The following is a 115,077-nucleotide window of genomic DNA, read 5'->3' as shown; positions in this document are numbered from 1 at the left end:
GGCGCGGTGACGGAGTTGGAGGCTGTGCGTCAGCGGAAGACCGTGGAGGACGCGGCCTACGACAATGTGTGGCGCGGTATGTGACGGCGACTTCCGGACTTCTGGGCACGTCAACTGGCGGCAACGCAGAGCCAGTTGGTGTTCCTGTGCCTCAGGTGACGCCACGTCACCCATGGTAGGCGCAAGCTGTGGAGGAGCCTAGGGTGACGAAGGAGGCGAGACCGCCCCCAGCGGGACCGTCACCGTGAACACCGTCGCCCCCGGCTCGGCCACCAGCTCCACCGTGCCGCCGTGTGCCTCCGTCAGTGAGCGGGCCACCGCGAGGCCGAGGCCGCTGCCGCCCCGGTCACGGCTGCGGGCCTTGTCGACGCGGTAGAAGCGGTCGAAGACCTGGTCGCGGTCGGACTCGGGGATGCCGGGGCCGGTGTCGGCGACCTGTACCGACGCCGTGGCGGCGCCGACCGAGACGGTCACCGACACCTTGGTGCCGGGCGGGGTGTGCACGGCCGCGTTGGTGAGGAGGTTGTCCAGGACCTGCCGGACGCGGACCGGGTCGACGCGCAGCCGGACCGGGGACGGCGGGACCGTCACGGTCAGCGGACGGTCCGGGTGCCCGGCGCGGAAGGCGTCCGCCGCCTGCCGGACCAGGTCCACCAGATCCGTGTCCTCCGGCCGCAGCGGGGTCTCCACGTCCGCCGCGTCGAGCCGCGCGAGCAGCAGGAGGTCGTCGAGGAGCACGCCCATCCGGGCGGCCTCGGCACGCAGCCGGGCCAGATGCCTGTCCCGCTCCTCGGGCACGTTGGCGGCCGCGTACTGGAACAGGTCCGCGTAGCCGCGCACCGACATCAGCGGCGTCCGCAGCTCGTGCGAGGCGTCCGCGACGAAGCGGCGCAGCCGCTGCTCCGCCTCCGCGCGCACCGCGAGCGAGTCGTCGATGTGCTCCAGCATCGTGTTGAACGCGGTGCGCAGCTCCTCCACCTCGGGCCCGCCGTCGCGGTTCTCGGCGCGCAGCGGGAGCCGGGCCGCCGAGTCGGTGAGGTCGTGCGAGGCGATGCCGTGCGCGGTGTGCGCCATGTCGCTCAGCGGTTGCAGCCCGCGCCGCAGCAGCCTGCGGCCGAGCACCACCAGGGCCAGCAGCGCCAGCCCGAAGGCGACCACCTGGATGATCACGAGCTGTCGTACCGTCTCGTCGATGTCGCCCATCGGCGCGCCGCTCACCAGCACCACACCGGGTTCGACCTCGCAGCCGCGCAGCCGGTACTCGCCCTCGCCGGTGAGGTTCTCGGTGCGCAGCACATGGCCGCCCGAGGCGATCTGCGCCCTGGCCACCGAGGTGAGGTCGGCGATGTCCGAGGGCAGGTCCGAACTCTCCTCGGGCTTGCGGAGCACCGGAGTGCCGTTCGAGACGTCGTACACCGCGTAGTACCAGCGGTAGTACTTCTTGCCCTGGAGCGTGCCGCTCGTCGCGATGGACTTGGACTGGCCCCCCTGGGCGAGCCCGAGCTGGTCGTCGAGCTGGGCCGACAGATAGTCCCGCATGTACGTCGTCAGAGCGGTGCCGACGACGGCGAACGCCACCAGGGCCAGCGCACCGAGACCCAGCGCGAGCCGTGTGCCCAGCCGCAGCCTGCGCCAGTTCTGCCGCATCCGCCCGATCACTCGGCGGCCTGCCGGATCACATAGCCGAAGCCGCGCACGGTGTGGATCAGCGGATCATGCCCCTCGTCGAGCTTCCGGCGCAGCCGGCTGACCACCAGCTCCACCACATTGGAGCGGCCGCCGAAGCCGTACTCCCACACGTGGTCGAGGATCTGCGCCTTGGTGAGCACGGTCGGCGACTTGCGCATCAGATAGCGCAGCACCTCGTACTCGGTCGGGGTGAGGGTGAGGAGCCGGTCGGCGCGGCGCACCTCGCGGGTGTCCTCGTCCATCGTCAGATCCGCGACCCGCAGCACGGAACGCGGGAAACCTGGCCCGGCGCTGCGCCGCAGCACGGTCCGCAGCCGGGCCATCAGCTCCTCCACCGCGAACGGCTTGACCAGGTAGTCGTCACCGCCCCGGGTCAGCCCGGCGACCCGGTCGGCGACCGCGTCCCGCGCCGTGAGGAACACCACGGGCACCATCGTCCCGGAGCGCCGCAGCCGGTCCAGGACCCCGAACCCGTCGAGTCCCGGCAGCATCAGATCCAGCACCACGATGTCCGGTACGAACTCGGCGGCCACGCTCAGCGCCTCCTCACCGGAGTACGCGCACGCGGCCTCCCAGCCCTCGTACCGGGCGACCGTCGCCACGAGGTCGGCGATCGGCGGGTCGTCGTCCACGACGAGGAGTCGAACTTTGTCCACCCGCTCATAGTGCTGCACGCGCCGATCCGCGCCAGACCCGGTGGTCCGCCGTGCCCACATCGATAACCACTTGAAAGTTGTACGACAGGAAAACGACAGCTCCCCGAGGTGAAGCTCGACTCCCAGGACCCGATCAAGGAGCTGCCGTCCGTGACGACCGTCCAATCACCCCCTGCGCCCCCCACGGCGATACGCCCCAGGGTGGTGGCCCGCACGAGTCTGTACGCCGTGCTGGTCGCGAACGTCGCCGTGGTGACCGTCTTCTTCGCCCAGGCCGGAACCGCCTCCAACGCGCTCATCGTCATCGGCCGCCTCCTCGGCCTCTACGGCGCGCTCGTCATGGCCTTCCAACTGCTGCTGGTGGCCCGCCTGCCCTGGCTCGACCGCCGCATCGGCATGGACCGGCTGACCTCCTGGCACCGCTGGACCGGCTTCGCGCTGCTGTGGACGCTGCTCGGGCACCTTGTGTTCATCGCCTTCGGCTACGCCCAGGGCACCGACACCGGCCCGGTCGGCGAGGTCGTCGACCTCGCCGAGACCACCGAGGGCATCCTGCGCGCGCTGGTCGCCTTCGCCCTGATCCTCGTCATCGGCGCGACCTCCGCCCGCTACGCCCGGCGCCGGCTCGCCTACGAGACCTGGCACTTCATCCACCTCTACACCTACGTAGCGGTGGTCCTCGCCTTCACCCACCAGGTCGCGGTCGGTACGACGTTCACCGCGTCGCCCGCCGCCACGACGTACTGGTACGCCCTCTGGGGCGTCGCCCTCGGCTCGGTGGCCCTGGGCCGGCTGGTGCTGCCGCTGTGGCGCAACTGGCGCCACCAGTTCCGGGTCTCGGCGGTCGTCCCCGAGTCGGACACCGTCGTCTCCATATACATCACCGGCCGCGACCTCGACCGGCTCCCGGCCCAGGCCGGCCAGTTCTTCCTCTGGCGCTTCCTCACCAAGGACCGCTGGTGGCAGGCCAACCCCTTCTCCCTCTCGGCCGCCCCCGACGGCACCCGCCTCCGCCTCACCGCCAAGACCGCCGGCGCCGGCACGGCCGCCCTGCGCCACCTCAAGGTCGGCACCCGCGTCTTCGCCGAGGGCCCCTACGGCGCCTTCACCACCCTGCACCGCAGGAAGCCGGAATCCCTGCTCATCGCGGGCGGCGTCGGCGTCACCCCCATCCGCGCCCTGCTGGAGGACCTGGAGGGCCATGCCGTCGTCGTCTACCGCGTCGCCACCGACCGCGACGCCGTCCTCTACGACGAACTCACCGAACTGGCCCACACCAAGGGCGCCCAACTGCACCTGGTCACCGGCCCGCCCGTCCCCGACAAGCTGGCCCCGCGTGAACTGGCCCTGCTGGTACCGGACATCGCCGACCGGGACGTCTTCCTGTGCGGACCGCCGCCGATGATGAACGCGGTGCTGCGCACCCTCGGCGACCTGGGCGTGCCCAAGCAACAGATCCACTTCGAGCGTTTCAGCCTGGCGGCGGCGGGATGAGAGAGACACCTTGAATCCTCCCCCTCGTGAACGAGGGGGATTCCTGGCTCAGGCTGCCTCCGGGAGCAACGCCCCCGGAAGTCTTACGCCCTCGACACCAGCCGGGTTGAGACCAGCCCGGACCAGCATCACGCGCGCGGAGTTCTTGTCCCGAGGCGAGACGACTCCGCACGCGGTGCAGGTGTAGGTACGTTCCGAAAGAGGAAGTGCGTGCTTGGTTCTCGCTCCGCACGACGCGCAGTCCATGGTGGTGTGCGCGGGATGCACGAGACGGATGTCCCGTGTGTGCTTGCGGCCCATCTCGATCAGAGCCTGTTTGGTGGCGCCGATCGCCGCGTCAGCGGCCTTACGGGCCATGGTGGTCTTCGCGAGGAACTTCGGCTTGAAGTCCTCGACGGCGATGGCGTCATGGTCGGTCACAACGCGTTTGGCCCACTTGCGGGCGGTGTCCTGCCGTCGGCGGGCGACCTTCTTGTGCAACTTCGCGGTCTGCAGTTGCGCCTGGCGGTAGCCGCGCGAGGCGGCCTGTCCCTTCACCGGCTTCCTGCGGGCCATCATCCGCTGGTAGCCGGCCAGACGTTGAGCGGCGTTCTTGCCGTGCTGCGGGTGGGGGAGGTCGTGGGCGTCAGAGGTGGTGGTGGCGGTCTCCTTCACCCCCCAGTCCACGCCGAGCACGCGGCCCGTCCTCGGGAGCGGCTGCATTTCGGTCGGGACGACGAACGAGGCGTACCAGTGGCCGAGGGCGTCCTGATGGACACGCACGCTGGTTGGGTCGGAAGGCACGTCGCGGGACCACACCAGGGTCAGAACTACCCCGCCCGCCAGGTGCAGGCGGCCGTCCTTCAGGCGGAACCCGCGCCGGGTGTAGTTCAGCGTGGGCAGTGCGTCCCGCTTGCGCTTGATGCGGGGCATCCCGGCGCGCTGCCGCATCGGCAGTCCGGCCTTGATGTCTTTCATGGCCTTGGCGCGGGACTTGGCGAAGTCGCGGATGGTCTGCTGCTGCGGCACGGAGGCGCCCTCACGCAGCCACGCCATCGCGTTGCGGGCTTCGGTCAGCAGCTTGTCGAGCTGGGCCGGGCCGCACGTTGTGTTCTCGACCGCGTCGCGGTTCGCGGTGTGGACCTTGCGGGACATGGCCACGCACTCGTTCCAGATCCAACGACAGCGCGCCCACTCGGCCATCAGGCCGGTGCGGGCGGTCGACGACACGCGGAGCCGGTAGGTGTACCGGGCATGCACGGCACCCTCCGAAACCTTCTATCGCATCACCGTGGTGTCACTTTACCACCAGCAGGTCACTCGAAATCCACTACTCTGGGGTCATGGATGAAGAAAAGCGCATCACGCTCCGTCTGCCCGCCGACCTGCACGCATGGCTGGTTGCTCAGGCCAGGTTCGCCCGCAGATCCCTCAACTCCGAGATCGTCTACCGGCTGGAGGTCGAGCGCGACGCCGCCGCGGCAGACGCCGAATCGCCCTGACGGCGATTCGGCTTTTCCTGCCCTGCTCCGTAGGAGTCCGATTCCTCCCCGGCCTGAAGGCCGGAGCATCCTCGGAGGAACCCGGTGAAGCGAGCCATACCTGTCGTCGCGCTGAGCATCGCGGGCCTGGTCCCGGTCTGGCGCTACGAACCCTCCATCGGCACTACGACGACCTCCACCGCCGAGCCCGTCACGACACCGTCCGCCTCCGCTACGTCCGGAACCGTCGTCAAGGGCACCACGATCCAGACGGAGAAGGGTCCTGTCCAGGTCCAGGTGACCTTCGACGGCGACAAGATCACCGCGGTGAAACTGCTCCAGCAGCCGGACCATCCGCAGACCGTCGCGGCGGTGCCGGTGCTGGTCTCGGAGACGCTGAAGGCGCAGAGCGCGGACGTCGACACGGTGTCCGGGGCGACGATCACCAGCGACGCGTACAAGAAGTCGCTCCAGGCCGCCATCGACGCCAACGACAAGGCCACGTCCGCCTCGCCCTCCGCCACCGCGTCGCCCGCGAAGCAGACCGTCGCGGGCCCTGCGATCAACACGTCCAAGGGCACCGTCCAGGTGCAGGCGACCTTCGAGGGCGACAAGATCAGCGCGGTCAGCATGCTCCAGCAGCCTGACCACCCGCAGACCGCGGCAGCGGTGCCGGTGCTGATCTCGGAGACGCTGAAGGCACAGAGCGCGAAGATCGACGCGGTGTCCGGCGCCACGATCACCAGCGACGCCTACGTCCAGTCGCTCCAGGCCGCCATTGACGCCAAGGGGGCCTGAGATGCGGAGAGTTGAGCATGTCATGGGCTTCCCGGTGTCGCTGCGGGTCGATGACGAGGACATCGGCATCGGTATTGGCGAGGAGACCGCCGACGCGCTGTTCTCCTGGCTGCGCGAGGTCGACGCCCGCTTCAGCCCGTTCCGCCCGGACAGCGAGGTGTGCCGCTACGACCGTGGTGAGCTGCGACTCCCCGACCTCAGCGCGGACTTGACCGAGGTCCTGGACCTCTGCGAGCAGTACCGGCTCGCGACCGGCGGCGCCTTCGACGTCCGGCTGCCCGGCCGGCCCCTCGACCCCTGCGCGGTGGTCAAGGGCTGGTCGGTGCAGCGGGCGGCGGACTTGCTCACCGCCGCCGGAGCCCGGCGCTTCATCCTCAACGCCGGCGGCGACGTGGTCGTGGCCGGCGGTCCGTGGCGGGTGGGCGTACGGCACCCGGAGCACGCCGACCGACTGTGCGCCGTACTGGAGTTGACCGACGGGGCGGTGGCGACCTCCGCGCGCTACGAGCGCGGCGACCACATCGTCGACGGCCGCACCGGCCGCCCCGCGACCGGACTCCTCAGCCTCTCCGTCGTGGCCCCCTCACTCACCGAGGCGGACGCCACGGCCACCGCGGCCTTCGCGATGGGCACGGAGGGCGTCGACTGGGCCGCCGCCCGCCCAGGCTGCGAGGTCTTCGCGGTCGACACCGACCGCCGGGTGCGTCGTACGCCGGGATTCCCGGTGGCGGGTGACATTGCGGCTGCGGCTTAGGTCGCGGCCGGGAAGTCTTGTCGGTCACTCGTAGGGCGGCCCGTTTCGCGGTCGCCGTGTAAGCGGCTGGTGTGTCGGGTGGGGGGATCTCCCATGGGTCCGCCGTACGCCGGGACTCTCCGGTCGTGGGTGACACTGAGGCTGCGGTCCAGGTCGTGGCCGGTAAGTCTTGTCGGTCACTCGTAGGGCGGCCCGTTTCGCGGTCGCCGTGTAAGCGGCTGGTGTGGCGAGTGGGGGCATCTCCCATGGGCCCGCCGTACGCCGGGACTCCCCGGTCATGGGTGACACTGAGGCTGCGGTCCAGGTCGCGGCCGGGAAGTCTTGTCGGTCGCCCGTAGGGCGGCCCGTCTCGCGGCCGGCGCGCAAGCGGCCGGTGTGCCGAGTGGGGGCATCTCCCGCGGGTGCGTCGTACGCCGGGATTCCCGGTGGCGGGTGACACTGCGGCTGCGGCTTAGGTCGCGGCCGGGAAGTCTTGTCGGTCACTCGTAGGGCGGCCCGTTTCGCGGTCGCCGCGTAAGCGGCTGGTGTGGCGAGTGGGGGTACCTCCCAGGTCCTTGAGTCGGTGGGGGAGTGTGGTGGGCATCGCGAGGTGGGCTGGACCTTTGCCGACCCGGCGTGGCGCGTCGCGACATGCGGAAGGGCCGCCGGGCGCCCCCGGCGGCCCTTCCTGTCGGGAAGTGGCTCAGTGAATTCGGATGTGGTTCAGCTGACGTCGGAGGCGTCCAGGCGGTACAGGCCGCTGTAGGCGGACACCGCCGTGCCGTGGGCCTTGACCCAGGTCGCGATCTCGGAGTTGGTGCTCTGACCGCCGCCGCTGCTGCTCACGGTGATGTAGTGCAACTGGCCGGACTTCACCAGGGACTTGAGCTTGGCGAGGGTCATCGCGTTGTCGCTGCCGGACCAGCCGCCCATGGAGATCACGGGCTGTCCGGACTCCAGGATGATCGAGGACGCGGTCTGGTCGGTGGCCACCGCGAGCAGCCAAGTCGCCCCGTCCTGGTGCTTCTTGAGGTACGAGATCATCGCGGACGAGACCTGGGTGTCGCCGCCCATACCGCCACCGCCACCGGCAGTCTGCGTACCGGACTCGGATTCGGAACCGGACTCCGAAGCGCTGCCCGAGGGCTGGGCGCCGGACGGCGCCGTACCGCTGGGCTTCGTACCGGACGGGGCCGAACCGCTCGGCTTTGTACCGGACTTCATGCCGCTCGGGGCACCACCACCGCCCCCGCCCATACCGCCACCGGTGCTCGGACCGGCCGTCGGGTTCGTGCCGTTGGTCGAGGTTGTCGCCGCCGAGACCGAGTAGGCCGCGGGGCCGGCGAGGAGGGCGACGATGGCGGCGAGGGCCGCGAAGCCCATCAGACGGTGGCGCTGGGTGAACCGGCCGACCAGCAGGCCGAGTACGGAGGCCGCGCCCGCCACGGCGACGACGATCTCCGCGACCGTGTACACCGTGCCGGAGCCGGAGACCCGCTGGAGCAGGACGACCGCCCAGACCGTGCTGACCGCGATGGCGAGGGGCAGCACCCAGGCCCACTTGGCCGCCGTGCCCTCACGGAAGGCGCGGTAGAGCATGACCCCGCCCGCACCGGCCACGGCCGCGATACCGGGCGCCATGGCGGTGACGTAGTACGGGTGGAAGGTGCCCTCGGCCAGCGAGAAGGTCAGGAAGTGCAGGACGAACCAGCCGCCCCAGAGCAGCAGTGCCGCGCGCTTGGCGTCCGTGCGGGGAGCGCGTCCGCGCAGTACCAGGCCGGCGATCAGCGCGATGGCCGCGAACGGGATCAGCCAGGAGATCTGGCCGCCCATGATCTCGTTGAACATCCGGTACAGGCCCGAACTGCCGCCGAACGAGGCCCCGTTGCCCTGCGAGCCCACCGACGAGCTGGCGCCGAAGATCCGGCCGAAGCCGTTGTAGCCGATGACCAGGTCCCACACCGTGTTGTCGGTCGAACCGCCGATGTAGGGGCGGGAGGAGGCGGGGATCAGGTCGACGATCACCATCCACCAGGCGCTGGAGACGATCAGCGCGACGGTGGCGACGGCGAGGTTGCGGACGCGCTTGCCGAGGGAGAGGTTCGTGGCCCAGAGGTAGACGACGAAGAACGCGGGCAGGACGACGTACGCCTGCATCATCTTGGTGTTGAACGCGAAGCCGATCGCGACCGCCGACCACACCAGCGGCATCAACTTCCCGTTGCGCACGGCCTTCAGGAGGGCCACCGCGCCGAGCATCATCAGCAGGACGAGGATCGGGTCCGGGTTGGTGTCGCGGGTGATGGCCACCGTGATGGGGGTGAAAGTGAGGACGAGCGCCGAGACGGTGCCCGCGACCGCGCCGAAGTCCCGCTTCACCTGCCGGTACAGCAGGGCGACCGAGCCGGTGCCGGCCGCGACCATCGGCAGCATCAACTGCCAGTTCCCGTAACCGAATACGCGGGCGGACAGGCCCATCACCCAGAGGGCGAACGGTGGTTTGTCGACCGTGATGAAGCTGCCGGAGTCGAGCGCGCCGAAGAAGAACGCCTTCCAGCTCTTGGTGCCGCTGTAGACGGCGGCGTCGTAGAAGGAGTTGCCGGTGATCGAGGTCAGGTTCCAGGCGTAGAGGGCCGTGGCCAGCAGCAGGATCGCCCACAGGGTCGGGCGGGCCCAGCGCGGGTCCTCCTCCGGGCCCGTGAAGAGCCTTCTGGCACGGGAGTTGAGGCCGCCGTCGGCGGGCGGGCCCGCCCGGTGCGAGGGCCGGGTGCCTTCCTGGGCGGGCGGCGGGGCGAGGGTCGTCATGACGCGTACTCCAGATTCTCCGAGCGGGAAGCGATGCGTGCGTCGGCACCCGCCCTGGCGGTCCAACGCGGGCGGTGGGGTACGGCGGCGATGCGGGCGCGGCCGGTGACGGTCTGCCTGAACATGCGGCGCATGCCCTTGAGGTCGTCGAGGGCGGTACGGACGATGTCGACACGGCTGTCGGGGTCGTCGATCCAGTCGACCGGGACCTCGTGGATGCGCAGCCTGTTGCGCTGGGCGAGGACGAGCAGTTCGGTGTCGAAGAACCAGGCGGTGTCCTCGATGTGCGGGGCGAGCGCCCGGAACACCTCGGTGCGGACGGCCTTGAAGCCGCACTGCGCGTCCGAGAAGCGGGCCCCGAGGGCCGCCTTGAGGAGGAGGTTGTAGGAGCGGGAGATGAACTCGCGCTTGGCTCCGCGCTCGACCGCCGACTGCCGGTGCAGTCGGCTGCCGATGGCCACGTCGCTGTGGCCGGACAGGAGCGGAGCGACCAGCGGGAGGAAGCCTTCGAGGCCGGTGGACAGATCGACGTCCATGTACGCGACCACGTCCGCCTCGGAGTCGCTCCACACCTGCTTCAGCGCGCGGCCCCGGCCCTTGGCGTCGAGGTGCACGGCGTGCACGTGCGGCAGCCGCCGGGTCAGATCGAGCGCCTCCTGCCAGGTGCCGTCAGTGCTCGCGTTGTCCGCCACGGTGATCGTGAACGGGAACGGGAAGGACGTTTCGAGGTATGCGTGGAGACGGCCGACACTGTCGGCGAGGACGTGCGCCTCGTTGTACACCGGCACCACGACCTCGACCGACCGCTGCCGGACGCCTCCCGCGTTCTGTTCGTTCATGACGGTGACTTTCCGGTCCCCGTCTGTGGCGTCGCTGAGCCTTTGCTGAGGGGCCGATGAGAATCAGCGGACTCACAGGAAGCCCACAGTGCTCTCAGGTCCGGCCCCAATACTGGGGCCCGGAAAGGCAGTTCGGACGGGCATCGGGCGGGCTTCAGATGGGCTGTGGCTCGAAGTCCCAGCCCGGTGGTTCCTCCGCTCCCGTCGACAGCGCGTCCTCGCAGGCCCGGACGAGCGGATGGCCGTCGCCGACGACCCGGCGGGCCCGCAGCAGGGTGTCCCGGCGCAGCTCGGCCGCCTCGTCCGGGCGCCCCGACAGCCGCCGGACCGCCGCCGCGTTCAGGGCGCAGCCCAGGGTCCATGGATGATCGGGGCCCACGGCGTTCGCCATGTTCCGCAGGGTCTGCTCGATCAGCCGCGTCCCGGCGGCCCGCTCGCCGCCGAGCCACAGCAGCAGGCCCCGGTTGCCCAGGACACCCACGGTGTACGGGTGGTCGTCGCCGAGCAGATGCCGGTACCCGTCGGCCACCGCGTCCGTCAGCTCGGCGGACTCGGCGAGCTCGCCGTGCGAGCGCAGGAAGGAGGCGTGGTCGGCCTGGACCATCAGGGTCATCGGATGCCGCACGCCCTGGAGGTTCTGGCACCGCTCGACCAGACCGCGCAGCAGGTCGGCGGCGGCCGGTACGTCGCCCGAACGACGCAGGCACAGCGCCTGGTTGTGCAGGGCGGCCAGGGTCTGGGGATGGTGGTCGCCCATCGTCCGGCGGTGCAGCGCGGAGTTGGTCTCCTGGAGGGCGGTGGCGTCCCGGTGGCGGCCCAGGAGCCGTAGCGAGCGGGCGTAGGTGAGGCCACTGAGCAGGGTGGCCTGGTGGTGCGGGCCGAACGACTGCTGGCGCAGGTCCAGGAGTTGGGCGTGCACATCGGCCGCCTCCTGGTAGCGGCCGAGGAGGCCGAGGGCGACGCCGAGGTTGTTGAGGCAGGCCTGGGTGCGGGGGGCCTGAGGCCCGTCGAGGACGTCGTAGGCCAGCCAGACCTGTTCGAAGAGCTGGTGCGCCTCGTTGAAGAGGCCGAGCGCCATCAGGGAGCCGCCGAGGCCCGCCTCGGCCCGCAGCAGTTCGAGGTCGTCGGAGGCCCGCTCCTCGGCCAGCTGCTCGACGACGGACCGGCCGACGGCCTCGGCCTCGCGGTAACGGCCGCAGCGGCGCAGCATGTTGGCGTGCTGGTGCACCAGGACCAGCATCGACGGATGGGTGGGCGCGAGCCTGATCCGCCAGCGGGCCAGGACCTGTTCGCACAGGGTGAGACCGGTGCTCTCCTCGTCGCGCAGCCGCAGGTACTCGATGCAGTTGAGGACGAGGTCGCGCACCGGGTCCTCGGGACTCTCCAGCGCGCCCGACGGATGCAGATGCGGCAACAGCTCGGCGTAGACGGGCCAGTTGGCGACCTCGGACGGGGAGCGGGGGTCGGCCGAGACCAGGACCCGGCAGGCCACGGCGGAGAGTTCGTCCCGCTCGCCGGGGGTGAGGGTGCGGCGCAGGAACCGGTGATAGAGGCGGTGCATCTCCACGCTGTCGACATAGCCGACACTGTCCGAGGGCTGGACGTAGTCCATCCGTACGGCGGTGGACTCGGACAGCCGGCGCAGCGCGCCCAGCCAACGGGCCGGATCGGCGGCCAGGTCGGCCAGCAGGGTCGGCAGATCGCCGGGGCGGGCCCGCTGGAGCTGGCGTACCGGGATCGAGCCGGGCGAGAACATGGCGAACAGGCGCAGCAGTTCGGTCGCCTCGGGGCTGTCCTGTCGCAGGGAGTCGAGCGTGAGGGCCCAACTGGTCTGGAAGCCGATCGGGTAGTCCGGCAGGGTCTGGATGCCGATCTCGTCGGCGTCGGCCCGGCGCAGCAGCGCGATGTACTCGGCCGCCGGCATCCGGTTGGCGTCCAGCCAGGCCGCGGTCTGGGCCAGCAGCAGCGGGAAGTCCTCTACGGCGTCGGCGAGTTGGTCGGCCTCCTCCTCGGTGAGCCGCTCCACGTGCCGGCGCGCGTAACTGATGCTCTCCGCCCGGGTGAAGCGCTCCACCTGGACCTCGGCGACCCCGCCTGAGGTCGCCCAGCCCTGCGTGAGGGTCGTCACGGCGACATGGCCGCCGGTCTCGGGCAGCAGGTCGTAGACCTGTTCCAGGTCGTCGGCGCCGTCGAGGACGAGCAGCCAGCGCCGGTGCGGGCGGCCGGTGCGCAGCGCCTCGCGCACCGCGCGGACCCGCTCGGGCAGCGCGCTGCTGTCCGCGAGACCCAGCGGCTCGGCGAGGTCGGCGAACTGCTGGCGGGCCGTGGCCCGAAAGCTCGCGCTGATCCACCAGACCACGTCGTACTCGTTGGCGAACCGGTGCGCGTACTCGGTCGCGATCTGGCTCTTGCCGACGCCCGACATGCCCCGCAGGGCCACCCGGGCGCCCGAGGGCGGGCCGTTCTCGAAGAGGGCGCGCAATTCCTCCAGGACCGTGTCGCGGCCCGTGAAGCGGAAGTTGCGGCGCGGTACGTTCCACACCGCGGGCGGCGCGTCCGGGAAACGCGGGGCAGAGTCGTCCTCGGGCCGGGGCCTGACGTGCTCCAGGTCGAGGGTGGCCAGGAGCCGGCGCAGCGCCTCGGCCGGCTCCAACTCCCGCAGATTGACCGGGCCCAGCACGGCGGTCGAGGCCGGCAGGGCGCGCGTGGAGAGGTCCACGGCGGCGAACCGGTCGGGGTCCGCGGTGACCACCGTGCCCAGCGCCTCGCCCCACTCCAGCTCGGTGCGGTGGCCGAGCCGCAGATACTCCTCGTCGAGCAGCAGCAGCACCCGGCCGGGGGCGGCGAGGAGATCGGCCAGCAGCCGGGCCAGCGGCGGTCCGGGCGGCGGGTCCCAGCGCAGCAGGAGCGTCTGGCAGCCGTGGCGCTCCAACTGGCGGGCCGTCCACACGGCCCACGCGCGGTCGGTGCCGGCGTAGCTGATCGTGATGTGGTGGGGCGACCAGACGCCGGACACCGGACGCCGTCCGATGCGTTGGCCCGGGGCGGTGTCCTCGCCCGGCAGGGTGGCGGTCCTGCCGTTCAGCGCGGGCACGACGACATGCCCCTGACCTACGACGGCGTCCGCGACGATCTCGCTGGGCAGCTCGACGGTGCGGACCGGGACACCCCAGCGGTTGCTGATGGTCAGCCAGATCGTGGCCTGGCCGGGAGCACGGCTCGCCTTGACCACGAAGCGGGCCGGGCCGTAGGTGCCGCCGAAGCGGTGCAGGACGACGCTGGGTTCGCCCAGGGCCTCGCACACGAACCGGCGGGAGCCGTCCAGGGCCACGCCGAAGTCGAACTCCTCCTCGTCGTAGGGCCAGTCCTCGGCCGCCGCCGGGCCGTTGAGGTCGACGGTGACGAGATAGCTCTGCCCCGCCTGGGCCTTGCGGGGCCAGCCCACCAGGGGCTCGATCAGCAACGCAGCGGGATCGCCGCTCATGTCCTCGCCTCCTGCGCCCGGACGCTGAGCCGGAGCGTGGTCAAGGGGTGTCCGAAGTAGAGGAACATGAAGCTGTAGAGGATCGGCAGGATTTGCCGCTGGCCCTCGGCGTCGAAGCTGTCGTCGTCGCCGTAGGCGAACGGCAGCGGATCGGGCAGATCGGCCACGGCGGCGGCGCGGAAGTCGCGCAGGGCCCGGGCGACCGGCAGTTCGGGGTCGGCGCAGAGCCGTCCGACCAGATCACGGATCAGTATGTGCGCCACGTCGTCGCCGACCTTGCCTGAGGTGGCGATGCAGCCGCCGGCTCCCTTGCGGAGGAAGAGTTCGGCGAAGCCGCGCAGGGCGTTCTCGCCGAGCGGGCGGTTGTTCACGAACCGCGCGGAGTGGCAGGCGTTCAGGCACACCAGGGTGCGGCGGCCGTCCAGCGCGGACATGTCCAGTCCGTTGAGTTCGTTCCAGGTGACCGTGCCCAGCTTGAGCTTGTAGAGGTTCGGGCCGTGGGTGGCGTGGCAGCCCATGTAGACGAGGCCGGCGCCGAGTCCGGGGCGGGCGAGTTCGGTGAGGAAGGTGCGGGTGGTGCCGAAGTGCCCTCGGTGCTCGAAGCCGTCGAACACGGTGGCGTCGCGGCGCATCTCCTCCGCGTAGTAGCCCAGCACATGGCCCGAGCAGACCGCCGGTTCGTCGAACGGCGTGCGGCCGGCCTCGCGGATGGTGGTCCAGCGCACCACGGTCACCAGGGCGCCCAGGATGCCGTCGTCGACGCCGAGGTCCCGGCCGCCGGTGAGCCGCAGCATCTCCCACGGGATGTCGTAGTCGGTGTCGTCCCAGATCACCAGGTGCAGCTCGGCGCCGAACCGGGCCCGCAGTTCGTTGATCCAGCGCACCACGTCCTCCTGGTGCCCCGACCACTCGGCGACCGCCCGGAAGATCTCCGTCGGCAGGAACCCGTCCGGCCGCAGATTGCTCAGCGCGAGCCCGCTCGGCCGCAGCCGGGTGTCCTCCGAGTCCAGCGACAGCTCCAGATCACCGCTGTGCCCGGTCAGCCAGAACACCTCCTCCCCGCGCTCGTCATAGGCCCGGTTCACGGCCAGCTTCGCGAACCCGACCGGCAGCCGGGCATCCGGATCGACAGCGGTCGCCGCGAGCGACACGGGTTCGTACGGCTCGGCCACATGCTCGGGCACACCCGCGGTACGGGGAGCGACGAGCGCCTCGGGCGCGGGCCTGCGAGCGGGCGCCCCGGGCCCGAGGGGGACGGCTCCGCCGAGGGCGCGGGGGCCGGGGGGTTCAGCGGGCACTGGGCACCCCCGGGGTGTGGTCGGGCGGGGTCGGGGCTGTGGGGGCGGGCGGGCCCGTGGGCGGTTCGGTCCCGACGAAGGCGCGGGGGCCGGGGGGTTCGGCGGGCGTCGGGCACGCCCAGAGTGGGTGGGGGTGTGCCGAGGTCGCGGAGGGCAGTGGTGCCGCTGGGGTATCGGGCCCGCCGCGAGCGTGTCGGCCGGGAGGCTCAGCGGGCACTCGGCATCGGGGTGTGGTGGTGTCCGGGGACGGTCGCCTCTGTGTGCGGGCGTCCGGTGCGGTGCGGTGTTCAGCGGGCACTCGGCACCCCCCGCGTCGTGCGGCCCGCGACCGTGACGCCGCCCAGGGCGTCGGCCAGGAGGAACGGGAGGTCGGGGTGGGGCTGGCGGGCCGCGTCGACGACCACCGAGTGCAGGCGCATACGGCCCATCGCGCCGATGCGGGCGGCGGCCGAGATCGCGTCGTCGATGCCGGTGCGGCGGACCGGGCCCAGCAGGCGGCCGCCCGCGCTGGCGTCCAGGGGGACGTTGCCGCGGCCGTCGGAGACGACGACGAGCCAGGCCTCGACCAGGTTGGAGCGTTGCTGGAAGGCGCGGCGCAGGAGTTGGTCGGTCAGGGTCAGGCCGTGGGCGAGGGGGGTGCTGCGGCCGGAGGGCCGGTGCAGGGCGGCTCCGACCCGGGGGTCGAGGACACTGCGGGCGATGAAGTGGTCGGCGCGCAGCTCATGTGCCGCGTCCCGGCTGCCGACCTCGACGAGACAGACGGAGGCACGGCCGGTGTAGGCCCACTGGAGGTAGGGCGCGAGCGCCGGCTGCCAGTCCCAGCCGCGCCGGCAGGTGTGGTCGAGCAGCAGCACCAGCATGCGCTCGGCCACCGGCAGGCGCGCGTAACTGCGGAAGTCCCCTGGCAGCACCACCAGCCGCCCGTCCCCGCCCGCGCGCAGCGCACGCCGGCCGGGCAGTTTCTGGTGCTTGGCGGCCTCGACGACGGTCGCCACGACGGCCAGGTCCCGCAGGGTGGTCGCGGACCGCACCCCGATCACCGGACCCCGCGCCGAACTGGGCTCCGGCCGCCGCTGCCACGGAATGCGCAACGGGGCGAACTCCCGCAGGAACGCCGCGTCGTCCTCCGGGAACGGCGAGCCCGGCCCCTCTCCCGTGTCGGCCGAGAAGGTGTCCAGGGCCTCGGCGGGACCCGCCGGCAACGCCATGGCACCCCCCGCCTGGCCGGTCGACGGGGTGTCCTCGGGGACCGGCTCCGCCTTCGGCTGCTCCGGTGGCGGCGGCCGGCCATCGGTGTCGTTCCCGGTGGCGAGCGAGGTGCCGTTGGTGGCACGGCCGGGGCCCGCCGGGGGCGATGAGGGCGCGGCCACGCCCAGCAGCCGGGCCGCCTCGTCGACCCGGTCGGGGCCACAGGTCTCGGCGCCGTTCACCACGGCCAGCACCCGGGCGAGCCGGGCCAGCCCGATCGCCCGCCGACCGCTGGTGTCCCCGCCGAACAGCCCCACCGCGTGCGCCGCCGCCTCCTCGGTCAGCGTGCACGCGGACCGGGTCCGGGCCGCGAGCGCGGTACGCCAGGCCGACGGCAACTCGCCCAGCCCCGGCTCGGGTTCCCGCCCGTCGAGCGCGTCGAGCACCCGGTCAAGGCCGCTGCCGACCCGCCGTAGGCCGGCGGCGTTGAGCCGGATCGGGAAGCGGTCCAGCAGGTGCGGCGACAGCCGGCCGATGTCCGCCTCCTGGCAGGCGGCCAGCCAGCGGGCCCGGGGCCGCCAGCGGGCCCGGAACCCGGACCGCTCGACCGCGGCGACATCCGCGCCCAGCAGTTGTACGGCGGCCCGCATGCCCGGCAGGCTGAGCCGGACCAGATCGGGCACCACCACGACCGTGGCGGAGTCGGACGCGTTGTCCACCAACGGGCCCGGCGCCAAAGAGAAGTTGACGCCGTTCCCCTCATGGCGCAGCGTCGGCCGCAGCCACAGCTCGTCGTCACCGGTGACCGAGCCGAGCGTCGTCCGCCGTACCGGACGCTGCTCGCGGAGCTGGAGGATGCCGGCGAACGCGTCCGTCACCGGGGCCACCATCTCCGGCTCCAGGTCGAACAGCAGCACCCCGTCGAGGCCGGGGCCCAGCGCGGAGCAGGCCAGCACCTGTAACAGGCGCTGCCGGGGGCCGACCGGCCGGTTCTCCGCGGGCGCGCTCATCCCAGCAGCCCGTCGAGCAGCTCCGACTCCTCCGCCGTCCACTCGACCGGACCGCCGTGCGCGGCCTCCGGCCGCCGGTGCCGCAGGGACAGCGGGACCACTCGGCGCACATGGTCGGCGGCCACCGCGTCCGCCTCCTCGAAGGCGGCCAGCGCGCGGGCGGCCCAGGCGGTGACCACCTCGCCGCGATGGCCCACGGCCCGCAGCCGGGTGGCGACATCGGCGCACAGCTTCGCGATGTCCTCGCTCAGCCGCACGTCCTGGACACTGTCCCGGGCCCGGTCGAGCCGCTCGCGCAGCGCCCGGTCCCGGTCGAGGCCCTCGGCCAGCCACGGGGAGTCCGTACCGGCCGCGTCGTCGAAGCGGAGCACGGCCAGCACCATGGCCCGGCGCTGCTCCTGGTCCAGCTCGGACACGGCGACCATCAGACCGAACCGGTCGAGCAACTGCGGCCGTAGCCCGCCCTCTTCGGGGTTCATCGTGCCGACCAGGCCGAACCCTATGTTCCGTACGGTGTCGATGGCCTCGCGCTGCACGGACAGCACCCCGGTGGAGACGACGTCCAGGATGATGTTGACGATGTGGTCGTCCAGCAGGTTGACCTCGTCGATGTACAGCATCCCCTTCTTGCCGGCCTCCTCCAGCAGCCCCGGCTGGGTCCGGGCCTCGCCCCGCATCAGGGCGTCCAGCTCCCAGCCGCCCAGCACCCGGTCGTCGGTGGCGTTGATCGGCAGGGTCACCGGCAGCTCGCCCCGGGTCAGCAGCGAGAAGGCCCGTACCACCGTGGACTTGGCGGTGCCCCGCTGACCGCTGATGAGGACACCGCCGATCCGCGGCGCGATGTAGTTGAGTTCGAGAGCGAGCTTCAGTTCGCTCTGCCCGACCACATGGCTGTACGGCAGGATGTGCACCTCCGAGCCGTCGAGCGGACCGGTCACGACGCGCTGCCCGGTGTCCAGCGGAACGTCACCTGGAGCTGCGCCTCGGCCCCCGACTTCACCAGGAACGCGCCGAGTTCGGCGTCGAGCTTGATGGAGAGCTGGAGTTCCACCTCGTCGGGGGTCAGCCCCTCACCGAGGTCGTGGAGCCGGCCCGCCGCTTGCCGGGCGCAGCGCCGGGCCAGTTCCAGGCCGTCGCCGTAGACGTCCCGGGCCACCGTCAGCACGCGTTCCGCGGCACCCTCCCGGGTCTTCATCCCGTCGTACAGCGCCCCCAGATCGCCCATCTCCTCCAGTTCGCCGGGCGTCGGCGGGTTGTCGACCTCCACGTAGATCGGCCGTTCCTGTTTCTGGCCGTCCGCAGCCACCCTCGTCACGATCGCCATGCAGCACTTCCCCCGTCGGAGAGCCGGAATCCTTTCCTTACCCTCCCCAATTCTGGCGCGCCATCAACAGCCTTGTCCTCGACGGGCGTTGATTGATCCGGCCGGGACGACGTCGACATCGGCGGCGCCGCGCACCCGGCCCGCGATGTGCCGGATGAGGAGTTCCAGGTCGGCGCAGTACACCGACGGGTTGCGGAACCCCTCGACCGGGCGGTACCGGTGCGCGTAGTTGCCCCCTCCGCACACCTCTGCGAGCGGACAGGCCAGACAGGTCGGGGCGAGCGCGGCGGTGCCCAACTGCCGTGCCACCACGCCCGGATGGTCCAGCACGTCGTCGAAGGTGTGCCGGAAGACGTCACACCCCGTCGCGGGCGCCCCGGCGTAGGCGGTCTTGAGGGAGTCGACCTGCTCGATCGTGCCGTCCGTGTCGACGACGACCGCGACCACCGGCGAGTTGCCGACCGCCTCGGCGCGGCCGGGCAGTCCGAAGAGGAGGGCGATGATCTCGTGGAACAGCCGGATCGGCACGGCCCGTTCGCCGGCGTCGAACCATAGGTCGAACAGCCGGATGAGCCAGTCGCCGTAGGGATGCGGGCCCTCGGCCGCAGGCGGGAACGCCCAGTTGGCGTGCGGCAGCAGCAGATCCATGGTGGGCGGCTCGAACTCGGCGAACGACGTGTAGACCTCGGCGGGATCGGAGGACGGGTCGATCACGCTGAGGATTCCGGCGTACGCCTCCGGACGGGAGCGCAGCACGCGCAGTCCGGCGACGGTCGCCGCCCACGAGGAGCGGCCCGCGTGGTCGCGCCGGTGGCGGTTGAGCCGGGGGGTGCCGCCGTCCAGGCTCACCCCGATCCGTACGCCCGCGTCGGCGAGTTCGGCCACCGCGTGCTCGGTGAGGAGGGTGCCGTTGGTCTGTACGGAGGCGTCAACAGCGCAGCTTCGGCCACATCGCTCGCGGACCGCCTCGCGCACCGCGTTGACCTGGGCGACGAGGTTCGACACCCCGGCCAGGAGCGGTTCGCCGCCGTGCAGATTGATCTGGAGGGAGGTCAGCCGGTGGGTGGCGGCGTGCTCGGCGATGCGGGTCGCGGTGCGCCGGACCACGGCGGGGGAGACCCGGTTCGGGCGGTCGCGCCAACTGCTGTCGGCACCCTCGTAGACATAGCAGTAGCTGCACGCCAGATTGCAGCGGCCGTTCACCTTCAGCACGAACTGCCGGAAGGGCACGGCCCGCACCCCGGACCGCCGTAACTCCGCGACGTCGAGTTCCTCAAGGGGCCAGAGGGCGGTCACAGTTGGTACGGGCCGTCCTCGTAGTAGGCCATCGCGGGCTCGTTGCGCAGCATCCGGGGCAGCAGGCCGCTGGCGACCGCGGCGAGCACCGGATGCGATGACTGACGGGACAGGGCGCTCAGGTCCAGATCCGCGAAGTCGGGCAACGCGCCGCCCGGCCCCCGCTCTCCCAGCCTGGAGGGGCCGTCTCCATCTCTTCCCCGCACGATCTACCTCTCAAGGACGGCCGAAGTCCCCCTTGGGCAACGGAACTCGGCCATGCTACTGCCGCCCGGGACTCATGTTGTCAGTGGTTCGAAATCCCAGTACGGCCGTTCCCTGCGGCGGACCGAGAGGGTATGGGGATGCTGTGCGCCGAGGGTGTCGGCGAGTTGCTGAAGTGCCTCGTTCTCCAGCTTGGTGGCCTCCTGGCCGCGCCGCAGCGCGCGCTGGTCACCGGCCAGGGCCGCCTTGCAGGAGAGCGTCAGCGGATGGGTCTCGCCCAGGGAGACACGCGCCGACTCCAGGACGGTACGGCTGAGTTCGGCCGCCCCCTCCTCGTCGCCGGCCAGACTCCGCGCACCGCTCGCGTTGAGCCCCGCACCGAGCGCCCACGGATGGGCGGGGCCGACCGCGGCCCGCATCTGGGTCAGCGCCCGCTCCGCGATGCGCAGTGCCTCGTCCCGCTCCCCGTACTCCCACAGCGCGAGCCCGACATTGCCCATCGTGCCCACGGCATACGGGTGTTCGGGGCCCACCAGCCTGGCGTAGTCCTCGGCGACCGTGGCCGCCATCTCCCTGGCCTGCTCCAGATTGCCGTGCTCGCGGTTGAAGGTCGCGAAGTCCGCCTGCACCAGCAGCGCGTCGGGATGGCGCGGCCCCTGCCGCTGCACGAACCGCTCCACCACGCTGCGCATCAGCGACTCGGCGCCCAGCAGATTGCCGGTGCGCCGCATGCACAGCGCCAGATTGTGTTCGGCGAACAGGGTCTGCGGGGTGAAGCGGTCCATCGCCTGCCGGTGCGCCCGGACGTTCAACTCCTGGCGTGAGGTGGCCTCTTCGTACCGGCCCAGCAGCCTGAGCATCCAGGCGTAGAACATGCCGGAGCGCAGGGTGAGATGGTGGCGCGGGTTCAGCAGCCGCTCCCGGATCAGCAGTATGTCGCGGTGCAGCAGCAGCGACTCCTCGTAGCGGCCCAGAAGGCTGGTGACGACGGCCAGGTTCCCGCGGTCTTGGAGGGTGCGCGGGGCCTCGGTGCCCAGGGTGTCCGAGTACGCGTGGACGCACTCCTCGAACATCCCGTGCGCCTCGTCGTAGCGGCCCAGCGACACCAGGGTGCCGGCCAGGCCGTTCTTCGCGCGCAGCAGATCGGGGTCGTCGTCGGCGCGGGTCTCGGCGAGCTGGTCCAGGACGGCACGGCCGACGGCCTCCGCCTCCCGGTAACGGCCGCTGCGCCGCAGCATGTTGGCGTGGTCGTGGGTCAGCACCAGCATGTCCCGCTCGTCGGGTTCGAGCCGGGTGCGCCAGCGGGCCACGGTCTGCTCGCACAGCCGCAGCGCGGCCCGGTTCTCGCCCCGTACCCGCATGTAGTCGATGCAGTTCAGCACGAGCTGGCGGACCACGGGCTCACGGCTGTCCAGCGCGCCCGCGGTCTCCAGGTGCGGGATCAGCTCCGCGTAACGCGTCCACTCACGCGTGTCGTTGGGCCGCCGCGGGTCGGCGCCCGCCAGCAGTGTGCAGGCGGTCTTGGACAGGGTCTCGCGGCGGTCCTCGGTGAGGGTGCTGATCAGGAAGCTGTGGTAGAGGCGGTGCATGGACACGCGGTCCACGGCCGGCTCGGCCTCCGAGGACTCGACGTAGTCCAGGCGGACCGCGGTGGACTCCGAGAGCCTGCGCAGCGCCGTGTGCCAGCGGATCGGGTCGGCGGCGAGCGCGGCGAGATGGGCCGGCAGGTCGGACGGGTGGGCGGCCTGCATCAGCCGGACCGGGATGGCGTCCGGTGAGAACAGCGCGAAGAGGTGCAGGAGTTCCACCGCTTCGGGGTTGTTCTCCTGCAGCGTGTTGAGAGTTATCGACCAACTGGTCTGGAAGCCCATCGGGTAGTCGGAGGAGATCCGGATCCCGATCTGGCTGGCCTCGCCGCGCCGGATCATCGCCACATAGTCCTTGGCCGGCATGACGTTGGCGTCCAGCCAGGCCGCCGTCTGGGCCAGCAACAGCGGCAGGTCCTGCACGGCGTCGGCGAGGTCGTCGGCCTCGGTCTCGGTCAACCGCTGGGCCCGGCGGCGGGCGTAGGCCACGCTCTCGGGACGGCGGAAGGGCTGCACCTCGATCTCGGTGACGCTGCCCGAGGTGGCCCAGTCCTGGGTGAGGGTGGTGATCAGGACATGGCCGTTGCCCTCCGGCAGCAGGTCCTCGATCTGCTCCATGTCGTCGGCGCTGTCCAGCACGAGCAGCCAGCGGCGGTAGGGCCGGCCGGTGCGCAGCGCTTCGTGGACCGCCCGGATCCGCTCGCCCAGCTCCTGGCCGACCGGCAGTTCCAGCCTCGGCGCCAACTGCGCGAACTGCTCACGGGCGGGCGCCCGGAACCGCGCCCCCACCCACCACACGATGTCGTAGTCGTTGCCGAACCGGTGCGCGTACTCGATGGCGATCTGGCTCTTGCCGACACCCGAGATACCGCGCAGGGCGACCCGGGCCCCGCCGCGCCCGCCCTCCTCGAAGCGGGCGTGCAGCTTCTCCAGGATGGCGTCGCGGCCGGTGAAGCGGACATTGCGGCGCGGTACGTTCCACACGGCCGGCGGGTCGTTCGGGAAGCGCGGCGCGGTGCCGCTGACCGGTCCGGGCTCGACGGCCGGGTCCTGGTCCAGGCGGCGCAGGATACGCCGGCGGGCCTCGCGCGAGTCCAGGTCGCGCAGATCGACCGGGCGCAGCGGGGCGGCGGTGGAGGGCAGCGCGCGGGTGGCCACGCTGACGGCGGAGAACCGGTCGACATGTGCCGGGACCACCTCGTGCAGCGCCTGGGTCCACTCGGCGTCGGTGCGCGGGCCCAGCGAGAAGTACCAGTCGTCGAGGACCAGCAGGACCCGGCCCGGAGCCTCCAGCAGATTGCGCAGCGCCTCGGCGAGCGACATCTCCTTGGGCGGGTCCCACCGCAGCAGGGTCGTCGCGTGTCCCAACTGCTCCAGCTGGTGGGCGATCCAGGTGGCCCACGGCCGGTTGAATCCCGCGTAGCTGATGGTGAAGTGCTCGTGGGACTCGGCGCCCTTGGACCTGTCGGTCATCCGACCGTCTCCCTTTACACCGAAATGAACTGGTTGGCGTGGATTGGCTGTGATGTGACTGTTTCGCTGGTTTTCGCGTGCACCTTAGTCGATACGCGGTCGGTCCTCGGGCATCACCGCGCTCAGCCGCCGGGACGCGTGCCGCACCAGTTGTTCCAGATCCGCGCAGTAGACGGAAGGGTGCAGAAAGCCGGTCCCGGCGGAGTAGCGGTGCCCGTAGTTGCCGCCGCCGCACACCCGCCCGACCGGACACGCCCGGCACTCGTCCGCGAGCCCCTCCACCCCGATCTGGCGGGCCACGATCCCGGGATGGTCGAGCGCCTCGTCGAAGCTGTGCCCGAACACGTCGAACCCGGTGGCGGTGGCCCGGTCGTAGGCGAGATTGAGCGAATCGATCTGGTCGACGGCACCGTCGGTGTGCACCACCACCGCGCAGGTCGGCGACAGCCCCACGGACTCGGTGGCGCTGGGGACGCCGAGCAGCAGCGCCACGATCTCGGTGAACAGCCGCACCCGGGGCTGTGTCCCGTCCGGCGGGCCGTCCCACCACAGGTCGAAGGCGGTCGCCAGCCAGTCGCCGTACGGCGTGGTTACGGCCCGCTGGGCGCGCGGGTCATGGGGCGATCGGGCGGCCAGTCCCGGGGGCGGGCTGGACCAGTTGGCGTGCGGCAGCAGCAGGTCCAGGCGGGGCGGGCGCAGTTCGGCGAGCGAGGAGTACACCTCCTTGGGGTCGCTGGTGACGTCGATGGCGCACAGGATCCCGGCGTACAGCTCCGGGCGGTCGGCCAGCAGGCGCGCGGCCCGTGCGGCGGCCGGCCAGGAGGGGCGCCCCGCGTGGTCCACCCGGCGCCGGTTCAGTACGGCGGTACCGCCGTCCAGGCTCAGCCCGACCCGGATGTTCGCGTCGGCGAGCCGGTCCAGGGTCCGCTCGGTGACCAGGGTGCCGTTGGTCTGCACGGTGGTCCGCAGCGCGATGTGCGAGGGCAGCGCCGCGCGTACGGCGGCCGTGTAGGCGAGCGCGGTCTCCGCCCCGGAGAGCAGCGGCTCGCCCCCGTGCAGATCGATCCGCACCTCGGACAGCCGGTGCGCCAGGGCGTGTTCGGCGATCCTGCGCGCCGTGCGCCGCATCACGAACGGACTCACCCGGGCCGGCCGGCCCCGCCAACTGGCGTCCTGGCCCTGGTAGATCACGCAGTACGTGCAGTCGAGATTGCAGCGGCCGTGCACCTTGAGGACGAACTGCCGGAAGGGGAACGGCCGTTGCCCCGCGCGCCGCAGAGCCGCCACGTCGAGCGCGGCGTGCGGCCACGGCGCGAGTTCCCGGTCCCTGGCCGTCCGTAAGCTGTGGTCCGGCGCCCTGTGCACAGCATCGCCTCCCGTCGGCCGGCGCTCTGCCGCCCCTAACGTTCTGCCCCGGGCGAGTCCTCGTGATACGCGACGAGCCCCCCGTCGGCATGACAGGACCGAGCGAGCAGAGTGGCGAGCACCGCACCCAGCACAGGATGGTCGACCTGCGTCCGCAGCGCGGTCAGATCGACGCCGGTGTAGTCGGGCAGCGGGGTGCGGTCGGGGTGCGGCGCCGGCGTGCGCGACTCGTCCTCGCGCCGGCCGGGTTCGGGCCGGCCGGCCTGCGGGGCTTGCGCCGAGTCTTCCAACTCCGCACCTGACACAGGGCGGTTGGCTCGCGCTCGCGGGCTGGTCGGATGAGCTCTGGTGTAGTCGGGCAGCGGTCGGCCGCCCGGGTGTGCGTGTGGCGCGCCCTGCTCGTGCCTTACGTCGCGCGGGGCTTGGGGCGAGTCTTTCAACTCCCCGCCCGGCACGGGATGGTTCGCCTGCGCAGGCAGCGCGGCCGGATCGACGTCGGTGTGGCCGGGCAGCGGTGCGTCCTCGCTCCGGCCGGGTCCGCGCCGCATGGCCTGCGGGGCTTTTGCCGGGTTCGCCAACTCCCCGCCCGGCACGGGGTGGTCAGCCTGCGCCCGCAGCGCGGTCGGGTCGCCCCGGCCATGGGCGGGCAGCGGTGTGCCCTCCGGGTGTGTGTGCAGCGGGCCCGGCTCCTGCCGCGACTGTGTGTCCAGTCCGCCCTGCTCGTGCCCCGGCCCGCTCCCCGCGAGTCCCACGTTCCGTTTGTCCTCGGCCAAGTCCGCCACCCTGTGCTCCTCTACGTCGTAGCGCCGAGCGCGGTCATGCGCTCGAACGTGGACCGGGCCTGTGGCCCCTGTGCCGCTCCGGCCTCCTGCCATCGTTCCCAGGCGGCCTGGTAGGACTTGAGTGCGCGGGCCGGGCCCGCCGTTCGTTCCAGGACTCCGCCGCGCTGGTGGTGGGCCTGTGCGGCGAGGAGTGGCTCGTGGGCCAGGGACGCGCTACGGGCGCCGTGGTGGTACGACTCGGCCGCCAGGTCGAGCCACTCCGGTGCGCCGGTCGCCCCGGCCAGGGTCAGCAGCACCTCGCCGCGCTCCAGCCAGGCGAGCGCGGCGGTACGGTCCGTCCGGGCGCCGCGGGCCGCGCGGGCCAGGATCCACTCCGCCTCGTGCAGATCGGTCGCCGCCCCGCCCGCCGTGTGATGCCGGCGCAGCGCCCGCCCGAACAGCAACTGCCGCTCGGCCAGCCGGGTATCACCGCCCGCGGTCAGCGCCAGCGCCGAGCGCAGCTCCCGCACCGCGTCCGCCGCCACCGGCAGCCCGCCACCGCTCTCGGCCCGCGCCAGCAGCACCTCGCCGCGGCCCGCCAGCAGCTCCGCCCGGACCGGGTCGTCGCGTTGCACCAGATCCTGCGCCTGGGCGAACACCCGGTCGGCGGCGTCGAGTTGGGCGGGGTCGGCGGTGTAGCGGTAGCGGGCGCTGTGGGCCTCGGCCAGTCTGCGCAGGGCCACGACCCGTAGGTCCGGGCCCACGTCCCGGACGCTCTCCACCGCCTCGTGCAACGCCTCCAGCACTCCGGTCGCCCCGCTGTCGGCGGCGGCGACGGCCCGCGCCTCCGCCAGGTCCAGCAGCGCCCGGCAGCGTACGGCCGAGGGTGCTCCCGTCCCGCCGGTGAGCCGCACGCCCCGTTCCAGATCGGCGGCGGCCCGCAGCGCCAGCGTCCGCGCCTCCTCGGCCGAGTCCCGGCCCCGCGCATCTCCGGCGAGGGCCAGGAGCTTCCGTCCCCGGGCGAGCACGGCGGCGTCGGAGGGGGACGTACCGCCGTTCGTCACGTCGCGCTCCTCGTCATCGGACGGTCGGATGCGTGCGTATGCGGTCAGGGATGGGCAGGGGTGGTCGACCCCTGTCCATGACAGTACTCGGCAACCGACCGGTCAACAGCGCTTTCCGGCCGCAGGCGATCGGTTCGAGCGACGCGGCTCCCGCCAAGTTCCCGCAACACAAGCGGTCTAGACTCTGCCCCCAATGGCCTGCGACCGTGGCCGAGAACGGGCAGTTTCTGCCAAACCCGAAGGGTATTCGGCGTTTTGATACGGATAGATTCAGTCACCAAGCGGTACCCGGACGGCACGGTGGCGGTCGACCAACTGTCCCTGGACATACCGGACCGCTCGATCACCGTCCTCGTCGGCCCCTCGGGCTGCGGCAAGACGACCACCCTGCGCATGATCAACCGGATGATCGACCCCAGCGAGGGCACGATCTCCCTGGACGGCGCGGACATCACCAAGCAGCCGGTCAACACGCTGCGCCGGTCGATGGGTTACGTCATCCAGAACGCCGGACTCTTCCAGCACCGCACGATCGTCGACAACATCGCGACCGTGCCCCGCATGCTCGGCTGGGGCAAGGAGAAGGCCAGGGCGCGGGCCACCGAACTCATGGAGCGGGTGGGCCTCGACGCCGCCCTCGCCAAGCGGTACCCCTACCAGCTCTCCGGCGGCCAGCAGCAGCGCGTCGGCGTCGCCCGCGCCCTCGCCGCCGACCCGCCCGTCCTCCTCATGGACGAACCCTTCTCCGCCGTGGACCCGGTCGTCCGCAAGGGACTTCAGGACGAACTCCTGCGCCTCCAGGAAGAGTTGGGCAAGACGATCGTCTTCGTCACCCATGACATCGACGAGGCCATCAAGCTCGGCACGATGGTCGCGGTGCTGCGCACCGGCGGCAAGCTCGCCCAGTTCGCCCCGCCCGCCGAGCTGTTGTCCGACCCCGCGGACGCCTTCGTGGAGGACTTCCTCGGCACCGACCGCGGCATCCGGCGCCTGTCCTTCTTCTCCTCCGCGGGCCTCGACCTCAAGACCTCCCCGATCGTCGCCGTCGACTCCACCGCCGAGCAGATCGCCGAACGCACCACGCCCGACGTGCCCTACCTCCTCGTCACCGACCTGGACGGCAAACCGCTCGGCTGGAGCGAACCCGGCGCGCTCACCGCCGGAGCCGTGGACACCACCCGACTCATCGCCCACGGCCGCCCGTTCGAGGCCGGCAAGGACTCGCTGCGGGCCGCGCTCGACGGCGCCGTCCTCTCGCCCACCGGATGGGCGGTCGGCGTGGACGCCACCGGGCGCGTGGTCGGCGTCGTGTCGCAGGCCGCCGTCGGCGAGGCGATCCGCAGCGCCCACGCGGCCGGTCGCGGCGACACGAAGGTCCTCGGATGAACGACTGGTTCCGCATCCCCAGCGACCTTCAGAACAGCTACCTCGGACTCATCGGCCTGCATCTGCGCGAGGCCGTGATCCCGGTCCTCGTCGCCCTGGTGGTGGCGCTGCCCATCGCCCAACTCTGCGTGCGGCTGCGCTGGTTGTACCCGCCGGTGCTGTGGATCACCACCGTGCTCTACGCGATCCCCTCGCTGGCCTTCTTCGTCGTCCTCATCGACTACACCGGCCAGACCGAGACCACCGTGATGATCCCGCTCGGCGTCTACAGCCTCGTGGTGTTCGTCCCGGCGATCGTGGACGGCGTCCGCTCGGTGCCCCAGGAGACCCTGGACGCGGCCACCGCGATGGGCCTCGGGCCCGTACGCCGGTATCTCCAGGTGCAGTTGCCGATCGCCGTGCCCGCGATCATCGCCGGCCTGCGGGTGGCGACCGTCTCCAGCATCTCCCTCGTCAGCGTCGGCATGCTCATCGGCAACCAGGGCGCGCTGGGCAACCTGCTCAACGACGGCCAGATCTACCACCAGCCGCGGCTGATCTGGCTCTCCGTGATCACCACGGCCGTCCTCGCCATCGTCGTGGACGCCGTCCTGGTCGCCGTACGCCTGCTCCTCACCCCCTGGATGCCGCGCGGCACCCGCAGGGCCCGCCCCGTCGAGGACCGGCCCGAACCGGCCGAAGCCGTACTGGAGGACGCAGCCCGGTGAACGTACTCCACTACATCAACCTGTTCTTCAGCGACAGCACCCACTGGCACGGCTACGACGGCATCCCCACCCGGCTGCGCGAGCACGTCCAGTACTCGCTGCTCGCGCTCGCCATCGCCGCCGCCATCGGTCTCCCCGTCGGCCTGCTGACCGGCCACACCGGGCGCGGCGGCAACGCCCTCTCGCTCATCGCCACCGCCGCCCGCGCACTGCCCAGCTTCGGTCTGCTGGTGCTGATGTTCGTGCTGATCGGCTTCGGCCTGGTGCCGGTGATGATCCCGCTGGTCGTCCTCGCCGTACCGCCGATCCTGGTCACCACCTACGAGGCGATGCGCTCCGTCGATCCCTCCCCGGTCGACGCCGCCCGGGGCATGGGCATGAACGAGGCGAGCGTCCTCTTCCAGGTGGAACTCCCGGTCGCGCTCCCGCTGATCCTCAGCGGTCTGCGCTCGGCGGCCATCCAGATCGTCTCCACGGCCACCATCGCGGCCTACGTCAGCCTCGGCGGCCTCGGCCGCTACATCATCGACGGCCTCTACCAGAAGAACTACGAGAAGGTCGTCGGCGGCGCCACCCTGGTCGCCGGCATGGCCCTGGTGACGCTGGCGGTCTTCTGGGGCATCGCACGGCTCGCGGTCTCACCGGGCGTGCGCAGAAGCTGAGGGCCCGAACAGCGGGAGGGCCCGAGCAGTTGATCGCTCGGGCCCTCCCGCCATGTGCTTCCGTCAGCTCTCCGTGCGCGCCAGCGCCAACTCCAGTACGACCAGCAGCGCGTCCCGCACCGAGCCGCGCTCGCGGGCGTCGAAGGCGATCACCGGGACCCGCTCGTTGACGTCGAGGGCCCAGCGGACCTCGTCCAGGGAGTGCTCGATCTTGCCGTCGAAGGCGTTCAGGGCGACCGCGAACGGGATCTGCTTGTGCTCGAAGTAGTCGACCGCCGCGTAGCAGTCGTCGAGCCGGCGGGTGTCGACGATGACGAGACCGCCGACCGCGCCCTCCACGATGTCGTCCCACATGAAGCCGAACCGGTCCTGCCCGGGCGTACCGAACAGATACAGCTTCAGGGTGGGGTCGATGGTGATGCAGCCGAAGTCCATCGCGACCGTGGTCGTGGTCTTGCGCGGGGTGTGGGACAGGTCGTCCACACCCGCCGCGACCTCGGTGATGGCGGCCTCGGTGGTGAGCGGCTCGATCTCGGAGATGGCGCCCACGGTGGTGGTCTTGCCCACGCCGAAGCCGCCCGCGACGACCATCTTCACCGGCAGCGGCGGTCGTACGACGGTCTGAGCGGCCGCACCGCGGGCGACCGGTTCAGTCGGTGTCACGGAGTACTCCCCGGGAGTTGGGGATGGCGCGGAGGCCATCGATGACCCTTCGCAGGACGGTCGGGTCATGGACGATGTCGGCGTTCGGCACATGAACCGTCAACTGCCCGGCGGCGCGCAGGTCCTCGGCGAGGACCCGCACCACGTTCAGATGCAGCCGCAGCCGGGCCGCGATCTCCGCGAGGGACTGCGGCTGCCGGCAGGCGGCGACGATGTCGTGCTGCTCGAAGGAGAGCCGGTCGAGCACGTCGAGCCCGGCGGCGGTGGCCACCACCTGGGTCTCGACGGGGATCGGCCGTTCGGAGGCCGCCGCTCCCGCGCCCGCCACCCGGCCGGCGGTGACCAGGAACGGCCGTACGGCGGAGGGCGGGCGTACCGGATCGCGACCCGGGGTGTCGTCCCCGTCCGCGCCGGCACCGCTCGGAGTGCGGCCGTCGGGCATGAGTGGCTGTTCCTCTCTCGACCGGTCGGGGACCGGTCACCGAGCCGAAGCGGCGCCGACGCTGTTCTTCAACTGGAGCACCAGCTGGGGGTTGAGCGCGGAACCGGCACGGTTGGCGAACAGCGTCATCTCGTAGGCGATGTTGCCGAGCTTGGCCTCCTTGTCGGTGACGACGCCGAGGACGGCGCCGCTGCCGATCGCGGAGACGAGGACGTGGCCGCCCTCCAGGTCGATGATGACCTTGTTCAGGGCGCCGAGACCGTAGTTGCCCGAGGCACCGGCGGCCAGGCTGGTGATGCCGGAGACGATGGCCGCGAGCCGCTCCGAGTGGGCGTGCTCGCGCAGTTCGGCGACGGCGATCAGCAGACCGTCGGAGGACACCGCGATGGCGTCGACGACACCCGCGGTCTCCTTCGCGAAACGGTTCAGCAGCCAGTTGAAATCGGCCGCGGCTGCCTGCAGTTCGGCCGGCGTGGTGCCTCCCCCGGGGGTTTCACCTGTCGACGTACTCACTGCTCAGCTCCTTTCGGGAGGTCGTTCTGGTCGTGCGGGTGGTCCGCGTCCGTGACACGCAGGCCCGAGAGGGTGTCGCTGTCGCGATGCGCCCGCTCCACGGCGGCCTCGAACTCTTCGAGGGCCGAGCGGACGGCGTCCGCGTCGGCGGGCCGGGGGGCGGCCTGCCGGGCGACTTGCTGGGCGGCGGCGTCGGCGCCCGTACGAAGGGTGGCGCCCCGGACACGGCGACGCAGGGGGCGGGAGCCTCCGGTGCTGTCGCCGTCGCCGGAGGCGGGAACGGAGTCGGACGCGGCGGCCGGGGCCGTCTCGTACCGGGAGACCCTGCGGGGGAGCGGGGCGGGCTGGTCACCGGCCCGGGCGTGCTCCTCCGCGGTCCTGATGACGGCGGCGGGCCGGGGTCCGGGGGGAGCGACGAAACCGGAGTCGTGACCCGCGGGAGCCTCGTCGGCGGAGGTCGGCCGCGCGGACTCGGCGCCGAGGCCGGTGCCATGGCCTGCGGTGGCCTCGGCACCGGTGGCCGGTCGGCCGGAGTGCGCGGCTGTCGGAGCGGGGCCGGGCTCCGGGGCGGCCCAGGACGGGGCCGGACGGTGCTGCTCCTGACCGGAGTTGACCGCGGCGGCCGACGCCAACTCCTTGCCCGCCGCCGAACCGCCGGAGGCCAGCGCGCTCATCCGCAGCAGCAGCGTCGCCGGGATCGTCACCTCCGCCGTCACACCGCCGCCCGGGGTGCGGGCCAGCGTGACGTCGATGTCCCAGCGGCGGGCCAGCGTACCGACCACGAACAGACCCAGCACCTTCGTCGGCACCACGTCGAGACGCTCACGGCGGATCAGCCGGGCGTTCTCCTCGGCGATGCGCTCTGCGCTCATGCCCAGACCGTGGTCGGCGACCACGATCAGCGCGTCGTCGCCGTCGGTCCGTACGACCACCTCGACGGGGCTGCCCGCGGGCGAGAACGAGACCGCGTTCTCCAGGAGTTCGGCCACCATCAGCGTGAGGTCGCCGATGATGTCGGGCTCCACCATGACCTCGGTGACGGCGCGCAGGCTCACCCGCTGGAAGCCCTCGATCTGGCCCAGCGCGGCCCGTACGACGTTGGTGAGTTCGGTGGGTCCGCCGTCCATCACCGTCTCGCGGATGCCGGCGAGCAGCATCAGGCTGTCCGCGTTGCGGCGCAGGCGGACGGCGATGTGGTCGATGGAGTAGAGGCGTTCGAGCAGCGCCGGGTCCGTCTCGCCGCGCTCCACCGCGTCGATCAGCGCGAGTTGACGGGTCGTCAGGTTGCTGACGCGGCGGCCGACGTTCCCGAACATCTCGGCGATGTTGCGCCGGCTCAGCACCTGGCGGGCCAGCAGCGCGGCGGCCGTGGTCTGCACATGGTTGAAGGCCTCGGCGAGGTCACCGATCTCGTCCTTCGCGGTGACCGGCATGTCCCGCAGCAGCGGCGGGCCGTCGTCCTCGGCGTCGTCGTCGGCCACCCGGGCCAGTTCACGGCCCGCGACCTCGGCGACCTGCTGGGCGGCACCGGTCAGCGCCTGCACCGGGCGGACCACCGAGCGGCGCACGATCACCGCGAAGACGATCCACAGCGCGAAGCCGAGCAGCGAGAGGTTCAGCAGCAGCCCGGCCCGCCAGGAGGCAGAGCTGGACGCGCTGTCGGCGCGGGTGGCGATCTGGCCGATGAGCGAGTTGGTGATCTTCAGCCGGCTCGCGGCCTGCTGCGGAAAGGCGGGGTAGTCGCTCATGGCGTCCGCGAAGGCCCTGCGGATCGCGCCCGGCGACTCCGCCTGGAGCCCGCTGGGGTCGACCTGGAGCTCGGCGTAGGCCTCGGCGATGGACCGCTGCGCGAGGGTGTGCTCGATCCCGGAGAGCTGGTCGGCCTGCTCCTCGGTGGCGAACCGGGCGAAGCGGGCGGCCTGGTAGGTGTAGAGGTCGTAGGCGCCGACCGCGTTGTTGAACTCGATGAGCGCGTTGCTGTCACCGGTGGTCGCCGAGAACACGCTGGTCTCGAAGGAACTGTGCGCGGCGTCGGCCCGCAGCACGGAGTCCAGCAGGTTGCCGGTGAAGGTGGTGGCGAGGTTCGCGTTGTGTTCGAGGTCGAGCCCGTCGATCAGACCGTCGGAGGCGCTGGTGTACGCCGGGTCGATGTTGTCGGCGGGCAGATAGCTCTGCTCGACGGTGCCGCGCAGCGTCTCCAGGCCGGTGATCTCCTTCAGCGCCTGGGCCTCGCTGGCGGGCAGCCGGTCGCCGAAGGTGTCGCGCACCTTCCCGACCTGCTCGTCCACCGCCTTCTGGGCCGCCCGGTAGGCGGCCGGCGAAGGAGTGCCGCCGTCGTTGGTGGCCTCGAAGCGGACGGAGAGCAGGATGGCCTGCTGGTGCTCCGCCTCCACGAGGTTCACCAGCTTGGCGACCTGCCCGCTGTCGCGCACCAGTTGGGCCGCGTCACCCGCGTCCGTCGACTGCCCGACCTCATCCGCGATGAGATACGCCAGCAGCACCGCGACCACCGCGAGCGGTACGCCGACGAGCAGATTGAGCTTGCGCCTGAAGGGCCAACGGTCTGCGAAGCCCCGTATGGACACCAGGCCTCCTTCGTGGGGTTCTGTCACGAAACGCGATGACCGGCGCGTGACTGTTTTTGATCCAAGCGGCCCCCGCACACCGCTGTGACCGACGCCAACTCCGGGGAGACTACCGTCTCTTTGAACGATCAAGCACGTCGCCCTACGTCAAGAATCAGTTACAAAGCGCCCGTGTTCGCGACCGGTCCGTTTACGTTGCCTTCACAACTGGGCACCTATTGAGGCCAATCGGTGACCGGACTTCTCTTGACTGACCAAGAACCGGCTGGATTGGATCAGTGGAGTGCGGCGTTCACGCCCCGCGCGGGGCGCCACTGCCATGGCTGTACCAACATCCGAGCCCGGAACGGGAATTGTGACTTCTAAAGCGAAGAACGGCTGGTCCAGTACTAGGTACCCCGGCGCGGCGGTCGTCGCCCTCGCCGCCACGGCTGCGCTTGTCACGGGGTGTGGTTCGTCCACCGACAGCAAGGACGACAACCCCCTCGCGGGCAGCAAGGCCAGTGGTGACACGGTCGTCGTCGGCTCGAACAACTTCGCCGAGAGCATCCTGCTCGGCGACATCTACGGCGAGGCGCTCAAGGCCAAGGGTGTCAAGGTCACTTACAAGCCGAACATCGGCAGCCGTGAGACGACCTACGGTCTCCTCAAGAGCGGCACCATCACCGTGCTGCCCGAGTACAACGGCGCGCTCCTGGCCTACCTCGACCCGAAGGCCACCCCGGCGACCCTCGCCGCGACCACGGCGGCGATCAACGCCAAGCTGGACTCCAAGCTGACGCTGCTGGACCCGGCCGCCGCCGAGGACAAGGACACGGTCACCCTCAACGCCGAGACCGCGAAGAAGTACAACCTCACGGCCGACTCCAGCATCGCGGACCTCAAGTCCGTCGCCAAGGACCTGGTCATCGGCGCCTCGCCGGAGTTCCAGACCCGGCAGCAGGGCCTGGTGGGCCTGAAGTCCGTCTACGGCCTGGAGTTCAAGTCCTTCAAGGCGCTGGACGCGGGCGGCCCGCTGACGGCGGCCGCGCTGAAGAAGAACACCGTGCAGGCGGCGGACCTCTTCAGCACGGACCCGACCATCGTCAAGGAGAAGCACGTCACCCTCCAGGACCCGAAGCGGCTCTTCGGCTTCGAGAACGTGCAGCCCCTGGTCTACAAGAGCGGCCTCTCCGCGGCCGGTGTCGCCGCCCTCAACGCGGTCTCCGCGAAGCTCGACACGGCGACCCTGCTGGACCTCGACACCCAGGTGCAGTCCCAGAACAAGGACCCGCTGGACGTGGCGAAGGCCTGGCTGAAGACGGCCGGCCTGAGCTGACCGTCTCCGGCGACGACGCGGGTGCCTCCGTTCTCCGGGAGGCACCCGCGTCGCTGTGTCCGGCGGCTCAGTACCCCACGCGGAACGTCGCGTCCTGCTGGTCCGTGGCCGTCGAGATCGGGTCGATGCGCAACACGTAGTCGGAGTGCCGGATGTACCGGGTCGGGTTGTTGTACGACCGGAAGGACGCCCAGGCGGAGTCCGCGAGGCCGGCCGTCCGGTAGAACGTGGCGTCCCCGGCGAACGTCGACGTGCCGTCGTTCACGTCGAGTTGGAGCGCGTAATTGTAGTGCCGCAGATAGCGGGTCGGGTAGTTGACCGACTGGAAGGACACCCCGGCCGAGTCGGCGAGGCCCGGCACCAGCGTCCACTGGGAGTCGGGGTACGGGTCGAAGGCGTACTCGTCGATCCGGCCGATGTAGTTGGAGTGGCGGACGTAACGCGCCGGATAGTTGTAGGACTTGAGCCGGTTCCAGGCCGGAGTGCCCCACTTGGCGACGAGGTTGTTGTACTCGGTCATGGTGATCGGCTGGATGCCGCAGTGCTTGGAGTTGAGCGGCTGCGTGTAGAGCTTCTGGTCCACGGCGGTCCAGGTGCCGGCGGCCAGACTGCTGGTCTGCCAGGCGTAGAAGACGCCGTTGGGGTCCCAGGTGTCGCCCCACAGGTACCAGGTCGAGCTGGATGTGAGGGACTTGACCAGCGTCGGTGCCTCGGTGCCGTTGTGCGAGACCGCCGTGCTGAACTCGGTGAAGCTGCCCGGGTCCAGTGAGGTGGACTTCGCGCCGACCAGCGTCGAGTTCTTCTTGAAGTAGAGGTAGTTGACCCCGTTCACCCCCACCGCGAGGTCGCCGTCGATGACGTCGTAACCGGGGTCGAAGAAGACCTGCGGATCCCCGGCGGTCACGAAGTCGCTGGTGTAGTTGACCATGATGACGTTGTGGCCGCTGGAGTTGACGGCCGAGTAGATCACCCCGTACTGGCCGCGCCCCGCGTCCCAGAACGACTCCGGCGCCCAGGCGTGGGTGTCCATGTCGTGCACCTTCATCCGCCGGTAGCCGGTGAAGGTACGCAGGTCGGTGGAGTCCCAGACGTGGATGTACTGGCTGACGTACGACCAGTCGGTGCCGTTGAGGTCCGTCGCGAGGACCACGAAGGTGCCGTCCTGCTTGCGCAGGATGAACGGGTCGCGCAGGCCGAGGGAGCCCGCGGTCGGGGTGGCCACGGGGGCGTTCTGGTTGAGCGGGGTCCACTCCAGACCGTCGGTGCTGACGGCCAGGTGCAGACCGTAGTTGGCGCCCAGGAACGTCGGCGACTCGGTGAAGTAGCACATGACATAAGCCGAGTCGGTCGCCGCCGAGGCGCTGCCGGCGCCGAGGGTGAGCGCGCCGGTGGCCGCGAGGGGGACGGTCGCGGCCATGCCCAGGAACAGGCGGCGGGACGGGTGGGGGAGCGGGGGGACGGCCATGTGTTCTCCAGGGGGGGATGCGAGCGGCCCAATGGTCAGACATGCACACCATGTTCGACATCACGAACGGAGTTCGGTAAGTCGATCAGAAGGTAGAGATGGGGCGCGTGCGCGTCAATCACACGGTCGTGCTTGGCCGGTTCTCGTCGTTCACCTGGGCGCCTGCTGGGGGCCTCCTGTGTGGATCGGCAGCTCCGCCCGCGCCCGGGCCGCCGCGCCGATCGCCACCGCGTCACCGCCCAGCAGCGCCGGCAGCACCCGCACCGGGTGACCGCTCACCGGCGGCTCCAGCGCCAGGGTCTCCTCGACGGCCGACCCGACCAGCGCCCACGAGCGGCTGACACCCCCGCCGATCACACAGGTCGTGACATCCAGCAGCCCCGCGGTGATCAGCAGCGCACGGGCGACCCCGCGCCCCGCCTCCCCGTACACCGCCAGCGCGTCCGGATCGCCCCGCCCGGCCGCCCGGGCGACGGCACGAGCGGTGAGCTCCAGGCCCGTCCGCTCCCCGTACCGCGCCGCGATCGAACGCCCCGACGCCAGCGTCTCCAGATGCCCCCGACCACCACAGGTGCACGGCAGCTCACCGAACCCGGGGACATGGCCGATCTCGCCCGCCGCCCCCCGCGGCCCGTCGTGAAGGGCGCCTTTCAGCCACAGCGCGCCGCCCACGCCGGTGCCGAGCGTCATCCCGAGCACGTTCTCCTCGCCCACGACCGCGCCCCGAGCCACCTCCCCGCGCAGAAACGCGTTGACGTCGTTGTCGAGGAACGCCGGTACCTCCAGGGCCCGTTCGACGGCCGCCGTCACCTCGAACCCGGCCCAGCCCCGAAACGAGTCGCTCGCCACCAGGACCCGCCCGGCCCGCGCGTCCACGACACCGGCCGCGCCGACGCCCACACCGAGCAACCGGGCAGGCCTACGGTCCAGCAGCAGCCGTAGCGCCGAGAGCGCCGCCTCGATCATCGCCGCGCCGCCCTCGCGCGCCGGGGTCGCCACCTCCGCCCGGTCCAGGACGTCGAGCCGGGCGGTGCACAGCACGGCCTGGGTGGTGGTTCCGCCGATGTCGACGCCGGCCACCACCTCGGGAGCCTCGCTCACGCGCCGGCCCCCGTCCCCGACGCCACCCGGCGCTCTCTGCGCTCCCGTTGGAGTACCGGATCCGGTACCGGCACAGCGGCGATGAGCCGCCGCGTGTACTCCGTCTCGGGGTGCAGCAACGTGCTCATGGTCGGCCCCTGCTCCTCGACCCGCCCGCCCCGCATCACGACGACCCGCCCCGCGAACCGCTGCACCACGGCCAGGTCGTGGGAGACGAAGAGACACGCGAACCCGAGTTCCCGCTGCAACTCGGCGATCACCTCCAGCACGGTCCGCTGCACGCTCACGTCCAGCGCGCTCGTCGGTTCGTCCGCGACCAGCAGCCGGGGTGCGAGGACCAGCGCCCGCGCGAGACTCACCCGCTGCCGCTGCCCACCGGACAGCTCACGCGGCCCGCGCCGCGCCAACTCCCCGGGCAGCCGCACCAGTTCGAGCACCTCGGCGACCCGCTCACGCCGCTCGGCCGCCCCCATGCCACGCCGGTGCACCCGCAAGGGCTCGGCCACGCACTCCCCGACACTCATCCGCGCGTCCAGCGACGCCACCGGATCCTGCAACACCACGCCGACCCCGGCCAGCAGGGCCCGCCGCGCCCGCCCCCGCGCCCGGCGCAGATCGGTGCCGAAGAGCGAGACGTCCCCCGACTCGGGCGCGACCAGCCCCAACGCCACCCGAGCCGCGGTCGACTTCCCGGACCCCGACTCACCGACGAGCCCCACCGTCTCCCCGGCCCGCACGGTCAGCGACACCTCGTCCAGCGCCCGCACGGCACGCGGCCCGCGCCCGAACCGCACACCCACACCCCGGAGTTCGACCACCGGCGCCCCCTCGCCCTCCTTACGCACGGCACTCGCCGTTCCCGTCACGGCGAGCCGGGGCACAGCCGCCAGCAGCCGCCGCGTGTATTCGTGCGTGGGCCGCAGCAGCACTTCCTCCACCGTGCCCGTCTCCACGATCTCCCCCTCCAGCATCACGGCGACCCGGTCGGCGAAATCGGCGACGACCCCCATGTTGTGCGTGACCAGCAGCACGCCCGTCCCGGAGTCGGCCGCCAACGCCCGCAGCAGATCCAGGATTTCGGCCTGCACGGTGACATCGAGGGCGGTGGTCGGCTCGTCCGCGACCAGCAGTCCGGGCGAGTTGGCGATGGCCATCGCGATGACGACCCGCTGCCGCTGCCCGCCCGACAACTGGAACGGAAAGGCGGAGGCCCGCCGCTCCGGCTCGGGAATCCCGACCCTGCGCAGCAACTCGACGGCCTCCGCGGCCGCCTCCTTGGCGGAGACGTCCCGGTGATTGCGGACAACCTCCGCTATCTGCCTGCCGATTCGGGTCAGCGGATCGAGCGCGGTGGCCGGCTCCTGGAACACCATCGAAGCCGTACGGCCACGCAGCCGCGCGAGTTCGGCCTCACCGGCGCCCACCACATCCGTGCCACCGACCGAAACGCCCCCGGACGCACGGGCGTTGCCCGGCAGCAGCCCGAGCGCGGCGAGCGCCACCGTCGACTTCCCCGACCCGGACTCACCCACCAGCGCCAGCGTCTCGCCCGGCGCGACCCGCAGCGACACCCCGCGCACGGCGGGCACTTCACCACTCTCCGTCGAGAAGCTGACACCCAGGTTCTCGATCTCCAGGATGCCGTTCATCCGCGTCCCCTCACGTCGAAGGCGTCGCGCAGCCCGTCGCCGATCGCGTTGAACGCGCACACGACGAGGATGATCGCGAGGCCCGGTGGAACGATCAGCCACCAGCGTCCCGAGTAGGCGGCCGTCAGCCCGGCCGACAACATGCCGCCCCAGTCGGTCTGCGGCGGCTGAACTCCCAGCCCCAGATAGGACACATAGGCCACGAGCAGAATCGCGTCGGCGACCTGGAAAGTCGCCGCGACGACGATCGTCGACACCGAGTTGGGCAGGATGTGCCGGGCGATGGCCCGGCCGTGCGTGCCCCCGATGGCCCGCAGGGTCAGCACATAGTCCCGCCGCTTCAACGTCAACGTCTCCGCCCGCACCAGCCGCGACGGCACCAGCCAGGACACCAGCCCCAGAATCACGATCAGCCCCGGCACCCCCGGACTGGTGATCGCCGACACGACCAGCAGGATGAACAGCGCCGGAATGGCGATCCCCGCGTCCACCACCCGCATCATCACCGCGTCGACCCACCCACCCGCGTACCCGGCGACGGACCCCCACAGCGTCCCGATGACAGTGGCGAGCACCCCGGCGGCCAGCCCGACGAGCAGCGAGACCTTTCCGCCGTACATGAGCCGCCCGAGCTCGTCATGACCGACGGCGTCCGTCCCGAGCCAATGGGCGCCACTGGGACGGAGGTTGACCTGCGTGAGATCGGTATGAACCTGATCGGTGGCGTGGAGGACCGGCCCTAGGAAGCAGAACAAGAGGAAGAGGACCACAACTACGAGTCCCCCCACCGCGAGCCTGTTGCGAGCGAAGCGAGCAATCAGGGGCGCGGGGCTGTGTCTATTTGCGGCTCCGCCGCGGGGCGCGGCCGACCCCAACCGGCCCGCACTTTGAACACTCACGTCATGCTCCCCTTCACCCGAGGATCCACAACCCGTTGAACAACATCCGCAAGCAACGTCCCCACCACAGTCGCCACAGAGATCACCAACACACACCCCAACAGCACCGGGTAGTCGGACGACTGAGCCGCACTCCAGAACAACAGCCCCATCCCCGGGTAGTTGAACAGCTGCTCGACAACCAACGCCCCGCCGAACAACACCGGCACGTAATACCCCAGCATCGCGATCACCGGCGTCAGCGAATTCCGGAACACATGCCTGAAGAGAATCGCCCGCTGCCGCGAACCCCCCGCCCGAGCCGTCCGCACGTAGTCCTCGGAGAGGTTCTCCAGCGTCGCCGCCCGCATGTACCGGCTGAACACGGCGACCATCGAGGCCGCCCCCGTCACCACGGGCAGCACCAACGCCACCGGATCCGCGAAGACTTGGGCCACCGTGTCGCCCTGCGGTGCCTGCGACGGGAACCACCGCAGCATCTGTGTGAAGACCAGCACCAGCACAAGTCCCAGGAAGTACACGGGAGTCGAGTACGCCACGAAGCTCAAGGTCGTGATGACGTAGTCGGCCGGCTTGTTCCGCCGTACCGCCTGCCACATGCCCAGCGGAAGGGCGAGCAGCAGCCCGACGACGGCCGACAGCACGGTCAGCACCAGTGTCTTCGGGAGCCGTTGCTCGATGAGCTGGGACACCGCCTCGTTGAGGGTGTACGACGTGCCGAGGTCGCCGTGCAGCAACTGCCGCAGGTAGTACAGGTATTGGACGGGCAGCGGGCGGTCGAGGCCCTGGTCGTGGTTGAAGAGAGTGATCTGCTGCGGGGTGGCCTGCGGGCCGAGGATCCCGCGTGCGGGACCCCCGGGCAGCGCGTGCAGCAGGCCGAACACCACGACCGTCACGATGAGGATCACGACCAGTGCCTGGGCGATCCGCCGGGTCAGGTACAGGAGGGTGTCCATGCCTCAGTTCGTCCACTTCCACTGTGCGGGGTGGAAGTTGGCGAGGGGGTCCTGGGAGAAGCCGCCGAGGCCGCTCTTGACCACGGAGATCTGGTAGTCGGGCTCCGGCAGCCAGATCACCGGCAGGTCCTTGGCGAGGGCCGCGCTGTAGTCCTGGATCGCCTGGGTCGAACTCGACGTGGTGGACGCCGAGATGAGCTTGTCGACATCGGCGTCGGAGTAGTTGCCGAAGTTCGCGCCGCCCTTGGACTGGAACAGGGAGTCGCCGGTCGGGAAGGCCGGGAAGTACCAACTGCCGGCCGTACCGAAGAAGGAGAGCTGCCACTTGCAGATCGACTGCGAGGCCGTGCACTGCGGGGTCTGCGAGAGCACGGAGTTGACCGGCGCGGTCTTGATGGAGAACTTGATGCCGGTCTTCGCCAGCGAGGACTGGATCGCGCTCATCATGTTGTCGGTCACCGTCGAACCGGACTGCGACAGCACCTGCATCTGGAACTTCGTCCCCTTGGCGACCCCTTCACCGCACTGAGAGGCCCCAGTCCCCGGGCTCGTGCAGGTCATCACCCCGCCCTGCTCGGTCCAACCATGGCCGGTGAGAAGGGACTTGGCGGCCGAGGTCGAGAACGGATACGGGTCGCTCTTCTGCGTGGCCGACAGGAACGACGAACTCTGCGCCTGCGGGACGGGCCCGTATCCGGGCACCGCCGTCCCGTTGAAGATGACCTTCGCCAGACCGGACTGGTCGATGGAGCGCTGGACGGCCTGCCGGGCGTAGAGCTGCTTGAACACGGCGCCCATGGCGGGGTTGTTGAAGTTGTACGGCATGTAGGTGATCGCCCAGCCCGACCACGGCTTCACGGTGTAGCCCTGCGCGGTGAAGCTCGCCTTCTGATCGAGGTCGGTCGCCTCGATGTAGCCGTAGTCGACGCTCCCGGACCGCAGCGCGTTCTTCTCGGCGTCCGCCGTCGTGAAGGGGAGGAGGTTCACGGTGGGGATGCCGGGCTTCTCGCCGCCGTCGTACTTGGTGTTGGCGGCCAGGACGACCTTGCCGGCCGTGGAGAAGGACTTCACGGTGTACGGGCCGCTGACCGTCTTCCACAGGGCGTTCGTGGCATAGCCGTTGATGTTCTTCGCCGCGTCGTTGAGGTACGTCCAGTCCTTCTTGGCGTCCCCGACCTTGTCCCACACGTGCTGGGGGAGCGGGTTGATGGAACTCAGCTCGTTGGCCAGCATCCACTGCGGGTTGTAGGCCTTGTCGAAGGTGATCGTGAAGTGGCGGGTGTCCACGGTCTTGAAGGACGTCCAGTTGTCCGGCGCCTTGCCCGGGTTGTAGCCCGCCCACTGCGCCTTGTTCGCCTTGATGAGGTCGAACCAGAACTTCACGTCGGCCGAGGTGATCGGCTTCCCGTCGCTCCAGTGCCGGTCGCCGAGGGTGATCGTCACGCTCTTGTTGTCGGCGGCGAAGTCGGCGGCGGTCGCCACCGAGCCCTTCTTGTTCCAGCCCATGGTGCCGGTCGAGCCGTCGTAGGCAACCAGCGGCTCCCACAGCGAGTACGCGATGGAGATGTTGTTGGTGTTGAGGTGCGCGGCGGTGCCGATCGGCAGGATCCAGTTCGGGGTGAAGTTCGCGGGCAGCGCGTAGTCGATGGAGTCGTGCGACCCGGAGGACGACGTACCGCTCGACCCGGAACAGCCCGCGAGCAGCAGCGCGGCCGTGGTCAGGGAGGCACCCGTGAGGAGTCTCGTGCGAACAGGGGACATGGCTCTCCTCGGAAAATGAGGGGCGGAGGCGGGGGTGAGGACAGTCAACGACCCTCGTGGTCGAAGAAACAGGCGTGCCGCTGTAAAAAGCCTGTTACTGCCGTTCTGAAAAAAGCCGGAGGGCTGTTCGGGTGACTTACGCTCGACGCCTCGATCACCCGATCCGGAAGTAACTTCCTTCATGCCTGAAAAAAGCGCGCACCGCCGCAAGGGCACCTCGGGCGTCTCCTCCCTGGCCGAGCATGTCCTCGAACTGCTCGCCTCCGGGCAGGCCGCCACCCGCACCGAACTCGCCGAACTGCTCGGCGCCGCACCCTCGACGATCTCCCTCGCCGTGGGCCAGTTGGTGTCCCTGGGCCTGGTCGCCGAGCACGGCACCCGCTCCTCCACCGGCGGCCGGCCGCGCAAGGTGCTGCGGCTGGGCGGCAGCGACGGGTTCGCGGTCGCGGCCGAACTCGGCGGCAGGCACGCGCACGTGGGGGTCGTCCTGCCGGGCGGCGGACTCACCGACGTGTCGACCGTGCCCTTCCCTACGGCGGACGGTCCGGAGGCCGCGCTGCCGGGTCTCGCCGAGACGCTCATGGCGCTCGCCGAACGGCACGGGCGGGAACTGCTGCGAGGCGTGGGCCTGAGCCTGCCCGGCCCGGTCGACATCGCCTCCGGGGTCGTCACGCTGCCCGCCCGGATGCCCGGCTGGAACAGGTTTCCCATCCGGAGCTGGCTCGCCGAGCGGTTCGAGGTGCCGGCCGCCATCGAGAACGACGCCAACTGCATGGCGGTCGGCGAGCACACGGTCCAGCCCGCCGAGCGACGCCAGTCGATCATGGTCAAGGTGGGCACCGGGATCGGCGCGGGCGTCATCGCCGACGGCCGGCTCTACCGGGGCGGCACCGGCGCAGCCGGGGAGATCACCCACGTCCGGGTCGAAGCCGCCCAGGACACGCCCTGCTCCTGCGGCAACACCGGCTGTCTGGAGACCGTCGCCTCCGGCGCCGCCCTCGTGCGCATCCTGCGCGGGCACGGCCTCGACGTGACCTCCACCGAGGACGTCGTACGGCTGGCCACCGACGCCGACCCCGAGGCGACCCGAGCGGTCCGCCAGGCCGGCCGTTACCTCGGCCAGGTCCTCGCCGCCAACGTCAACTTCTTCAACCCCGACGCCGTCTACCTCGGCGGCATCCTCTCCACCCTCGAACCCTTCGTCGCGGCCGTCCGCAGCCAGCTCTACGAGGGCTGCCACCCCCTGGTCACCGAACACCTGGCGATCGAGCGCGCGAGCCTGGGCGCGGACGCGGGGCTGGTGGGCGCGGGCCAGTTCGCTCTGCAACGGGCCCTTGCCCACGCGCTGCACACGGTCACCGGTACCCACCAATCCTGATCTCCGGAGGAGCCATGTCAGTTCCCCGTCCCGTCATCGCCATCGCCGGCCTGGGCATCGAGTCCTCGACCTTCTCCCCGGCCCGCACCGAAGCCCCCGCATTCCACCCCCAGCACGGCGCGGCCGTCCTCACCCGCTACCCCTTCCTCGCCGAAGGCACCCCGCTCCGCGAGGCCGCCGACTGGCGCGGTGCCCTGGTCGGCAAGGCGCTGCCCGGCGGCACCGTGACGGCCGCCGCGTACGCCGAACTCTCCGCCGAACTCATCGAGCGGGTAAGGGAGTTGGGTCCGCTCGACGGCCTCTGGTACGACATCCACGGCGCGATGACAGTCGAGGGGATCGACGACGCCGAGGCCCTCCTGCTCGCCCGCATCCGCGAGACCGTCGGCCCGGACACCCTCGTCTCGACCTCGATGGACCTGCACGGCAATGTCTCCCGCGAACTGGTCCACCGGAGCGACCTCATCACCTGCTACCGCATGGCCCCGCACGAGGACGCCATGGACACCAAGGAGCGCGCCGCCCGCAACCTCGTCGACCTCCTGGCGAGCGGCGCGCCCCGCCCGGTCAAGGCCTGGGTGCCGGTGCCGGTGCTGCTCGCGGGGGAGCAGACCTCGACCCGTATCGAACCCGCGAAGAGCGTGTACGCGGCGGTGGCGGACGTAGAGGCAGACGAAGGGGTCGTCGACGCGGCGATCTGGGTCGGCTACGCGTGGGCCGACGAACCCCGCAACCGGGCCGCCGTCGTGGTCACGGGACACTCCGCCGCCCAAGTCGCCGCCGGTGCCGAGCGGTTGGCGCGCGGCTTCTGGGACGCCCGGCACGGCTTCGCGTTCGTCGCGCCGACCGGCACCCTCGACGAGTGCCTCGACGAGGCCCTCGCCTCGACCGCCCGCCCGTACTTCATCAGCGACACCGGCGACAACCCGACCGCGGGCGGAGCGGGAGACGTCACCTGGGGCCTCCAACACGTCCTGGAACGCCCGGAGTTCAAGGATCACGACGGGCCTACGGTCATCTACGCCTCGCTGCCCGGACCGGGCGCCGTAGCCGCCGCCGAGCGGGCCGGGGTCGGCGCCACCGTCACCGTCACGGCGGGCGCGGAGGTCGACGACCGGCACGCGGGCCCGCTCACCCTCACCGGTGTCGTGCACTGCGTCCGGCACGGGGACCGGGACGCGGGGACCGAGGTGGTGCTCAGGGTGGGGAGCGTCTATGTGATCCTGACCCGGCTGCGCAAGCCGTACCACCACGAACACGACTTCACCGACCTGGAGTTGGACCCGCGCTCCGCCGATCTCGTGCTCGTCAAGATCGGCTATCTCGAACCCGAACTCTTCGCCATGGCCGCCGACTGGAAGATGGCCCTCACTCCGGGCGGCGTCGACCAGGACCTCGGCCGGCTCGGCCATCACCGCATCCGGCGGCCCCTGTTCCCCTTCGACCGGGACATGGCGGAGCCGGACCTCGCTGCCCGGATCATCGCGCCCTCGGACGCGCCGCTCACCGGGGCGGAGGAGTGAGCTTCCCGCCCCCGCCGCCCTCGATGGCGGCGGCGATCAACTGGTCGAGCAGGGCGATGAGGACGTTGCGGCACGAGTCGCGTTCCCGGGCGTCGCACAGCAGCACCCGGACGTTCTCTGGAAGTGCCAGCGCGTCGCGGACCGCCTCCGCCGGATACGGATGCTCGCCGTAGAAGCCGTTCACACCCACCACGAACGGGATGCCCCGGCGCTCGAAGAAGTCGACGGCCGCGAAGCTGGACTTCGGGCGGCGGACGTCGATCAGGACCACCGCGCCCAGGGCGCCGAGCGCCAGGTCGTTCCACATGAACCAGAACCGCTGCTGGCCCGGGGTGCCGAACAGATACAGCACCAGGTCCTGGCCGATGGTGATCCGGCCGAAGTCCAGGGCCACGGTGGTGGCCCGTTTCTCCTCGATGCCGTCGAGGTCGTCGACGGCGAGGCCCGCCACGGTCAGCGGTTCCTCGGTGCGCAGCGGCGCGATCTCGCTCACCGAGCCGACCATGGTGGTCTTGCCGACACCGAAGCCCCCCGCGATCAGGATCTTGACCGTCTCGGGCGGCGCGGGTGCCGGAGCGATGGTGTCAGAGCCGGTCAAGGCCCTCCCTCACTTTCTGCAGCAGGTCCATGTCCGGGCTGGTACGGGAGACCGGGTGCGGCGGACGGGCCGTGATCAGGCCCGCCTCCAGCAGGTCGCAGAGCATGATCACTACCACGCTCACCGGAAGGTCGACAAGGGCGGCGACCTCCGCCACCGCCAGCGGCTCGGCGCACAGCCGCAGGATGCGGGACTGCTCCGGCTGCGGCCGGGGCGCCCGAGCGGGCACCGGCTCGACCGCGGTCACCGTGGTGATGAGGGTGAAATCGGCGCGGCTGGGCCGGGTTCTGCCTCCGGTCAGCGTGAACGGCCGGACCAGCCGTCCCGCCGCGTCGCCACCGCTCACCTCACTCGCCGGAGCCGGCCGCGGGGCCGACGCCGGCCCGCGGCGCGGCGCTGAGATGCTCGCCTATCTTCTTCACCAGCATGTTCATCTGGTACGCCACGACCCCGACGTCCGCGCCCGGACCGGTCAGCACGACCAGATGGGCGCCGGGGCCCGCCGCGGTGAGGATCAGATAGCTGTTCGCCATCTCGATCAGCGCCTGGCGCACCGGGCCGCCCCGGAAGTCCATGCTGACGCCCTTGCTGAGGCTCATCAGCCCGGACGCGGTGGCCGCGAGCCGCTCGGCGTCGTCGCGCAGGAACCCGGTGGACTTGCTGACGACCAGGCCGTCCTCGGACAGCACGACGGCCTGGTTCACCTCGGCCACCCGGTCCACGAGTCCGGTGAGCAACTGGTCGAGCTGGGTGTGCGTGGCGGGGACAGGACGTGTCATGGCGGAGTCCTTCATGAGCGGTCGGCGGGCGGAGTCGAGGAGGCTGCTGCTTCCTCCCGGTCGTACTGCGGTGGCGCGTCGTCGTCGATGGCGTCCCGTGCCTGGAACGTGCCGCGCTGGAACCCGGCGAGCGAGGAGGCGGCGCGTTCCGCGGTGAAGTCTTCCAGCTCTCCGTCCTCCTCGACCGAACCGGCCTCCTCCCGCAACTCGCTGGCCAGACTGGTCTGCGGCACCCGCCGAGGCAAGGGGGCGAGCCCGTCAAGCCCGTTGGGACCGGCGCTCACCGCGGGCTCGGGGGAGCGCGCCGGAGGGATGACGGGGTGGGCCTCGGGCGCGGGCTCCAGCCTCTCGGCGGCCCGCTCGGCTACGACCGCCTCGTGGACATCGGCGGCCTTCGAGGCGCCGGGGGCGGGCTCGTCGGGGCTCTCGGGTACGACGATCTCGTGCGGGATCAGCACGATCGCGGTGGTGCCACCGTACGGCGAGGGGCGCAGCGTCACCGCGATGCTGTGCCGGGTGGCGAGCCGGGCGATCACGAACATGCCGAGCCGCAGGTCGTCGGCGAGGGCGACCACGTCGAACTTCGGGGCCACCGCGAGCTGTTCGTTGAGCGAGGCGTAGTCCTCCTCGGACATGCCGAGCCCGCGGTCCTCGACCTCGATGACCAGCCCCTTGGCGACCATCGCGGCCCGCACCCCGACAGGGCTGGGCGCGGGGGAGTACACCGTCGCGTTGTCGATCAGCTCGGCCAGCAGATGGATCACGTCGGCGACCGCGGGCGGCGCCAGGCACACCTCCTCGTCGGTGTGCACCTCCACCCGCTGGTACTCGGCGACCTCGCCGACGGCACTGCGCAGGATGTCGATCAGGGCGACCGGCTCGGTCCAGCTGCGGCGGGGCTGCTCGCCGCTGATGACGACGAGGTTCTCCTCGTAGCGGCGCAACTGGCTGGCGGTGGAGTCCAGTTCGTAGAGGCCGCGCAGCACCTCGGGGTCGTCGTGCCGGCGTTCCAGCGCGTCGAGCTTGGTGAGCTGGAGGTTGACCAGGTTCTGGCTCTGCCGGGCGATGCCGAGGATGACCTTCTGGAAACCCCTCCGGGTGTCGGCGAGTTCGACCGCGGTGTGCACGGCGGTGCGCTGCGCGGTGTTGAACGCCTGTGCCACCTGGCCGAGTTCGTCGCCGCCGTAGTCCAGTGGCGGGGTCGCCGACTCCACGTCGATCTTCTCGCCCCGGTTCAACCGGGCCACCACATCGGGCAGTCGCTCCTCGGCCAGGCCCAAGGTGGCCATCTTCAGACCGCGCAGCCGCCTGGACAGGGAGCGGGTGATCCGCCACGACATGCCGACGCACAGCAGCAGGGCGGCGAGTCCGCCCGCGCTCAGCGAGGCGGCGGTGACCAGCAGGCGGTGCGCCTTGTCGGAGCTGCGGTCGAGGAGTCCGTCCGTCTGCTGTCTGATCAACGTCGTGTACTGGGCGCCCACTTCGGCCAGGGCGCTGTTCCACTGCTTCCGCGCGTCGGGGAGCGCGATCCGGCCGGCGGTGCCGCCGTCCGCCGTACCGGCCGCGAGCACCCTGTCCTCCACGGACTCCAGGGTGTTCCACTCCCGGCTCTGCAGCACCTGCTCGATCTGCGTCTTGGCGCTGCCCTGGAACGCGGTGGCGATCTGGTCCTGGACCAGCCAGCGGCGCGCGTGCACCAGCTCCGCGAACTGCTCCCACGTCTTGTCGTCGACATGCCCGGAGGGCCAGGCCAGGGTCAGTTGCGCGTCCTCCTGGGAGACCAGCTCGGCCCCGTGCTCCAGGGCGACGAGGGGTTCCGCCTGGGAGGTGAGGTCGCCGTCGTCGACCTGGGACAGCTGCTGGAACGCCTGGATCTGGTCGTCGATGATCGCGGTGAACTGGTCCAGCACCTGCTGGGCGGTGATGTCGGTGGGGTCGTCCACCTGGTCCCGGTAGTACTCCAGGCTGTCCACGGACGCGACGACCGAGTACAGCCGGTCCTTGATACGGGCGGGCGCCTTCTTGATCGCGCCGGACTGGCCCACGAGTTGGGCCACCGCCTTGTCCGTCCTCACCCGCTGCGCGTCCAGCGCGGCCCGGGACCCGTGCGGCGAGGCCAGCCACGCCGCCGACAGACTGCGCTCCTGCTGGAGCGCGAGCGCCGCCTCGGTGCCCATGGCGCCGGTCGATCTGCTCAGCTCCGTCTGCGAGCGCAGCCGCAGGCCCTCCGCGAACATCTGGGTCGTCGTGAGGCCCCACATGGCGGCCAGCGTGACGCTGGGGACCAGCGCCAGCAGGATCAGGGATAGACGTATGGAACCGACGCGGCGCCGGGCACCTGTCCGTGGAGACATCGTGGTCGTCCTCGCTACATCCTCGTACGAAGTGTCCGGTCAGCGCGTTCCGTTGGCCGCGAACTTCGCGACCGCGCCGACGTTCGTCCTCGTCACGAACGCCGGGCCGGTGAGCACGGGAGCCACCCCGCCGCCACTGATGTTGCCGTTGGTCTTGTACAGCCACAGCGAGTCCACGGCCAGATAGCCCTGCAGATACGGCTGTTGATCGACCGCGAACTGCACGTCCCCGCTCTTCACGGCCTTGACCAGCTTCTGGTTGAGGTCGAAGGTCGCGACCTTGGCCTTACTGCCTGCCGCCTTCACGGCCTTGACCGCGGTCAGCGCGAAGTCGGCGCCCATCATCACCACTTCGTCGATGGTGGGGTCCTGCTTCAGGCGGTCCGTGACCGCCGCGGACACGGCGTCCATGTCGGTGCCGTCCACATAGAGCATGTCGGACTCGCCGGTGAAGGACTTCTTCACGCCCGCGCAGCGTGCCTCCAGGGCGACATTGCCCCGCTCGTGGATCACGCACAGGGCGTGCTTGGCCTTGAGGGCGTCCAGTTTCTCGCCGACGGCGCGGCCCGCGACGCTCTCGTCCTGCCCGAAGAACTCCAGGATGCCGTCCGACTGCCAGGAGTCGATACCGGAGTTGAGGCCGACCACGGGGATGTCCGAGGCCTTGGCCTGGGCGATCGGCGCCTTCATCGCGTCCGGTTTGGCGAGCGTCAGCGCGATGCCGTCGACCCCGTCCCGGATTGCGTCCCGCACCAGCTCCGCCTGCCCGGTGGCGTCGGGATCGCTCGTGTACGTCAGCTCGACGTCGTCCTTGGCGGCCGCGGCCTCGGCGCCCTTCTTCACCAGCACCCAGAAGTCGTCGCCCTGGCTCGCGTGGGTGACCATGGCGATCTTGAGCCGACCGGTGCCCGCGGCCCCGGCCGCGCCCGCGTCGGAGCCGGCCTGGGAACCGCCGGTCCCTGAGCAGCCGGCGAGCAGCAGACAGACCGCGACGGCGGCGGTCGGCACCGTGCGGCGTATGCGCCGGAAGGAGGTGTGAGGTGGGGGAGGAGTGGTCATGAGCGGTGCGGCACCTCGCTGTGCGGCCGAACTTGATTACGGGGAGAGTGCGCCCGGAGCCGTATGAGGTGCGCCGACCGGGAGACTCCCGCTGGCCGGAGCCAATCGCGTGTGACCGCTGGTAGTCAAGTGAGCAGCGACATGGAGTGAGTTGTTGCTGCCGCATTGTGATCATCTCGACGTCGTACGGAAGTTAACGACGTGAAGTGCGGGAGGACCGGTGGGTTACGGCTTGCGGGCCACCGCTCCGTACATCGCGATGTCCTCGTCCCTGATCGGTTCCGGATCCGTGCCGTCCGGACGCCACTTGTGGACCTGGACGATACCGGGCCCGACGAGTTCCAGCCCCGCGAAGAACTCCTCGGCCTCCGCGAACGTACGCAGCCGCATCGGCATCCCGCGGGCCGCGTACTCCCGTGCCACCCGGCCCACCTCGTCCGGCGCGAACTCGGCCGTGCCGATGGACATCGCCAGGTAGCTGCCGGAGGGCAGGGGTTCGAGGAGCCGGCGCACGATGCCCACGGCGTCGTCCTCGTCCAGTACGAAGTGCACGATCGCGATCACGGTCAGCGCGACCGGCTCGGCGGCGTCGAGCGTCCCGCGGAACTCCGGAGCGCGCAGGATCGCCGCCGGATCCAGCATGTCCGCCTCGACATACGCGGTACGGCCCTCGGGCGTGCTGTCCAACAGGTCCTGGGACAGGGTGAGTACGAGCGGATCGTTGTCCACGTAGACGACCCGGGCCTCCGGCGCGGTCGCCTGCGCGATCTCGTGGATGTTCGGGGAGGTCGGGATGCCGCTGCCGATGTCGAGGAACTGCCGTATGCCCGCCTCCCCGGCGAGATACCGCACGGCCCGGTTCATGAAGTCGCGGTTGGCCCGCATGTGCACCGGCATGGCGGGCCACTCCCGGACCATCGCGTCGCCGGCCTCCCGGTCGGCGGGGTAGTGGTCCGTGCCGCCCAGGATGTAGTCGTAGATCCGCGCGGAGTGGGCGGTGGCGGTGTCGATGCGGCTGTGCTCGGACACGCTGCGGCTCCTGCATCGAGGTCCGGTCAGAGGTCGAACTCGTGCGGCGGCAGCTCCAGGGTGAAGCAGGCCTCGCGGACCACGGCCTGCTCGGTCTTGTCGAAGTCGCCGTCCGCGCCGCCGATCACGATGCCGATCTGGATCACGGCACGCGCCTCGGCGGGCTTCTTCTTCGCCTTGGCGATCTCCTGCAACACACTGACCTTGCCGAAGGCGAAGTCGGCCGTCAGCTTGCCCAGGTTCTCGTCGAAGCGGCGCTGGAGGTCCATGGCGTCGAAGTTCTGCAGCACCTCGTTGCTCGCGATGAGCTGGGCGACGCGCTGGCGCTCCGAGGGGTCGATCGTGCCGTCGGCCGCCGCCACGAGGGCGCACATCGCCATGCTCGCGTCGCGGAACGCCCCGCTCTTCAGGTCGTTCTTCTTCGCCACGAGCTGGGTCTGCATCGTCGACGCGGACTCCTTGAAGCGGTCCCACAGGGCCATGCGAACTCCTTGTGTCCAGTAGCCGAGCCCCGGTGCGTCCGTGCCCGAGGCACCGTGGAAACTCCCCGCGCGGGGGAGAAGTTCCAGCCCCCAGGGGGTCTGCGATCCACTCCTGAGTTGTACAGTTGCGCAACACGGCAACTGTTGTCCGAGAAGAATCCTGGGAAGAGAGGGCGGGACCGTGCTCCGCAACGGACTGGAACCCTGGCACCTGCTGATCGTGGCGATCATGGTCATCCTGCTGTTCGGCTCGAAGAAGCTGCCGGAGGCCGCGCGCGGACTGGGCAAGTCGATGCGCATCCTCAAGAGCGAGGCGAAGGCGATGAAGGAGGAGGGCAACGTGGCGGAGCCCCAGGTGACCACGTCCGCGGAGCCGCCCACCACCGCCCCCTGAGACGCGTCGAGCCCCGGCTTGCGCCGGGGCCGATATGACGGGTCAGGCCTGCTGCTGGAGCGACTTCGTGGCCGACTTCGCCTCGCGCTTACGGCGTCGGCGCTCCGCCCGCGGCTCCTGGTCCGGCAGCCAGCCGAACGTCATGCAGCTCCCCACGATGCCCAGCAGCAGCCCGATGAAGAAGCCGCCGAGGTTCGAGGTGAGCCAACTGCCCAGCGAACACAGGATCCCGACGATCGAGTAGAACAGGCGCTGGCCGGGGCTGAAGAGGATCAGCAGTCCGCACAGCAGCATCATCACGGGGAGCAGGTAGCCGGTCATGCCCTGCATCCCGATGTGCATCGCGACCTTGATCGACACCTTCTCCGTGAGCAGGATCTCCGCCCCGCCCAGGGCGAGCAGCAGCCCGCCCCAGAACGGACGGCGGGCCCGCCAGTTCCGGAAGGCGGGCCGCTTCCCCTGCGTCGGCAGGTTCCGGGACATCAGCAACCCGAGTCGCTGAAGCTGAGCTTGAGGCCCGGCAGCTTGAACACACCCGCCGTGGTGGCGTAGTTGGTCTGCCGCAGGTTGTCGATGTGCACGGTGTCGGACTGCTGGCTGAAGACGCCCTTCTTGCCCTGCACACCCGCCTTGGTGAGCGTGCTGGCGTCGTTGCCGATCTCGATGTTGCCGAAGGACGCGTCACCCGACAGTTGCGTCGAGTCCGTGGTCAGGTCGCTCGCCGTGACCTTGGTCGAGCCGCTGCCCGCCTTGATCAGCAGGTTGATGCCGCCGAGGTCGACGCTCTGGCACAGGCTGTCGAGCGTGGCGGTCTTGATGGCCGAGGTCATGACCAGCACCTGACCGCCGGTGTCACCCTCGTTCGGGCTGTTCGGGATCATGCTGTCGAGGTCGCCGAACTGCTCGAAGCCGGTGCCGTCGAGCGACTTCGCGGTGACCGTGAACGGCATGCCGGAGATGGAGAACTGCACCCCCAGGGCGCCCTGCGCGGTGAGCACCGCGAGGGCCGCGGCGGCCAGCGTGGCCGGCACCGCCATGATCGCGGCGCGACGCAGTCGGACCTGACCGCGTCTTTCGGGAGCCTCCGCGGTTTCGGGTGCGGAACCGCTTTCCGGCTGCTCAGGGGTGTTTCCGTTGGACGGGTTGGCGTCCGAGGGTGAAGCCATGTCTGCTCCCAATGTGCTGCTCTGGTTCAACGCGAGTCGGTATCCAAGTGGCGCGTTGTCCTGGCGCGGACAGCGGGTGCGGCGTACCCATCCCCACAACTCCCGGCGGGTGCAAGGGCTTTCAGGTTACGCAGCAGTAGCCGTCGAGGAAGTTACCGGGGGTTACATTCGAGGGTCAAGGGAGTTGTGAAAAAAGAGTGTTGATGATGGACCACCTGTAGGGCAAGGCTTTCCGGCGGTCCCGGCGAGCCCTGACTTCTACATCAACTTGCCCTGCACGTCTTGACGTTGACAGACACTCAGGTCTACAACTCTCCCTTGTTTGCCGGATCCGTGGCGCCGGATCCGGCACGCGGCACGAGCCGCGTTCCCGGACTTCCCTTTCCGCAGGGGCACTTCACCGCCCCCAGAGTCCGAACCCCGCGGCCCGGCACGGCCGCTTCCCCCCTGGTCCGTGCCGTCCGCCCCACCGCCCGGCCCGGCCGGAGACCCCCAACCCCCGCGGGCCTCCGGCCGGTTCACCGGCCGGCCGCCGTTGCCGGCCCGTCACGTACGGAGAAGGCGTCACGGGCCGGCGGCGGCGACTCGCGCCCCCCAACCCCCATCCCCCCGTTCCCCCACTTCGGACGAACCCCCCGGTTCGGTCCTCCACGTCCGAAAGAATTTCGAAAGAAGAGGTACACCCGCATGCGTACTCGCACCGTCCTCACCCTCGTCGGCTCCGTCGCCGCGCTCACCCTCCCCTTCACCGTCTCCGCCTCGGCGGCCGACACCCCCGTGCTCACCACCGGCAGCGCCGCCGGTACGGCCGTCGCCGTCGGTGACGTCCTCACCGCGCCCCTGGCCAGCGGCACCAGCGCCACCCTGTACTCCAGCGCGACCGGCACCAGCGGCGTCAAGTGCACCTCGTCGACGTTCACCGCGACCGTCACCGACAACCCGACCGCGCCGGGCACCGCCACCGAGTCCGTGTCCGGGCAGAGCTTCGACAGCACCAGCTGCACGAGCAACGTCCTCGGTGTAACCGGCGTCACCAGCATCACGGTCGACAACCTGCCCTACAGCACCGCGGTCGCCTCGGACGGCACCCTGACCGTCACCCCGGCCAGCGGCTCCACCATCCAGACCACGGTCAAGCTGAGCACCCTGCTCGGCAGCATCACCTGCGTCTACCAGGCGCCCAGCCTGACCGGCACGTCGAGCAACACCGACAACAGCATCAACTTCACCAGCCAGGCCTTCACCAAGGTCTCCGGCTCGTCCCTGTGCTTCAGCGCGGGCTACTTCACCGCGAAGTACGCCCCGGTGACGGACGGCGGCTCGCCGGTCTACGTCAACTAAGCAGCAGGCAGGGCCTGTTCGCGTCGATCTGTCGAACTGCCGACCAGTCGAGTTCAGCGTCGACGCAGTCGCAGGGCCAGGGCGGCGCCCCCGGTGAGCACCAGCACCGCGGCGGCGCCGCCCGCCACCATGGGCGCCGAAGGGCCGCCCGAAGCGGCGTCGGTGCTCGACGCCACCGGACTGCTGCCCGGCGCGGTGCTCTCCCCGGCCGGGGACGCCTTCTGCGCCGTAGCGGATTCCCGGGCCTTTGCCGAAGGGCTCGCGGCAGTAGGGGACTTGGCCGCGGACGCTGACGACGACGGACTCGCCGTCCTCTCCTTCGAGCCGGCCGTCCCCGCCGAAGAGGACGAAGAAGCGGTACCGCCGCCGGGGAACACCACGTCCGAGCACGAGTAGTACGTGTCCTCGGTGCTGCTGTTCTGCCAGATGGTGTAGATCAGTTGGCGCCCGGTCCGGCCGGTCGGCAGCGTCGCCCTGATGCGGTACGCACCGCCGGTCAGCGGCGGGTCCTTCACCTCGGCGAACGGCTGGGTCGCCAGCTCGGACCAGGTGAGCGGCTTCGCGGGGTCGTAACCGGCCTTCGTCAGATACAACTTGAACGTCCCGGTGTGCGCGATCGTCGACGCGTACGTCATCGTCAGCTTCGCCCCCGGGGTCAGCCGCGTCGACGGCCAGTCGGTACGCGCGAGGTCGAGCCCCTTGTAGTCCGGCAGGCCGCCGCTGCACAGCTTCCCGTCCGGAATCACCTGCCGGTCACGGCCGTTGACGTCCGGGACCCGCAGGTTGTCCCAGTAGGTGAAGGGCGCCCCGTTCGCCGCGACGGCCGCCTCGCACGCCGCCGACTTGGCCTGGCTCCCGCCCTGGGGCGAGCAGGCGTACACCCGGCTGACCGGATACGTCGGCGCCCCGTGCGCCTGTGCCGGACCCGCCGCCCACACGGTGAGCAGCAGCGGGGCCATGGCGGCGGCCGCCATGGCGGTGCGATGTGCGGTCATCCGGGACATCCGGAACGTCTCCTCGGCCGGCGCGGCAACGGTCTGTTCGTGTCATACGGCGCTCGGGCCCCACGTGTTCAGTCCGCTCCGGCACCGTGAACTGGGGGCGTGTCCTGCCGCACAGGCGATCCACAGAAACAGACCGACTGACCCGTAAATACGGGCGTGCCCCTCGGGTACCCCGCAGGGTCGGTCGGTCTTTCGCATGGCCGGGAATCGGCGTTGACACGTGCCACAAACACTGGATGTGGTCAAGAGTCGGGGCAGGGGTGACGCAGAGACGCAAGTGATGGGAACGTGTGGGGTGTTGGCGGTCTTGGGGTGCAAGGTCGACACCGTCGTACGGTGAGCTACTGTCTACAGGGGGTAATAAAAAACGGCACGGGCCGTTGTTTTTCCTTCACGGGAGTATGTCAGTCGATGGTGAGGCAGCTACGGGCCGAGCAGACCCGCACAACGATCATCACGGCCGCCGCCGAGCTGTTCGACCGGCAGGGCTATGAATCCACCAGCCTGAGCGACATCGTCGACCACGCCCAAGTCACCAAAGGCGCCCTGTACTTCCACTTCGCCGCCAAGGAAGACCTCGCCCACACCATCCTGGAGATGCAGGCCAAGGCCTCCCGCCAGCTCTCCAAGGACATGGACAGTCGGGGCTACTCCTCACTGGAGACACTGATACGTGTCACCTTCGGTCTGACCCGGATGGCCGTCGAGGGCCCGATCCCGCGGGCCGGACTCCGGCTCGCCGCGGGGGAGATCGAGGTACGGCCTCCGACACCGCACCCCTTCACCGAATGGCTCGACACCGCCTCCCGCAAACTCGCGGGCGCCGTCGCCGAAGCGGACGCCCACCCCGACATCGACGTGGACGCCGTCGCCCACACCCTCATCGGCCTCTTCATCGGCATCCGCGTCCTGGGCCGCACCCTCGAACCGGTGGCGTTACAGCCCCGCAGAACGGCCGAGATGTGGCACCTGGTGATCCGCGGCCTGGTCCCCGTCCCCCGCCGCGCCCGCTATCTCAGCCTCGCCGCGCGCCTGGAACGGGAGATCGAAGCCGGCTGACCCGCCCGGTACGGTGAGCCGCATGCCCGACACCCCTGCCGCGCCCGTGATCCTCGGCGGCGAGCCCGGCTCGTTCCCCCGCAGCGTGCTGGCCGAACGGCACCCCGCGATCATCCAGCAGGTACGCGACGCCTTCCCGTACGACCCCGAGCGGCACCGCGCCCTCGACGCCCTCCTGAAGAACTGCACCGAGGGCACGATCGAACCCCTCCCCGCCGACGCCCCCGACCGTGCGCAGTGGGCGGCCTGGGGTACCGACGAGTACGCCGGACACTCCTGGTACGACGTGCCCTGGCTCTGGTCCGAGAGCTACTTCTACCGCCAACTCCTCGAAGCCATCGGCTACTTCCGTCCCGGCATCTGGCAGGGCATCGACCCGTTCCGCCCCTTCAAACGGGCCGAACTCGACGCCCCCGAGACGGACGAGGAACTCGCCGCGCTCGACGCGCTGGAGGACAAGTCGCCGGCGGAGCGCGGGCGGGCGCTGGTGCACGGCTCCCTGTGGGGCAACCGCGCGGACCTGGGCTTCCGGCTCTCCGCGGCCGGAGCCGAACAGCAGGCCGCCGTGCCCGCCCTGGTCGCCGACGACAGCGAGCGACTCTGGTCGCTCCTCTCCGGCACGCTGTGCCTCGTCGCCGACAACGCGGGCCGTGAACTCATCCCCGACCTGCTGCTGATCGCCCATCTCCTCGCCGAGCAGCGCATCGAGCGCGCGGTGCTGCACATCAAGCCGCACCCCTACTACGTCTCCGACGCCACGGCCGCCGACGTGGTCGACGCCCTGCACCGGCTGACCCGCGCCCCGGGTGCGGCGGCGACGTACGGCCGCCGCCTCTGGTCGGCGATGGCGGACGGCCGCCTCGCCGTGCGGGCCCACGCCTTCTCCTGCGCCCCGCTGCCGTACGCGGACATGCCCGCCGACCTCCGCGCGGAGTTCGCCGCGGCCACCCTGACGATCGTGAAGGGCGACCTCAACTACCGCCGCCTGGTGGGCGATCGCCTCTGGCCCCCGACCACGCCCTTCGCCGACGTCACCGCCTACTTCCCGGGCCCGGTCGCCGCCCTGCGCACCCTCAAGTCCGATGTGATCACGGGCCTCGACGCCCGCACCGAGACCGCGCTGGTCGCCGCGGAGGAACAGCGCTGGCGCACCGGCGGCACCCACGCGCTGGTCCAAGTGCGGCCGTAGGTTCTCAAGTCCTCGGTACAGGAGGCGACTTGAGCGGTAGACCTGTCGACATGCGACGTTCCTTTCGCGCGAGGGGAGTACGACCGAGATGCGTATCGGAGTGGCACCGCACCGCCTCTGGCCTGTCCAGGAGGGCGAGTTGGACGCGGTTCTCCAAACCGCCGTCAGGGCCGAGGAGTTGGGGTTCGACCATGTCTTCGCGAGCGGCCACGCGGTGGCCGGCGCGACGGGGGTGACCCCGGACCCGCTGATCCTGCTGGCCGCGGTGTCCGGGGCGACCCGGCGGATCGGGCTGGTCACCAGCGTGCTCGTGCTGCCGCTGTACAACCCGGTGATCCTGGCCCACCAGAGCGCCACTCTCGACCGGCTCTCCGACGGTCGTTTCACGCTGGGCATCGGCACCGGCTGGGACACCGAGGAGTACGCGGCCGTCGGCGTCCCGTTCGCCGGGCGGGGCCGTCGGACCGACGAACAGCTCGCTGTCGTACGGCAGTTGTGGCGCGGCGAGGGCTCGGCGCGGCTCGGGGTGCTGCCGCGTACCGAGGGCGGTCCCGGGGTGTGGATCGGCGGGCAGAGCGACGCGGCACTGCGCCGGGCCCTGCGGTTCGGCGACGCCTGGCACGGCTCCGGGGTCGACGCGGAGGGGCTCACCGGCGTACGGGCGCGGCTCGACGCGCTCGGCGACGAGGTGGGGCGCGACCCCGGTCAACTCGCCCTGACGGCAGGCCTGTTCCTCGTGCCGCCCGGGTTCGGCCCCGCGGTGAAGGTGCCGGGCCGGCCGTTGGGCGGAGCCGACGCGACGGCCGAGAGCGTACGGGACGAACTGGGCCGGCTGTCCGACGCCGGGCTCGTCTCCGCGTCCCTGTGGCTGCCGGTGGCCACGGAGGCGCTGCCGGACGCGCTCGCGTGGGTCGGCGCGGAACTCGTTTCGCATTTTTCCAAAGAGTGAAGGTTTGTCTGGCTTCTATGTGGTGATCATGTCAAAACGCTGGTAGTTCTTGCTCCCATGACGACGTCACGTCCATTACGAACGGGAACAGGGAAGTCGGCGGCGGGCGCGATGGTGCTGGCGCTCGCGCTCGTCGCCTGCGGCGGAGGCGGGGACTCCGGGTCGTCCGGGGGTGGGCGCCAGAAGATCACCGTCGCCGCGCTTCCCCTCACGGACTCGGCAGCGCTCTACCTGGCCCGGGACCGCGGACTGTTCGCCAAGGAGGACCTGGACGTCACCATCCAGCCCGTCCAGCAGAGCATCCAGGCGCTGCCCGCCCTCAGTAAGGGCCAGGTCGACGTGATCGCGAGTGCGAACTACGTGACCTTCCTCCAGGCCGACGAGAAGGGCACCCTCGACCTCCGCATCCTCGCCGAGGGCGTCCGGACGGCCCCGCACATGATGGACGTCCTGGTCCCCAAGGACTCACCGCTCAAGACCGTCTCCGACCTCAAGGGCAGGACCGTCGCGGTCAACATCCTCAACAACATCCAGTCGCTCACCCTGAACGCGATCCTGGACCAGCGGGGCGCCGGACACCCCGTCTACCGGCAGATCGCCTTCCCGCAGATGGGACCCGCCCTGCAGAAGGGCCAGGTCGACGCGGTACACGCGGTGGAACCCTTCGACAGCGCGATCCAGGGCGAGTTGGGGGCACGGGTGCTGCTCGACGGTGCGTCCGCGCCCGTCCAGTCCCTGCCGATCAGCGGATACGTCACCACCCGTGACTTCGCCGAGAAGCACGCCAAGGCCGCGGCCGCCTTCCGGCGAGCTGTCGAGGCCGCCTCGAAGATCGCGGCACAGGACCCGTCCGCCGTACGCGCCGAACTCCCCAAGTACACCAAGGTGACCGCGGCGCAGGCCAAGACCATCAACCTCCCCGCCTACCCCGCCACCGCCGATCCCGCACAGCTGAGGCAGCTCACCGAACTCATGCGGAAACAGGGGCTGTTGACGAAGGCGATCGACCCGGCCACGCTGCTGGTCAAGTGAACCGGCTGAACCGGCGCCAGGAACTCGCCCTCGGCGGCCTCGGCGTACTACTGGCCTTCGGCGCCTGCGAGGCGGTCGGCCGGGCGGGTCTCGTACGGCGCACCTACCTGCCACCGGCCTCCGAAGTCCTCGTCCGCGCCGTCGAGTTGGCGGGCGACCGCGCCTTCCTGGACGGTGTCGGCGCCACCCTGCGCGCCTGGGCGCTCGGCCTCGCGCTCGCCTGTGCCATCGCCGTGCCCCTGGGGCTGCTGCTCGGCAGCGTGCCGGTGCTCGACGACGCCGTACGCGCCGTGATCGAGTTCCTGCGCCCGCTGCCCTCCGTGGCGCTGATCCCCCTGGTCTCGCTGCTCCTCGGCACGGGCACCGGCACAGAGGTCACGCTGATCACCTACGCCTCGGTCTGGCCCATCCTCTTCAACACCGTCTACGGCCTGGGCGAGACCGACCCGCTCGCCAAGGACACCCTGCGCGCCTTCGGATTCGGCCGCCTCTCCGTCCTGCTGCGCGTGGAACTCCCCGCCACCGCCCCCTTCATCGCCGCCGGCCTGCGCATCTCGGCGTCCGTCGCCCTCATCCTCGCCGTGGCCACCGAACTCCTCTCCGGCTTCGGCCAGGGCCTCGGCATCTTCATCGCCCAGGCCCAACTGGCCACGGACGGCACCCGGGACGTACTGGCGGGAGTGGTGTGGGCGGGGGCGCTGGGGCTGGTCATCAACGGGGTGCTCGTCTGGGGGGAGCGGCGGGTGTTCGCGTGGACGCCGGAGGGGCGGGGGAGGGCGCGGGAGGTCGGGACCGCGAGTGCCGGGGTGGTCGGCGGGCCGGGTCGGGGCGGCTCCCGGCACCTGAGGCGGCGGACATGAGGCGGGCCCGCGCCACCCGGGGTGTCCTCCCACGCCTGCTGGTCCTCGTACTCGCCCTCGGCGTATGGCAGTTGGCCGCCCGCGCGCACGGCAGCATCTACTTCCCGCCACCCACCCGCATTGCCCACCACGCCTACGACCTGTGGTTCTCGGGGCCCGTCGGGCACGTGTTCCTCACCCCGGCCGCCGTCGACGCCATCCTGCCCAGCCTCGGCCGGATGTCCGCGGGGTTCGCGCTCGCCGCCGTCGCCGGGATCGCCCTCGGTATGGCGGTCGGCCGCTCGCGCCGGGCCCACGCCCTGTGCAACCCGGTCCTGCAGTTCGCGCGGGCCGTGCCGCCGCCCGCCCTGGTGCCGGTCTTCGTGGTCGTCCTCGACTTCGGTACGCCGATGCAGCTCGCGTCGATCGTGTTCAGCGCCGTCTGGCCGGTGCTGATCAACACCGCGGAGGGCGCCCGTGACATCGACCCGCTCCGGCTCGACGTCGCCGCCGTGCTGCGCCTGACCGCACCCGAACGCCTGTGGTTCCTGCTGCTGCCGTCCGCGCTGCCCCGGATCTTCGCGGGCCTGCGCCTCAGCCTCTCGCTCTCGCTCGTCCTCATGGTCTTCTCCGAACTGCTGCCGGGCACCGCCGACGGCATCGGCTTCACGCTCACCGACGCCCAGTCCCGCTCCGACCTGCTGACCGTGTGGGCGGTACTGGTCCTGCTCGGCGCCCTGGGGTATCTCCTCAACACCGGCCTGCTGGCGGTCGAGAGACGACTCATCGGTAAGGCAAGGACCACATGACCGGCAAGGGAAGGACCACATGGACCGCATGGACCACGTGAAGGGAACCGTCCTGGACGCCGTCGTGCGGCTGCTGCGCGACACCGGCATGACCACGGTCTTCGGCAACCCGGGCTCCACCGAACTGCGCATGTTCCGCGACTGGCCCGACGACTTCGCCTACGTCCTCGGCCTCCAGGAGTCCACGGCCCTCGCCATGGCCGCGGGCCACGCCCTGGGCACCCGCCGCGCCGCGTTCGTCAGCCTGCACTCGGCCGGCGGCGTCGGCCACGCGCTGGGCGCCGTCTTCAACGCCTACCGCGACCGCGTCCCGCTGGTGATCGTCGCCGGGCAGCAGGCGCGCCCGCTGATCCAGCTACGCCCGTTCCTGGGCGCCGACCGGCCCGCCGAATTCCCGCGCCCCTACGTCAAGTTCGCCCACCAGCCGGTACGGGCCGCCGACGTGCCCGCCGTACTCGCCGAGGCCCACCGCATCGCGATGACACCCCCACGGGGACCGGTGTTCGTCTCCGTCCCCGAGGACGACTGGGAGCAACCCGCCGAACCTGTCGCACCGCGCACCGTGCACACCGACTTCACCGCCGGCCCGCACGCCCTGTCCGCCCTCGCCGCCCGCCTGGACGCGTGTGCCCGGCCCGCACTGGTCGTCGGTCCCGGCGTGGACGACGAGGAGGCCCTCCCCGAGGTCCGCGCCCTGGCCGAACGGACCCGCGCGGCCGTCTGGATCAGCCCCCTCTCCGGCCGCTCCGGCTTCCCCGAGTCGCACCCCCTCTTCCAGGGCTTCCTGCCTCCGGTCGCCGGTCAACTGGCCGCGCGGCTAAGGCCGTACGACGTGGTGGTGGCCCTCGGAGCGCCCGTCTTCACCTATCACGTGGACGACGGCGGACCGCTCCTCCACCCGGGCACCGAACTCCACCACCTGGACTGCGACCCCGCGCAGGCGGCCTGGCTGCCCACCGGCACCAGCATCGTCACCACCCTCAAGCCCGCCGTCGCCCAGCTCACCGCGCTGCTCGCGGCGACCGACCGCGTGCCCCCGCCACCCCGCCCGGCCCCTGCACCGCCGGAACCCGGCGCGGGCCTCACCGCGGAACTGGTCCTCGATCACCTCCGGGCCCGGCTGCCCCGGGACCGCGTCCTCGTCGAGGAGGCCCCCAGCCACCGGGACGCGCTCCACGCGCGCGTGCCCGTCGACAGCCCAGGCGGCTTCCTCACCACGGGCAGCGGGGCGCTCGGCTGGGGCCTGCCGCTCGCCGTCGGCCGCGCGCTCGCCGACCGGCGCCGGCTGGTCTGCGTCGTCGGCGACGGCTCGGCGCTCTATTCGGTACAGGCCCTGTGGACCGCGGCCCGCCACCGGGCACCCGTCACCTACGTCGTCCTCGACAACGGCGGCTACGCGGCCGTCCGCGCCCTGGGCCGCCGTATCGGCATCCCGCAGGTCCCCGGCACCGACATCGAGGGCGTCGACTTCGTCGCGCTGGCCCGGTCCTTCGGCTGCCCGGCGAGCTACGTCGACGATCCCGCCGTACTCCCCGCGGCCCTGGACCGCGTCCTGCGCGCGGACGACGAGGCCGGGCCGCACCTGCTGCACCTGCGGGTCGCCTCCGGCGAGGACACGCTCTACCCCGAACCCTGGGCCAGGTGACCCGCGCCCCATGCTCCGACTCGACTCCCTGAGCCAGCGCTACGGCGACCAACCCGTCCTGCACGACATCAGCCTCACCGTGCCGGATCGCCAACTCCTGTGTGTGGTGGGCCCGTCCGGCTGCGGCAAATCCACACTCCTGCGCACCGTCGCCGGACTCCTGCCCGCACCCGAGGGAACGATCACGATCGACGGCACGCCGGTCACCGGCGTACCCGATCGCCTGGCCGTCGTCTTCCAGGACTACGGCCGCTCGCTGCTGCCCTGGCTCACCGTCCGCGACAACGTCGCCCTGCCCCTGCGCCGCCAGGGCCTGAGCCGACCCGAGCGGCGCGCCGAGGCCGAGCACATCCTGGACCGCGTCGGCCTGACCGGCGCCGCCCGCCGCCACCCCTGGCAGCTCTCCGGCGGCATGCAACAGCGCGTGGCCATCGCCCGCGCCCTGGTCTGCCGCCCCTCCCTGCTGCTGATGGACGAGCCCTTCGGCTCCCTCGACGCCCAGACCCGCGAGGACCTGGAGGACCTCCTCCTGGAGGTGCACCGCACGGACCCCACGACCATCGTCCTGGTCACCCACGACATCGACGAAAGCGTTTACGTCGGCGACCGGGTAGTCGTTCTGTCACCCGGTCCCGGCGCGAAGATCGCCCTGGACCTGTCGGTCGAACTCCCCGGTCCCCGCGACCAACTCGGCACGCGGGGACTGCCGGAGTTCGTGGCGCTGCGCACGCGGGTGGGGCGTGCGGTGCGGTCAGGCCCTAGCCCAGCCGCACGTCCTGCCACACCATCCGGTGGTCCGACGTGACCACCGTGGTGCCGTCGCCGACCAGGCGGTACAGCGGGTCGTCGGAGGCCGGCCAGAACACTCCGTTGCGGCCCGGGACCAGGCCCTTGGACGGCAGGACGTGGTCCACGCGCAGATTGCCGGGAGCCGTGTCGCCGAAGTCGCCGGTGTCGTACGCCGGATCGCCGACCTGGCCCACGTTGGCGCCGCCCTGGAGCTTCGCGGCCTCGACCCCGCCGGCGCTGGCGGGCGGCTTGTCGGGCAGGTTGACCGCCGGGTGATCGAGGAGCTGTCGTACGGCGTGGTCGTAGCTGTCGCCGTCGTACGGATCGGCGTTCTGGTCGCCCGCGATCACGAACCGCGCGCCGGGCCTGAGGCCGCCCCGGACGCCCTTGTCGTCGTAGAGATAGGCGCTGCGCGCCTGGCCGCCGATGTAGTCGGCCCAGAGCCGGATCTCGTCGTGGTTGCGGCGGCCGTTGCGGTCCTCCGCGCCGTCGAAGGTGGGCGGTGTCGGATGGGAGACCAGGAAGTGCACGGTCTCGTGGCCGAGGCGGATCGGCACGTCCCAGTGGCTCTTGGAGGAGAGCCGGAGGATCGCGCGGGCCGCGTCGCTGTAGTAGCCCGGCGGGATCACGTTGCCCGGCATGTCCTTCCACAGGAAGTGCTGGAAGGTGCGCACCGCGCGCGTGTCGATCGGGAACTTGGAGAGCACGACCATGCCGTACTGCCCCGGGAAGAAGCCGTAGCCGAACGCGTCCTGCCCGTACGCGTCCGAACCCGGCGTCGTGACCACACCGTTCTTGCCGTCGAGGTCGATGCCCGAGGGGACGCCCGTGTTCACCGGGCCGGTGAAGTGGTGCGGGAAGTGGATCGGGCGGGCGCCGCGCTGCCCCCGGGACAGGTAGTTGTCGAGGAACAGGCGGACCGCCGCGCCGCCCTCGACATAGTCGAACTCGTTGATCAGCAGGACGTCGGGGTTCACCCGCTGGATCGTCTCGGCGACATTCCGCGCCTGGGCGTTGTCGGGCGTCGACAGATCGGTGACCAGCGCGCCCTGGGCGGCCCGGTTCAGCGAGGCGTTGAAGGTGGCGAACCGAACGGTCCGCCCGTACCCGTACCGGGCGGACGCCGACGCCGGGAACGCGGTGGTGCCAGCCAGCGCCGCCCCGGCCAGGGACGCGAGCGCGGTGCGGCGGGACAAGGCTCTGGAGTGGTTCATCGGGACTCCGGTGAGGGAGGGGGCACGTGAACCCCCGTAGTCTGCGCGCGTAGAGGTGAACGCCACAAGATGCCGACGGAACGCATGGATTCACCGCCGATTCACGCGATGGTGTGATCATGTCCCCTGCCCGGGATGGCAGTTGAGGGCCACGGGTAGGGCCCGGCCATGACCCAGCCGTTCGAACTCCCGCACTTCTACATGCCGTATCCCGCGCGCCTCAATCCGCATCTGGACGAGGCCCGCGCCCACTCCTCGGTGTGGGCCCGCGAGATGGGCATGCTGGAGGGCTCCGGGATCTGGGAGCAGGCCGATCTCGACGCGCACGACTACGGCCTGCTCTGCGCCTACACCCACCCCGACTGCGACGGGCCCGCCCTGTCGCTGATCACCGACTGGTACGTGTGGGTGTTCTTCTTCGACGACCACTTCCTGGAGATCTTCAAGCGCAGCCAGGACCGGGTGGGCGGCAAGGCCTATCTGGACCGGCTGCCGCTGTTCATGCCGCTCGACCTGGCGACTCCCGTGCCGGAGCCGGAGAACCCGGTCGAGGCGGGGCTCGCCGACCTGTGGGCGCGCACGGTGCCGTCGATGTCCGTGGACTGGCGTCGCCGCTTCGCCGTCGCCACCGAGCATCTCCTCAACGAGTCCCTGTGGGAGCTGTCCAACATCAACGAGGGGCGGGTCGCCAACCCCGTCGAGTACATCGAGATGCGCCGCAAGGTGGGCGGGGCGCCCTGGTCGGCGGGGCTGGTGGAGTACGCGACCTCCGAAGTGCCCGCGTCCGTCGCCGGATCGCGGCCGCTGCGGGTGCTGATGGAGACCTTCTCCGACGGCGTCCATCTGCGCAACGACCTGTTCTCCTATCAGCGGGAGGTCGAGGAGGAGGGCGAGTTGAGCAACGGCGTGCTCGTCCTGGAGACCTTCTTCGGCTGCACCACCCAGGAGGCCGCCGACACCGTCAACGACGTCCTCACCTCCCGGCTCCACCAGTTCGAGCACACCGCGTTCACCGAAGTGCCCGCCGTGGCCCTGGAGAACGGTCTCACCCCGGACGAGCTCGGCGCCGTCGCCGCCTACACCCGGGGCCTCCAGGACTGGCAGTCGGGCGGCCACGAGTGGCACCTGCGCTCCAGCCGCTACATGAACGAAGGCGCCCTCGACAACTCGCCGTTGAACGGACCGACCGGCATCGGCACCTCCGCCGCCGACATCGGCGCCCTGCTCGCCTCGGCCGGCGCCGAACGGCTGCGCGCCTACACTCACGTCCCCTTCCAGAAGGTCGGACCCTCCCGACTCCCCGACTTCTACATGCCGTTCGAGGTCGAGCTGAGCCCGCACCTGGACGGCGCCCGCCTGCGCCTCGTCGACTGGATGCACGCCATGGGCATGCTGGAGGAGGGCGTCTGGGACGAGGAGAAGCTCGCCGCCGCCGACCTCCCGCTCTGCTCCGCCGGCATCGACCCGGACGCCACCGAGAAGGCCCTCGACCTCAGCTCGCGCTGGCTCGCCTGGGGTACCTACGGCGACGACTACTATCCCCTCGTCTACGGCATCCGCGGCGACCTGGCCGCCGCCCGCGTCACCACGGCCCGCCTCTCGGACTGCATGCCCATCGAGGGCCCGGCGGTCCTCGTGCCGGCCAACGGCATGGAACGCGGACTCATCGACCTCTGGGCCCTCACCACCGCCGAGATGCCCGTGGCCGACCGGCGCACCCTGAAGGACGCGGTCAACACGATGACCGAGAGCTGGGTCTGGGAACTGGTCAACCAGATCCAGCACCGCATCCCCGACCCGGTCGACTACCTGGAGATGCGCCGCGCCACCTTCGGCTCCGACCTCACCCTCAGCATGTGCCGCATGGGCCACGGCCCGAAGGTCCCGCCCGAGGTCTACCGCACCGGCCCCGTCCGCGCCCTGGAGAACGCGGCCATCGACTACGGCTGCCTCATCAACGACGTCTTCTCCTACCAGAAGGAGATCGAGTACGAGGGTGAGGTCCACAACGCCATCCTTGTCGTCCAGAACTTCTTCGGCATCGACTACCCGACCGCGCTCGGTGTCGTCCACGACCTGATGACCCAGCGCATGCGCCAGTTCGAACACGTCGCCGCGAACGAACTGCCCGTCGTCTACGACGACTTCGATCTCTCGGACGAGGCGCGCGAGATCATGCGGGGCTATGTGACCGACCTCCAGCACTGGATGGCGGGCATCCTGAACTGGCACCGGGCGGTCGACCGCTACAAGCCCGCGTATCTGGCCCGCCGCTCGCACGGCTTCCTCCCGGACCGGGCCCCGGCGCTGCCGTTCAGCTGAAGTCCCGGACCCGCGCGGTGGCTTCCGCGGCGAACTCCCGCAGGGCCGCGTCGCCGGCCCCCGAGAGCCTGCCGCGTATCTCGTCGGCGGCGGCCAGGGTCGCGCGGGCCTCCTCCCGGAGGTCCGCGTCGGCCAGGGCGCGGGTCAGGGCGTAGTGCTCCTCGGCGACGAACCGGCCGAGGCCGACTCTGTGCAGGTGCCGCAGGGAGTCGTCGGCGGGAGAGTCGAGGATGTCCCGGAGGGTCGCCAACGTGTTGCCGGCTTGCGGGAGTTGATCCGTCTCCCGCTCCAGGCGGGCCTGGGTCAGCCGGGCCGAGACGCGGTCCCACTCCGTGTCCTGGAGGGCGGCATAGAGGCGCTGGGCGCGCAGCGCCTGGAGGCGGTCGCCCAACTGCTCGAAATCCTGGGCCAGCGCCCCCAGGGGAGACGGGTCCAGTCGCCCCGGCTTCTTCGGTGCGCCCGGACGGCACAGCAGACTCCGGTCCATCTCGATCGTGTCCAGCCGGCGGATCAGGGCGGCCCGCGCCACCTCGGTGAGCCCCTGGTCGGCCGCCAACTCGGTCCAGGCGCACAGGGGTTCGTCCGAGGGATCCGCGCCGAAGAGCGAGTCGTCCAGCTCCTCGGCCCACTCCCGCAGGGCGGCTCCGTCCGCGTCCGGTCCGGGCATCTCGCTCAGCCCGCACGCGGCGTCGAAGTCCCGCTCCCGCAACGCGTACACCGGGCGCAGATCCTCGGCGTGCCCGCGCAGCCCCACCAGCAGGGCGGCGAGCCGCAGTTCGTCCGTCATCCCCGCTGCCGCCTCGTACCGCAGCAGATGCCGCAGCAACTCCAGGTCGCCGTCCGCGCGGTCGAACTGCGCGGCCCGCAGCGCGAGTCGACGTCGTACGGGATCCTCGGCCGTCGCGTCCCACACCGTGGGGTCGCCCGCCCGTAGCGCCGCCAGATCCGCCCGCCCCTGGGCGAGCACCGGCTCCCACAGCGGGGGACGGGGATGCCGGTCGAAGAGGTCGTAGGCGCAGCCCTCCTCCGCGTTGAGGAGCAGGAAGTCGGGCTCGGTGCGCAGCAGGGAAGCGTGCAGCATGCCGATCAGCTCGACCGGGGAGCGCTCGGACAGGCCCAGGGCGGCGCGGAGTTCGGGCCGCGCCTCGTCGATGCCGTAGTCCTCGCGGAACTCGTCCTCCGTCTCCGTGACCTGGGCGAGGATCTTCTCCGGGCCGTCGGACGGGGACAGGTCCAGATGGTCGCGCCAGCCCGGCAGGCCGATCACGATCTCCACCGCCTCGTCGACACTGGAGCCGATGATCCCGGCCGAGCCCTCGGAGTCGGCGTACAGCACGGAACCGTCCGCGCACACGAAGTACGTACCGCCCGTGTCATCACCCGCTACGGGCCGCAGCGGACCGCCCGAGGCCAGCCGGACCGGCTCCCCGTGCTCCGCTCGGCGCAGGTCGAAGTCGAAGGGAAACGCGGCCAGTTCGGCCAGATGGGCGTGCTCTCGGAGCAGCCGCAGGACGTGATCGCTCATGTCACAGAACGTAACAGCGAGCACTGACAACAGGCCTCACGCCGCTGACCTCCGGTCAGTCTCACTCGTTCGTGGCACGTCGGGCGCCGGTGCGCCGGGTAGAGCATCTGCCGGAGGCGATCCATGGAACAGACTGCGTTGCGTCCCAAGCCGATGCCCGGTCAGGACCCCGGCGACGGCACAAGGCCCGTCGTGGCCCGGCGCCCGCACGCCGCGCGGCGCCGCGGTCGACGGCTCATGACCCTGCTGTTCAGCCTGTTCGTCGGCACGGTCCTGGTCCTGTCGGGGATCGGGCTCGGCACCGTCGGCGCCACGGTGATCGGCATGAGCAGGCTCGCCGAGATGCAGCGCCAGGCGGCCCGGAAACCGGCGCACACCGCCGCTCCCCCCGCGCCCTCGGCGAGCCCCACCCCGTCGCCCACGACCGCCGCCACGCTCGGTGTGGAGGCCGTGGACGCCGAGAAGGCGGGCGCCCTGGTCGTCGGCGTCCACGTCCCCGGCCCCGGCTACGCGGCGGGCCTGGTCCGCGGCGACGTACTGCTCACGTTCGGCTCCACCCGTGTCGACTCGGCGGCCGACCTCGCGCGTGCCGTCGCCCGGGCCCACCCCGGGGAGGAGATCACCGTCACGGTGCGCCACCGCAGTGGCGGTTTCCAGCAGTTCACCGTGGTCCCCGGCTTCGTCGTATGACGAGCACGTGGGCCATGAAGCGCACGAGCAGTGCGCGAGCGGGGAAAAGCACTGGTCCCGCCGCCCCGGCCGGGGCCACGATGGCCTCATGCTGAGCACGCTCCTCGCTTTCCTCGGCGCCTCCGAACGCGGCGGCTGGTCCTCCTACAGAGGAGGACCGCTGCTCAATCTCGCCCACCCGAAGGCAGCGATCTTCGCGATGTCCTTCCTCCCGCGCTTCGTACCCGAGGGCGCCCCGCACCTGCCCGCCATGATCGGGCTCGCCGTGCTGTGGGCGGTTCACGAAATCGGCTACTGCGGGCTGTACGTATGGTTCGTCGGTCGGCTCAAGAACGTGCTGTCCCGGGCCGGCGTGCGTCGGCGCCTGGAGCAGGTCTCCGGCGGAGTGCTGCTGCTCCTGGGCGCCCGCGTGGCCCTGGAGAGCTGAGGTCATGGCCATGTCCGGGGCCGGAAGTGCCGACGATCGGCTCGCGTGGCCCTCCGGGTGCGGGCAGGATGCTGCCCGTAGCCACCTTTCGCCCGTTCCCGGAGGCCTGCATGACCGGTAGCACGCCCGCGCCCTTCACCGCCGCCGACTACCGGGCCCGCATGGACCGCGCCGCGCGGGCCGCCGCCGACGCCGGCCTCGCGGGACTGCTGATCGCTCCGGGGCCGGACCTCGTGTGGCTCACCGGCTACGCGCCCACCGCGCTCACCGAACGGCTCACCGTGCTCGTCCTGGCGCCCGGCCGCTCCCCGGTCCTCGTCGTCCCCACCCTGGAGGCCCCCGACGCGGCCAAGGCACCAGGAGCCGACGTCCTCACCCTGCGCGACTGGACCGACGGCAAGGACCCCTATGCCGCCACCGCCGCCCTGCTCGACGCGACGGGCCGGTTCGGCATCAGCGACAACACCTGGGCGATGCATCTGCTGGGCCTCCAGAAGACGCTGCCCGACACCACGTACGCCTCCCTCACCACCGCGCTGCCGATGCTGCGCGCGGTGAAGGACGCGGCGGAACTGGAACTCATGGCAGCTGCCGGAGCGGCCGCCGACGCGGCGTACGAGGAGATCCGGAAGGTTCCCTTCGCCGGCCGCCGCGAGTCCGACGTCGGCGCCGATCTGGCCGATCTGCTACGGCGGTTCGGCCACTCGCAGGTCGACTTCACGATCGTCGCCTCGGGCCCCAACGGCGCCAACCCGCACCACGAGGTCGGCGACCGGGTCATCCGGCAGGGGGACATGATCGTCCTCGACTTCGGCGGCCTCAAGGACGGCTACGGCTCCGACACCTCGCGCACGGTCCACGTCGGCGAACCCGGCGAGGAGGAACAGCGCGTCCACGACCTCGTCCGCGAGGCCCAGGAGGCCGGTTTCCGCGCGGTGCGCCCCGGAGTCGCCTGCCAGGAGGTCGACCGGGCCGCCCGCGCGGTCATCGACGACGCCGGATACGGTCCCTACTTCATCCATCGCACCGGCCACGGCATCGGCGTCACCACGCACGAGCCGCCGTACATGATCGAGGGCGAGGAACAGCCCCTCGTGCCCGGGATGTGCTTCTCCGTGGAGCCCGGCATCTATCTGCCCGGCCGCTTCGGGGTACGCATCGAGGACATCGTCACGGTGACCGGGGCCGGCGGCCGGCGACTCAACAACACGGCCCGCGAGATGGCCCTGGTGGACTGACGACGACCAGGAGCCCCGACACCCCGAACGGCAGCGGCGCGACCATGAACCAGGCACCGAAACCCACCGAGGACACCGTCCGACGGCTGGTCCGTTCCCTGCTCAAGGACAGTGCGGCCGACGGCTCCGGACCCGAGATCCGGCCCGTCGCCGAGGGCGGCGAGCACTCCACCTGGTGGATCGGCACCCGCCATGTGCTGCGCCTCGCCCCGGACCACGAGGCCGCCCTGCGGCAGCGCCGCGAACTGCGCCTGCGCGACCTCGTACGGCCCTACGTCCCCGTCGCGGTGCCGACGAGCGTGGCGCACGGCGACTGGGCACCAGGGCTCACCTACACGCTCGACACCTTGGTGCCCGGCCGGTCCGGCGAGGACCAGGACGTCTCGGCAGTCGGCGAGGCCGACCTGGCCGGGCTGCTCACCGGGCTGCGCGAGGTGCCCGCCCGGCAGGCCGAGGCGCTCGGTGTCCCGCGCACCGCGCCCCGCTCCCTGGAGGCGCTGCGCCGCGCCGCCGAGCAGGCCGCCGGGCGGCTGGCCGCCGCCGACGAGTTCGACGCCGCACGCCTCCAGCAGCTCACCCAGCCCGGCGCGCTCCAACTCGCCGCCCAGCCCGGCACCGCGGTCCTCGTCCACCACGGCCTCAAGGGCGGACATCTCGTGGTGAGCGCCGACGGCCGCGTGCGCGGTGTCCTGGACTGGACCGACGCGGTCCTCGGCGACCCCGCCGAGGACATCGCCGGGCTCGCCCTGGCCGTCGGTTCCCCCGCCGCCGTACGGGCCGCCACCCTCGCCGGCTACGGCGCCCGCCCATGTCTGCGCGGCCTCTGGCTCGCCCGCTGCGACACCGTCGTCCGCCTGGCCGGCCACCTAGGAGGCCGCGACACCGGCTCCCTTCCGCTGCTCAGGACCCAACTGCGCCGCACCTGGGAGGCGATCCTGCTGGAACGGGTGACGGAACTGCGGGGCGGGGACGGGGAGTTGTAGCGCGCAAACGCTTGCACAAAGGCTTGCGCAAGCGTTTACGCCTGTGCCAGCACCACGCACGACTCCCCGGGCAGCCGCAGCAACCCGTCCGCCCCCGGCGCCGCCACGGGCTCCCACGCGGCCAGCACCTCCGCCGGGCGGGTGCCCAGGGGGATCGCGGCCGACTCCTTCCCCAGGTTGACGGCGACGCGTACGTCCCCTCGGCGGAGGGCGAGCCAGCGGGCGTCCTCGTCGTAGGCCACCTTGGTGTCGGTGAGGTCGGGGTCCGTGAGGTCGGGCTGTTCGTGCCGGAGCGCGATGAGCCGGCGGTACCAGGCCAGCACGCGCGCGTGGGGCTCGCTCTCCGGCTCCGACCAGTCCAGGCAGGAGCGGTCGCGGGTCGCCGGGTCCTGCGGGTCGGGCACGTCCTCCTCGGCCCAGCCGTGCGGCGCGAACTCCCGCCGCCTGCCCCGCCGTACGGCCTCCGCGAGGTCCGGGTCGGTGTGGTCGGTGAAGAACTGCCAGGGCGTGCCCGCCGCCCACTCCTCGCCCATGAACAGCATCGGTGTGAAGGGACCGGTCAGTGTCAGCGAAGCGGCGCAGGCCAGCAGTCCGAGGGAGAGGGAGGCCGAAAGGCGGTCCCCCTGGGCGCGGTTGCCGATCTGGTCGTGGGTCTGGCTGTAGCCGAGCAGACGGTGGGCGGCCACCCTCGTGCGGTCCAGCCGGCGGCCGTGGTGACGGTCCCGGAAGCTCGAATAGGTGCCGTCGTGGAAGAAGCCGTCCGTGAGGGTCTTGGCGACCGCCGCCAGCGGGGCCCGCGCGAAGTCCTCGTAGTAGCCCTGGGACTCACCGGTCAGCGCGGTGTGCAGGGCGTGGTGGAAGTCGTCGTTCCACTGCGCGTGCAGACCCAGGCCGCCCTCCGCGCGGGGGGTGACCAAGCGCGGGTCGTTCAGGTCGGACTCGGCGACCAGGAAGAGCGGCCGGCCCGTCTCGGTGGCCAACGCGTCGACGGCGGCCGACAGTTCCTCCAGGAAGTGGCACGCGCGCGTGTCCTTCAAGGCGTGCACCGCGTCCAGTCGCAGCCCGTCGATCCGGTAGTCGCGCAACCAGGCCAGCGCGCTGCCCAGGAGGAAGGCGCGCACCTCGTCCGAGCCGGGCGCGTCCAGGTTGACGGCGCTGCCCCACGGGGTCTGGTGCGAGTCCGTGAAGTAGGGGCCGAACGCGGGCAGGTAGTTCCCGGACGGGCCGAGATGGTTGTGCACCACGTCGAGCACGACCCCCAGGCCCAGCTCGTGCGCCCGGTCGACGAACCGCTTGAGTCCCTCGGGGCCGCCGTAGGGCTCGTGCACGGCCCACAGCGAGACGCCCTCGTATCCCCAGCCGTGCCGGCCGGGGAACGGGCACAGGGGCATCAACTCGACGTGGGTGACGCCCAGTTCGACGAGATGGCCGAGCCGGTCGGCCGCCGCGTCGAGGGTGCCCTCGGGTGTGTACGTGCCGACGTGCAGCTCGTAGAGCACCGCACCGGGCAGCGGGCGCCCCGGCCACTCCGCCGTACGCCACGCGTACCCCTCGTGGTCGACGACCGCGCTCAGTCCGTCCGGGCCGTCCGGCTGGCGGCGCGAGCGCGGATCGGGCAGGGGCGGGCCGTCGTCCACCGCGAACCCGTACCGCGTGCCGTCGCCCGCCTCCGCATCTCCGCTCCACCACCCCACGCGCTCGGGATCGCGTTCCAACGCGCGCGTGGCGCCCTCGCGATGGAGCGTCACACGGTCTGCCTCTGGTGCCCACACCTCGAACTGCACGGACGGTTCCCCTTCGTCTGCTCACCGGGATGTAGCCCGTCCATCGTGCTTCAAACGAGATCAATCCGCTTTTGAATCCACCCCTTTGGCGCAGGTGTCGTCATCTGCGCGCGCGTGCGTGCCGTTTCCGCGTCTTCTGGACACCCGGGGTTCACTGCCCGACAATCACGAGCGTGACGTCGTCCTTCGAGTTCCACACGTACCCCGCGCGGCTTTCCGACGTGGAGCGCGACAAGGCGCTCAAGGTGCTCCACGACGGCGTCGCGATGGGACGGCTCTCTCACGACACGTTCATCCGGCGCATGGAACTGGCGCTCGCCGCCCGCCGGTCCGAGGAACTCGTCGCGCTCACCGCCGACCTGCCCACCGAAAGCCGCCTCTCGCGCGCCCTGTTCGGCACGGTGGAGGCCGTCTCCGGGTTCACGGTACGGCTGCGCAGGGCCTGGCAGGCCGAGCGGCTCCCCAAGCTGCTGCTGCCCCACCCGGGCAACGGCCACCCGCTGCGCATCGGCCGCGACCCCGCCAACGGGCTGCGGCTGACCCACGAGACGGTGTCCCGGGTGCACGCCGAACTCAGCCGCCAGGGCGGCATGTGGGTGCTGCGCGACCTCGGTTCGACCAACGGCACGACGGTCAACGGCCGTCGGGTGATCGGAGCGGCCGTCGTCCGCGAGGGCGATCAGATCGGCTTCGGGCGGATGGCGTTCCGGCTCGCCGTGAACTGACCGCGAACCGGCCCTGAACCGCCCCTCAACGTAGCCCTGCCTCACCTCTGGCCCGGGCATTACCCCATGTGGCGGCCATCGGTATGCACCAAATCCCTTTGCGTACGGCGGTGTTGACGTACCCCGCGCGCCGTGACTGACTGTGCGTACACCATGCACATCAGGTGAACCGACGGCACCACTTCGTGGAGGTGTGCCCTGCCGCCACTCCTCCGCTACCCGTCCGTGGACGAGTTGGGCGCCCAGGCCGCCGCGCTCGTCGCCCGCCACCCCCGGGACGCCCGACTGCGCCACGTCGGCACCTCTCGCGCGGGTACGCCCCTGTGGCTGCTCTCCGTGGGTCACGGCTCCCGCCAGGCCCTCGTGGTCGCCGGACCGCACGCCAACGAGCCCGTGGGTGGTGCGACGGTGCTGCGCCTGGCCGAACGGGTCCTCGCCGACCCGCGGTTGAGCGAGGGCGCCGACGCCACCTGGAACCTGCTGCTGTGCCTCGACCCCGACGGTTCGCGCCGCAACGAGGGCTGGCTGTCCGGCCCCTACAGCCTCGGCCGCTACTTCCGGAACTTCTTCCGGCCCGGGTTCCTGGAACAGCCCGAGTGGCTGCCGGACGGCGCGGCCGGGGCCCGACTCCCGGAGACGCGCGCCCTGTTGGAGGTGCAGGACGAACTCCGCCCGTTCCTCCAGTGCTCGCTCCACGGCGTCGACGTGGGCGGCGGCTTCGTCGAACTCACCCGCGACCTCCCCGGCCTCGCCCGCCGCGTCGCCCACACCGCGACCCGCCTCGCCATCCCGCGCGAACTCGGGCCCTACGACACCCTGTACTGGCCGAGCCTCGGCCCCGCCGTCTACCGCATCCCGCCACCGCGCCGGGGCGACCTCGCCGCGGCCATCACCGAGGCCGCCGTCGAGTCGACCTGGTACCACCCGCACCGGCACGGCACGGTGACCGCGGTCGTGGAAGCACCCATGTGGGGTGTCGCCGGCGTCGAGGACGCCACCCCACCCGCCGACGCGGAATCGATCCTGCGCACCGTGAGCCACACCCTGCGCCACGACACCCGCATCCTGGAACAACTCCTGGCGCGCATAAGGCCGTACGTCCAGGGCGGCCCGGAGCCCGGACCACACCTCGGCCCGGGAGACACCCGCTCCAGACCCGCCCCCGACCCGGGACCGCCCCCCTGGAGGACCCCCGAGGGCCGGCCCAGACCCGCCGTCGACACGGCGGCGGCATCCGGGGGGAGCCTCTCCGGAGCGGGAGGACCGGGGGCAGCACTGGCCGCACCGGGCACCGCGAGCACCGTGCCCGATGTCGGGCGGCTGCTAGCGCCTGTGGACGACTATTTACTGGTGTGTCCCGGGCTCGCCGACGCGTGGGATCCCGATGTCGACACCGGCGGCGGCCGCCCGTTGCCGCCGCTCAACACCGCTCATCTGGCCGCCCTGCGCATCGCGGGGCGGCGGCTGGCGTTGCGGACGGCCGGGCTGCTGTATCAGGTCGTGGTGGCCTCCGGGCGTGATCCGGCCGGTGTGCTGCCGGAGTTGGACCGGCTGATCGACGAGTGGTGTGCCGACTACCGGGACGGCTGCGGGGCGCGCTGGATCTCGGTCGCGCGCCAGGTCGAGTACCAGTCGCGCGTGGTGCTCAGCGCGTTCGAACTGGCCCGGCGGTACGCGCCCGTGCGCTCCCGTTCGGGTGAGCCGGGCTGGGGTACGGAGACCGCGGTGCCGATGCACCGGGAGTGACGTACATCTTCAAGAAGCACCACATGAAGCACCACATGAAGAACTACAAGAAGGCGACTTTGCTCCGCGGCGCCCTGCTGACGGCGGCCCTGCTCCTCGGCGCCGGTCAGGTGCCGGCCCACGCGGCGGCCCGGCACGGCCTCCAGGGCGACTGGCTCTACCTCACCGTCACCCGCGGCGACGGCCGGTCCAGTGACACGCGCGGGACCCTGCTCCTGTGCGACCCGCCCCAGGGCCACGCCCGCGCGGCCGAGGCCTGTGCCGAACTGGGCGCCGCGGACGGGGACATCGATGCCATCCCGGCCAAGAGCGTCTTCTGCCCGATGATCTACGCCCCGGTGACCGCCCACGCGCGCGGGGAGTGGAACGGGCACCAGGTCGACTACACGAGGACCTTCTCCAACCGGTGCTCCATGGCGGCGCGGACCGGAGACGTCTTCGCGCTGGACACCTGAGGGACGCGGCCGGGGTCAGGCCGAGCGCCGGGCACGCGCGTGGGGGGCGTCGGCGATTCCCCCCGCGTCCTCGCGCGCGTGCAACGCCGCCGCCACGACCGTGCGGGACTGATGCTCGACCTGGTGCTCCAACGGCACCCAGCGGGCCCGGAAGCGTTCCTCGAAGGCGTCGCTCCAGTGCCCGACGAGGTGTTCGAGGAGCGGTGCCGCACGGTCGTCGCTCTCCCGCAGGACCCGCAGCAGCATCGCGGCGGCCCGTAACGGCAGCCGGCGCCCGAACGCGTCCACGCTGCCGACGTACGCCATCGTGGTGTCGGCCGGCGGGGTGTGCATCCAGTCCGCTGCCAGACCGGGCACCAGCTCCAGCGCCCACCGGGCGGCCCGCAGCAGCGGGCCCTCGACGCCCTGGAGCCGCGGCAGCGCCTCGGCCAGCACCCGCTCCACCTCCCGCGTGTCCCGCAGCAGCCGGCGCGCCAGCCGCCGTATCGCGGCCGCCGGGGCGGGATGCGGGGCCGGGTCGTCCACCAGGTCGCTGGCCCACATCGGCACCTCCACGACCGCGGTCAGACCGCCGTACCGATGGGCGTGGTACCAGGTGCTGTGCCGTGCGTCGTCCGGCATGCTCGGGTACGCCACGTCCGAGCCGGGCGCCGGCATCACATGCACCCCGGGCCCCGAGGCGGGCCAGCCCGCCGCGTCCGAGGCGCCCGTCTCCACCGGGATGTGCAGCTCCGCCGCCGACTTGGCGAACGGCTCGGCGAGACCTGGTATGTCCTTCGTCAACTGCACCCAGCTACCGCCCAGATCGGTGCCGTGCAGGGTCACCTGGAGGTAGGGCCGCAGCTCGTCGATCACCCGGGTCAGGGCGCGGGTCTCGGGCGGCAACCGGTCCGGCGGCAGCACGGAGGGCGACCACTCCGGCTGTTCGGGACCGGCCGGGCGGTAGAAACCGAGGTGGTAGTCGAACAGGCTGCGCGGCGCCGGGGTGACATGCAGGCTCGCCCCGTCCGGGTCGGCGCAGAGCAGGAAGTGCCAGGAGGTGTCCGACCTCAACTCCCGTTCACCGACGACCCGTTCGGCGAGCGCGAGGAGGGTGGAGCCACCGGTCGGCTCGTTGGCGTGGGCGCCCGCGACCACCAGGACGGCGCGTCGGGCGTGCCCCACGGACAGCAGATGGAGTGGTCTGCCCGCGCGGGAGACGCCCACCTGCCTCAGGGCGCAGAGGGCGGGCCGGTGCGCGGCCAACGCCCTTGCTGAGGCGACCAGTTCGGTCACACTGAGGTATCGCAACTCCGGCAGGAGACTCACCCCCGACTAGTCAGCCCCGGCTTCGCACCCGCAGTACCCCACGGCCTCTGTGAACTGTCAAGAAGGCCACGGGGGAGGCTACCGGGGGCGCCCAGATGCATTTACCGACAGCCGGTAGGCGAGTTGGTGCCAGCAGGGGGGCCGGGATTTCCAGGGTGTTTCACGGACACCGGCGCTCACTGTCCGTGACGTCGACACCGTGCACACGCGCGTTCCCCCGTCCCGAGCACACCGACGCCGCCGCTCCGACACCGCACGCCGGCCGCTCGGCACGCACCCCGGGATCGCACGCGGGTGCGAGCCGGTGGCCGGGACGGTCCCACGGCGTGCGGCGGGTCGGCGTACGCCGTAGGACCGCGGGACGGCCGCTTCACCCGGACGGCCGTACGGGGGCTGCGACCCGCGCGGCGCGATGGTCCGCTGGGGGAAGCCGCGCGTGCCCATGGCGCGGACGACCGGCCGCGCGCCGCCACGGCGTGGGGCGGAGCGACGACCCCGGGAGCGGACGGCGGTGCTGTGTCTCACGGACGTGCCCGTCAGGCGGACCGCGGGCACCCCGGCCCGTGCGCCCCTACCGCCGAGCCTGCGGACGGCCGTACGGGACCCGTATCCGCTCTATCGCACCCTCCGCACGCACTATCCGCTCGTGTACGACGAGCCGTTCGGCGCCTGGCTTCTCAGCCGCTACGGCGATGTCCGCGCCGCGCTCGCCGACCCCCGGTTCGTCCCAGTGCCCGAAGCAGGGGCCGAGGCGGGCCGGCTTCTCGACCGGGCGCTGCGCGGGCCCGCGCTGGCCGCCCTGACCGCAGCCGTGGAGCGCGGTGCCCATGTTCTCGCCCGCCGGCTGGCCGCCCGTGAAGAGGCCGATCTGGTGGCCGAGTTCTGCGTCTGGCTGCCCACCGCCACGGCCGTGGCCGCGCTCGGACTGCCCTACGAGGACACCGCGCGCGTGCACCGCTGGTGCCGCACGGGCCTTGGCCCCTCCGGGGGCGGCCGTGCCGAACTGGCCGCCTTCCTGGGCCCGTTGACGGCCCGCCGCCGCGCCCATCCGGGCAGTGACCTGCTGTCCGTCCTGTGCACCGCGCGGACCGCCGACGGCCCGCTGTCCGACGGGACCGTCACGCGGCTGGTGGGCGCGCTGCTCGGCGCGGCGGGCGAGAGCACCGCGCGGGCGCTCGCGTCGTTCCTCGCCAACCTCCTCGACAGCCCACGCCAGTTGGAGGTGCTCCGCGCCCGCCCCGCGCTCACGGCCGGTGCCTGGGCGGAGTCCCTGCGCCGCGATCCACCGCTGCACGTCGTGCTGCGCCGGGCCGTCGAACCCGTCGGGGCCATACCCGCCGGGGCCACCGTCGCCTGCCTCCTCGGTTCGGCCGGCCGTGACCCGGACCGCTTCACCGACCCCGACCGCTACGACGCGTTCCGCCCCGACCCCGGACCGCTCGTCCACGACACCGGCCCCGACGCCCTCCTGGCCCGTCTCACGGCCGAACACGGCCTGCGCGCCCTCCTGACCGCCCTGCCCGGTCTGCGCCGCGCACCGGGCGCCCGGGACCTCCCCGACGACCTGGTCCGCCGTTCGCCCCGGACCCTCAAGGTGCGCACCTAACCCGCGACCTCCAGCAGCACCACCGGCGACACCCCGAAAAGCTCCGCCACGCGTGCGTGCCCCGTGAACTCCCGCTCCGGAGCCAGCACATCGACCCATCGGCCCGGCGGCAGCGCCACGGACGTGTCGCGCCAGCCGCCCGCCGCCGCGAGCCGCGAGGACAGCCGGGTCACTGCCGTGACCGCGGCCCCCGACCGCGCGAACGCCACACAGTGCGCCGCGGCCGGGCCCTCCGCCGCCAGCGGGGTGTACGTCGCCGCGTCGCCGAAGGCCTCGGGGCGACGGGCCCGCAGCCGCAGCGCGGCGGCCGTCAGGGCGCCCTTGTCGCCCGGGTCCGGGGACGGGAACGGCACCGGGCGGCGGTTGTCGGGGTCGACCAGGGCGCGGTACTCGGCCTCCGTGCCCTGGTAGAGGTCCGGTACGCCCGGCATCGTCAGGTGGATGAGCGCGGCGCCCAGCAGGTTCGCCCTGATGTGCGGCTCCACCTCCGCGCGGAACGCGGCCACCCGCTCGCCTGGCGCCCCGCACGGGCCCGCCGCGACGAACGCCGCCACCGCCTCCTCGTACGGCGGCTCCTGCTCCGTCCAGCTCGTGTACAGGCCCGCCTCGCGCACATGCTTCAGCAGGGCCTCCTGGACGCGCCCCGGGTCCGCCGGGCCGAGGCCGAACACCGTCTGCCAGGCGGCCCACGCCAGTTGGGCGTCCGGTACGCCCTCGCCGGTGCGGGTCACCTCGGCCAGCACGTCCGCCCAGCGCTCCGGCACCTCGGTGAGCACGGCCAGCGCGGCCCGTACATCGGCACTGCGCTTGGTGTCGTGGGTCGACAGCACGGTGCCCATGGCGGGCCAGTCGCGCTGCACGCGCGCGCAGTACGCGTGGAAGTCCTCCGGGGACACGGCGGGGCTGCCCGGGTTCCCGCCCACCTCGGTCGACGACAGCAGCGGCACATAGCGGTAGAAGGCCGTGTCCTCCACCGACTTGGCCCGTAGCGCGGACGAGGTCTGCGCGAACCGCGTCCGGAACTCGACCTGTTCGGGCCCGTCCCCGTACCGCCCCAGCAGCAGATCCCGTACGACGTCGACGGCGCCCGCCTCCTCCGCGACGACGAACGCCTGCCGGGCCTCGGCCGCCGCCTCCTCGGTGACGACGGCGGCGGTGTCGCCCGAGGTGTAGGGCCGGTAGACCTCCATGCGCACCAGGAGCTCCACCAGCGCGGCACGCAGCGTCCAGGGGGCCCGGTCGCGGAGTGCCGGGTCCGGGGAGGTGGAACAGAGCCGGGCCGCGACCCGGGTCAACCGTTCCGTCTCGGCGACCAGTTCGTGTGTGATCACCTTGTACGCCGCCCGCCGTACCGTCGGCTCCCACTGCCCGCCCCGGTCCGTCTGCGGGGCCGCGAACCTCCGGTACTGGCCCAGGAGTTCACCCGCCCCCGACGGATCGTTGAACAATCCGTCGATGTGTCGGAGGGCGTCGTAGCCGGTGGTGCCCGCGACCGGCCAGGACGCCGGCAGGTGCTCCCCGTCCGCGAGGATCTTCTCCACGACCGTCCACCGGCCGGCGGTCGCCTCGTGCAGCCGCCGCAGGTAGTCGTCGGGGTCGGCGAGGCCGTCGGGGTGGTCGACGCGCAGCCCGTCGACCACGCCCTCGCGCAGCAGTCGCAGCAGCTTCGCGTGCGTGGCGTCGAAGACCTCGGGGTCCTCGACGCGCACCCCGATCAGCTCCGAGATGCTGAAGAAACGCCGGTAGTTCAGCTCGGTGCGGGCCAGCCGCCACCACACCGGGCGGTACCACTGCGCGTCCAGGAGCTGCGGCAGCGGCAGCTCCCCGGTGCCCGCGCGGAGCGGGAACACATGGTCGTAGTAGCGCAGGACGTCGCCGTCGACCTTCAGATGGTCGATCTCCGAGCCGACCGGACCGCCCAGCACCGGCAGCAGCACCTGCCCGCCCTGGGCCTCCCAGTCGATGTCGAACCAGCGCGCGTACGGCGACTCGGGGCCCTCCCTGAGCACCTCCCACAGCGCGCGGTTGTGACGCGGCGCCATGGCCATGTGGTTGGGCACGATGTCCACCACCAGCCCCAGACCATGCTCCCGCGCGGTGCGCGCCAAGGCCCGCAGACCGTCCTCGCCGCCGAGTTCGTCCCGCACGCGCGAGTGGTCGACGACGTCGTAGCCGTGCGTCGAGCCGGGGACGGACTCCAGGACGGGCGACAGATGCAGGTGCGAGACGCCGAGCGACGCCAGGTACGGCACGGCCGCCGCGGCCGCCGCGAACGGGAACTCGGGCTGCAGTTGCAGCCGGTAGGTGGCCGTGGGCACTGCCGGGTCGGGTCGCTCAGGTGTCATGCAGACCTACGTACCCGCCCGGCCGTCTTTCGTGTCATCGACCCCCGCATCCGGTCCGCCGACCGGGTGTTCTCCTAAGTGGGCCGCTGCAACACGGTCATGCTGCGGTCCACCAGGGTCAGCCGGTCCCCGGCCTTCACCTTCGCGCCCGTGCCCGGAGGCACCCCTTCGGGGCGGCCTGTGTCGACGACCACCTGCCACTGGCGTCCGTGGTTGACCGGCACCACGAAGTCCAGCGTCTTGGGGGAGGCGTTGAACATCATCAGGAAGGAGTCGTCGGAGATGCGCTCCCCGCGCGGGCCCGGCTCCGAGATGGCGTTGCCGTTCAGGAACACCGACAGGGCGGACGCCTGCGCCGAGTCCCAGTCCCGCTGGGTCATCTCCTTGCCCTCGGGGGTGAACCAGGCGATGTCCGACAGCTCGTCGTGGGTGCCCTCCACGGGCCGCCCGTGGAAGAAGCGCCGGCGCCGGAACACGGGATGCTCCTTGCGCAGCCACACCAACGCGCGCGTGAAGGCCAGCAGCTCCGGCGATTCCGCGTCGCCCTCGGGCCACTTCACCCAGGCCAGCTCGCTGTCCTGGCAGTACGCGTTGTTGTTGCCGCGCTGGGTGCGCGCGAACTCATCCCCGTGGCTGACCATCGGCACACCCTGGGACAGCATCAGCGTGGCCACGAAGTTGCGCATCTGGCGTGCCCGCAGCTCCAGGACGGCCGGGTCGTCGGTCTCACCCTCGGCCCCGCAGTTCCAGGACCGGTTGTGGCTCTCGCCGTCCCGGTTGTCCTCGCCGTTGGCCTGGTTGCGTTTGTCGTTGTACGACACCAGGTCGTGCAGGGTGAACCCGTCGTGGCAGGTGACGAAGTTGATGGACGCCAGGGGACGGCGGCCGTCGTCCTGGTAGAGGTCGGACGAACCCGTCAGCCTGGACGCGAACTCCGCGAGCGCGCGCCCCTCGCCCCGCCACAGGTCCCGCACGGTGTCGCGGTACTTGCCGTTCCACTCGGTCCACAGCGGCGGGAAGTTGCCCACCTGGTAGCCGCCCTCGCCGACGTCCCAGGGCTCCGCGATCAGCTTCACCTGGGAGACCACCGGGTCCTGCTGGACCAGGTCGAAGAACGACGACAGCCGGTCCACCTCGTGGAACTGCCGGGCCAGGGTGGCCGCCAGGTCGAAGCGGAAGCCGTCGACATGCATCTCGGTGACCCAGTAGCGCAGCGAGTCCATGATCAGTTGGAGCACGTGCGGGGACCGCATGAGCAGCGAGTTGCCCGTCCCCGTGGTGTCCATGTAGTAGCGGGGATCCTCCGCCAGCCGGTAGTAGGAGGGGTTGTCGAGGCCCCTGAAGGACAGCGTCGGGCCCAGGTGGTTGCCCTCGGCGGTGTGGTTGTAGACGACGTCCAGGATGACCTCGATACCGGCCTCGTGCAGCGCCCGTACCGCCGACTTGAACTCCAGGACCTGCTGGCCGCGGTCGCCCCAGGAGGCGTAGGCGTTGTGCGGGGAGAAGAAACCGATCGTGTTGTAGCCCCAGTAGTTGTTGAGCCCCATGTCGACCAGCCGGTGGTCGTTGACGAACTGGTGCACCGGCATCAGCTCCAGGGCGGTCACCCCCAGCCCCACCAGGTGCTCGATGACGGCCGGGTGCGCCAGCGCCGCGTAGGTGCCGCGCAGCTCCTCCGGCAGCCCCGGGTGCCGCATCGTCAGGCCCTTCACATGGGCCTCGTAGAGCACCGTCTCGTGGTAGCCGTGCCGGGGCAGCCGGTCGTCGCCCCAGTCGAAGTACGGGTTGACCACGACCGACGACATCGTGTGGGGGGCCGAGTCCAGGTCGTTGCGCTTGTCGGGAGCGTCGAAGTGGTAGCCGTACACCTCCTCGCCCCAGGTGATCGATCCGCTGACCGCCTTCGCGTACGGGTCGAGCAGCAGCTTCGCGGAGTTGCACCGCCGGCCGCGCTCGGGGGCGTAGGGGCCGTGCGCGCGGAATCCGTAGCGCTGTCCGGGCATGATGCCGGGCACGTACGCGTGCCGCACGAACGCGTCGCTCTCGCGCAGTTCCACCGCCGTCTCCGAGCCGTCGTCGTGCAGCAGACACAGCTCTACTCGGTCCGCGGCCTCCGTGAAGACCGCGAAGTTGGTGCCGGCGCCGTCGTACGTGGCACCGAGTGGATACGCCTCTCCAGGCCAGACCTGCATGGTCACGACTCTTTCAGCCGGGCCCCGCCGCCGGGGCGCCTTGCTCCTGAGTCTCCCCGAAAGTGAGGGAACCACCTATGACTTACGTCCCTCTTACCAAATGACCAGTGCGTGCGGCGTCTGACGTATGCCGTATGCCGAACCGAGTGGGACAGACACCACTCCCGGGGGTCCGGGGAGGGCCCAGGGGGAGTAGGGGGAAATGTGCGAAGGACAGTGCACCGCCACCTGGGGAAAGTGGTGGCGGGTACGGCCATAGCGGTGGCCGGGACCGCCGTGATGGTCGCCGTCACCCTGCCGGGCACGGCGGGGGCCGACGAGTCGGGGGGCACCGGGAAGGCCGCCGGGTCCGCCCAGCAGGCCGCGGACGGGCCGGGCGCGGCGCCCGGTGTAGTGCAACAGGTCCCGGCCGAGGGCGAGAAGGGCAAGGGCCGCGACCCGCTCACCGACGACGAGACCAAGCGCGTCGAGCAGCTCGCGGTGAACCAACAGCTGTTCAACTCCAGCGAGAACGTGGACGGGAAGCGCGGACCGCAGCGCCTCGACGTCGAACTCGCCGACCCCGAGGCCGGTGAGCTCGACAACCCGAACGCGCCGCGCCGCGCCGACGTGACGTTCTACGACTACAAGGACGACACGGTCGTCACCAAGACCGTCAACCTCGACACCGGCAAGGTCGAGCAGACCGGCACCCAGCACGGAGTGCAGCCGCCGGCCAGTCACGCCGAGGACGTCGAGGCGGCCGAACTGCTGCTCGCGGACCCGCTCGGCGCGGGCCTGAAGGCCGACTACAAGGACGCCACCGGCAGCCAACTCACCTCGCCGGACCAACTGTTGCTGACCGCCATGATCTACAAGGCCGCTCCGGGGAAGCAGTCCGGAGTCCTCGACCAGTGCGGCGAGCACCGCTGCGTGCGGCTGTTCCCCAAGGTGAAGAACGGGCCGTGGATCGACGCCCGTGACTTCGTCGTCGACCTGAGCGCCCGCAAGGTCGGCAAGCTCACCGGCTGAACAGACCGCGTACATCGCGCAGTTCTTCGTCCACTTCCCAACTTGCTTCTCCTGTAAGGGAGTCACTTCTTCATGCGCGTCAACAGAATCAGCCGTGCCCGCAGGCGGGGGGCCGTGGGCCTCGCCGTGGCCGCCCTGGCCGCCGGTGCCACCGCGGGCGCGGGCCCGGCCGTCGCCCAGCCGAAGGCCGCCCCGAGCGCCGCCGCCCCCGGCTGCAGCGCCGCGTACACCATCGAGCAGAAGCTCTCCACCGGCACCACCTGGCGGATGTGCTGGCACTACGAGCGCGAAGCCGGCCTCGTCCTGGAGAACATCTCCTACCAGCCGCCCGGCCAGGCCACCCCCATCAAGGTGCTCGCCGACGCCAAGCTCGCCCAGATCCACGTGCCCTACGACGACGGCAAGAACGAGTACAGCGACCTCACTCAGTACGGCTTCGGCACCGGCCTGATGAACATGCAGCCCGGCGAGTGCCCCGGCGGCACCATCAAGACCGTCAAGGTCCCCGACGCCATCGACCCGGACCACCCGAACGTCAAGGGCCTGTGCACCACGACCCGTTCGCGCGGCCACGCCTTCCGGATGCAGGGCGACAGCGCCAACAAGGTCTTCCAGACCCAGGGCAAGGACTTCCTCGTCTACACGGTCAACCAGGTCGGCTGGTACGAGTACATCACCGAGTGGCGCTTCCAGGACGACGGCACCATCAACATGAACGTCGGTGCCACCGGCAGCCTTTCGCCCTACGACTACGACGCGGGCGACGGCCGCGGCTGGCCGCTCGGCAAGGGCGCCACGGCGTACGCGACGAGCCACCAGCACGACGTCTTCTGGAAGTTGGACTTCGCCCTCGACGGCTCCTCCAAGGGACGCGTCGAGCAGTACGACTCCACGGTCACCACGCACGGCGCCAACACCCCCACCAACAAGACCACGTTGACCAAGGTCACCAAGGAACTCGTGGGCGACGCCAAGAACATGCGCTGGTGGCGCGTCGTCAGCGCGACCGGCAAGAACAAGGACAACCACGCCCGGTCCTACGAGATAGTCCCCGGCCCCTCCACCAAGTACCCGGGCCGCAGCTTCACCCAGCACGACGTGTACTTCACCGAGTACAACAAGTGCGAGCAGTTCGCCAGCGACAACCTGCCCAACTGCGGTGCCGGGCACCCGAAGTCGGTCGACAAGTGGGTCAACGGACAGACCCTCACCCACCCCGTGGTCTGGGTGAACGTCGGCTTCCACCACATCGCCCGCGACGAGGACCAGCAGCCCATGCCGGTCCACTGGCAGGGGTTCTCGATCGCCCCGCGCGACGTCACCGCTATGAATCCGCTCACTCCGGCCGCCCTCGCGAACCAGAACGGCAATGTGAACGGCGGAAGTTGAGAAACGACCCTGTCCATCCGGCTGCACCGCCGACCGGTCCCGGAGTACCCTTCCTTGATCGTTGAGACTGGGGTGAGCTCGGGGGAGCGGAAGGCGGTGCACGGGTGGGCTCGGGAGGGCTGGAGTTGCCCCCTGGTGACGAGGGTCACGAGGGGAACTCCGCAGAAGTCCCGCCCGGCGCGGTGTCCCTGGCACGTCCGATGGACGCGGCTGGTTCCATTGGGCCGGAGTTGGACTGGGACGCCGACGCCTGGCGCGAGGTGCGCACGCGCGCCCAGCGAGCCGGCCGGGCCTACATCTGGCTGAACCTGGTCGAACAGCGGCTGCGGGCCGTCGTGGCCGCCGTCCTGCGCCCCATCTACGAACCCGTCCACGGCGACGAGTGGGTGGTCGCCGCGGCCGGTCCGGCCGGCCAGGAGTGGGTTCAGCGCGCGGTCGCCGTACGCGAAGTCAGCCGCCGCAAGGGCTACTTGCTCGACCCGGCCGACGACAACGTCCTCAGCTTCCTGACCCTGCCCCAGTTGCGCGAGCTGATGGTGCAGCACTGGCCGTGCTTCGAGCCGTACATCGACGAGCGCCGCGACGTCGAACTCGCCCTGGACGAACTGGAAGTGACCCGCAACGTCGTCTCCCGCAACCGGGCCCTGTCCGAGGCGGTCCTCAACCAGGCCGAGCGCGCCTCCGCGAACCTGCTGGAGACCCTCGGCGCCGGCGGTGACGTGCCCTCGGCCCGGCGGCTGCCCGTCGACGCGGTCGAGGAGCTGATCGGCGAGCGGTTCGCGGACGTGGTCGCCGTGCACCCCGACCGGGTGCGGCTGATGCGCCAGTTCCCGGCGGAGGACATCTTCGGCGGGGCCCGCCGCGTCGACGCCATCGGCATCGGCCTCAACCTGCTCGTGCAGAACTTCTCCGGCAGACGGCTGGTCCGGCTCGCCGAGTCGGGTTGCCGGGTACGGCTGCTCTTCCTCAACCCGGCCTCCAGCGCGGTGAAGCGGCGTGAGCGCGAACTCGGTATCAAGCGGGGAGAGTTGAGCCGCGCCGTCGAGATGAACATCCTGCACATGCGGCGGGTGCGGTCCCGGCTGCGCGATCCCGGGGCCTTCGAGATCCAGGTCTTCGACGAGACGCCGCGCTTCACCGCGTACCTCGTGGACGGCGACGGCTCGGACGGCATCGCCGTCGTGCAGTCCTATCTGCGCCGCACCCGCGGCATGGAGGCGCCGGTGCTGGTGCTGCGGAACGGAAGCCGGCTCGTCAAGTCGGACGAAATGGACGACAGCGCGCTTTTCCCCACCTATCGCGATGAGTTCGAGCAGATGTGGGCGGATTCGCGACCGGTGTCCTGAGCTGTCCCCGGCCCGGTCCGCGGTAAGCGGAACGCGGTCCTCGGATTGTCAGTGGCTCATGCGATCGTGGAGACCACTGGGGGAAAGCACCACCGAGAAGGGGGGCCGTCATGGCCTGGCACCAGGAGCTGCTCATCGGCTTCGACCTGGAGACGACGGGGACCGAGCCGCGCGAGGCGCGCATCGTCACGGGCGCGGTCATCGAGGTCAGGGGCGGACGTCCCATAGGGCGCCGGGAGTGGCTGGCGGATCCCGGCGTGGAGATCCCGGCGGACGCCGTCGCGGTGCACGGCATCACCAATGAGCGGGCCGTCACCGAGGGCCGCCCGGCCGACCAGGTCGCCGAGTCGATCGCCGACGTCCTCGTCACGTACTGGAAGACGGGCGTCCCGGTCGTCGCCTACAACGCGGCCTTCGACCTGACCCTGCTCTCCGCCGAGCTGCGCCGGCACGGACTGGCGTCCCTGCGCGACCGCCTGGGCGGCACCGACCCCGCCCCGGTCATCGACCCGTACACGATCGACCGCTCCGTCGACCGCTACCGCCGGGGCAAGCGCAACCTCGAAGCGGTCTGCGCCGAGTACGGCGTGGTGCTCGACTCCGCGCACGACGCCTCGGCCGACGCCCTCGCCGCCGCCCGGCTGGCCGGTGCGATAGCCGACCGCCACCCCAAGGTCGCCGCCCTCGGCCCGGCCGAGCTGCACCGCCGCCAGATCGAGTGGTATGCGGAATGGGCCGCCGACTTCCAGAGCTTCCTGCGCCGCAAGGGCGACCAGGACGCGGTGGTCGACGGCACCTGGCCGCTGCGCGAGCTGGAGGACGAGACGGTCTGAGCGGCCAGGCCGCAACGGGGTCGCAGGTTCAGAAGGGATACCAGCGCACCGTCTCGTCCCCGTCCCGCAAGGACGCCACCCTCCGCTCGAACTCGGCCAGCGCCTTGGGATTGCTCGGCGCGTGCTGGGCGACCCAGGCGCAACTGGCCGTCTCCCGGGCGCCGCGCAGCACCGAGCAGCCCGCCCACTCGCGCACGTCCCAGCCGTAGGCCTTGGTGAAGGAGTCGTAGGCCGGGGCCGGGAGGCCGTAGCGGTCGCGGGAGAGGGCCATCACCACCAGGTCGTGCTCGCGCAGATCGGCGGAGAAGGTCTCCAGGTCGACCAGGACCGGGCCGTCCGGGCCGACATGCACATTGCGGGGCAGCGCGTCGCCGTGGATCGGGCCCGGCGGCAGCTGGGGGGTGAGCGCGGCGGCGGCAGCCGCGAAGCCGTCGCGCCGCTCCCGCAGATAGGCCGCGTCCGCCGGGTCGATCGCGTCACCGGCCAGACGCAGCCAGCGCTCCACACCGCCCAGCAGCTCGCGGGGCGGCAGATCGAAGGCGGGGGAGGGGAGGGCGTGGACGAGGCGTAGCAGTTCGGCCAAATCCCGGGGCTCGGCCGGGCGTAGGGAATCGGCCAGCCGGTGCCACACGGTCACCGGATGCCCCTCGACCAGTCGCGCCTTCGGGTCTGCGGCCCGCACCGCCGGCACGCCCGTCTCCGCCAGCCAGACCGCCACGTCCAGCTCGCGCCGCGCGCGGTCGAGGAGTTCGGCGTCGCGGCCCACCTTGACGACCAGGTCACCGGCGGCGAACACCGCGTTCTCGCCGAGGGCGAGGAGCCGCGCGTCCCGCGCCGGGCCGGGCAGTACGTCCGCCGCGGCCAGTACGTCCCGCGCCCGTGCCTCGTCCATGCGTCCCGCCTCCATGTGGTCCCTGTGCGTGTGCGTACGGCGTCGGGTTCCCGCCATCCGACGGCCAGTGTCGCATTCGCACAGGTGGGACGGCATGCGAGGTGCCTTGACGGGACATCAGGCGTTCACGACCATGACCAGGCCCGACCTGGTGGCGCAAAGGGGCTGATTCCATGACATCGGTGACGGAGGTGAGGCGGCCGCCGACCCGCGCGCCGGGCCGGGGCAGGCAGCGGCGCGCTCCCGACCGCGCGGCCTGGTTCCTGGTGCTGCCCGCGCTGATCCCGATCCTCGTGCTCAGCGTCGGCCCCCTCCTCTACGGTGTGCTGCTGGCCTTCACCGACTCCCAGTCGGGCCGGACCGTGTCCACGCGATGGATCGGCGGGCTCAACTTCCGGGACCTGCTGCACGACACGCTGTTCTGGGAGTCGTTCCGGATCGGTCTGGTGTGGGCGGTCGGAGTGACCGTGCCGCAGTTCCTGCTCGCCCTCGGACTCGCCCTGCTGCTCAACCAGGACCTGCGGCTCAGGTGGCTGGCCCGCGCGCTCGCGATCGTCCCGTGGGCGATGCCCGAGGTCGTCGTCGGCATGATGTGGCGGATCGTCTACAACCCGGACGCCGGCATCCTCAACGAGACCCTTCACGACCTCGGCCTCGGCGACGGCCGGGACTGGCTGAGCGGCCTCGGGACCGCGCTGCCCGCCGTGATCGTCGTCGGCGTCTGGGCCGGCATGCCCCAGACGACGGTCGCCCTGCTCGCCGGGCTGCAGAACACCCCGCGCGAACTGCACGAGGCGGCGGCGGTCGACGGCGCCGGTGCCTGGCGCCGCTTCCGCACGGTCACCTGGGCCGCCCTCAGACCCGTGGCGCTGGCGATCACCGCGCTCAACCTGATCTGGAACTTCAACTCCTTCGCCCTGGTCTACGTCCTGACCAGCGGCGGACCCGGCGGCCGCACCCGGCTGCCCATGCTCTTCGCCTACGAAGAGGCCTTCCGCTACGGACAGTTCGGCTACGCGGCGGCGATGGGATGCGTGATGGTCGCGGTGATCTCGGTGCTCCTGGCCGTCTTCCTCGTGGGCCGTATCAGGGGAGGAGACGGGTCATGAGGACCAGCACCGGAGCCCGCGCCGGACAGTACCTCGCCCTGCTCGCGTACCTCGTCTTCCTCGCCTTCCCCTTCCTCTGGCTCATCTCCACCGCCTTCAAGTCCCCCCGCGAGCTGGGCAGTCTGCACCCCACCTGGATCCCCCGGCACCCCACCCTCGCCAACTTCCGCCAGGCCTTCGACGAACAGCCGCTGCTGCACGCCGCGTTGAACTCCCTGCTCGCCGCACTCGGGGCCGCCCTGATCGCCGTACTGATCGCGACCCCGATGGCCTGGGTCATGGCCCGGCGCAGGACGCTGCTCGCGCGGGCCGCGACCGGGTGGGTGGTGGTCAGCCAGGCGTTCCCGTTCGTGCTGGTGATCATCCCGCTTTTCCTGGTGCTGAAGAACCTGCGGCTGATCGACTCCCTGGCCGGGCTGGTGCTGGTCTACGTGGTGTGGGCGCTGCCGTTCGCACTGTGGATGCTCGTCGGCTATGTCCGGGCCGTGCCCGCCGAGTTGGAGGAGGCCGCCGCCGTGGACGGTGCCGGGAAGCTCCGGACACTCGTGTCGGTCACGGCACCGCTGCTCGCGCCCGGCATCGTCGCCACGGCACTGTTCGCGTTCGTCACCGCGTGGAACGAGTTCTTCTTCGCGCTGGTCCTGCTCAAGACCCCGGAGAAACAGACGCTCCCAGTAGTCCTCACCCACTTCATCGGCGCGGAGGGCGTCGCCGACCTCGGCCCGCTGGCCGCCGCCGCGTTCCTCGCGACCCTGCCCTCGCTGGTCGTCTTCGCGCTGATCCAGCGCCGGATCACCGGCGGCATGCTCACCGGGGCGGTGAAGAGCTGATGCGCCCCCGCTGGATCCTTGCCCTCGCCTTCGCCCTGACCCTGCTCCTCGCCGGCTGCACGGGCGGCGGCACAAACGGTTCGGCGGACGGCCGGATCACCCTCCGCTTCCAGTCCCTGGCCTGGCAGGAGGAGTCCGTCACCGCCAACAAGGAGCTGGTGAAGGAGTGGAACGCCACCCACCCGGACATCAAGATCGAGTACGTACAGGGCAGTTGGGACAGCGTCCACGACCAGCTCCTCACCTCCTTCGAGGGCGGTGAGGCGCCCGACATCATCCACGACGCCTCCGACGACCTCGCGGACTTCGCCTACGGCGGCTACCTCGCCGACCTCCGGGACCTGCTGCCCGCCCGCCTCAAGTCGGAGATCCCGCAGCGCAGTTGGGACGCGACGACCTTCGGGGAGGGGATCTACGGCGTGCCGTTCCTCCAGGAGCCGCGGGTGATCGTCGCCAACGCCACCTGGCTGAAGAAGGCCGGCGTACGCATCCCGACCCCCGAACACCCCTGGAGCTGGCCGGAGTTCAGGGACATCACCCGGCGGCTCAGCGGCGACGGGAAGTACGGCGTGGCCTGGCCGCTCAAGGAACCCGTGTCCGCCACCCTCAACCTGTCGCTGTCGGCGGGCGGCGCACTCTTCCACCGGGGCACGGACGGCAAGGTGACCGTCCGCTTCGATGCGGCCGACCAGGTCGTGCCGCGCACCATCCACGACCAGGCGGACGTGGACCACAGCGCCTCGCCCACGACGCTCGGCAGCGGCGGTTCGGACACGCTGCCCGGGTTCTTCGGCGGCAAGTACGCGATGGTCCCGCTCGGCTTCTCCTATCGCCAACAGATCGCGCAGCAGGCACCGAAGGGCTTCGACTGGCAGGTGCTGCCCGCCCCGGCCGGCGCCGACGGGCTCACCCAGGGCGTCAGCCCGCAGACCCTGTCCATCGCCGAGGACAGCCCGCACAAGAAGGAAGCGGCCGAGTTCATCGACTTCCTGCTCCAACCGAAGAACATGGTCCGACTGGCCCTCGGCGACTGGATGCTGCCCACCGGCACCCAGGCCCTCAAGGACCCCGCCCTGCACACCACCAAGGACGACTGGGCCACCGGCACCGCACTCGCCGCCGACCTCGCCCCGGCACCCGCCCAGTCCGTAAGGGGCTACCCGGAGTGGAAGGACAAGGTGGCCACCCCCGCCTTCCAGGAGTACTACAGCGGCGCGATCACCCTCGCCGAACTGCGCGAACGACTGGAGAAGGACGGAAATCTGGTGCTGGCCCGCTACCAGCGCTGACGCGGATATTCCGTTGCCCGGGGCCGCACGGACCGCCTAGCGTGCCTTTCATGTCGGCCTGCAACTCGATCACTTTCTCCGGTCTCGGCCGGAGCTGCACGTATGCGATCCGCATGCGGCGCGGCCCCGGTGCCCTGACCGGCCCGGGCGTCGCACCCCGCTGACGTCCTCGCGGAGCCCCTCTGTCGCTCCGCGCGTCCTCCTTCTCTTCCGGTCGGGGCCTTCGTCTGCCCGTATGCCCTTCACGGAAGACAAGGACCGCAGGCCATGGCCCGCCCGACCCGCGTTTCCCGCGCGCTCTCGCAGAACTTCCTCGCCGACCGCGCCACCGCCGAATACGTCGCCCGCCTCGCCGTCCCGCACGGACGGCGGATCCCCCTCCTCCTCGAAGTGGGCGCAGGGAAAGGCGCGTTGACCGCGATGCTCGCACCCCGCTGCCGCGAACTGCACGCCCACGAGATCGACCCCCGGCTCGTCCCGAAACTCCACGCCCGCTTCTCCACCACACCCCAAGTGCACGTCGTCGCCGGGGACTTCATGGACACCCGGCCCCCACGCACGCCGTTCTCCGTCGCCGGGAACGTGCCCTTCTCCCGTACGGCCGACATCGTCGACTGGTGCCTGCGCGCCCCCGCCCTCACCGACGCCACCCTCCTGACCCAACTGGAGTACGCCCGCAAACGCACCGGGGACTACGGGAGTTGGACGCTGCTGACGGTGCGGAGCTGGCCCCGGTACGAGTGGCGGCTGGTCGGGCGGGTCGACCGGCGCCGGTTCAGTCCGGTGCCGCGCGTCGACGCCGGGATCGTCCGGATCGAGCGGCGCGGGACCCCGCTGCTCGGACCCGCCGCGCTGCACGGCTGGCGGCACCTGGTCGAGCTGGGCTTCTCGGGGGCGGGCGGCTCGCTGCACGCCTCCCTGCGCCGGGTCCACCCGAGGCGCCGTGTGGACGCCGCGTTCCGTGCCGCGCGCCTCGACCCGCACGTCCTGGTCGGTGCGGTGTCCCCGGAGTACTGGTTGAGGCTGTACGAGGAGTTGACGTCGTAGCGAAGGTACGACAGGACGGCAATGAGGGCCTGTTGGTTCCCCCGGGGATACCAACAGGCCCTCAGTCAGGAGGAGTTACACCCGGATGGGCTCACCCTCGCCCGCCACCGTGGAGGTGATCTCCTCGGCGGACTCGTCGTGGGTGAGGTCCGGCAGGCGGTGCAGCCACTTCGGGAAGTACCAGTTGCGCTCGCCCAGCAGGGCCATCACCGCGGGGAGCAGGACGCCCCGGATGACCGTGGCGTCGATGAGGACCGCCGCCGCGAGGCCGACGCCCATCTGCTTCATGGACTGCATGGAGAGCGTGCCGAAGATCGCGAAGACGGCGACCATGATGACGGCGGCACTGGTGACGACGCCCGCCGTGGTGACCACGCCGTGCCGGATCGCCTCCTGTGTCGTACGGCCGCGCAGTCGTGCCTCGCGGATGCGGGAGACGACGAACACGTGGTAGTCCATCGACAGGCCGAACAGGATGACGAAGAGGAACAGCGGCAGCCAGGTGACGATGGCGCCGACGCCCTCCGCGCCCACCAGCGAGGCGCCCCAGCCGTGTTGGAACACCGCGACGAGGATGCCGTAGGCGGCGCCCACCGAGAGCAGGTTGAGGGCGATCGAGGTGATCGCGACCGTCAGCGAGCGGAACGACAGGAGCATCAGAAGGAAGGCGAAGACCACGACGAACGCGAAGACCGGTACGACCGACCCGAGAAGTTGGTCGTTGAAGTCGTGCGACCCTGCGACGTTCCCGGTGATCGGTGCCTGGACGCCGTCGACCTTGCCGAGGGTGGCGGGCCGTACCTCGTCGCGCAGTTTCTCCAGGCTCTTGGCGGCCTTGTCCTGGTCGGAGCCGCCGACGAGCGGGACGTAGACGAAGGCGACGTTCTGCGCGTCGTGCAGCTTGATGTCGACCGGGCCGCGCGAGGCACCCGAACTGACCGCCTGGGCCTTGAAGTCGGCGAGCGCCTGCTTGACGTCGGCCGAGTTGATGTCCTTCGCCCTGACGACCACCTCGGCCGGTTCGGTGCCACCGGGGAAGGCGTCGTTGACGCGGTTGTAAGTACCCACGATGGGCAGGGAGTTGCCGAACTCCTGGTCCAGCGTGAGGTTTTGGGTCTTCATGCCGAGGGCGGGAGAGGCGATGGCGAGCAGCGCGCCGGCCGCGACGAGCACGGAGACGAGCGGCTTGGCGAGCACGCCCTTCAGCACGGAGGTCCAGAACCGGCTCTCGCCGTTGCCCCGGCGGCTGCGCCGACGCAGGAACGGGATACGGCCCTTCTCGACCCGCTCGCCCAACAGCGAGAGCAGCGCGGGCAGTACGGTCACCGAGCCGACCATGGCGACCGCGACGACCATCAGCGAGGCCAGGCCCATCGCCTCGAACTCGGCGAGCCCGGTGAACAGCATGCCCGCCATCGCCACGCACACCGTGACACCGGAGACGATGATGGCGCGGCCACTCGTGGCGGCGGCTATCCGCAGCGCGGCCCCGGCGTCCCGGCCGGCCTCGCGCTCCTCGCGTTCGCGGCGCAGATAGAACAGGCAGTAGTCGACGCCGACGGCCAGACCGACCAGCAGCATCACGGAGTTGGCGGTGTCGCTCATCGGCTGGATGTGGCTGACGATGCCCATCAGGCCCATCGTCGCGATGATCGCGGTCATGGCCAGAGCCACCGGCAGCAGCGCCGCGACCAGCGCGCCGAAGGCGATCAGCAGGATGCCGAGGGCCACGGGCACGGCGGAGTACTCGGCCTTCTTGAAGTCGTCGCCGAACGCGTCCTCGTACTGCTTCGCCATGCTGGCGCCGCCGATCTCCTCGATCCGCAGCGACGACGCATGGTCCTTCTGCACCCCGGCGACGGCCTTCAGCACCGGCTCCACCCGGTCACCGGCGGTGTCCGCGTCGCCCCGCATGTCGAACTGGACGAGTGCGCTCCGCCCGTCCTTCGAGATCGTCTTCGTGTCGTACGGCGAGGTGACGTCGGTGACCTTCCCGGTCCCCTCGACAGCCTTGACGACGGCGGTGACCGCCGTGCGGAACTCGCTGTCCGTGGAGGTGAGCGACCCGTTCCTGGACTGGATCAGGACGGTCTCACTGGACGGTTCCTTGATCCCGGCGTCGTCGATGATCGTGGCGGCGGTGTGCGTCTCTCCCTTGAGCTGGTCGCTCTCGTCGACATCGACACGGCCCGCCGCCGAACCGATCCCCATCGCCAGAACCACGAACAGCACCCAGATGCCGACCGCGGCCCACCGGTGCCGGGCGCTCCAGCCGCCGGCCCGGGCGGCGAGGCCCCGTACCCGCGAATCTGCGTTCCCCATGACGGGCATGCCCCCTTGTGCACGGTGACAGCCCCCTGCCGCCACCTCATGGTTCGAAGGTATGCGCGGGATAAGAACGTCTCCTCGTGCTTTCCGGTGAAGTACCGGGGGCGCGGCTCCTCCGCACGGACCCCGGACCCTCCGCACTGGGGAGGACAGCGGCCCCTTACATCTATCGGGGCGGTCAGGGGGAGATGATCAGGGTGCGCGAGGCCCGGAGCCGTCGTGCCCACCCCGCCGGAGGGCGAAGGCCGCCCTATGGTGTCCGGATGACGACGTATGCGGCGCTCCTGCGCGGAATCAACGTGGGCGGCAGCAGGAAGCTCCCGATGGCCGACCTGCGCACTCTCATGGACGGCCTCGGACTCGACGACGTCCGCACCTATCTGCAGAGCGGCCAGGCCGTGTTCGCGAGCGACGACGGGGACGAGGAGTCCCTCGCGGCGCAGCTCGCGCGGGCGGTCGAGGAGCGGTTCGGTTTCGCGGTCGACGTCGTCGTCCGCGACCACGCCTACCTGGCCGCGATCGCCGCCAACTGCCCTTTCCCGGCCGCCGAGTTGGAGGCCAAACAGCTGCACGTCACCTACTACTCGGCACCGCCGGGCGAGGACCGCTTCGCGGGACTGGACCGGGCCGCGTTCCTCCCCGAGGAGTTCCGCCTCGGCGACCGCGCCCTGTACCTCTACGCCCCCGACGGCCTCGGTCGCTCCAAGCTCGCCGTGGAACTCTCCCGGCCCCGCCTGAACAAGGGGCTGATCGCGACCTCCCGCAACTGGAACACCGTGCTCAAACTGGTGGAGATGACCGGTAGTTGACCGACTGTGCGAGGCTCGACCCCATGCGCTACATCATCATCGGAGCAGGGGCGGTCGGCGGGGCCATCGGTGGCCGGCTGGCCGGGTCGGGGCACGAGGTCGTCCTGGTGGCGCGGGGCGCGCACCGGGCGGCGCTGGCCGAGCGGGGGCTGCGCTTCAAGGTGCCGGAGGGCGAGTCGACGTACCGGCTGCCGGTGGTCGAAGGACCCGACGAACTGGGCGAGTTGAGGCCCGACGACGTCCTCGTGCTCGCCGCCAAGACCCAGGACTGCGAGGCCGCGCTGGCGCTCTGGGGCCCGGCGCCGGTATCCGGTGGCGGCACGGCCGCCGAGCGGCTGCCGGTCGTCTGCGCGCAGAACGGGGTGGAGAGCCGGCGCCTGGCACTGCGCAGGTTCCGGCGGGTCTACGGCGTCTGCGTCTGGCTGCCGGCGACCTTCGTCGAACCGGGTGTGGTCGCCGCGGAGGGCGCCCCGCTCACCGGCGTCCTGCACCTCGGCCGCTGTCCGCGGGGCACGGACGAGACCGTCCGGCTGATCGCCGCCGACCTGGAGAAGTCGAGGTTCGAGGCGCCGGTCGTACCCGATGTGGCGCGCTGGCAGTACGCCAAGCTGCTCGGCAACCTCGTCAACGCGATCGAGGCGGTCGCCGGGAGCCGTACCAGCGACGAGAGCCTGGCCCTCTACCGGCGGATTCGGGCCGAGGGCACGGCCGTGCTCGACGCGGCCGGTATCGCGTACGCGAGCGCCGAGGAGGAGCGGCAGGCGCGCGGCGACAAGATCCAGCTCGTGGAGATCGACGGCGCCCCGCGCGGCGGCGGCTCCTCCTGGCAGTCGTTGAGCCGGGGCACCGGCACCATCGAGGCCGACTACCTCAACGGCGAGATCGCCCTGCTGGGACGGCTGCACGGTGTTCCGACCCCCCTCAACGACCTGCTGCAACGGCTGGCGAACGACTTCGCGCGCGAGCGCAGGGCGCCCGGCTCGATGCCTTTCGACGAGCTGCTCCGCCTCGTCGACGAGGCTGTCGCGTTTGTTCAAGAGTCCTGACGGCGCCCTCCCTAGCGTGGGACGCATGAGCAACGACGACCTGCACCCGTACATGATCGAATGCGCCGCCGAGGCGGCCCGAGTCGCGCGCGGTGTCACCGCGGCACAGCTCGACGACCCGACGCACTGCCCCGACTGGGACGTACGCGCCATGGTCAACCACTGGGTCCTCTACACCTCGCACGGCCTCGAACACCGCGCCCTGCGCAAGCAACTCCCCGAGGAACTGACCTCCCGCGACTTCACCGCGGACCCGGACTGGGCGACGGCGTACGCCGCTCAACTGGACCGGGCCGTCGCCGCCTGGGCCGACCCGGCGGTCTGGGAGGGCGAGATCGATCTCGGCATGGCGAAGATGCCGGCCGACGAGATCGCCTCGATGATCATCAAGGAGCTGGCGGTGCACGGCTGGGACGTGGCCACGGCCACCGGCCAGGAGTACCGCGTCTCGGACGGCACCGCCCGCCTTGTCCTCGACGTGGTCGAGAAGCATGCCGAGCTCTACCGCCAGTACGACGGCTTCGCCGACCCGGTGCCGGTGCCGGACGACGCCCCCGTGTTCGACCGTGCCCTCGCGGCCAGCGGCCGGGACCCCCGGCAGACGGCCGTCGGCAAAGTGGACCACTGAGGGGGCGGCCGATTGGGTCGAGCATTCGGCCCAATCCATGGCTAGCGTGTCCGGTATGAGCCAAGACACCCGTGCCGGCGACCCGGTCCGCGTCGACTTCTACTTCGACCCCGCCTGCCCCTTCGCGTGGATCACCTCCCGTTGGCTGCTGGAGGTCGAGCGTGAGCGCCCGCTCGACCTCCGGTTTCACGCGATGAGCCTCTACCTCCACAACATCGGCAACGAACTCCCCGACTGGTACCGCGAGTTGGTCGACAAGTCGATCGGCCCCGTCCGCGTCGCCGTGGCCGCCGCCGAACAGCAGGGTGACAAGATCCTGCGGGACCTCTACACGGCCTTCGGCACCCGCATCCACGAGCGGCGCCACGACGACTTCGACGCGGTGATCGCCGAGTCCCTCGCCGAACTCGGCCTCCCCGCCGAACTCGCCGACGCCGCCCATGATCCGTCGTACGACGACGCCGTGCGCCGCAGTCATGAGGCGGGCGTCGAGGAGGAGTCGGGCGGATATGTGGGCACGCCGACCCTGCACGTCGATGGAACGGTGTGGTTCGGCCCGGTCCTACGGGCCGTTCCGCGCGGCGCGAAGGCGGCCGAACTCTTCGACAGCTTCCGGGTGTTGGCCACGCATCCCGACCTCTTCGAGCTGAAGCGGACGCGTACCGGAGGTCTGTCCTTCGACTGAACGAGGGCAAAGCCCGGGGGAGTTGTCGTCGTGCAGTGACAAAAACGCGGCGGTACACGCAGTAGAGAAAGCGACCCCCGCGACCAGGCTCACGCCGGCGGGGGCCGCGCTGCGGACGGGCCGTCCGGGGTCCGACATCACAGGGGAGTGCCGGACCTCGGGCGGCGCTTCCCTGCCGGTCACCGGGTCGGTCACCTCCCAAGTGCGGTCAGCCGCCGGGATGTTCGACGCGTCGCCCCCGCCCCGACAGCCGTCCCGCGAGTCGCCCCAGCGCGCCGGGGCGGTTCCAGACGCGGAACGCGTCGAGTTTGCCGCGGCCCGCGTGGTCGAGCGCCGCCTCGACCGCGATCTGGTCCTCGGCCGACATGGCCCGCACAACCGGCCGCAGCACCTTGGTCAGCAGGGCTGTGCGGGTCTCGTCCCAGGCGGGGTACGTCCCCGGGAACGCGCTCCAGTCGCAGAACCGGTCGGCGGCATACGCAGGACCGGTCCGCAACCGGTCGGCCACCCGCTCCGAGCGGCCCGCCCGCTCGTACGCGGCGAGCAGACGCGGCTCGGCCGAACGGGCCAGCGTGTACAGCTCGTTCTCCGGTGCCGCCCCCTCCAGAAGCCGCCACGCGAGGGCCTGGAAGGCGCGCTCGGCGACGGTGTCCGGCACCGGGTCGGCGGCGCCGGCGGAGGTCAGCTCCAGCACCCGGCCGACCCACTCCTCGCCCTCGCTCCCGGTGCCCAGCAGCCCGGTGAACTCCAGAAGGAGCAGAGCCGTACGCCGACTTGGCCCCAGTTCCGTGGTGAAGCAGCGGAGCAGGTCGGCGGCGAGCGCCGGTATGCCGGGGTCGTCCGGGGGAGCGGCGAGTGCCGCCTCGATCAGCAACTCCCGGGTACCGGCCGCTCGGTGGGTGTCGGAGCCCAGCTCCCTCAGCAGCAGGCTCGCCTCCTGCCCGGTCGGCAGCTCACCGCCGGACCAGGTGAGGCGCAGGGCCGTGCGGAGCACGGTGGGATCGGCGTGCGGGGAGATGCCGGCCGTGCGGAGCAGACCGTGGAGCCGGTCGAGCCGGTCGTCCGGCCCGGCGGGCGCGACACACATCCGTAGATGCGGCAGACCGGACTGCTGGAGGCCGAGCGGCAGCCCCGAGTCCTTCAACGCCCTTGCGACCGGGGCCGGTTCGGTGGCGGCGAGTGCGTCGAGCGAGCCGAACAGCGCGACCCGCAGCTCGGGATGGGTGTGCACCGCGTCGAGGAGGGCGGGCGGACAGCCCACGGCAGGGGACCCGCCGCCCGACGCGGGCGGGGCCGAGGCGTCCACCAGCTCCCGCGCCAACCGCTCGGCCAGCTCCGGCAGTTGGTCCTGGCAGTCGACGTCGAGCAGATCGGCGGCCCGCAGCAGCGCGAGGGGCCGTCCGGCGGCCGGCTCGGTCCTGTCCGCGATACCGGCCCGGAGGGAGGGCGCGAGATCCCGGGCCAGGTCGTCATGGGCCCGCGCGGTGAGGGACCCGGCGCGCAGCGCGGGCACCGGTCCATGGGCGAGGACCGCCGACGCCAGCACCCGCGCGGCGAGCGGCGCCGACACCGCGGCCGTCACTCGTCCGTCCAACCGGGTCAACAGCGCGGCCAGGGCCGCCTGTTCGGCCTCGCCGGGCAGGGACGTCGAGCGCGAGCCCAGGTGCGGCACCGGCCCTCCGCACAACCCGGCGACCAACGCCGTCAGTGTGTCGTCCGGCAGCGCGCCCACCTGTTCCGCCGCCCAACTCGCCACCACCGCACGGGCGTCCGTACGCAGCTCGATGCCCGCGACGAGCGCGCTCACCGCCAACGGGCCCAGGTCCTCGGGGTCGTCGCGGAAGAGGTCGGGCCGGCCCGCACACCAGATCCGGGCGCACACCTCGGCCCAGGTGTCGCTCACCGGCCCGGACGGCTGGTCGCTTGTGCAGTCGTGCACGCGGTAGCGCCGGTCGCCTGTGACGGACTCGGAGGACGGCAGCGCGCCGACGAGCTGCTGGCGGTTCTGCCGGGGGTCGCGGGTGTACGTCGTGAAGGTGAGCCGGTGCGCCTGTTCGCGGGGCAGAACCGTGCAGGCGAGCGCGATCCACCGGGCCACGTCGGCGCTGTCGTGCTCCACCACCACGAGCTGCCCGGCGCCCGGATCCGCGGCCACCGCGCGCAGATCGGCGAAGAACGGGGCGAGCCGGCCGGCCCGGGACACCGCGAAGGCGACCAGCGCCTCCTTGCGCAGCAGCCCGGAGGGTTCGACACGGTCGACGGGATCGGGCCTGCCGTCCGGGGGAGCCGCCTGGGCCCAACGTGGCGACTCCCAGGTGGAGATGGGCAGCACACCGTCCGGCAGCCGGGTGCCGGACGGCAGCAGGAAGGCGTGGGCGTGGAAGCCCGCGTCGGCGCCGGTGCACACGGAACGGCTCAACAGCCGCCCGCCGTCGGCGAGTTCACTGAAACTGAAGACCGTGGGGAAGCCGTTGAGCTGTTCGGCGAGGGTCCGCTCCGGCGGCTCGTAGCCGATGAGCCGCTCCGCCTCCCGCAGCACCCCTGGCGGCACATCCGCGCCGACGGCTGTGAACCGGGGGCCGGAATCCCCGGAGCCGGACGGCGCCGAGGTGTAGTGCAGTTGGGCCGGTGCAGGCCCTTCGCGATGCCCGAACTCCCGACCCGCCACGTCCACTTGCTCCCCACTAGCCTTCAGAGGAACCATCCCAGCAGATCCGGGACCAGGGGGAGGGCCCTTTCCGGGAATCCGGGCAGGTGGGAACAGTGAAGGTGTTACGCGCCCACGACCGCGAGCGCCGGTGCCAGGGCCGCGTCGTAGCGCTCAAGCAGCACCCGCGCCACCTCCGGTGCAGGCCCCAGCACTTCGGCGAGCACATCCGCCTCCGCAGCCCCCCGAGCGATCCGGTCCGGCAGAAAGCCGGGTGCGAGGACATACGGCGCCACAGCCACCCGTTCACACCCCATGGCCCGCAGCTCGCGCACCGCGTCCTGTGTGCGGGGCAGCGCCGCCGAGGCGAACGCGGGGCGTACGGCGCGCCAGCCGGTGTGCTGCCACTCCCGTGCGAGGCCGGCGATCACGGCGATCGCCTCCGGGTCGGTGGAGCCCGCCGAGGCCAGCACGACCCCGGTCGAGGACTTGTCGGCGGGCGTCAACCCGGCCTCGTACAAACGGCGTTCGAGCGTACGCAGCAGCAGCGGGGACGGTCCCAGTACCTCCGCCTGCCGGATCCGCAGGCGCGGCGGCGCGTCCCGCAGGACCGCCGGGATGTCCGCCTTCGCGTGGAACGCGCGGGTCAGGAGGAGGGGGAGGGCCACGACGTCACGGACGCCCTCTGCCGCCAGGGACTTCAACACCCCTTGCACGGAAGGGATGTTGAAGTCCAGGAAGCCGGTCTCCACGCGCAGCCCGGGCCGCCGCGACCGTATCCGCCGCACCAGGGCGTGGACGGTCGCGGCGTGCCGCGGGTCGCGGCTGCCGTGGGCGATGACGAGGAGGACCGGAGTGCGCACTGGGATCAGCTCTTCACCAGCAGACCGCGGCTGCGCAGCACCCACCGCTCCAGCGGGCTGAAGATCAGCAGGTCGATCGCGATGCCGACGAACAGGATGAGGAGGATCGCGAGGAAGACCGTCGCCATGCTGCTGTTGGTGCGGCCCACCTCCAGCAGCTGGCCGAGGCCCATGCCCATGTCCGGTGACTGGGCGATGATCTCGGCGGCCATCAGGGAACGCCAGGAGAACGCCCAGCCCTGCTTGAGACCGGCCACATAGCCGGGCAGCGCGGCCGGCATCACGATGTGCCAGGTGCCGCGCAGGCCCGTCGCCCCCAGGGTGCGGCCCGCGCGCAGGAACAGCGGGGGCACCTGGTCGACACCGGACACCAGACCGTTGGCGATCGAGGGCACGGCACCGAGCAGGATCACCGTGTACATCACGGAGTTGTCCAGCCCCAGCCAGATCACCGCCGGCGCGACCCAGGCGACCGAGGGCAGCGACTGCAGCCCGGAGAGGATCGGGCCGAACGCCGCGCGCACGAACTTCACCCGCGCCACCACCAGGCCCAGCGGCGTCCCGATGACCAGCGCGAGCAGGAAGCCGAGCAGACCGCGGGAGACACTGCCCCAGATGTAGTCGAGCAGGGTGCCCTTGAGCCACTGGTCCTCGACCTCGCCCCACACATCGCCGGGGGAGGGCAGCTTGCTCGGGTCGTCGACGACCGGGGTGAGGACGAACCAGACCACGAGGACCAGCGCGAGCGCAATGATCGGCGGCAGGATCTTGTTCTTGAAGGTCTGGCTGAACGGCGTACGGACCTTGACCGAGGTGTCCAGCGCGTCCAGGCCCGCCTCGACGCTGCCGGCGTCCTGGACCGGTGTCGTGTCAGTGCTGGCCATGACGGCGGATCTCCCCACGCAGTACATCGGTGATCTCAAGGGACAGTTCGGCCACCGGCGCGTCCTCGATGCGGCGCGGCTGCGGGATGCCCACCTGCCACTCGCGGGCGATCCGGCCGGGGCGCGAGGACAGCAGGATCACGCGCTGCGCGAGCCGTACCGCCTCGCGCACGTTGTGCGTGACGAAGAGGACGGAGACGCCGGTCTCGGCCCAGATCCGGGTGAGTTCGTCGTGCAGTACGTCCCGGGTGATGGCGTCGAGGGCCGCGAACGGCTCGTCCATCAGCAGCAGGTTGCTCTCCTGGGCGAGCGCCCGGGCCAGCGCCACCCGCTGGCGCATACCGCCCGACAGCTCGTGGACGCGCTTGCCGTACGCGCCCTTCAGCCGGACGAGTTCGAGCAGCCGCTCGGTCTTCTCGCGCCGGTCGTTCTTCACGACTCCCCTGAGTTTCAGGGCGAGTTCGATGTTCTTGCCCGCGGTCAGCCACGGGAAGAGGGCGTGCTCCTGGAACATCAGGGCCGGGCGGCCGTCCGTCGCGATCGAGCCGACGGTCGGCCGGTCCAGTCCCGCGACCAGGTTCAGCAGTGTGGACTTGCCGCAGCCCGAGGCACCCAGGAGGGTGACGAACTCGCCCGGCGCGACATCGATGCTGATGTCGTCCAGGACGAGCTGCTGTCCGCCCGGCGTCGCGAAGGACTTCGAGACATGCTCAAGGCGAGCGGCGTACTCCACCGACTCCTCGGCCTTGGCGAGGGTCGTTGCCATGGTCGTCACCTCCTGGGAACTCATCGGGCGGGAATCAACTGGTGCCGAGACCGGCGGCGTCGACGGTGCTCGCGCCCTCGGCCTTGAGGACCTTGTTGAGGATCGTGAGGTCGTAGATGCCCTTGAGGTCGGGCTTCTCCAGCAGACCGGCCTTGACCGCGTGCGCCGCCTCGGTGTTGAGGGTGGCGGCCAGCGGGTCGTCGGTGAACTGGATCGACGACCAGGCCGGGTCGAGGACGTTCGCCGGGAGCGCCTTGCCGGAGTCCGCCTCCAACTGCTTGTTCGCCGCCGCCTTCGCCTTGTCGGGGTTGGCGTTGATCCACTTGTTGGCCTCGACGGAGGCCTTCAGTACGGCTTCGACGGCCTTCGGGTGCTCCTTCAGGAACGCCTGGCGCACGATGATGTTCGTGATCACGAACTTCTTGTCCGGCCACAGCGTCGACTCGTCCAGCAGCACCTTGCCGCCCTCGGCGACCAGCTTGGACGCGGTCGGCTCCGGTACCCAGGCGCCGTCGATGGAACCGGACTTGAAGGCGTCCGGGGTGATCTTGTTGTCGGTGCGGATCACCGACACATCGCCCTTGCCGGTGGTCGCGTCCACCTTCCAGCCCTGGTCCGCGATCCAGTTGAGGAACGCCACGTCCTGCGTGTTGCCGAGCTGCGGGGTCGCGATCTTCTTGCCCTTGACGTCCTTCAGGGACTTGATCGTCTTCGGGTTGACGACCAGCTTCACCCCGCCCGACGCCGAACCGCTGATGATCTTCAGGCCCTTGCCGGCGGACTTGACGTAACCGTTGATCGCCGGGGAGGGGCCGATCCAACCGATGTCGATGGAGCCGGAGTTGAGCGCCTCGATCTCCGAGGGGCCGGCGTTGAAGATCTGGTACGCGGCCTTGGTGGCGCCCAGGTCCTTCTGGAAGAGACCCTGCTGACGGGCGACGAGCGCGGTCCCGTGGGTCAGATTGCCGAAGTAGCCGATCTTCACGGAGTCGAGACCGTCGATCTTCGACGAGCCGGCGGCGACCTTCTCCTTGGAGTTGTCGGCCGTGGACTGGGACCCGTAGCCGCAGGCGGCGAGCGTGAGAAGCGGGAGGGCGGCCACGACGGCTATGCCGCGGCGTAGGAGCGATGAGCGGTTGGCAGGCACGGGAGGTGTTCCTCTCGTTGGCCCGGCGGTCACGTTCTCAGGTCGTGGCCGGGAGGTCGGCAGGTCTACGTTTTCGTCGCGTCCGGGACGGCGGGTGGGGGGACGGGGCGCGCAGGCAGTGCGCGTACGTCATCGCGCACATCGCGCCACCCCGCCCTGCCCGCTGCCGAGGGCGCCGCTGCCGACCCGGCCGCCCTCCTTCGCGAACGTGGAGTAGAAATCCGTGGAGTTCATCGTCAGAAGTCCCAACCGTCGTCGTCGGAACCGTCCTTGACCGGCTCCGGCGCCGCGAACGACTCGCCGACCATGCCTGCGGTCAGCGTGGTTCCGTCCGCCGGGTCGATCAGGATGAACGAGCCCGTACGGCGCGAGTCCGCGTACGAGTCGACCGGCAGCGGCTCCGCGGTGCGGATCTTCACCCGGCCGATGTCGTTGGCGACGAGCTGTCCCGGGTGCGGGTGCAGGGACAGGTCGTCGAGCGTGAGGCGGGAGGGGATGTCCTTGACGATCGCCTTGACCGTGCGGGTGCCGTGCTTGAGGAGCACCCGGTGGCCCACGGTCAGCGGCTGGTCGGCGACATGGCAGACCGTCGCCTCGATGTCCTGCGTGGTCGCGGGCGCGTCCTTGCTGGGCACGATGAGGTCGCCGCGGGAGATGTCGATGTCGTCCTCCAGCAGGAGGGTCACCGACTGTGTGGTCCAGGCGGTCCTGACCGGCTTGCCGAGCAGGTCGATGCCGGAGATCTTCGTGGCCCGCCCGGACGGCAGGACCGTCACGGACTCGCCGACGCGGAACGTACCCGCCGCGATCTGGCCCGCGTACCCCCGGTAGTCCGGAAGCTCGGCGCTCTGCGGCCGGATCACGTACTGCACGGGCAGCCGTGCGTGGCAGTGCGCCAGGTCGTGGCTGACCGGCACCGACTCCAGGTGCTCCAGGAAGGTCGGGCCGCCGTACCAGTCCATGTTCGCGGACGGCTCCACCACGTTGTCCCCGGCCAGCGCCGAGATCGGGATCGCGGTGATCTCCGGGACGCCCAGCTCGCTCGCGTACGCCGTGAACTCCTCGGCGATCGCGGCGAACACGGTCTCCTTGTACTCGACGAGGTCCATCTTGTTGACGGCGAGCACCACGTGCGGGACCCGCAGCAGCGCGGCGATCGCCGCGTGCCGCCGGGTCTGCTCGACGACGCCGTTGCGGGCGTCGACGAGGATCACCGTCAGCTCGGCGGTGGAGGCACCCGTCACCATGTTGCGGGTGTACTGCACATGACCGGGCGTGTCGGCGAGGATGAACCGGCGCTTGGCGGTGGCGAAGTAGCGGTAGGCCACGTCGATGGTGATGCCCTGTTCGCGCTCGGCGCGCAGGCCGTCGGTGAGGAGGGCGAGGTCGGGGGCGTCCTGGCCGCGGTCGGCCGACACCCGCTGCACGGCCTCCAGTTGGTCGGTCAGGACCGACTTGGAGTCGTGCAGCAGCCGTCCCACGAGCGTGGACTTGCCGTCGTCGACGGAGCCCGCCGTGGCGAACCGCAGCAGCGTGGTGGCCGAGAGTTCCTCGGTCGTGATGGTGCTCATGTCTAGAAGTACCCCTCGCGCTTGCGGTCTTCCATCGCGGCCTCGGACATCTTGTCGTCGGCCCGCGTGGCGCCCCGCTCGGTCAGCCGGGACGCGGCGATCTCCGTGATGACCTGCTCCAGCGTCACCGCGTCGGAGTCGACGGCGCCCGTGCAGGACATGTCGCCGACGGTCCGGTAGCGGACGAGGCGCTTCTCGACGGTCTCGCCGTCCTTGGGCCCGCCCCACTCACCGGCGGTCAGCCACATACCGGCACGGCTGAACACCTCACGCTCGTGCGCGAAGTAGATCTGCGGGAGGTCGATGCCCTCGCGGGCGATGTACTGCCAGACGTCCAGTTCGGTCCAGTTGGAGAGCGGGAAGACGCGGACGTGTTCGCCGGCCGCGTGCCGCCCGTTGTAGAGGTTCCACAGCTCGGGCCGCTGGCGGCGGGGGTCCCACTGCGAGAACTCGTCCCGCAACGAGAACACCCGTTCCTTGGCGCGGGCCTTCTCCTCGTCCCTGCGGCCGCCGCCGAAGACGGCGTCGAAGCGCTCGGCCTGGATCTTCTCGGTGAGCGGCAGGGTCTGGAGCGGGTTGCGGGTCCCGTCGGGGCGTTCGCGCAGCACACCGCGGTCGATGTAGTCCTGTACGGAGGCCACATGGAGGCGCAGGCCGTGCTTTTCGACCGTGCGGTCGCGGTACTCGAGGACCTCGGGGAAGTTGTGTCCGGTGTCCACATGCAGCAGCGAGAACGGCACCGCCGCCGGCGCGAACGCCTTCAGCGCCAGGTGCAGCATGACGATCGAGTCCTTGCCGCCGGAGAACAGAATCACCGGCCGCTCGAACTCACCCGCCACCTCACGGAAGATGTGCACCGCTTCGGACTCAAGGGCGTCCAGATGCGAGAGGGCGTACGGCGTGTCCGTACCCTCGTCGGCCTTGGCAACGGTCGTCGTCATGCCAGTCCCCTCTCGGTGAGCAGCGCGTGGAGTGCCGCCGCCGACTCCTGCACGGTCTGGTGCTGCGACTCGATCCGCAGGTCCGGCGACTCGGGCTCCTCGTACGGGTCGTCGACCCCGGTGAGCCCGGTCAGTTCACCGGCGGCCTGCTTGGCGTAGAGACCCTTCACATCGCGTACGGAGCACACGTCGACCGGGGTCGCCACATGCACCTCGATGTAGCCGGTGCCGCTCTCCTGGTGCCGCTTGCGGACGGCCTCGCGGCTGTCGGCGTACGGCGCGATGACCGGCACCAGCGCCTTGACGCCGTTGCGGGCCAGCAGTTCGGCGAGGAAGCCGATGCGCTGCACGTTGGTGTGCCGGTCCTCGCGGCTGAAGCCGAGGCCCGCCGAGATGAACTCGCGGATCTCGTCGCCGTCGAGCACCTCGACGAGGTGGCCCTCCTCGCGCAGCCGGCCGGCCAGCTCGAACGCGATGGTGGTCTTGCCGGCACTCGGCAGACCCGTGAGCCAGACGGTGGCTCCGGTCGTCACGTGCAACTCCTCGGTCGTGGTCGTCATTCGTGCAGTCCGCACTCGGTCTTGCCGCGGCCCGCCCAGCGACCGGCGCGCGCGTCCTCGCCCTCCAGCACCCGACGGGTGCAGGGCGCGCAGCCGACGGACGCGTAGCCGTCCATCAGCAACGGGTTGGTGAGGACGCCGTGTTCGGCGACATACGCGTCCACGTCGTCCTGGGTCCAGCGGGCGATGGGCGAGATCTTCACCTTCTGGCGCTTCTCGTCCCAGCCGACGACCGGGGTGTTCGCCCGGGTCGGGGACTCGTCGCGGCGCAGCCCGGTCGCCCAGGCCGCGTACTTGGTGAGGCCCTGCTCCAGGGGCTGCACCTTGCGGAGCTTGCAGCACAGGTCGGGGTCGCGGTCGTGCAGCTTGGGGCCGTACTCGGCGTCCTGCTCGGCGACGCTCTGGCGCGGGGTGAGCGTGATGACGTTGACGTCCATCACGGCCTCGACCGCGTCGCGGGTGCCGATGGTCTCCGGGAAGTGGTAGCCGGTGTCGAGGAACACCACGTCGACGCCGGGCATCGCGCGGGAGGCGAGGTGGGCGACCACCGCGTCCTCCATCGAGGAGGTCACGCAGAACTGCTTGCCGAAGGTCTTCACCGCCCACTGGAGGATCTCCAGCGCGGAGGCGTCCTCCAGGTCGCGGCCCGCCTGCTCGGCGAGGCGTTTCAGGTCCTCGCCCGTGCGCTCTTTCTGAATGGTCGTCATATCTGGTCCCCTCCGGCTTCGTTCCGCTGAGCTCCGCGGGCGAGCAGCCCGAGGAACTTCAACTGAAAGGCCCGGTTGCATGCCGCGCATTCCCACGCGCCATGGCCCTGCTCATTCGGACGCAGGTCCTCGTCACCGCAGTAGGGGCAGTAGAAAGGGGCGGCACGCTCGCTCACGACAGTGCCTCCTCGCTGGCGCGCGTCGCCCACGCGGCGAAGCGCTCGCCGTCCTCGCGCTCCTGCTGGAACCGGGTGAGGACCCGCTCGACGTAGTCGGGCAGCTCCTCCGAAGTGACCTTCAGGCCACGGACCTTGCGGCCGAAGCCGGCCTCCAGGCCGAGGGCGCCGCCGAGGTGCACCTGGAAGCCCTCGACCTGCTCGCCCTGGTCGTTGAGGACCAACTGGCCCTTGAGACCGATGTCGGCGACCTGGATACGGGCGCAGGCGTTCGGGCAGCCGTTGATGTTGATGGTGATCGGCTCGTCGAACTCCGGGATGCGGCGCTCCAGTTCGTCGATGAGCTGGATGCCGCGCTGCTTGGTCTCGACGATCGCGAGCTTGCAGTACTCGATACCGGTGCAGGCCATGGTGCCGCGCCGGAAGGGCGAGGGCTTCGTGGTGAGGCCCAGCGCCTCCAGACCCTCCACCAGCGAGTCGATCCGGCTCTCCTCGACATCGAGCACGATCATCTTCTGCTCGACCGTCGTGCGCAGCCGGCCCGAGCCGTGCGCCTGGGCCAGCTCGGCGATCTTGGTGAGCGTGGTGCCGTCGACGCGGCCGACGCGCGGGGCGAAACCGACGTAGAAACGGCCGTCCTGCTGGCGGTGGACGCCGACGTGGTCGCGCCAGCGCTGGACGGGCTGCGCGGGGGCGGGGCCGTCGACGAGCTTGCGCCCCAGGTACTCGTCCTCCAGGACCTGGCGGAACTTCTCCTGGCCCCAGTCGGCGACGAGGAACTTCAGCCGGGCGCGGGTGCGCAGCCGCCGGTAGCCGTAGTCGCGGAAGATGCCGATCACGCCGGCCCAGACGTCCGGGACCTCGTCCAGCGGGACCCAGGCGCCGAGCCGGACGCCGATCTTCGGGTTGGTGGACAGGCCGCCGCCGACCCACAGGTCGAAGCCGGGGCCGTGCTCGGGGTGGTTGACGCCGACGAACGCGACGTCGTTGATCTCGTGGGCGACGTCGAGGAGCGGGGAGCCGGAGATCGCCGTCTTGAACTTGCGCGGCAGGTTGGAGAACTCCTTGCTGCCGATGTACAGCCGGTGGATCTCGTCGATCGCGGAGCTGCCGTCGATGATCTCGTCCTCGGCGATACCGGCGACCGGCGAGCCGAGGATGGTGCGGGGGGTGTCACCGCAGGCCTCGGTCGTGGACAGGCCGACGGCCTCCAGCCGGTTCCAGATCTCCGGGACGTCCTCGATCCGGATCCAGTGGTACTGCACGTTCTGCCGGTCGGTGAGGTCGGCCGTGCCGCGCGCGAACTCCTGCGAGATCTCGCCGATCACCCGGAGCTGGTCCGTGGTCAGCCGGCCGCCGTCGATGCGGACGCGCAGCATGAAGTACTTGTCGTCCAGCTCCTCCGGCTCCAGGATGGCGGTCTTGCCGCCGTCGATCCCGGGCTTGCGCTGGGTGTACAGCCCCCACCAGCGCATACGGCCGCGCAGGTCGTTGGGGTCGATCGAGTCGAATCCGCGCTTGGAGTAGATCGTCTCAATGCGTGTCCGCACATTGAGACCGTCGTCGTCCTTCTTGAACTGCTCGTTGCCGTTCAGCGGGGTGTGGTGCCCCGCGGCCCACTGACCCTCACCGCGGTGACGGCTCACCTTGCGGCGGGGCGCTGCGGCTGCAGGGTTCTGCGGGGTGGCGGCCATGGTTCTACGTCCTCCGGGACAGGCGGGGGTGATCGGCTCTGACCTGCGCGTACGGGCGCATGCGGGCATACGTGCGCGTCTTTGCGCGGGGTGGGGCAGATACGGGGATTCCGGGGGTGCTGCGGCTCGGGCTAGCCCGCCGGACAGATGGCGCTGGACATGCGGCCGAGGTCGACGTGCCGCCGACTCACCAAGGCAATTCCAGTTCCAGACATGACGGAAGCGTGTCACGGCGATCTGGACAGAGTCCAGCTTCGTCCGTCATGCGGACACCCTTGTCCCGAAGTGTGAGACGAGGGTGTTGTCGGTCACAAGGAGCGTACGCCGTCTTGTCGGCCCAGGTCAGACAGGGTAGGCCCCCGGCCAGGGCCCCGGGGTCGCCGCCTGCCGCACCTCCTCGACCTGCGTGTCGAAGAGCTTGAAGCCCCGGCGCTGGTAGTTGTCCATCGCGTGCACCCCGTCCAGGCTGCAGGTATGCAGCCAGACCCGCTTGGTGGCCGCCAGCCCGGGCCAGCGGTCCGCGAGGTCCCAGGCGCGGGCGGCGCCGTAGGAGAGCAGATGGCCGCCGAGGCGGCGGCCGCGGAAGGCGGGGATCAAGCCGAAGTAGGTGATCTCGACTACCCCGTCGCCCTGCGGCTCCAGCTCCACGTATCCCGCGGGTGTGCCCCGGTCGTACACGACCCAGGTCTCCACCCCCGGCCGGTCGAGGTGTTCCTGCCACTGCGCGAACGTCCAGCCGAGCCGGTCGATCCACAGGATGTCCCCGCCCACGGACGCGTACAGATAGCGGCTGAACTCGGGGGAGGGTACTTCGGAGCGGACGATCCGTACGTCCCCGTCCGGCGCGATGGCCGGAAGGAGGTCGCTCGGGTCGGTCTGCTCCAGGGACCAGGTGGTCACGGGGATGTTCGTCATGTCCGTCAGGGAATCATCCGGCCCCGCGATCTGTCGATCAGCCCAGGGACCGGTCGATCGAGGTCAGCGGGAGCGCGAACAGCATCCGCCCGGACACCGACCAGACCTCGCCCGTCTCCTGCCAGTACGAGAGGGAGTCCGTGCGCGGGCTCCAGCACCGGTGCGTCCCGTCGGCCCCGCACTCGGTGGCCTTCGCGCCACCGGTGTTCTGGCGCCACATGGTGCCGCGCCCGCCCTCGGTTCCCGCCGAACCGCCCAGGTACCAGGCGGACCCGTACGAGAGCACACCTCCGGCGCCGGTGACCTTCGTGTCGTACGCCTCCTCGGCCGAGGCGCGCCCGGCCGCGTCGGTGGCGAGCAGCCCCGCCCGCGCGGGGTCCCCGCTGAACGGGTAGCGCCACAGGCGCTTCGCCCCGCTCGCGACCAGACTGTCCGGGACCGTGCCGCGGTCCAGGGAGAGCGCCACGGGCCGGACCGCCGACTTGCCGCCGCTCAGCCGGTACGACCCGATCGCGGGCAGCACATAGCGGTATCCGGCCGCCGACCAGCCCTCGCGCACCCGGCCGACCGCGGAGGCCGTCACAGTGGCGCGCTGGACGCGGTTCATGTCGTACACATACAGGGCGTCGCGGGACCCGCTCGTTGTGGTGACCAGGAGTTTGTCCTGGTACCAGACCATGCCGGAGATCCTGGAGACGAGCCCGCGGTAGTCGCGCCCGCCGTCGGTCGGCACCGCGAGGAGGGCCCAGGTGTAGGTGAGGCGGGCGGGGTCGGCGGCGTTCACGAAGGCGACCCGGGCCAGGCCGCGCGTGTTCGCGGACCAGCCGGAGAGGATCACCCGGTTCGAACCCCACCAGCCGTCCTCGTCGGCGTCGCCCGAGGTGGTCACGGAGCGGGGCGTCCACGCCGGGTCCGCCGCGTCGCCGCTGTCCCAGCAGTAGGCGTGGGTGGCCGCCGGTTCGACGGGCAGCGCCGCCTTCTCGTCGGTCGTGCAGTCGGCGGAGTCGCGCATGGTGTGGTCGGCGCTCTTCAGCACGGTGCCGACGCCCACCGGACGTCCCATGGCTGCGGCGAGCCGGTCCAGCGACTGCTGCGGCTCCAGGCTCTCCCGCAGCCGCAACTCGCCCAGACCGGCGGCCGAGGTGATCGGCTTCAGCGCCCCGGGATCGGAAGCGACCGTCGCCTGCGAGGCGCTGATCAGCGTCGCGGCGGCGGTGAGACCGAGTGCGGCCCCGGCCAGCACGGCGCGCAGCGCCCTGCCCCGCTTGCGTCGACGATGTCGTCCACGTGCACTCATAGTGTCCTCCCGAGGCGAGCCAACTGCGCCTGGTGATCCGTGCGTTGACCAGGGAGCAGGTGGGGTGGCCCGTAGGGGGATGCTACGGCAGTCGGTGCCGCCCCAGGGGCAAGACCCTGCAATTATGCGGAAGATGCCGCTCGGCGAGTGTTTTGCGCCACCTGTCCGCTACGGCGTCCGGACCGAACCCCGAGCACTGGCCACCCCCGGCGCCGTCGAGTGCGGCAGCAGCTCGCGCGGGTCGTCCGGGAGCAGCACCTCGACCTCCGCGTCCTCGCTGAAGCGGTACGGCCGGTGCTCCAGGAACGCCCCGAGATAGCGCCGTACCCGTGACATCTCGGCGCGCACGGTCACCGTGCGGCCGGGGTCGCCGAACATGTCCTCGGCCAGCGCCGCCGCGCTGCGCCCGGCGCGGTGCAGGGCCAGCAGATAAAGCAACTCGGCGTGCCGGGGGCTCAGTTCATGGGTCCAGGAGCCCGCGCCGCCGGACACCGTCATCGACGGGCGGCGCGCCAGTGCCAGGTCGAGGACGATCCGGGTGGCGGCGGGCGCCGGCTCGTCGACGACCCGGATCAACCAGCCCCCGGCCAGCGGCTCCAGCAGGCACAGCCCGAGCGAGGGCATCCAACGGCGGCCCCCCGAGGGCGACTTGGGCAGCGCGATCCGCTTCGCGTACGGCATTCCGGTCACCGCGGCGGTCCAGCCGTCCCGGTCCACCACCAGGGCCCGGCCGCCGAGCCGGGGCAGGATCGGCGCCGCCACCGCGCGCAGCCGCTCGATCGACGTCAGATGCAGCTCGCGCAGCCGGGCCTCGGCGAGTTTCGCCACCGAGTCGACCCAGGCGAGGGTGGCCGGATGCATGGTCTCCAGCGGACCGCTGACATCGACGACGCCGATCAGCCGGCCGTCCCTGGGGTCGGTGATCGGGGCGCCCGCACAGGTGAACCCGGCCAGCGCGCGCGAGAGATGCTCGGTGGCGAAGACCTGCACGGGCCGCCGTACGACGGCCGGGGTGCCCAGGCCGTTGGTGCCGACGACGTCCTCGCGCCAGTCCG

The 115,077-nt window shown here is 71.1% G+C and carries 100 protein-coding genes and 1 pseudogene (2 of these 101 cut by a window edge); 42 read left to right on the top strand and 59 right to left on the bottom strand.

Annotation, left to right across the window (positions count from 1 at the left end; genetic code table 11):
- Positions 1–84: the 3' end of a GPP34 family phosphoprotein gene (locus tag AB0M63_RS08245; RefSeq protein ID WP_366018827.1), read on the top strand. 522 nt of this gene lie to the left of the window's left edge; only the last 84 of its 606 coding nucleotides appear in the window; its start codon lies beyond the left edge, outside the window; it ends in the stop codon at positions 82–84.
- Positions 85–198: 114 nt separating this feature from the next.
- On the opposite strand, the gene AB0M63_RS08240 is transcribed toward AB0M63_RS08245, so the two are convergent.
- Together AB0M63_RS08240 and AB0M63_RS08235 are read right to left on the bottom strand one after the other, a co-directional pair.
- On the bottom strand, positions 199–1,659 hold the full coding sequence (locus AB0M63_RS08240) for a HAMP domain-containing sensor histidine kinase (protein ID WP_366018826.1): 1,461 nt from the start codon (positions 1,657–1,659) through the stop codon (positions 199–201).
- The gene (locus tag AB0M63_RS08235; protein WP_355915014.1) at positions 1,656–2,345 is read right to left on the bottom strand and encodes a response regulator transcription factor; all 690 of its coding nucleotides are present in this window, start codon (positions 2,343–2,345) and stop codon (positions 1,656–1,658) included. The genes AB0M63_RS08240 and AB0M63_RS08235 overlap by 4 nt, the downstream gene beginning before the upstream one ends.
- A 150-nt stretch (positions 2,346–2,495) precedes the next feature.
- Between AB0M63_RS08235 and AB0M63_RS08230 the strand changes: the two genes are divergently transcribed.
- Positions 2,496–3,839 (top strand): ferredoxin reductase family protein, encoded by a 1,344-nt coding sequence (locus tag AB0M63_RS08230; RefSeq protein ID WP_366018992.1) that lies wholly within the window; start codon positions 2,496–2,498, stop codon positions 3,837–3,839.
- 48 nt (positions 3,840–3,887) lie between these two features.
- On the opposite strand, the gene AB0M63_RS08225 is transcribed toward AB0M63_RS08230, so the two are convergent.
- Positions 3,888–5,078, bottom strand: a complete 1,191-nt coding sequence (locus AB0M63_RS08225) for a transposase (protein WP_366018825.1) — start codon at positions 5,076–5,078, stop codon at positions 3,888–3,890.
- A gap of 83 nt (positions 5,079–5,161) precedes the next feature.
- On the opposite strand from AB0M63_RS08225, the gene AB0M63_RS08220 reads away from it, so the two are divergent.
- The 3 genes from AB0M63_RS08220 to AB0M63_RS08210 all read left to right on the top strand — a co-directional run bounded on the left by AB0M63_RS08220 (position 5,162) and on the right by AB0M63_RS08210 (position 6,851).
- Positions 5,162–5,320, top strand: coding sequence for a toxin-antitoxin system HicB family antitoxin (locus AB0M63_RS08220; RefSeq protein WP_366018824.1), 159 nt, complete (start codon positions 5,162–5,164; stop codon positions 5,318–5,320).
- An 84-nt stretch (positions 5,321–5,404) separates the two neighbouring features.
- Positions 5,405–6,097, top strand: coding sequence for an FMN-binding protein (locus tag AB0M63_RS08215; protein ID WP_366018823.1), 693 nt, complete (start codon positions 5,405–5,407; stop codon positions 6,095–6,097).
- A 1-nt stretch (position 6,098) separates the two neighbouring features.
- On the top strand, positions 6,099–6,851 hold the full coding sequence (locus tag AB0M63_RS08210) for an FAD:protein FMN transferase (protein ID WP_366018822.1): 753 nt from the start codon (positions 6,099–6,101) through the stop codon (positions 6,849–6,851).
- 702 nt (positions 6,852–7,553) lie between these two features.
- Here the strand turns inward: AB0M63_RS08210 and AB0M63_RS08205 are convergent.
- From AB0M63_RS08205 to AB0M63_RS08145, 13 genes are all read right to left on the bottom strand, one after another.
- Positions 7,554–9,635 carry a glycosyltransferase family 39 protein gene (locus tag AB0M63_RS08205; protein WP_366018821.1) on the bottom strand — a complete coding sequence of 694 codons (2,082 nt, stop codon included), beginning with the start codon at positions 9,633–9,635 and terminating at the stop codon, positions 7,554–7,556.
- Positions 9,632–10,474, bottom strand: coding sequence for a dolichyl-phosphate beta-glucosyltransferase (locus AB0M63_RS08200; RefSeq protein WP_366018820.1), 843 nt, complete (start codon positions 10,472–10,474; stop codon positions 9,632–9,634). The genes AB0M63_RS08205 and AB0M63_RS08200 overlap by 4 nt, the downstream gene beginning before the upstream one ends.
- Before the next feature lie 154 nt (positions 10,475–10,628).
- Complete coding sequence (gene fxsT, locus AB0M63_RS08195) at positions 10,629–13,958, bottom strand: FxSxx-COOH system tetratricopeptide repeat protein (RefSeq protein WP_366018819.1); 3,330 nt, start codon at positions 13,956–13,958, stop codon at positions 10,629–10,631.
- Positions 13,955–15,256, bottom strand: a complete 1,302-nt coding sequence (locus tag AB0M63_RS08190) for a CHAT domain-containing protein (protein WP_355914993.1) — start codon at positions 15,254–15,256, stop codon at positions 13,955–13,957. Before AB0M63_RS08190 ends, fxsT (AB0M63_RS08195) begins: the two co-directional genes overlap by 4 nt.
- 287 nt (positions 15,257–15,543) lie before the next feature.
- Positions 15,544–17,454, bottom strand: a complete 1,911-nt coding sequence (locus tag AB0M63_RS08185) for a magnesium chelatase (protein ID WP_355914990.1) — start codon at positions 17,452–17,454, stop codon at positions 15,544–15,546.
- Positions 17,451–18,392, bottom strand: coding sequence for an AAA family ATPase (locus tag AB0M63_RS08180; protein ID WP_355914987.1), 942 nt, complete (start codon positions 18,390–18,392; stop codon positions 17,451–17,453). The genes AB0M63_RS08185 and AB0M63_RS08180 overlap by 4 nt, the downstream gene beginning before the upstream one ends.
- A complete protein-coding gene (locus AB0M63_RS08175) occupies positions 18,389–18,778 on the bottom strand; it encodes a CU044_2847 family protein (RefSeq protein ID WP_355914984.1) in 390 nt (129 codons plus the stop codon). The genes AB0M63_RS08180 and AB0M63_RS08175 overlap by 4 nt, the downstream gene beginning before the upstream one ends.
- A 63-nt stretch (positions 18,779–18,841) precedes the next feature.
- A complete protein-coding gene (locus AB0M63_RS08170; RefSeq protein ID WP_355914981.1) occupies positions 18,842–20,074 on the bottom strand; it encodes an FxsB family cyclophane-forming radical SAM/SPASM peptide maturase in 1,233 nt (410 codons plus the stop codon).
- On the bottom strand, positions 20,071–20,220 hold the full coding sequence (locus AB0M63_RS08165; protein ID WP_358849569.1) for a YxD-tail cyclophane-containing RiPP peptide: 150 nt from the start codon (positions 20,218–20,220) through the stop codon (positions 20,071–20,073). Before AB0M63_RS08165 ends, AB0M63_RS08170 begins: the two co-directional genes overlap by 4 nt.
- Before the next feature lie 132 nt (positions 20,221–20,352).
- Positions 20,353–23,337, bottom strand: a complete 2,985-nt coding sequence (gene fxsT, locus AB0M63_RS08160; RefSeq protein WP_355914975.1) for an FxSxx-COOH system tetratricopeptide repeat protein — start codon at positions 23,335–23,337, stop codon at positions 20,353–20,355.
- Between the two features lie 84 nt (positions 23,338–23,421).
- Positions 23,422–24,624, bottom strand: coding sequence for an FxsB family cyclophane-forming radical SAM/SPASM peptide maturase (locus AB0M63_RS08155; protein ID WP_355914972.1), 1,203 nt, complete (start codon positions 24,622–24,624; stop codon positions 23,422–23,424).
- Positions 24,625–24,737: 113 nt separating this feature from the next.
- On the bottom strand, positions 24,738–25,484 hold the full coding sequence (locus AB0M63_RS08150; RefSeq protein WP_366018818.1) for a hypothetical protein: 747 nt from the start codon (positions 25,482–25,484) through the stop codon (positions 24,738–24,740).
- Between the two features lie 11 nt (positions 25,485–25,495).
- Complete coding sequence (locus AB0M63_RS08145) at positions 25,496–26,527, bottom strand: hypothetical protein (protein ID WP_355914966.1); 1,032 nt, start codon at positions 26,525–26,527, stop codon at positions 25,496–25,498.
- 255 nt (positions 26,528–26,782) lie between these two features.
- On the opposite strand from AB0M63_RS08145, the gene AB0M63_RS08140 reads away from it, so the two are divergent.
- From AB0M63_RS08140 to AB0M63_RS08130, 3 genes are read left to right on the top strand one after another with little or no spacing between them, the layout of a single operon-like run.
- Positions 26,783–27,913 (top strand): ABC transporter ATP-binding protein, encoded by a 1,131-nt coding sequence (locus tag AB0M63_RS08140; protein ID WP_366018817.1) that lies wholly within the window; start codon positions 26,783–26,785, stop codon positions 27,911–27,913.
- Complete coding sequence (locus AB0M63_RS08135) at positions 27,910–28,620, top strand: ABC transporter permease subunit (protein ID WP_355914960.1); 711 nt, start codon at positions 27,910–27,912, stop codon at positions 28,618–28,620. Before AB0M63_RS08140 ends, AB0M63_RS08135 begins: the two co-directional genes overlap by 4 nt.
- Positions 28,617–29,282, top strand: a complete 666-nt coding sequence (locus AB0M63_RS08130; RefSeq protein ID WP_366018816.1) for an ABC transporter permease — start codon at positions 28,617–28,619, stop codon at positions 29,280–29,282. Before AB0M63_RS08135 ends, AB0M63_RS08130 begins: the two co-directional genes overlap by 4 nt.
- 63 nt (positions 29,283–29,345) lie before the next feature.
- Here AB0M63_RS08130 and AB0M63_RS08125 read toward each other — a convergent pair whose 3' ends face one another.
- Genes AB0M63_RS08125 through AB0M63_RS08110 form a run of 4 tightly spaced genes read right to left on the bottom strand, consistent with a single transcriptional unit; the run spans position 29,346 to position 33,485 of the window.
- Positions 29,346–29,945, bottom strand: a complete 600-nt coding sequence (locus AB0M63_RS08125; protein ID WP_355914954.1) for an ATP/GTP-binding protein — start codon at positions 29,943–29,945, stop codon at positions 29,346–29,348.
- Positions 29,932–30,387, bottom strand: a complete 456-nt coding sequence (locus AB0M63_RS08120; protein ID WP_355914952.1) for a DUF742 domain-containing protein — start codon at positions 30,385–30,387, stop codon at positions 29,932–29,934. The genes AB0M63_RS08125 and AB0M63_RS08120 overlap by 14 nt, the downstream gene beginning before the upstream one ends.
- A gap of 36 nt (positions 30,388–30,423) precedes the next feature.
- Positions 30,424–30,900: a roadblock/LC7 domain-containing protein gene (locus AB0M63_RS08115; protein ID WP_355914949.1), complete on the bottom strand. Its 477-nt coding sequence runs from the start codon at positions 30,898–30,900 to the stop codon at positions 30,424–30,426.
- On the bottom strand, positions 30,897–33,485 hold the full coding sequence (locus AB0M63_RS08110; protein ID WP_366018815.1) for an ATP-binding protein: 2,589 nt from the start codon (positions 33,483–33,485) through the stop codon (positions 30,897–30,899). Before AB0M63_RS08110 ends, AB0M63_RS08115 begins: the two co-directional genes overlap by 4 nt.
- A gap of 355 nt (positions 33,486–33,840) precedes the next feature.
- Here AB0M63_RS08110 and AB0M63_RS08105 point away from each other — a divergent pair, with 355 nt between their 5' ends.
- The gene (locus tag AB0M63_RS08105; protein ID WP_355914943.1) at positions 33,841–34,803 is read left to right on the top strand and encodes an ABC transporter substrate-binding protein; all 963 of its coding nucleotides are present in this window, start codon (positions 33,841–33,843) and stop codon (positions 34,801–34,803) included.
- Positions 34,804–34,870: 67 nt separating this feature from the next.
- On the opposite strand, the gene AB0M63_RS08100 is transcribed toward AB0M63_RS08105, so the two are convergent.
- The 6 genes from AB0M63_RS08100 to AB0M63_RS08075 form a co-directional block, all read right to left on the bottom strand.
- Positions 34,871–36,268 (bottom strand): glycoside hydrolase family 43 protein, encoded by a 1,398-nt coding sequence (locus AB0M63_RS08100; RefSeq protein WP_366018814.1) that lies wholly within the window; start codon positions 36,266–36,268, stop codon positions 34,871–34,873.
- A 150-nt stretch (positions 36,269–36,418) separates the two neighbouring features.
- Complete coding sequence (locus tag AB0M63_RS08095; RefSeq protein ID WP_366018813.1) at positions 36,419–37,369, bottom strand: ROK family protein; 951 nt, start codon at positions 37,367–37,369, stop codon at positions 36,419–36,421.
- Positions 37,366–39,018 (bottom strand): ABC transporter ATP-binding protein, encoded by a 1,653-nt coding sequence (locus AB0M63_RS08090; protein ID WP_366018812.1) that lies wholly within the window; start codon positions 39,016–39,018, stop codon positions 37,366–37,368. The genes AB0M63_RS08095 and AB0M63_RS08090 overlap by 4 nt, the downstream gene beginning before the upstream one ends.
- On the bottom strand, positions 39,015–39,839 hold the full coding sequence (locus AB0M63_RS08085) for an ABC transporter permease (RefSeq protein ID WP_355915111.1): 825 nt from the start codon (positions 39,837–39,839) through the stop codon (positions 39,015–39,017). Before AB0M63_RS08085 ends, AB0M63_RS08090 begins: the two co-directional genes overlap by 4 nt.
- Positions 39,840–39,913: 74 nt before the next feature.
- Positions 39,914–40,873: an ABC transporter permease gene (locus AB0M63_RS08080; RefSeq protein WP_355914930.1), complete on the bottom strand. Its 960-nt coding sequence runs from the start codon at positions 40,871–40,873 to the stop codon at positions 39,914–39,916.
- A 3-nt stretch (positions 40,874–40,876) separates the two neighbouring features.
- Positions 40,877–42,634, bottom strand: coding sequence for a peptide ABC transporter substrate-binding protein (locus AB0M63_RS08075; protein WP_366018811.1), 1,758 nt, complete (start codon positions 42,632–42,634; stop codon positions 40,877–40,879).
- Between the two features lie 181 nt (positions 42,635–42,815).
- On the opposite strand from AB0M63_RS08075, the gene AB0M63_RS08070 reads away from it, so the two are divergent.
- A complete protein-coding gene (locus AB0M63_RS08070; RefSeq protein WP_366018810.1) occupies positions 42,816–44,012 on the top strand; it encodes an ROK family protein in 1,197 nt (398 codons plus the stop codon).
- Positions 44,013–44,026: 14 nt separating this feature from the next.
- On the top strand, positions 44,027–45,535 hold the full coding sequence (locus tag AB0M63_RS08065) for a M81 family metallopeptidase (RefSeq protein ID WP_366018809.1): 1,509 nt from the start codon (positions 44,027–44,029) through the stop codon (positions 45,533–45,535).
- Here AB0M63_RS08065 and AB0M63_RS08060 read toward each other — a convergent pair.
- From AB0M63_RS08060 to AB0M63_RS08030, 7 genes are all read right to left on the bottom strand, one after another.
- Complete coding sequence (locus tag AB0M63_RS08060) at positions 45,516–46,133, bottom strand: ATP/GTP-binding protein (protein ID WP_355914919.1); 618 nt, start codon at positions 46,131–46,133, stop codon at positions 45,516–45,518. The genes AB0M63_RS08065 and AB0M63_RS08060 overlap by 20 nt on opposite strands.
- Positions 46,120–46,479: a DUF742 domain-containing protein gene (locus AB0M63_RS08055; RefSeq protein WP_355914916.1), complete on the bottom strand. Its 360-nt coding sequence runs from the start codon at positions 46,477–46,479 to the stop codon at positions 46,120–46,122. Before AB0M63_RS08055 ends, AB0M63_RS08060 begins: the two co-directional genes overlap by 14 nt.
- A 1-nt stretch (position 46,480) precedes the next feature.
- Positions 46,481–46,912, bottom strand: coding sequence for a roadblock/LC7 domain-containing protein (locus tag AB0M63_RS08050; protein ID WP_019062795.1), 432 nt, complete (start codon positions 46,910–46,912; stop codon positions 46,481–46,483).
- 11 nt (positions 46,913–46,923) lie between these two features.
- A complete protein-coding gene (locus AB0M63_RS08045) occupies positions 46,924–49,266 on the bottom strand; it encodes a nitrate- and nitrite sensing domain-containing protein (protein ID WP_366018808.1) in 2,343 nt (780 codons plus the stop codon).
- A gap of 39 nt (positions 49,267–49,305) precedes the next feature.
- The gene (locus AB0M63_RS08040) at positions 49,306–50,325 is read right to left on the bottom strand and encodes a substrate-binding domain-containing protein (protein WP_366018807.1); all 1,020 of its coding nucleotides are present in this window, start codon (positions 50,323–50,325) and stop codon (positions 49,306–49,308) included.
- Positions 50,326–50,550: 225 nt separating this feature from the next.
- Positions 50,551–51,354, bottom strand: coding sequence for an SAM-dependent methyltransferase (locus AB0M63_RS08035; protein ID WP_355914906.1), 804 nt, complete (start codon positions 51,352–51,354; stop codon positions 50,551–50,553).
- A gap of 26 nt (positions 51,355–51,380) precedes the next feature.
- Complete coding sequence (locus AB0M63_RS08030) at positions 51,381–51,836, bottom strand: TerB family tellurite resistance protein (protein WP_355914903.1); 456 nt, start codon at positions 51,834–51,836, stop codon at positions 51,381–51,383.
- 181 nt (positions 51,837–52,017) lie between these two features.
- Between AB0M63_RS08030 and tatA the strand changes: the two genes are divergently transcribed.
- A complete protein-coding gene (gene tatA, locus AB0M63_RS08025) occupies positions 52,018–52,230 on the top strand; it encodes a Sec-independent protein translocase subunit TatA (protein ID WP_355914900.1) in 213 nt (70 codons plus the stop codon).
- 42 nt (positions 52,231–52,272) lie between these two features.
- Here tatA and AB0M63_RS08020 read toward each other — a convergent pair whose 3' ends face one another.
- Together AB0M63_RS08020 and AB0M63_RS08015 are read right to left on the bottom strand one after the other, a co-directional pair.
- Positions 52,273–52,713 (bottom strand): DUF6114 domain-containing protein, encoded by a 441-nt coding sequence (locus tag AB0M63_RS08020; protein WP_355914897.1) that lies wholly within the window; start codon positions 52,711–52,713, stop codon positions 52,273–52,275.
- Positions 52,713–53,396 (bottom strand): DUF6230 family protein, encoded by a 684-nt coding sequence (locus tag AB0M63_RS08015; RefSeq protein ID WP_355914894.1) that lies wholly within the window; start codon positions 53,394–53,396, stop codon positions 52,713–52,715. The genes AB0M63_RS08020 and AB0M63_RS08015 overlap by 1 nt, the downstream gene beginning before the upstream one ends.
- Before the next feature lie 687 nt (positions 53,397–54,083).
- On the opposite strand from AB0M63_RS08015, the gene AB0M63_RS08010 reads away from it, so the two are divergent.
- A complete protein-coding gene (locus AB0M63_RS08010; protein WP_355914891.1) occupies positions 54,084–54,737 on the top strand; it encodes a Tat pathway signal sequence domain protein in 654 nt (217 codons plus the stop codon).
- Between the two features lie 53 nt (positions 54,738–54,790).
- Here the strand turns inward: AB0M63_RS08010 and AB0M63_RS08005 are convergent, their stop codons facing one another.
- Entirely contained in the window at positions 54,791–55,741 is a 951-nt protein-coding gene (locus AB0M63_RS08005) for a lytic polysaccharide monooxygenase (RefSeq protein ID WP_366018806.1), read from the bottom strand.
- Between the two features lie 411 nt (positions 55,742–56,152).
- On the opposite strand from AB0M63_RS08005, the gene AB0M63_RS08000 reads away from it, so the two are divergent.
- The 8 genes from AB0M63_RS08000 to AB0M63_RS07965 all read left to right on the top strand — a co-directional run bounded on the left by AB0M63_RS08000 (position 56,153) and on the right by AB0M63_RS07965 (position 64,068).
- The gene (locus AB0M63_RS08000) at positions 56,153–56,800 is read left to right on the top strand and encodes a ScbR family autoregulator-binding transcription factor (protein WP_355914885.1); all 648 of its coding nucleotides are present in this window, start codon (positions 56,153–56,155) and stop codon (positions 56,798–56,800) included.
- 22 nt (positions 56,801–56,822) lie between these two features.
- Positions 56,823–57,989: a damage-control phosphatase ARMT1 family protein gene (locus tag AB0M63_RS07995; protein ID WP_366018805.1), complete on the top strand. Its 1,167-nt coding sequence runs from the start codon at positions 56,823–56,825 to the stop codon at positions 57,987–57,989.
- Between the two features lie 88 nt (positions 57,990–58,077).
- Positions 58,078–58,938 (top strand): LLM class flavin-dependent oxidoreductase, encoded by an 861-nt coding sequence (locus AB0M63_RS07990; protein WP_366018804.1) that lies wholly within the window; start codon positions 58,078–58,080, stop codon positions 58,936–58,938.
- 57 nt (positions 58,939–58,995) lie between these two features.
- Positions 58,996–59,970: an ABC transporter substrate-binding protein gene (locus AB0M63_RS07985; protein ID WP_366018803.1), complete on the top strand. Its 975-nt coding sequence runs from the start codon at positions 58,996–58,998 to the stop codon at positions 59,968–59,970.
- Positions 59,967–60,830: an ABC transporter permease gene (locus AB0M63_RS07980; protein WP_366018802.1), complete on the top strand. Its 864-nt coding sequence runs from the start codon at positions 59,967–59,969 to the stop codon at positions 60,828–60,830. Before AB0M63_RS07985 ends, AB0M63_RS07980 begins: the two co-directional genes overlap by 4 nt.
- Positions 60,827–61,618 carry an ABC transporter permease gene (locus tag AB0M63_RS07975; RefSeq protein ID WP_366018801.1) on the top strand — a complete coding sequence of 264 codons (792 nt, stop codon included), beginning with the start codon at positions 60,827–60,829 and terminating at the stop codon, positions 61,616–61,618. The genes AB0M63_RS07980 and AB0M63_RS07975 overlap by 4 nt, the downstream gene beginning before the upstream one ends.
- Positions 61,619–61,637: 19 nt before the next feature.
- Positions 61,638–63,263: a benzoylformate decarboxylase gene (mdlC, locus tag AB0M63_RS07970; RefSeq protein WP_355914866.1), complete on the top strand. Its 1,626-nt coding sequence runs from the start codon at positions 61,638–61,640 to the stop codon at positions 63,261–63,263.
- Positions 63,264–63,273: 10 nt separating this feature from the next.
- Positions 63,274–64,068 carry an ABC transporter ATP-binding protein gene (locus AB0M63_RS07965; protein ID WP_366018800.1) on the top strand — a complete coding sequence of 265 codons (795 nt, stop codon included), beginning with the start codon at positions 63,274–63,276 and terminating at the stop codon, positions 64,066–64,068.
- Here AB0M63_RS07965 and AB0M63_RS07960 read toward each other — a convergent pair.
- On the bottom strand, positions 64,022–65,266 hold the full coding sequence (locus tag AB0M63_RS07960; RefSeq protein WP_366018799.1) for an endonuclease/exonuclease/phosphatase family protein: 1,245 nt from the start codon (positions 65,264–65,266) through the stop codon (positions 64,022–64,024). The genes AB0M63_RS07965 and AB0M63_RS07960 overlap by 47 nt on opposite strands.
- 168 nt (positions 65,267–65,434) lie before the next feature.
- On the opposite strand from AB0M63_RS07960, the gene cyc2 reads away from it, so the two are divergent.
- The gene (cyc2, locus tag AB0M63_RS07955) at positions 65,435–67,588 is read left to right on the top strand and encodes a germacradienol/geosmin synthase Cyc2 (protein WP_366018798.1); all 2,154 of its coding nucleotides are present in this window, start codon (positions 65,435–65,437) and stop codon (positions 67,586–67,588) included.
- On the opposite strand, the gene AB0M63_RS07950 is transcribed toward cyc2, so the two are convergent.
- Complete coding sequence (locus tag AB0M63_RS07950; protein ID WP_366018797.1) at positions 67,581–69,113, bottom strand: hypothetical protein; 1,533 nt, start codon at positions 69,111–69,113, stop codon at positions 67,581–67,583. The genes cyc2 and AB0M63_RS07950 overlap by 8 nt on opposite strands.
- A 123-nt stretch (positions 69,114–69,236) precedes the next feature.
- Here AB0M63_RS07950 and AB0M63_RS07945 point away from each other — a divergent pair, with 123 nt between their 5' ends.
- The 4 genes and pseudogenes from AB0M63_RS07945 (at position 69,237) to AB0M63_RS07930 (ending at position 72,451) form a co-directional block, all read left to right on the top strand.
- Positions 69,237–69,803, top strand: coding sequence for a PDZ domain-containing protein (locus AB0M63_RS07945; protein ID WP_355914851.1), 567 nt, complete (start codon positions 69,237–69,239; stop codon positions 69,801–69,803).
- A 133-nt stretch (positions 69,804–69,936) separates the two neighbouring features.
- Positions 69,937–70,230, top strand: a pseudogene (locus AB0M63_RS07940) (LysE family transporter); the annotation flags it as partial.
- A gap of 110 nt (positions 70,231–70,340) precedes the next feature.
- Positions 70,341–71,468, top strand: a complete 1,128-nt coding sequence (locus AB0M63_RS07935; RefSeq protein WP_366018796.1) for an aminopeptidase P family protein — start codon at positions 70,341–70,343, stop codon at positions 71,466–71,468.
- Positions 71,469–71,512: 44 nt separating this feature from the next.
- Complete coding sequence (locus AB0M63_RS07930) at positions 71,513–72,451, top strand: aminoglycoside phosphotransferase family protein (RefSeq protein ID WP_366018795.1); 939 nt, start codon at positions 71,513–71,515, stop codon at positions 72,449–72,451.
- Between the two features lie 35 nt (positions 72,452–72,486).
- Here the strand turns inward: AB0M63_RS07930 and treZ are convergent, their stop codons facing one another.
- Positions 72,487–74,235 carry a malto-oligosyltrehalose trehalohydrolase gene (treZ, locus tag AB0M63_RS07925; RefSeq protein ID WP_366018794.1) on the bottom strand — a complete coding sequence of 583 codons (1,749 nt, stop codon included), beginning with the start codon at positions 74,233–74,235 and terminating at the stop codon, positions 72,487–72,489.
- A 173-nt stretch (positions 74,236–74,408) separates the two neighbouring features.
- Between treZ and AB0M63_RS07920 the strand changes: the two genes are divergently transcribed.
- The 3 genes from AB0M63_RS07920 (at position 74,409) to AB0M63_RS07910 (ending at position 77,161) form a co-directional block, all read left to right on the top strand.
- Complete coding sequence (locus AB0M63_RS07920) at positions 74,409–74,960, top strand: DUF1707 and FHA domain-containing protein (protein ID WP_355914839.1); 552 nt, start codon at positions 74,409–74,411, stop codon at positions 74,958–74,960.
- Between the two features lie 225 nt (positions 74,961–75,185).
- Complete coding sequence (locus tag AB0M63_RS07915; RefSeq protein WP_355914836.1) at positions 75,186–76,706, top strand: M14 family zinc carboxypeptidase; 1,521 nt, start codon at positions 75,186–75,188, stop codon at positions 76,704–76,706.
- 23 nt (positions 76,707–76,729) lie between these two features.
- The gene (locus AB0M63_RS07910) at positions 76,730–77,161 is read left to right on the top strand and encodes an SSI family serine proteinase inhibitor (RefSeq protein ID WP_366018793.1); all 432 of its coding nucleotides are present in this window, start codon (positions 76,730–76,732) and stop codon (positions 77,159–77,161) included.
- 15 nt (positions 77,162–77,176) lie between these two features.
- Here AB0M63_RS07910 and AB0M63_RS07905 read toward each other — a convergent pair whose 3' ends face one another.
- Complete coding sequence (locus tag AB0M63_RS07905; RefSeq protein ID WP_355914834.1) at positions 77,177–78,469, bottom strand: M14 family zinc carboxypeptidase; 1,293 nt, start codon at positions 78,467–78,469, stop codon at positions 77,177–77,179.
- Between the two features lie 529 nt (positions 78,470–78,998).
- Here AB0M63_RS07905 and AB0M63_RS07900 point away from each other — a divergent pair.
- A complete protein-coding gene (locus AB0M63_RS07900; RefSeq protein ID WP_366018792.1) occupies positions 78,999–80,075 on the top strand; it encodes a cytochrome P450 in 1,077 nt (358 codons plus the stop codon).
- Here AB0M63_RS07900 and treY read toward each other — a convergent pair.
- Together treY and glgX are read right to left on the bottom strand one after the other, a co-directional pair.
- Positions 80,072–82,420 carry a malto-oligosyltrehalose synthase gene (gene treY, locus AB0M63_RS07895; protein ID WP_366018791.1) on the bottom strand — a complete coding sequence of 783 codons (2,349 nt, stop codon included), beginning with the start codon at positions 82,418–82,420 and terminating at the stop codon, positions 80,072–80,074. The genes AB0M63_RS07900 and treY overlap by 4 nt on opposite strands.
- Positions 82,421–82,494: 74 nt before the next feature.
- Positions 82,495–84,612: a glycogen debranching protein GlgX gene (glgX, locus tag AB0M63_RS07890; RefSeq protein ID WP_366018790.1), complete on the bottom strand. Its 2,118-nt coding sequence runs from the start codon at positions 84,610–84,612 to the stop codon at positions 82,495–82,497.
- A gap of 204 nt (positions 84,613–84,816) precedes the next feature.
- On the opposite strand from glgX, the gene AB0M63_RS07885 reads away from it, so the two are divergent.
- From AB0M63_RS07885 to AB0M63_RS07870, 4 genes are all read left to right on the top strand, one after another.
- Positions 84,817–85,623, top strand: a complete 807-nt coding sequence (locus tag AB0M63_RS07885; protein ID WP_355914822.1) for a Tat pathway signal sequence domain protein — start codon at positions 84,817–84,819, stop codon at positions 85,621–85,623.
- A 72-nt stretch (positions 85,624–85,695) separates the two neighbouring features.
- Positions 85,696–87,012 carry a copper amine oxidase gene (locus AB0M63_RS07880; protein ID WP_355914819.1) on the top strand — a complete coding sequence of 439 codons (1,317 nt, stop codon included), beginning with the start codon at positions 85,696–85,698 and terminating at the stop codon, positions 87,010–87,012.
- Between the two features lie 104 nt (positions 87,013–87,116).
- A complete protein-coding gene (locus AB0M63_RS07875; RefSeq protein ID WP_366018789.1) occupies positions 87,117–88,358 on the top strand; it encodes an SAV2148 family HEPN domain-containing protein in 1,242 nt (413 codons plus the stop codon).
- 110 nt (positions 88,359–88,468) lie between these two features.
- A complete protein-coding gene (locus AB0M63_RS07870; RefSeq protein ID WP_355914812.1) occupies positions 88,469–89,191 on the top strand; it encodes a 3'-5' exonuclease in 723 nt (240 codons plus the stop codon).
- Positions 89,192–89,219: 28 nt separating this feature from the next.
- Here the strand turns inward: AB0M63_RS07870 and AB0M63_RS07865 are convergent, their stop codons facing one another.
- On the bottom strand, positions 89,220–90,083 hold the full coding sequence (locus AB0M63_RS07865) for an aminoglycoside phosphotransferase family protein (RefSeq protein ID WP_366018788.1): 864 nt from the start codon (positions 90,081–90,083) through the stop codon (positions 89,220–89,222).
- A 173-nt stretch (positions 90,084–90,256) separates the two neighbouring features.
- Here AB0M63_RS07865 and AB0M63_RS07860 point away from each other — a divergent pair, with 173 nt between their 5' ends.
- From AB0M63_RS07860 to erm, 4 genes are all read left to right on the top strand, one after another.
- Positions 90,257–91,192: a sugar ABC transporter permease gene (locus AB0M63_RS07860; protein WP_366018787.1), complete on the top strand. Its 936-nt coding sequence runs from the start codon at positions 90,257–90,259 to the stop codon at positions 91,190–91,192.
- Positions 91,189–92,022 (top strand): carbohydrate ABC transporter permease, encoded by an 834-nt coding sequence (locus AB0M63_RS07855; RefSeq protein WP_366018786.1) that lies wholly within the window; start codon positions 91,189–91,191, stop codon positions 92,020–92,022. The genes AB0M63_RS07860 and AB0M63_RS07855 overlap by 4 nt, the downstream gene beginning before the upstream one ends.
- Positions 92,022–93,311 carry a sugar ABC transporter substrate-binding protein gene (locus tag AB0M63_RS07850; protein ID WP_366018785.1) on the top strand — a complete coding sequence of 430 codons (1,290 nt, stop codon included), beginning with the start codon at positions 92,022–92,024 and terminating at the stop codon, positions 93,309–93,311. Before AB0M63_RS07855 ends, AB0M63_RS07850 begins: the two co-directional genes overlap by 1 nt.
- A 267-nt stretch (positions 93,312–93,578) precedes the next feature.
- Complete coding sequence (erm, locus tag AB0M63_RS07845) at positions 93,579–94,358, top strand: ErmE/ErmH/ErmO/ErmR family 23S rRNA (adenine(2058)-N(6))-methyltransferase (RefSeq protein WP_366018784.1); 780 nt, start codon at positions 93,579–93,581, stop codon at positions 94,356–94,358.
- 75 nt (positions 94,359–94,433) lie between these two features.
- Here the strand turns inward: erm and AB0M63_RS07840 are convergent, their stop codons facing one another.
- Positions 94,434–96,680, bottom strand: coding sequence for an MMPL family transporter (locus AB0M63_RS07840; protein ID WP_366018783.1), 2,247 nt, complete (start codon positions 96,678–96,680; stop codon positions 94,434–94,436).
- 269 nt (positions 96,681–96,949) lie between these two features.
- On the opposite strand from AB0M63_RS07840, the gene AB0M63_RS07835 reads away from it, so the two are divergent.
- Genes AB0M63_RS07835 through AB0M63_RS07820 form a run of 4 tightly spaced genes read left to right on the top strand, consistent with a single transcriptional unit; the run spans position 96,950 to position 99,854 of the window.
- Positions 96,950–97,495, top strand: coding sequence for a DUF1697 domain-containing protein (locus tag AB0M63_RS07835; RefSeq protein ID WP_355914791.1), 546 nt, complete (start codon positions 96,950–96,952; stop codon positions 97,493–97,495).
- A 23-nt stretch (positions 97,496–97,518) separates the two neighbouring features.
- Positions 97,519–98,541, top strand: coding sequence for a 2-dehydropantoate 2-reductase N-terminal domain-containing protein (locus AB0M63_RS07830; protein WP_355914788.1), 1,023 nt, complete (start codon positions 97,519–97,521; stop codon positions 98,539–98,541).
- Positions 98,542–98,566: 25 nt separating this feature from the next.
- Positions 98,567–99,169 (top strand): TIGR03086 family metal-binding protein, encoded by a 603-nt coding sequence (locus AB0M63_RS07825; protein ID WP_366018782.1) that lies wholly within the window; start codon positions 98,567–98,569, stop codon positions 99,167–99,169.
- 55 nt (positions 99,170–99,224) lie between these two features.
- Positions 99,225–99,854, top strand: a complete 630-nt coding sequence (locus tag AB0M63_RS07820; RefSeq protein WP_366018781.1) for a DsbA family protein — start codon at positions 99,225–99,227, stop codon at positions 99,852–99,854.
- A gap of 208 nt (positions 99,855–100,062) precedes the next feature.
- Here the strand turns inward: AB0M63_RS07820 and AB0M63_RS07815 are convergent, their stop codons facing one another.
- The 15 genes from AB0M63_RS07815 to AB0M63_RS07745 all read right to left on the bottom strand — a co-directional run.
- Positions 100,063–102,522 carry a GTPase-associated protein 1-related protein gene (locus AB0M63_RS07815; RefSeq protein ID WP_366018780.1) on the bottom strand — a complete coding sequence of 820 codons (2,460 nt, stop codon included), beginning with the start codon at positions 102,520–102,522 and terminating at the stop codon, positions 100,063–100,065.
- Between the two features lie 104 nt (positions 102,523–102,626).
- Entirely contained in the window at positions 102,627–103,364 is a 738-nt protein-coding gene (locus AB0M63_RS07810) for a sirohydrochlorin chelatase (RefSeq protein ID WP_366018779.1), read from the bottom strand.
- Positions 103,365–103,369: 5 nt separating this feature from the next.
- Entirely contained in the window at positions 103,370–104,248 is an 879-nt protein-coding gene (locus AB0M63_RS07805) for an ABC transporter permease (RefSeq protein ID WP_355914773.1), read from the bottom strand.
- A complete protein-coding gene (locus tag AB0M63_RS07800; RefSeq protein ID WP_355914770.1) occupies positions 104,235–105,038 on the bottom strand; it encodes an ABC transporter ATP-binding protein in 804 nt (267 codons plus the stop codon). Before AB0M63_RS07800 ends, AB0M63_RS07805 begins: the two co-directional genes overlap by 14 nt.
- Positions 105,039–105,048: 10 nt before the next feature.
- Complete coding sequence (locus AB0M63_RS07795) at positions 105,049–106,161, bottom strand: aliphatic sulfonate ABC transporter substrate-binding protein (protein WP_366018778.1); 1,113 nt, start codon at positions 106,159–106,161, stop codon at positions 105,049–105,051.
- A 236-nt stretch (positions 106,162–106,397) separates the two neighbouring features.
- A complete protein-coding gene (locus AB0M63_RS07790) occupies positions 106,398–107,732 on the bottom strand; it encodes a GTP-binding protein (protein ID WP_355914764.1) in 1,335 nt (444 codons plus the stop codon).
- A 2-nt stretch (positions 107,733–107,734) separates the two neighbouring features.
- The gene (gene cysD / locus AB0M63_RS07785; protein WP_356057524.1) at positions 107,735–108,673 is read right to left on the bottom strand and encodes a sulfate adenylyltransferase subunit CysD; all 939 of its coding nucleotides are present in this window, start codon (positions 108,671–108,673) and stop codon (positions 107,735–107,737) included.
- The gene (cysC, locus tag AB0M63_RS07780) at positions 108,670–109,206 is read right to left on the bottom strand and encodes an adenylyl-sulfate kinase (protein ID WP_356057614.1); all 537 of its coding nucleotides are present in this window, start codon (positions 109,204–109,206) and stop codon (positions 108,670–108,672) included. Before cysC ends, cysD begins: the two co-directional genes overlap by 4 nt.
- A 23-nt stretch (positions 109,207–109,229) precedes the next feature.
- Complete coding sequence (locus AB0M63_RS07775; protein ID WP_355924995.1) at positions 109,230–109,940, bottom strand: phosphoadenylyl-sulfate reductase; 711 nt, start codon at positions 109,938–109,940, stop codon at positions 109,230–109,232.
- On the bottom strand, positions 109,937–110,116 hold the full coding sequence (locus AB0M63_RS07770) for a hypothetical protein (protein WP_355924997.1): 180 nt from the start codon (positions 110,114–110,116) through the stop codon (positions 109,937–109,939). Before AB0M63_RS07770 ends, AB0M63_RS07775 begins: the two co-directional genes overlap by 4 nt.
- Positions 110,113–111,810 carry a nitrite/sulfite reductase gene (locus AB0M63_RS07765; protein WP_355924999.1) on the bottom strand — a complete coding sequence of 566 codons (1,698 nt, stop codon included), beginning with the start codon at positions 111,808–111,810 and terminating at the stop codon, positions 110,113–110,115. Before AB0M63_RS07765 ends, AB0M63_RS07770 begins: the two co-directional genes overlap by 4 nt.
- Positions 111,811–111,941: 131 nt before the next feature.
- Positions 111,942–112,025 (bottom strand): putative leader peptide, encoded by an 84-nt coding sequence (locus tag AB0M63_RS07760; protein ID WP_309500612.1) that lies wholly within the window; start codon positions 112,023–112,025, stop codon positions 111,942–111,944.
- A 127-nt stretch (positions 112,026–112,152) separates the two neighbouring features.
- Positions 112,153–112,725 carry a GNAT family N-acetyltransferase gene (locus AB0M63_RS07755; protein WP_366018777.1) on the bottom strand — a complete coding sequence of 191 codons (573 nt, stop codon included), beginning with the start codon at positions 112,723–112,725 and terminating at the stop codon, positions 112,153–112,155.
- Positions 112,726–112,762: 37 nt separating this feature from the next.
- Positions 112,763–114,022: a hypothetical protein gene (locus tag AB0M63_RS07750; protein ID WP_366018776.1), complete on the bottom strand. Its 1,260-nt coding sequence runs from the start codon at positions 114,020–114,022 to the stop codon at positions 112,763–112,765.
- Between the two features lie 168 nt (positions 114,023–114,190).
- Positions 114,191–115,077: the 3' portion of a GAF domain-containing protein gene (locus AB0M63_RS07745; RefSeq protein ID WP_366018775.1), read on the bottom strand. 400 nt of this gene lie beyond the right edge of the window; only the last 887 of its 1,287 coding nucleotides appear in the window; its start codon lies beyond the right edge, outside the window; it ends in the stop codon at positions 114,191–114,193.

Origin of the sequence: Streptomyces sp. NPDC051576, assembly GCF_040681835.1 — a bacterium.
In the GTDB taxonomy this organism is placed as follows: Bacteria; Actinomycetota; Actinomycetes; order Streptomycetales; family Streptomycetaceae; genus Streptomyces.
The sequence above is the reverse complement of the archived record's forward strand: the minus strand, read 5'-3'. Positions and strand labels throughout refer to the sequence as shown.

Excerpts from the sequence above, each read along its gene's own strand:
- AB0M63_RS08220 (WP_366018824.1), top strand. The coding sequence starts at position 5,162 with ATGGATGAAGAAAAGCGCATCACGCTCCGTCTGCCCGCCGACCTGCAC.
- AB0M63_RS08210 (WP_366018822.1), top strand. The coding sequence starts at position 6,099 with ATGCGGAGAGTTGAGCATGTCATGGGCTTCCCGGTGTCGCTGCGGGTC.
- AB0M63_RS08205 (WP_366018821.1), bottom strand. The coding sequence starts at position 9,635 with ATGACGACCCTCGCCCCGCCGCCCGCCCAGGAAGGCACCCGGCCCTCG.
- AB0M63_RS08200 (WP_366018820.1), bottom strand. The coding sequence starts at position 10,474 with ATGAACGAACAGAACGCGGGAGGCGTCCGGCAGCGGTCGGTCGAGGTC.
- fxsT (WP_366018819.1), bottom strand. The coding sequence starts at position 13,958 with ATGAGCGGCGATCCCGCTGCGTTGCTGATCGAGCCCCTGGTGGGCTGG.
- AB0M63_RS08185 (WP_355914990.1), bottom strand. The coding sequence starts at position 17,454 with ATGAGCGCGCCCGCGGAGAACCGGCCGGTCGGCCCCCGGCAGCGCCTG.
- AB0M63_RS08175 (WP_355914984.1), bottom strand. The coding sequence starts at position 18,778 with ATGGCGATCGTGACGAGGGTGGCTGCGGACGGCCAGAAACAGGAACGG.
- fxsT (WP_355914975.1), bottom strand. The coding sequence starts at position 23,337 with ATGACCGACAGGTCCAAGGGCGCCGAGTCCCACGAGCACTTCACCATC.
- AB0M63_RS08135 (WP_355914960.1), top strand. The coding sequence starts at position 27,910 with ATGAACGACTGGTTCCGCATCCCCAGCGACCTTCAGAACAGCTACCTC.
- AB0M63_RS08120 (WP_355914952.1), bottom strand. The coding sequence starts at position 30,387 with ATGCCCGACGGCCGCACTCCGAGCGGTGCCGGCGCGGACGGGGACGAC.
- AB0M63_RS08100 (WP_366018814.1), bottom strand. The coding sequence starts at position 36,268 with ATGGCCGTCCCCCCGCTCCCCCACCCGTCCCGCCGCCTGTTCCTGGGC.
- AB0M63_RS08090 (WP_366018812.1), bottom strand. The coding sequence starts at position 39,018 with ATGAACGGCATCCTGGAGATCGAGAACCTGGGTGTCAGCTTCTCGACG.
- AB0M63_RS08080 (WP_355914930.1), bottom strand. The coding sequence starts at position 40,873 with ATGGACACCCTCCTGTACCTGACCCGGCGGATCGCCCAGGCACTGGTC.
- AB0M63_RS08075 (WP_366018811.1), bottom strand. The coding sequence starts at position 42,634 with ATGTCCCCTGTTCGCACGAGACTCCTCACGGGTGCCTCCCTGACCACG.
- AB0M63_RS08070 (WP_366018810.1), top strand. The coding sequence starts at position 42,816 with ATGCCTGAAAAAAGCGCGCACCGCCGCAAGGGCACCTCGGGCGTCTCC.
- AB0M63_RS08065 (WP_366018809.1), top strand. The coding sequence starts at position 44,027 with ATGTCAGTTCCCCGTCCCGTCATCGCCATCGCCGGCCTGGGCATCGAG.
- AB0M63_RS08050 (WP_019062795.1), bottom strand. The coding sequence starts at position 46,912 with ATGACACGTCCTGTCCCCGCCACGCACACCCAGCTCGACCAGTTGCTC.
- AB0M63_RS08045 (WP_366018808.1), bottom strand. The coding sequence starts at position 49,266 with ATGTCTCCACGGACAGGTGCCCGGCGCCGCGTCGGTTCCATACGTCTA.
- AB0M63_RS08040 (WP_366018807.1), bottom strand. The coding sequence starts at position 50,325 with ATGACCACTCCTCCCCCACCTCACACCTCCTTCCGGCGCATACGCCGC.
- AB0M63_RS08030 (WP_355914903.1), bottom strand. The coding sequence starts at position 51,836 with ATGGCCCTGTGGGACCGCTTCAAGGAGTCCGCGTCGACGATGCAGACC.
- AB0M63_RS08020 (WP_355914897.1), bottom strand. The coding sequence starts at position 52,713 with ATGTCCCGGAACCTGCCGACGCAGGGGAAGCGGCCCGCCTTCCGGAAC.
- AB0M63_RS08015 (WP_355914894.1), bottom strand. The coding sequence starts at position 53,396 with ATGGCTTCACCCTCGGACGCCAACCCGTCCAACGGAAACACCCCTGAG.
- AB0M63_RS08010 (WP_355914891.1), top strand. The coding sequence starts at position 54,084 with ATGCGTACTCGCACCGTCCTCACCCTCGTCGGCTCCGTCGCCGCGCTC.
- AB0M63_RS08005 (WP_366018806.1), bottom strand. The coding sequence starts at position 55,741 with ATGTCCCGGATGACCGCACATCGCACCGCCATGGCGGCCGCCGCCATG.
- AB0M63_RS08000 (WP_355914885.1), top strand. The coding sequence starts at position 56,153 with ATGGTGAGGCAGCTACGGGCCGAGCAGACCCGCACAACGATCATCACG.
- AB0M63_RS07995 (WP_366018805.1), top strand. The coding sequence starts at position 56,823 with ATGCCCGACACCCCTGCCGCGCCCGTGATCCTCGGCGGCGAGCCCGGC.
- AB0M63_RS07990 (WP_366018804.1), top strand. The coding sequence starts at position 58,078 with ATGCGTATCGGAGTGGCACCGCACCGCCTCTGGCCTGTCCAGGAGGGC.
- AB0M63_RS07985 (WP_366018803.1), top strand. The coding sequence starts at position 58,996 with ATGACGACGTCACGTCCATTACGAACGGGAACAGGGAAGTCGGCGGCG.
- AB0M63_RS07975 (WP_366018801.1), top strand. The coding sequence starts at position 60,827 with ATGAGGCGGGCCCGCGCCACCCGGGGTGTCCTCCCACGCCTGCTGGTC.
- mdlC (WP_355914866.1), top strand. The coding sequence starts at position 61,638 with ATGGACCGCATGGACCACGTGAAGGGAACCGTCCTGGACGCCGTCGTG.
- AB0M63_RS07965 (WP_366018800.1), top strand. The coding sequence starts at position 63,274 with ATGCTCCGACTCGACTCCCTGAGCCAGCGCTACGGCGACCAACCCGTC.
- AB0M63_RS07960 (WP_366018799.1), bottom strand. The coding sequence starts at position 65,266 with ATGAACCACTCCAGAGCCTTGTCCCGCCGCACCGCGCTCGCGTCCCTG.
- cyc2 (WP_366018798.1), top strand. The coding sequence starts at position 65,435 with ATGACCCAGCCGTTCGAACTCCCGCACTTCTACATGCCGTATCCCGCG.
- AB0M63_RS07950 (WP_366018797.1), bottom strand. The coding sequence starts at position 69,113 with ATGAGCGATCACGTCCTGCGGCTGCTCCGAGAGCACGCCCATCTGGCC.
- AB0M63_RS07945 (WP_355914851.1), top strand. The coding sequence starts at position 69,237 with ATGGAACAGACTGCGTTGCGTCCCAAGCCGATGCCCGGTCAGGACCCC.
- AB0M63_RS07935 (WP_366018796.1), top strand. The coding sequence starts at position 70,341 with ATGACCGGTAGCACGCCCGCGCCCTTCACCGCCGCCGACTACCGGGCC.
- AB0M63_RS07930 (WP_366018795.1), top strand. The coding sequence starts at position 71,513 with ATGAACCAGGCACCGAAACCCACCGAGGACACCGTCCGACGGCTGGTC.
- AB0M63_RS07910 (WP_366018793.1), top strand. The coding sequence starts at position 76,730 with ATGAAGCACCACATGAAGAACTACAAGAAGGCGACTTTGCTCCGCGGC.
- treY (WP_366018791.1), bottom strand. The coding sequence starts at position 82,420 with ATGACACCTGAGCGACCCGACCCGGCAGTGCCCACGGCCACCTACCGG.
- glgX (WP_366018790.1), bottom strand. The coding sequence starts at position 84,612 with ATGCAGGTCTGGCCTGGAGAGGCGTATCCACTCGGTGCCACGTACGAC.
- AB0M63_RS07880 (WP_355914819.1), top strand. The coding sequence starts at position 85,696 with ATGCGCGTCAACAGAATCAGCCGTGCCCGCAGGCGGGGGGCCGTGGGC.
- AB0M63_RS07870 (WP_355914812.1), top strand. The coding sequence starts at position 88,469 with ATGGCCTGGCACCAGGAGCTGCTCATCGGCTTCGACCTGGAGACGACG.
- AB0M63_RS07865 (WP_366018788.1), bottom strand. The coding sequence starts at position 90,083 with ATGGACGAGGCACGGGCGCGGGACGTACTGGCCGCGGCGGACGTACTG.
- AB0M63_RS07860 (WP_366018787.1), top strand. The coding sequence starts at position 90,257 with ATGACATCGGTGACGGAGGTGAGGCGGCCGCCGACCCGCGCGCCGGGC.
- AB0M63_RS07855 (WP_366018786.1), top strand. The coding sequence starts at position 91,189 with ATGAGGACCAGCACCGGAGCCCGCGCCGGACAGTACCTCGCCCTGCTC.
- AB0M63_RS07850 (WP_366018785.1), top strand. The coding sequence starts at position 92,022 with ATGCGCCCCCGCTGGATCCTTGCCCTCGCCTTCGCCCTGACCCTGCTC.
- erm (WP_366018784.1), top strand. The coding sequence starts at position 93,579 with ATGGCCCGCCCGACCCGCGTTTCCCGCGCGCTCTCGCAGAACTTCCTC.
- AB0M63_RS07840 (WP_366018783.1), bottom strand. The coding sequence starts at position 96,680 with ATGGGGAACGCAGATTCGCGGGTACGGGGCCTCGCCGCCCGGGCCGGC.
- AB0M63_RS07835 (WP_355914791.1), top strand. The coding sequence starts at position 96,950 with ATGACGACGTATGCGGCGCTCCTGCGCGGAATCAACGTGGGCGGCAGC.
- AB0M63_RS07830 (WP_355914788.1), top strand. The coding sequence starts at position 97,519 with ATGCGCTACATCATCATCGGAGCAGGGGCGGTCGGCGGGGCCATCGGT.
- AB0M63_RS07825 (WP_366018782.1), top strand. The coding sequence starts at position 98,567 with ATGAGCAACGACGACCTGCACCCGTACATGATCGAATGCGCCGCCGAG.
- AB0M63_RS07820 (WP_366018781.1), top strand. The coding sequence starts at position 99,225 with ATGAGCCAAGACACCCGTGCCGGCGACCCGGTCCGCGTCGACTTCTAC.
- AB0M63_RS07805 (WP_355914773.1), bottom strand. The coding sequence starts at position 104,248 with ATGGCCAGCACTGACACGACACCGGTCCAGGACGCCGGCAGCGTCGAG.
- AB0M63_RS07800 (WP_355914770.1), bottom strand. The coding sequence starts at position 105,038 with ATGAGTTCCCAGGAGGTGACGACCATGGCAACGACCCTCGCCAAGGCC.
- AB0M63_RS07790 (WP_355914764.1), bottom strand. The coding sequence starts at position 107,732 with ATGAGCACCATCACGACCGAGGAACTCTCGGCCACCACGCTGCTGCGG.
- cysD (WP_356057524.1), bottom strand. The coding sequence starts at position 108,673 with ATGACGACGACCGTTGCCAAGGCCGACGAGGGTACGGACACGCCGTAC.
- AB0M63_RS07775 (WP_355924995.1), bottom strand. The coding sequence starts at position 109,940 with ATGACGACCATTCAGAAAGAGCGCACGGGCGAGGACCTGAAACGCCTC.
- AB0M63_RS07765 (WP_355924999.1), bottom strand. The coding sequence starts at position 111,810 with ATGGCCGCCACCCCGCAGAACCCTGCAGCCGCAGCGCCCCGCCGCAAG.
- AB0M63_RS07760 (WP_309500612.1), bottom strand. The coding sequence starts at position 112,025 with ATGTCTGGAACTGGAATTGCCTTGGTGAGTCGGCGGCACGTCGACCTC.
- AB0M63_RS07755 (WP_366018777.1), bottom strand. The coding sequence starts at position 112,725 with ATGACGAACATCCCCGTGACCACCTGGTCCCTGGAGCAGACCGACCCG.
- AB0M63_RS07750 (WP_366018776.1), bottom strand. The coding sequence starts at position 114,022 with ATGAGTGCACGTGGACGACATCGTCGACGCAAGCGGGGCAGGGCGCTG.